Origin of the sequence: Micromonospora sp. MH99, assembly GCF_021442385.1 — a bacterium.
GTDB lineage: Bacteria > Actinomycetota > Actinomycetes > Mycobacteriales > Micromonosporaceae > Micromonospora.
Window position 1 is genome coordinate 1 of sequence record NZ_MUZA01000003.1, and the last position, 115343, is coordinate 115343.

General features: G+C 72.2%; 85 protein-coding genes, 5 tRNA genes and 1 pseudogene. 47 read left to right on the forward strand and 44 right to left on the reverse strand.

The genetic code is table 11. The features are described from left to right. The 4 genes from B0E54_RS02330 to B0E54_RS02345 form a co-directional block, all read right to left on the reverse strand. The coding region (locus B0E54_RS02330; RefSeq protein WP_234581565.1) for an AAA family ATPase at window positions 1-1023 on the reverse strand (1023 nt) is incomplete at its 3' end. Further along, window positions 1023-2171 (reverse strand): exonuclease SbcCD subunit D, encoded by a 1149-nt coding sequence (locus B0E54_RS02335; RefSeq protein ID WP_234581566.1) that lies wholly within the window; start codon window positions 2169-2171, stop codon window positions 1023-1025. The genes B0E54_RS02330 and B0E54_RS02335, both read right to left, overlap by 1 nt. Before the next feature lie 17 nt (window positions 2172-2188). After that, complete coding sequence (locus B0E54_RS02340; protein WP_234581567.1) at window positions 2189-3949, reverse strand: ATP-binding protein; 1761 nt, start codon at window positions 3947-3949, stop codon at window positions 2189-2191. Window positions 3950-4097: 148 nt separating this feature from the next. After that, a complete protein-coding gene (locus B0E54_RS02345; protein WP_234581568.1) occupies window positions 4098-4844 on the reverse strand; it encodes a pyrimidine reductase family protein in 747 nt (248 codons plus the stop codon). Between the two features lie 150 nt (window positions 4845-4994). Here B0E54_RS02345 and B0E54_RS02350 point away from each other — a divergent pair, with 150 nt between their 5' ends. The 6 genes from B0E54_RS02350 (at window position 4995) to B0E54_RS02375 (ending at window position 11701) form a co-directional block, all read left to right on the forward strand. Beyond that, window positions 4995-5540, forward strand: a complete 546-nt coding sequence (locus B0E54_RS02350; RefSeq protein WP_234581569.1) for a plasmid pRiA4b ORF-3 family protein — start codon at window positions 4995-4997, stop codon at window positions 5538-5540. Between the two features lie 277 nt (window positions 5541-5817). Continuing rightward, entirely contained in the window at window positions 5818-7128 is a 1311-nt protein-coding gene (locus B0E54_RS02355) for an ABC transporter substrate-binding protein (RefSeq protein ID WP_234581570.1), read from the forward strand. Between the two features lie 111 nt (window positions 7129-7239). Next, a complete protein-coding gene (locus B0E54_RS02360) occupies window positions 7240-8226 on the forward strand; it encodes a carbohydrate ABC transporter permease (RefSeq protein WP_234581571.1) in 987 nt (328 codons plus the stop codon). A gap of 13 nt (window positions 8227-8239) precedes the next feature. Further along, window positions 8240-9145, forward strand: a complete 906-nt coding sequence (locus tag B0E54_RS02365; protein ID WP_255786339.1) for a carbohydrate ABC transporter permease — start codon at window positions 8240-8242, stop codon at window positions 9143-9145. After that, window positions 9142-10575, forward strand: coding sequence for a GH1 family beta-glucosidase (locus tag B0E54_RS02370; protein ID WP_234581572.1), 1434 nt, complete (start codon window positions 9142-9144; stop codon window positions 10573-10575). The genes B0E54_RS02365 and B0E54_RS02370 overlap by 4 nt, the downstream gene beginning before the upstream one ends. A gap of 79 nt (window positions 10576-10654) precedes the next feature. Beyond that, window positions 10655-11701, forward strand: a complete 1047-nt coding sequence (locus tag B0E54_RS02375; RefSeq protein WP_234581573.1) for a LacI family DNA-binding transcriptional regulator — start codon at window positions 10655-10657, stop codon at window positions 11699-11701. A gap of 10 nt (window positions 11702-11711) precedes the next feature. Here B0E54_RS02375 and B0E54_RS02380 read toward each other — a convergent pair whose 3' ends face one another. After that, window positions 11712-12920, reverse strand: a complete 1209-nt coding sequence (locus B0E54_RS02380) for an acyl-CoA dehydrogenase family protein (RefSeq protein WP_234581574.1) — start codon at window positions 12918-12920, stop codon at window positions 11712-11714. Further along, on the reverse strand, window positions 12920-13999 hold the full coding sequence (locus tag B0E54_RS02385) for a phosphotransferase family protein (protein WP_234581575.1): 1080 nt from the start codon (window positions 13997-13999) through the stop codon (window positions 12920-12922). The genes B0E54_RS02380 and B0E54_RS02385 overlap by 1 nt, the downstream gene beginning before the upstream one ends. A gap of 199 nt (window positions 14000-14198) precedes the next feature. Between B0E54_RS02385 and B0E54_RS02390 the strand changes: the two genes are divergently transcribed. From B0E54_RS02390 to B0E54_RS02405, 4 genes are all read left to right on the forward strand, one after another. Next, window positions 14199-15923 (forward strand): alpha-keto acid decarboxylase family protein, encoded by a 1725-nt coding sequence (locus B0E54_RS02390; protein WP_374109234.1) that lies wholly within the window; start codon window positions 14199-14201, stop codon window positions 15921-15923. Window positions 15924-16065: 142 nt separating this feature from the next. Continuing rightward, window positions 16066-16767: an amino acid-binding protein gene (locus B0E54_RS02395; protein ID WP_234581576.1), complete on the forward strand. Its 702-nt coding sequence runs from the start codon at window positions 16066-16068 to the stop codon at window positions 16765-16767. A 61-nt stretch (window positions 16768-16828) separates the two neighbouring features. Further along, the gene (locus tag B0E54_RS02400; RefSeq protein WP_234581577.1) at window positions 16829-17887 is read left to right on the forward strand and encodes a hypothetical protein; all 1059 of its coding nucleotides are present in this window, start codon (window positions 16829-16831) and stop codon (window positions 17885-17887) included. 117 nt (window positions 17888-18004) lie between these two features. Beyond that, window positions 18005-19069, forward strand: a complete 1065-nt coding sequence (locus B0E54_RS02405; RefSeq protein WP_234581578.1) for a GNAT family N-acetyltransferase — start codon at window positions 18005-18007, stop codon at window positions 19067-19069. A 24-nt stretch (window positions 19070-19093) separates the two neighbouring features. Here B0E54_RS02405 and B0E54_RS02410 read toward each other — a convergent pair whose 3' ends face one another. The 3 genes from B0E54_RS02410 to B0E54_RS02420 all read right to left on the reverse strand — a co-directional run bounded on the left by B0E54_RS02410 (window position 19094) and on the right by B0E54_RS02420 (window position 22269). After that, the gene (locus B0E54_RS02410) at window positions 19094-19492 is read right to left on the reverse strand and encodes a VOC family protein (RefSeq protein WP_234581579.1); all 399 of its coding nucleotides are present in this window, start codon (window positions 19490-19492) and stop codon (window positions 19094-19096) included. Window positions 19493-19558: 66 nt separating this feature from the next. Continuing rightward, a complete protein-coding gene (locus tag B0E54_RS02415) occupies window positions 19559-21124 on the reverse strand; it encodes an aldehyde dehydrogenase family protein (RefSeq protein ID WP_234581580.1) in 1566 nt (521 codons plus the stop codon). 341 nt (window positions 21125-21465) lie between these two features. Beyond that, complete coding sequence (locus B0E54_RS02420) at window positions 21466-22269, reverse strand: LPXTG cell wall anchor domain-containing protein (protein WP_234581581.1); 804 nt, start codon at window positions 22267-22269, stop codon at window positions 21466-21468. Window positions 22270-22627: 358 nt separating this feature from the next. Between B0E54_RS02420 and B0E54_RS02425 the strand changes: the two genes are divergently transcribed. The 3 genes from B0E54_RS02425 to B0E54_RS02435 all read left to right on the forward strand — a co-directional run bounded on the left by B0E54_RS02425 (window position 22628) and on the right by B0E54_RS02435 (window position 28840). After that, on the forward strand, window positions 22628-25516 hold the full coding sequence (locus B0E54_RS02425; protein WP_234581582.1) for a glycoside hydrolase family 9 protein: 2889 nt from the start codon (window positions 22628-22630) through the stop codon (window positions 25514-25516). A 205-nt stretch (window positions 25517-25721) separates the two neighbouring features. Beyond that, on the forward strand, window positions 25722-28196 hold the full coding sequence (locus tag B0E54_RS02430; RefSeq protein WP_234581583.1) for a non-reducing end alpha-L-arabinofuranosidase family hydrolase: 2475 nt from the start codon (window positions 25722-25724) through the stop codon (window positions 28194-28196). Window positions 28197-28309: 113 nt separating this feature from the next. After that, window positions 28310-28840, forward strand: coding sequence for a DUF488 family protein (locus B0E54_RS02435; protein ID WP_234581584.1), 531 nt, complete (start codon window positions 28310-28312; stop codon window positions 28838-28840). A gap of 1 nt (window position 28841) precedes the next feature. Here the strand turns inward: B0E54_RS02435 and B0E54_RS02440 are convergent, their stop codons facing one another. From B0E54_RS02440 to bioB, 3 genes are read right to left on the reverse strand one after another with little or no spacing between them, the layout of a single operon-like run. Then, complete coding sequence (locus B0E54_RS02440; protein WP_234581585.1) at window positions 28842-29348, reverse strand: GNAT family N-acetyltransferase; 507 nt, start codon at window positions 29346-29348, stop codon at window positions 28842-28844. A gap of 4 nt (window positions 29349-29352) precedes the next feature. Then, the gene (locus B0E54_RS02445; RefSeq protein ID WP_308195329.1) at window positions 29353-29571 is read right to left on the reverse strand and encodes a hypothetical protein; all 219 of its coding nucleotides are present in this window, start codon (window positions 29569-29571) and stop codon (window positions 29353-29355) included. 1 nt (window position 29572) lies between these two features. Further along, window positions 29573-30568, reverse strand: a complete 996-nt coding sequence (gene bioB / locus B0E54_RS02450; protein WP_234581587.1) for a biotin synthase BioB — start codon at window positions 30566-30568, stop codon at window positions 29573-29575. A 274-nt stretch (window positions 30569-30842) separates the two neighbouring features. Here bioB and B0E54_RS02455 point away from each other — a divergent pair, with 274 nt between their 5' ends. The 4 genes from B0E54_RS02455 (at window position 30843) to B0E54_RS02470 (ending at window position 35081) form a co-directional block, all read left to right on the forward strand. Then, window positions 30843-31979 carry an 8-amino-7-oxononanoate synthase gene (locus tag B0E54_RS02455; RefSeq protein WP_234581706.1) on the forward strand — a complete coding sequence of 379 codons (1137 nt, stop codon included), beginning with the start codon at window positions 30843-30845 and terminating at the stop codon, window positions 31977-31979. Between the two features lie 76 nt (window positions 31980-32055). After that, window positions 32056-32760 carry a dethiobiotin synthase gene (gene bioD, locus B0E54_RS02460; protein WP_234581707.1) on the forward strand — a complete coding sequence of 235 codons (705 nt, stop codon included), beginning with the start codon at window positions 32056-32058 and terminating at the stop codon, window positions 32758-32760. Between the two features lie 54 nt (window positions 32761-32814). Continuing rightward, the gene (locus B0E54_RS02465) at window positions 32815-34404 is read left to right on the forward strand and encodes a sensor histidine kinase (RefSeq protein WP_234581588.1); all 1590 of its coding nucleotides are present in this window, start codon (window positions 32815-32817) and stop codon (window positions 34402-34404) included. Between the two features lie 11 nt (window positions 34405-34415). Further along, window positions 34416-35081: a response regulator transcription factor gene (locus B0E54_RS02470; protein WP_234581708.1), complete on the forward strand. Its 666-nt coding sequence runs from the start codon at window positions 34416-34418 to the stop codon at window positions 35079-35081. A gap of 46 nt (window positions 35082-35127) precedes the next feature. Here B0E54_RS02470 and B0E54_RS02475 read toward each other — a convergent pair whose 3' ends face one another. From B0E54_RS02475 to B0E54_RS02495, 5 genes are all read right to left on the reverse strand, one after another. Next, entirely contained in the window at window positions 35128-35949 is an 822-nt protein-coding gene (locus B0E54_RS02475; RefSeq protein WP_234581589.1) for an ABC transporter permease subunit, read from the reverse strand. Next, window positions 35946-36878: an ABC transporter ATP-binding protein gene (locus B0E54_RS02480; RefSeq protein ID WP_234581590.1), complete on the reverse strand. Its 933-nt coding sequence runs from the start codon at window positions 36876-36878 to the stop codon at window positions 35946-35948. The genes B0E54_RS02475 and B0E54_RS02480 overlap by 4 nt, the downstream gene beginning before the upstream one ends. 83 nt (window positions 36879-36961) lie before the next feature. After that, window positions 36962-37822, reverse strand: a complete 861-nt coding sequence (locus B0E54_RS02485) for a polysaccharide deacetylase family protein (RefSeq protein WP_234581591.1) — start codon at window positions 37820-37822, stop codon at window positions 36962-36964. A 33-nt stretch (window positions 37823-37855) separates the two neighbouring features. Further along, window positions 37856-39034 carry a cytochrome P450 gene (locus tag B0E54_RS02490; RefSeq protein ID WP_234581592.1) on the reverse strand — a complete coding sequence of 393 codons (1179 nt, stop codon included), beginning with the start codon at window positions 39032-39034 and terminating at the stop codon, window positions 37856-37858. Window positions 39035-39043: 9 nt separating this feature from the next. After that, window positions 39044-39712 (reverse strand): methyltransferase, encoded by a 669-nt coding sequence (locus B0E54_RS02495; RefSeq protein ID WP_234581593.1) that lies wholly within the window; start codon window positions 39710-39712, stop codon window positions 39044-39046. A gap of 193 nt (window positions 39713-39905) precedes the next feature. Between B0E54_RS02495 and B0E54_RS02500 the strand changes: the two genes are divergently transcribed. After that, window positions 39906-40760 (forward strand): hypothetical protein, encoded by an 855-nt coding sequence (locus B0E54_RS02500; RefSeq protein WP_234581594.1) that lies wholly within the window; start codon window positions 39906-39908, stop codon window positions 40758-40760. Between the two features lie 45 nt (window positions 40761-40805). Here B0E54_RS02500 and B0E54_RS02505 read toward each other — a convergent pair whose 3' ends face one another. Then, window positions 40806-43736 (reverse strand): M36 family metallopeptidase, encoded by a 2931-nt coding sequence (locus B0E54_RS02505; protein ID WP_234581595.1) that lies wholly within the window; start codon window positions 43734-43736, stop codon window positions 40806-40808. Between the two features lie 221 nt (window positions 43737-43957). Between B0E54_RS02505 and B0E54_RS02510 the strand changes: the two genes are divergently transcribed. Continuing rightward, window positions 43958-45091, forward strand: coding sequence for an alkane 1-monooxygenase (locus B0E54_RS02510; RefSeq protein WP_234581596.1), 1134 nt, complete (start codon window positions 43958-43960; stop codon window positions 45089-45091). Window positions 45092-45095: 4 nt separating this feature from the next. On the opposite strand, the gene B0E54_RS02515 is transcribed toward B0E54_RS02510, so the two are convergent. Together B0E54_RS02515 and B0E54_RS02520 are read right to left on the reverse strand one after the other, a co-directional pair. Continuing rightward, window positions 45096-45677 carry a TIGR03086 family metal-binding protein gene (locus B0E54_RS02515; RefSeq protein WP_234581597.1) on the reverse strand — a complete coding sequence of 194 codons (582 nt, stop codon included), beginning with the start codon at window positions 45675-45677 and terminating at the stop codon, window positions 45096-45098. A gap of 81 nt (window positions 45678-45758) precedes the next feature. Further along, a complete protein-coding gene (locus B0E54_RS02520; RefSeq protein ID WP_234581598.1) occupies window positions 45759-46361 on the reverse strand; it encodes a TetR/AcrR family transcriptional regulator in 603 nt (200 codons plus the stop codon). 412 nt (window positions 46362-46773) lie between these two features. Here B0E54_RS02520 and B0E54_RS02525 point away from each other — a divergent pair. From B0E54_RS02525 to B0E54_RS02535, 3 genes are all read left to right on the forward strand, one after another. Further along, window positions 46774-46846 (forward strand) — tRNA-Gly (locus tag B0E54_RS02525). Window positions 46847-46880: 34 nt separating this feature from the next. Beyond that, window positions 46881-46951, forward strand: a tRNA-Cys gene (locus B0E54_RS02530). A gap of 13 nt (window positions 46952-46964) precedes the next feature. Further along, window positions 46965-47039, forward strand: a tRNA-Val gene (locus tag B0E54_RS02535). Window positions 47040-47106: 67 nt separating this feature from the next. On the opposite strand, the gene B0E54_RS02540 is transcribed toward B0E54_RS02535, so the two are convergent. From B0E54_RS02540 to B0E54_RS02555, 4 genes are all read right to left on the reverse strand, one after another. Then, a complete protein-coding gene (locus B0E54_RS02540; protein ID WP_234581599.1) occupies window positions 47107-49728 on the reverse strand; it encodes an FtsX-like permease family protein in 2622 nt (873 codons plus the stop codon). A 3080-nt stretch (window positions 49729-52808) separates the two neighbouring features. Continuing rightward, the gene (locus B0E54_RS02545) at window positions 52809-53531 is read right to left on the reverse strand and encodes an ABC transporter ATP-binding protein (protein ID WP_234581600.1); all 723 of its coding nucleotides are present in this window, start codon (window positions 53529-53531) and stop codon (window positions 52809-52811) included. Beyond that, window positions 53528-54460, reverse strand: a complete 933-nt coding sequence (locus B0E54_RS02550) for an ABC transporter ATP-binding protein (protein WP_234581601.1) — start codon at window positions 54458-54460, stop codon at window positions 53528-53530. Before B0E54_RS02550 ends, B0E54_RS02545 begins: the two co-directional genes overlap by 4 nt. Before the next feature lie 206 nt (window positions 54461-54666). Continuing rightward, window positions 54667-55647, reverse strand: coding sequence for a helix-turn-helix domain-containing protein (locus B0E54_RS02555; RefSeq protein WP_234581602.1), 981 nt, complete (start codon window positions 55645-55647; stop codon window positions 54667-54669). A 70-nt stretch (window positions 55648-55717) separates the two neighbouring features. Here B0E54_RS02555 and B0E54_RS02560 point away from each other — a divergent pair, with 70 nt between their 5' ends. Further along, window positions 55718-56533 (forward strand): isocitrate lyase/phosphoenolpyruvate mutase family protein, encoded by an 816-nt coding sequence (locus tag B0E54_RS02560; RefSeq protein WP_234581603.1) that lies wholly within the window; start codon window positions 55718-55720, stop codon window positions 56531-56533. A gap of 138 nt (window positions 56534-56671) precedes the next feature. On the opposite strand, the gene B0E54_RS02565 is transcribed toward B0E54_RS02560, so the two are convergent. After that, the gene (locus B0E54_RS02565) at window positions 56672-56944 is read right to left on the reverse strand and encodes a DUF6458 family protein (RefSeq protein ID WP_234581604.1); all 273 of its coding nucleotides are present in this window, start codon (window positions 56942-56944) and stop codon (window positions 56672-56674) included. Window positions 56945-57092: 148 nt separating this feature from the next. On the opposite strand from B0E54_RS02565, the gene B0E54_RS02570 reads away from it, so the two are divergent. Together B0E54_RS02570 and B0E54_RS02575 are read left to right on the forward strand one after the other, a co-directional pair. Beyond that, window positions 57093-57165 (forward strand) — tRNA-Gly (locus tag B0E54_RS02570). A gap of 49 nt (window positions 57166-57214) precedes the next feature. Beyond that, window positions 57215-57289: transfer RNA gene (locus B0E54_RS02575), tRNA-Val, on the forward strand. 87 nt (window positions 57290-57376) lie between these two features. Here the strand turns inward: B0E54_RS02575 and B0E54_RS02580 are convergent. After that, the gene (locus B0E54_RS02580) at window positions 57377-61504 is read right to left on the reverse strand and encodes a tetratricopeptide repeat protein (RefSeq protein WP_234581605.1); all 4128 of its coding nucleotides are present in this window, start codon (window positions 61502-61504) and stop codon (window positions 57377-57379) included. A 192-nt stretch (window positions 61505-61696) separates the two neighbouring features. On the opposite strand from B0E54_RS02580, the gene B0E54_RS02585 reads away from it, so the two are divergent. From B0E54_RS02585 to B0E54_RS02615, 7 genes are all read left to right on the forward strand, one after another. Continuing rightward, window positions 61697-62074 (forward strand): hypothetical protein, encoded by a 378-nt coding sequence (locus B0E54_RS02585; RefSeq protein WP_234581606.1) that lies wholly within the window; start codon window positions 61697-61699, stop codon window positions 62072-62074. Further along, window positions 62061-66404 carry a WD40 repeat domain-containing protein gene (locus B0E54_RS02590; RefSeq protein WP_234581607.1) on the forward strand — a complete coding sequence of 1448 codons (4344 nt, stop codon included), beginning with the start codon at window positions 62061-62063 and terminating at the stop codon, window positions 66402-66404. Before B0E54_RS02585 ends, B0E54_RS02590 begins: the two co-directional genes overlap by 14 nt. 71 nt (window positions 66405-66475) lie before the next feature. Then, entirely contained in the window at window positions 66476-67126 is a 651-nt protein-coding gene (locus B0E54_RS02595) for a TOPRIM nucleotidyl transferase/hydrolase domain-containing protein (protein WP_234581608.1), read from the forward strand. Between the two features lie 203 nt (window positions 67127-67329). Next, a complete protein-coding gene (locus tag B0E54_RS02600) occupies window positions 67330-68340 on the forward strand; it encodes a reductase (RefSeq protein WP_234581609.1) in 1011 nt (336 codons plus the stop codon). A gap of 188 nt (window positions 68341-68528) precedes the next feature. Then, window positions 68529-72263 (forward strand): LamG domain-containing protein, encoded by a 3735-nt coding sequence (locus B0E54_RS02605; protein WP_234581610.1) that lies wholly within the window; start codon window positions 68529-68531, stop codon window positions 72261-72263. 94 nt (window positions 72264-72357) lie between these two features. After that, on the forward strand, window positions 72358-79254 hold the full coding sequence (locus tag B0E54_RS02610) for a polymorphic toxin-type HINT domain-containing protein (protein ID WP_234581611.1): 6897 nt from the start codon (window positions 72358-72360) through the stop codon (window positions 79252-79254). Between the two features lie 10 nt (window positions 79255-79264). Then, the gene (locus B0E54_RS02615; protein ID WP_234581612.1) at window positions 79265-79525 is read left to right on the forward strand and encodes a MafI family immunity protein; all 261 of its coding nucleotides are present in this window, start codon (window positions 79265-79267) and stop codon (window positions 79523-79525) included. Window positions 79526-79657: 132 nt separating this feature from the next. Here the strand turns inward: B0E54_RS02615 and B0E54_RS02620 are convergent, their stop codons facing one another. Then, entirely contained in the window at window positions 79658-80632 is a 975-nt protein-coding gene (locus tag B0E54_RS02620) for a nitroreductase (RefSeq protein ID WP_234581613.1), read from the reverse strand. A gap of 233 nt (window positions 80633-80865) precedes the next feature. Here B0E54_RS02620 and B0E54_RS02625 point away from each other — a divergent pair, with 233 nt between their 5' ends. After that, a complete protein-coding gene (locus B0E54_RS02625; RefSeq protein WP_234581614.1) occupies window positions 80866-81504 on the forward strand; it encodes a response regulator transcription factor in 639 nt (212 codons plus the stop codon). A gap of 15 nt (window positions 81505-81519) precedes the next feature. Here the strand turns inward: B0E54_RS02625 and B0E54_RS02630 are convergent, their stop codons facing one another. Then, window positions 81520-83196, reverse strand: a complete 1677-nt coding sequence (locus tag B0E54_RS02630; RefSeq protein ID WP_374109236.1) for a GAF domain-containing protein — start codon at window positions 83194-83196, stop codon at window positions 81520-81522. Window positions 83197-83295: 99 nt separating this feature from the next. Beyond that, window positions 83296-84384, reverse strand: a pseudogene (locus tag B0E54_RS02635) (nitroreductase family protein); the annotation flags it as partial. Between the two features lie 141 nt (window positions 84385-84525). Here B0E54_RS02635 and B0E54_RS02640 point away from each other — a divergent pair. Continuing rightward, window positions 84526-86871 carry a heavy metal translocating P-type ATPase gene (locus tag B0E54_RS02640; RefSeq protein WP_308195327.1) on the forward strand — a complete coding sequence of 782 codons (2346 nt, stop codon included), beginning with the start codon at window positions 84526-84528 and terminating at the stop codon, window positions 86869-86871. A 10-nt stretch (window positions 86872-86881) separates the two neighbouring features. Here the strand turns inward: B0E54_RS02640 and B0E54_RS02650 are convergent, their stop codons facing one another. From B0E54_RS02650 to B0E54_RS02660, 3 genes are all read right to left on the reverse strand, one after another. Continuing rightward, window positions 86882-87727: a universal stress protein gene (locus B0E54_RS02650; RefSeq protein ID WP_234581616.1), complete on the reverse strand. Its 846-nt coding sequence runs from the start codon at window positions 87725-87727 to the stop codon at window positions 86882-86884. Between the two features lie 10 nt (window positions 87728-87737). Continuing rightward, the gene (locus B0E54_RS02655) at window positions 87738-90131 is read right to left on the reverse strand and encodes a phosphoketolase (RefSeq protein ID WP_234581617.1); all 2394 of its coding nucleotides are present in this window, start codon (window positions 90129-90131) and stop codon (window positions 87738-87740) included. 65 nt (window positions 90132-90196) lie between these two features. Further along, complete coding sequence (locus B0E54_RS02660) at window positions 90197-91057, reverse strand: universal stress protein (RefSeq protein ID WP_234581618.1); 861 nt, start codon at window positions 91055-91057, stop codon at window positions 90197-90199. Between the two features lie 190 nt (window positions 91058-91247). On the opposite strand from B0E54_RS02660, the gene B0E54_RS02665 reads away from it, so the two are divergent. From B0E54_RS02665 to B0E54_RS02695, 7 genes are all read left to right on the forward strand, one after another. After that, window positions 91248-91484: an HTH domain-containing protein gene (locus tag B0E54_RS02665; RefSeq protein ID WP_007457155.1), complete on the forward strand. Its 237-nt coding sequence runs from the start codon at window positions 91248-91250 to the stop codon at window positions 91482-91484. Beyond that, window positions 91484-92062 carry a Clp protease N-terminal domain-containing protein gene (locus B0E54_RS02670; protein ID WP_234581619.1) on the forward strand — a complete coding sequence of 193 codons (579 nt, stop codon included), beginning with the start codon at window positions 91484-91486 and terminating at the stop codon, window positions 92060-92062. The genes B0E54_RS02665 and B0E54_RS02670 overlap by 1 nt, the downstream gene beginning before the upstream one ends. Window positions 92063-92155: 93 nt before the next feature. Beyond that, window positions 92156-93160 carry a diacylglycerol kinase family protein gene (locus B0E54_RS02675; RefSeq protein ID WP_234581620.1) on the forward strand — a complete coding sequence of 335 codons (1005 nt, stop codon included), beginning with the start codon at window positions 92156-92158 and terminating at the stop codon, window positions 93158-93160. Then, entirely contained in the window at window positions 93153-94154 is a 1002-nt protein-coding gene (locus B0E54_RS02680) for a YihY/virulence factor BrkB family protein (RefSeq protein ID WP_234581621.1), read from the forward strand. Before B0E54_RS02675 ends, B0E54_RS02680 begins: the two co-directional genes overlap by 8 nt. 71 nt (window positions 94155-94225) lie before the next feature. Next, window positions 94226-95716: a phosphatase PAP2 family protein gene (locus B0E54_RS02685; protein ID WP_234581622.1), complete on the forward strand. Its 1491-nt coding sequence runs from the start codon at window positions 94226-94228 to the stop codon at window positions 95714-95716. Window positions 95717-95733: 17 nt separating this feature from the next. After that, on the forward strand, window positions 95734-96531 hold the full coding sequence (locus B0E54_RS02690) for an endonuclease/exonuclease/phosphatase family protein (RefSeq protein WP_234581623.1): 798 nt from the start codon (window positions 95734-95736) through the stop codon (window positions 96529-96531). A gap of 54 nt (window positions 96532-96585) precedes the next feature. After that, complete coding sequence (locus B0E54_RS02695) at window positions 96586-97740, forward strand: hypothetical protein (protein WP_234581624.1); 1155 nt, start codon at window positions 96586-96588, stop codon at window positions 97738-97740. A gap of 148 nt (window positions 97741-97888) precedes the next feature. Here the strand turns inward: B0E54_RS02695 and B0E54_RS02700 are convergent, their stop codons facing one another. Together B0E54_RS02700 and B0E54_RS02705 are read right to left on the reverse strand one after the other, a co-directional pair. Then, window positions 97889-98722 carry an alpha/beta fold hydrolase gene (locus tag B0E54_RS02700; protein ID WP_234581625.1) on the reverse strand — a complete coding sequence of 278 codons (834 nt, stop codon included), beginning with the start codon at window positions 98720-98722 and terminating at the stop codon, window positions 97889-97891. Beyond that, window positions 98719-99681: a TIGR03557 family F420-dependent LLM class oxidoreductase gene (locus B0E54_RS02705; protein ID WP_234581626.1), complete on the reverse strand. Its 963-nt coding sequence runs from the start codon at window positions 99679-99681 to the stop codon at window positions 98719-98721. The genes B0E54_RS02700 and B0E54_RS02705 overlap by 4 nt, the downstream gene beginning before the upstream one ends. Before the next feature lie 377 nt (window positions 99682-100058). Here B0E54_RS02705 and B0E54_RS02710 point away from each other — a divergent pair, with 377 nt between their 5' ends. Continuing rightward, complete coding sequence (locus B0E54_RS02710; RefSeq protein ID WP_234581627.1) at window positions 100059-101465, forward strand: cellulase family glycosylhydrolase; 1407 nt, start codon at window positions 100059-100061, stop codon at window positions 101463-101465. Between the two features lie 53 nt (window positions 101466-101518). On the opposite strand, the gene B0E54_RS02715 is transcribed toward B0E54_RS02710, so the two are convergent. The 7 genes from B0E54_RS02715 to B0E54_RS02745 form a co-directional block, all read right to left on the reverse strand. Beyond that, complete coding sequence (locus B0E54_RS02715) at window positions 101519-101839, reverse strand: multidrug efflux SMR transporter (protein ID WP_234581628.1); 321 nt, start codon at window positions 101837-101839, stop codon at window positions 101519-101521. Window positions 101840-101847: 8 nt separating this feature from the next. After that, window positions 101848-103113 carry an RNA polymerase sigma factor gene (locus B0E54_RS02720; RefSeq protein WP_234581711.1) on the reverse strand — a complete coding sequence of 422 codons (1266 nt, stop codon included), beginning with the start codon at window positions 103111-103113 and terminating at the stop codon, window positions 101848-101850. 3 nt (window positions 103114-103116) lie between these two features. Next, complete coding sequence (locus B0E54_RS02725) at window positions 103117-103518, reverse strand: YciI family protein (protein WP_234581629.1); 402 nt, start codon at window positions 103516-103518, stop codon at window positions 103117-103119. A 92-nt stretch (window positions 103519-103610) separates the two neighbouring features. Next, complete coding sequence (locus B0E54_RS02730; protein ID WP_234581630.1) at window positions 103611-105746, reverse strand: alpha-galactosidase; 2136 nt, start codon at window positions 105744-105746, stop codon at window positions 103611-103613. Next, window positions 105743-106657 carry a carbohydrate ABC transporter permease gene (locus tag B0E54_RS02735; RefSeq protein WP_234581631.1) on the reverse strand — a complete coding sequence of 305 codons (915 nt, stop codon included), beginning with the start codon at window positions 106655-106657 and terminating at the stop codon, window positions 105743-105745. Before B0E54_RS02735 ends, B0E54_RS02730 begins: the two co-directional genes overlap by 4 nt. Further along, entirely contained in the window at window positions 106654-107610 is a 957-nt protein-coding gene (locus tag B0E54_RS02740; protein ID WP_234581632.1) for a carbohydrate ABC transporter permease, read from the reverse strand. The genes B0E54_RS02735 and B0E54_RS02740 overlap by 4 nt, the downstream gene beginning before the upstream one ends. A gap of 21 nt (window positions 107611-107631) precedes the next feature. Further along, window positions 107632-108963: an ABC transporter substrate-binding protein gene (locus B0E54_RS02745; protein ID WP_234581633.1), complete on the reverse strand. Its 1332-nt coding sequence runs from the start codon at window positions 108961-108963 to the stop codon at window positions 107632-107634. A gap of 281 nt (window positions 108964-109244) precedes the next feature. Between B0E54_RS02745 and B0E54_RS02750 the strand changes: the two genes are divergently transcribed. Then, window positions 109245-111236 carry a beta-galactosidase gene (locus B0E54_RS02750; RefSeq protein WP_234581634.1) on the forward strand — a complete coding sequence of 664 codons (1992 nt, stop codon included), beginning with the start codon at window positions 109245-109247 and terminating at the stop codon, window positions 111234-111236. A gap of 37 nt (window positions 111237-111273) precedes the next feature. Beyond that, window positions 111274-112047, forward strand: coding sequence for a DeoR/GlpR family DNA-binding transcription regulator (locus B0E54_RS02755; protein ID WP_234581635.1), 774 nt, complete (start codon window positions 111274-111276; stop codon window positions 112045-112047). Window positions 112048-112055: 8 nt separating this feature from the next. Here B0E54_RS02755 and B0E54_RS02760 read toward each other — a convergent pair whose 3' ends face one another. Continuing rightward, window positions 112056-112295 carry a hypothetical protein gene (locus B0E54_RS02760; protein ID WP_234581712.1) on the reverse strand — a complete coding sequence of 80 codons (240 nt, stop codon included), beginning with the start codon at window positions 112293-112295 and terminating at the stop codon, window positions 112056-112058. A gap of 83 nt (window positions 112296-112378) precedes the next feature. Further along, window positions 112379-112627: a DivIVA domain-containing protein gene (locus B0E54_RS02765; RefSeq protein WP_234581636.1), complete on the reverse strand. Its 249-nt coding sequence runs from the start codon at window positions 112625-112627 to the stop codon at window positions 112379-112381. 332 nt (window positions 112628-112959) lie between these two features. On the opposite strand from B0E54_RS02765, the gene B0E54_RS02770 reads away from it, so the two are divergent. Next, complete coding sequence (locus B0E54_RS02770; RefSeq protein WP_234581637.1) at window positions 112960-113832, forward strand: helix-turn-helix transcriptional regulator; 873 nt, start codon at window positions 112960-112962, stop codon at window positions 113830-113832. Beyond that, window positions 113829-114050 carry a DUF397 domain-containing protein gene (locus tag B0E54_RS02775; RefSeq protein WP_234581638.1) on the forward strand — a complete coding sequence of 74 codons (222 nt, stop codon included), beginning with the start codon at window positions 113829-113831 and terminating at the stop codon, window positions 114048-114050. The genes B0E54_RS02770 and B0E54_RS02775 overlap by 4 nt, the downstream gene beginning before the upstream one ends. 71 nt (window positions 114051-114121) lie before the next feature. Here B0E54_RS02775 and B0E54_RS02780 read toward each other — a convergent pair whose 3' ends face one another. Beyond that, window positions 114122-114289 (reverse strand): hypothetical protein, encoded by a 168-nt coding sequence (locus tag B0E54_RS02780; protein ID WP_234581639.1) that lies wholly within the window; start codon window positions 114287-114289, stop codon window positions 114122-114124. A 108-nt stretch (window positions 114290-114397) separates the two neighbouring features. Between B0E54_RS02780 and B0E54_RS02785 the strand changes: the two genes are divergently transcribed. Next, a complete protein-coding gene (locus B0E54_RS02785; protein ID WP_234581640.1) occupies window positions 114398-115324 on the forward strand; it encodes a HEAT repeat domain-containing protein in 927 nt (308 codons plus the stop codon). Window positions 115325-115343: the final 19 nt, after the last annotated feature.

Sequence of the window (115343 nt, forward strand, 5' to 3'; positions counted from 1 at the left end):
GCCGGTCAGCCGGTCCCGGTCGTCGTACGCCCGCAGCAGCAACCGCAGCGCGCTCTCGTCACCAGCGCCGGCCAGCTCACCGCGCAGCTTCTCCTCCCGCTCCTCGGCCAGCGACACCGCAGTGGCGGCAGCGTCGGCCTCGGCCCGGGCCGCGGTCACCGCGCGGGCCACCTCGGCCACCCCGCGCGGGGCGCGCACCCCGGACAGCACGCCCAGCTCGTCGTCGAGCGCGGTCAGGGCGGCCGCCGCCTCTCGCGCCCGTGCCCGGGCCGCCGCCAGCTCCGGCATGGCCCCGGTCACCGCGTCGGCCAGCTCGGCCATCCGGCTGACCCGGGCGTCGGCCTCGGCCAACGCGTCGTCGTCCACCCCCGTCAGGCCGGCGAGCACCTGATCGACCGCGTCCAGCCGGGCTTCCGCCTGCGTGGCGCGCGCCGTGGCCCGCTTCTGCACGTCCTCGTAGACGCCGAGGCCGAGCAGGTTGACCAGGATCTGCTGCCGGGTCGCCGGCTTGGCGTGCAGGAAGTCGGCGAACTGACCCTGCGGCAGCACCACGCAGCTGGTGAACTGCTCGTACGGCAGCCCGACCGCCTCCAGCACCGCCTGTTCCATCTCGGCGGGCGTCCCGGCGATCACCTCGCCGAGGTCGTCCGGGCTCAACCCGGTGTCGAGTTTGGTCACGTCGAAGCCGGCCGGCATCACCTGCAGCCCGGCGTTCGCTGTCTTCACGTTGCCCCGGCCGTCCCGGCGCACCACCCGGGTCGCCACGTACCGGGCACCGCCGGACTCGAAGACCAGCCGCACCCGGGCCTCGGTGGCCGACGGCGCGAGGGCGTTGGCCAGCCCTCGGGCGCCACCCCAGCGGGGCACCGTGCCGTAGAGGGCGAAGCAGATGGCGTCCAGCACTGTGGACTTGCCCGAGCCGGTCGGCCCGATCAGCGCGAAGAAGTCGGCGTCGGTGAAGTCGACAGTGGTCTCGTCCCGGAAGACCGTGAACCCGGCCATGTCCAACCGCATCGGCCGCATCAGTGCTCGACCTCCTCGAAGAGCTCGTCGAAGAGTTCTCGGACGCCCTCGTCGTCGTGGCCCCGGCTGTCCAGGTAGTCGCCGAACAACTCCCGGGGGGAACGCCCCGACCGCTGCGCGATCCGCGTGCCGCTGCCCGGAGCGGCGAGCAGCTCCGGGTCGATCCGGATCTCCAGCGCCCGGGGAAGCAGCTCCTGGACCTCCTCGCGCAGGCCCGCGCGGGGCTGCTCCCGCACGAACACCCGCAGCCAGGCGTCCGGCGCCTCGATCTCGGCGAGCTGGGCCAGCGTGCCGCGGACCGTCCGCAGCGCGCTCGCCGCGGTCACCGGCACCTCCCGCACCCGGGCGGCCGTGCTGGCGGTCACCTCGACGATCGTCACCGAGGGCACGTTCTCCTGCTCGCCGAAGTCGACGGCGAGCGGGCTGCCGCTGTACCGCACCGGGCACGGGCCTTCGACGCGCTGAGCCCGGTGCAGGTGGCCCAGCGCCACGTAGTGCGCGGTCGCGGGGAAGACGGTGGCCGGCACCGCGTAGCCGAGCACCGTGTGCGCGTCCCGTTCACCGCCGCCGGCCGCCGCGCCGGTCACCGTCAGGTGCGCGGTGACCAGGTGCACCCGGTCCGGCTCGGCGAAGCCCTCGGTGAGGCGGCCCAGCACCCGGCCCAGGTGGTCGGCGTACGTCTGGTTGGCCTCCGCGGCGGTCAGCTCGTACATCTCCAGCGCGCGGATCGCGTACCGCTGGGACAGGAACGGCAGCGCGGCCAGCTGCCACCGTTCCCCGCCGGCAGTGGTGCCGTCGATCACGTGCTCGGCCGGGTTCTCGCGGACGCCACCGCGCAGCGTGATGCCGGCGGCCTCGGCCCATGGCCGCAGCGCGTCCAGCGCCGGGCCGTTGTCGTGGTTGCCGCCGATCGCGACCACGTCCGCGCCGGTCCGCCGTAGCGCGGTCAGCGCCCGGGTGACCAGCCGGGTCGCCTCCGAGGTCGGCGCGGCCGTGTCGTAGAGGTCACCGGCGACGATCACCAGATCCGGCTGTTCGGCACGGGCGATGTCGATCACCCCGGCCAGGACTGCTTTGTGCTCCTCGGCCCGGGACTGCCCCTTGAGCACCTTGCCCACGTGCCAGTCGGAGGTGTGCAGGATCTTCACAGTTGCACCGGCCCTGCCTAGAACGGGATGTCGTCGTCGGTGCCGCCGCCGGAGCCCACCACGGCGAACGGGTCGGCGGACTGGGTGATCGAGCGCAGCGTCTCCGAGGGGGCGCGGCCCGCCTCGGAGACCCGGGTCGCCCACGCCGGGAAGGGGAACTCCAGGCAGAGCGGCACCGGGATGTCCGGCTGATTGACGAACATGGTGCCCGGCTTGGCGAGCAGCGCCCGCTGCCGCTGCGCGGGCGGCAGGAACCCGTACTCCGGGCGGGACGCCTCGGCCGGGTCGAGCCGGCCGACCACCCGGATCGCCGAGTTGGTGACGATGCGCCGCTCCACCTCGCTCGCCGTCTGCTGCGCGCCGATCAGGATGACCCCGAGCGACCGCCCCCGCTCGGCGATGTCGAGCAGCACCTCCTTGATGGGGGAGGAGCCCTCCCGGGGGGCGTACTTGTTGAGCTCGTCGAGGACGACGAACAGCAACGGCTTGGCGGTGCCGGACTTCTCCTTGCGCTCGAACTCGCTCTTGAGCGTCACGCCGACGACGAACCGCTGGGCCCGGTCCGGAAGGTTGTGCAGGTCGACCACCGTCACCTGCGCCGACTCGCTGGTGTTGATCGAGTGCGGGCGACGGGTCGCCAGGTCGCCGCGGATCAGCCGGGCGAGGTCCTTCTTGCTGCCGATCAGCCGGCGGGCGAACGCGTTGACGGTGCCCAGGCCGACCGCGCTGCCCGCCCAGTCGGAGCGGGTCTCGTCGTCGTTGAGCGCATCGACGATGTGGTCGACGAGATCGCCGTAGGAGCCGAGCCGGACCCCGTCGATGCTCACCCCACCGTCGGCGGGTTGGGCGTAACGGGCCAGGTGTGCGGTGACCGAGTGCACGACCATCGTGTACTGCTGGCGCTCGTCGTCGGCGTCGGCGAAGACGTACGGCAGCAGGCGGTCGGCGCAGAACTCGCTCAGCGTCCAGTAGAAGGCGTCCACGCCGGTGAGGCGGCTGCTCACGTCCGGGGTGCCGGACGAGTCGCCGGGGCGCGGCGGGGCGTACACCCGCACGTCGGGGAAGGCGCCGGCGCTCAGGCCCAGCTTCGCGTACGCCGCTCGGGTCGGCTCGTCGAGGCGCGTGTTGGGGTGGTCGAGGAACAGCAGGTCCTCGCCCTTGACGTTGAAGATCAGCGCCTTGGCGTTCACCGCGTCGCCGCCTAGGACGCCGGAGCGGAACACCGAGTAGAGCAAAAAGGTGGCGAAGCTCGTCTTGGTGGCCACACCGGAGATGCCGGAGATGGAGACGTGCGCCCCGCGGCTGCCGTCGAGGAAGTCGGCGTTCAGGTAGACCGGGACCCCGTCGCGACCCATGCCCATCGGGATGCGCCGTTCCATCCGGTCGAAGTGCAGCGCGCGTGCGCGTGCGTCGCCCTCGGCCCGGTGCACCACCGCCCCCGGGGTCGGCGGCACGTAGAACTCCGGGTCGACCCGCGTGGTGGTGACCTCGGCCGCCTCCTGCACCTGGGCGGGCAGCGTGCCGTCGGCGATGGCGAACACGTCCGAGTCGAACTGCGCGCCCTCGTGCCGGGCGCGGACCTGGGTGACCACCCCGGCGATCGTCACCGGCTCACGGTCGGGCAGCTCGCGGCGGGTGACCACCACGTCGTCGAGCTGGAGGTAACTGCCGGGCGCCACGGCCGTCCAGAACTGCAACGGGGTCGCGTCGGCGGTGCCGAGGACCCGGCCGACCGGCTGGCCCGGGCCGTCCAGGCCGTCGTGGTCGGCGTCGGTCATCGGGCGACTCGGCTCGGTCGGGCATCACGGTCGGCGCGCATGACGTGCATCCTGCCCGAGGAGTACGACAGGTCGCCACGCGACGCGGCGGAGGACACGATGCCCGGTCACACTCGCGACGCTGGGTGTGTGACCTGGCGACGGTTCGTCACTGGCGGGCGTGGCGGAGCATGAGGACGCCGTCGTCGGCGGCGAGCACGTGCCGCAGCGGCAGGTGCCGGGGCGCGCTGGCGTCGCCGGCGCTGATCCGGCCCGCGCCGGCGCCGGCGAGCAGTGGCGCGACGGTGAGGCACAGCTCGTCCACCAGGTCCGCTGCGGTGAGCGCGCCGAGCAGGTGCGGGCCGCCCTCGCAGAGCAGCTGGGTGAGCCCGCGCCGGTGCAGTTCGGCCAGGCCGGCGGCGAGGTCGACCCGGTCGGTCCCGCAGCGCAGCAGGTCGGCGACGTCGGTCAGGCCGGGCGGCGGGGTGGCGTCGGCGCGGGTGAGAACGATCGGCCGGACCGGGGCGTCGGCGAAGGCCGCCTGCGCCGGGTCCAGGTCGAGGGAGCCGGAGACGACCACCAGCGTCGGATACTCCGCCAGCCCGTTGTCCCGACGCCAGGCGCGGCGGCGCTCGTCGAGGCGGACCGCCCGGTAGCCCTCGTGGCGCAGGGTGCCGGCGGCCACCACCAGGGCGTCGCAGACCATCCGCAGCACGCCGAAGACCCGCTTGTCCGGCTCGCCGGACAGGCCGGCGGAGTAGCCGTCCACACTCACCGCGCCGTCCAGGCTGGCGACGAAGTTCACCCGCAGTCGGGGCTGGTCCGCGCGCTGGTAGAGCGCGGTCAGCCCGGCGTCGTCGAGCGCCTGGGTGGACGGCTCGGGCCAGAGCCGCCGGATCGGAATTCCGACCGTCATTCGCCGGCCGGACCGGTGACCGGAGGGGTCGGTTCGGCGGTACGGTGCTGGCAGTCGCACCAGTTCCGGCCCGGGCAGTCATCGTGCCGCCGGGCCCGGCACGCTCGGCAGATCATGCTCGCAGCCTAGGCCGCCGGAGGACAGGACAGCATGCCGCGTCAGATCTTCCAGTTGAAGATGTCCCTCGCCGGCGTACGTCCGTCGGTGTGGCGCCGGGTGCTCGTCCCGGCCGGCTACACGCTGGACCGACTGCACCGGGTCGCCCAGCACGCGATGGGCTGGCGGGACTGCCACCTGCACTCGTTCGAGATCGACGCGGTGGCGTACGGCGAGCCCGACCCGGACGGGGGCCTGGCGCTGCACGACGAGCTGGACGTCCGGCTGGACGCCGTCCTCGGCAAGGGCAGCAGGTTCTCCTACACGTACGACTTCGGTGACTGGTGGGAGCACGACCTCGTCGTCGAGGACGCGTTGACCGCCGACCAGGACGAGCGGTACCCGGTCTGCCTGGACGGCGAGCGGGCCTGCCCTCCGGAGGGCATCGGCGGGCCGCCGGGTTACCAGGCGCTGCTCGCGGCCCTGGCTGATCCGACCCATCCGGAGGCGCCGGTGCTGCGGGACTGGGTCGGTGCGGGCTTCGATCCGACGTTCTTCGATCCCACGGTCGCGACCACACTGCTGCGTCGCTTCTGCTGATCCCGACCGGGCGTACGGGCCGGCGTTTGTCACCTGCGGTGCCGGCCTGAAACAGGGCGGTAACGATCTGGGAACGCTCCCAATGGTCTATTGACACCCTGGTAGCGCCCCGGCAATCTCATGGGAGCGCTCCCGGGGGAGTGGCGGAAGTCTCCTTCACAGTTCTCCCCAGATCGTTCAGGACCACCGGGGACCACCGGTCCGGCGACGGCAGGGGCGCTGCAGCACCCCCCACCACGCACGACACACCAAGCCTCACCACTTGAGAGGGGTCAGGATGAGCGTCACCTCACGTCGCCGCTTTGCGGCGATCGCGCTCGCGTCCGTCGCCGTACTCGCCTCGGCGACCGCCTGCGGCGGCGACGACTCGTCGTCCGATTCGGGCGGCGGCAAGGTCACTCTGGTCGTCGACGTCTTCGGCGACCAGGGCTTCGGCTACGAAGATCTTTACAAGCAGTACCAGACCGAGCACCCGAACGTCACCATCCAGGAGCGCGGCAAGGGCCTCGGCCTGGGTGACTACAACACCCGGCTGACGCAGCAGATCACCGCCGGCGCCGGCGCCGGCGACGTCGTCGCGCTCGAAGAGGGCACGATCGTGCAGTTCTTCGCCCAGGCCGACAAGTTCGTGAACCTGGCCGACCACGGCGCCAACGACCTCAAGGGCAACTTCCTGCCCTGGAAGTGGGAGGGTGGCGTCACCCCCGACGGCAAGGTGCTCGGCCTCGGCACCGACGTCGGTGGCATGGCCGTCTGCTACCGCAGCGACCTCTTCAAGGCCGCCGGCCTGCCGACCGACCGCGAGCAGGTTGGCGCCCTCTGGCCGACCTGGGACGACTTCATCGCCCAGGGGCAGAAGTTCGCCGCCGCCGACAAGAAGCACAAGTTCGTCGACTCGGCCACCAACTTCTACAACATCGTGCTGATGCAGACGGCGGGCGCGGGCACCGGCTACACCTACTTCGACAAGAGCAACAAGCTCGTCATCGGCGAGAACCCGGCCGTGCAGACCGCGTTCCAGACGACCACCAAGATGATCGGCGCGGGTCTGTCGAACAACCTGCGCAGCTTCTCCAACGAGTGGAACGCCGGCTTCAAGAACGGCAGCTTCGCCACCATCGGCTGCCCGGCGTGGATGACGGGTGTCATCAAGGGTCAGGCCGGTGACGCGGCGGCCGGCAAGTGGGACGTCGCCAAGGCGCCGGGCAACGGCGGTAACTGGGGCGGTTCCTGGCTGGCCGTGCCGAAGTCCAGCAAGCACCAGAAGGAAGCCGCCGAGCTGGCCAAGTTCCTGACCAACGCCAAGGGCCAGACCGAGGCGTTCAAGAAGGTCGGCAACCTGCCCTCGTCGCCGCAGGCTCTTGAGGACCCGGCCGTGCTGGCCGCGACCAACGAGTACTTCAGCGGAGCGCCGATCGGCAAGATCTTCGCCGCTGGTGCGAAGGAGCTGAAGCCGGTCTACCTCGGCCCGAAGAACCAGGCGGTCCGGGACGCGGTCGAGAACGCGCTGCGCAGCATCGAGCAGGGCAAGGCCGCCGACGCCGCTTGGCAGGACGCGGTGAAGAACGGCCAGGCCGCAGGCAAGTAACGGCTGTGACGCGCTCACGGGTGGTGCCGGACTCCGGCACCACCCGTGAGCCCGCGTCGAACGCCCTGCCGCGGCGCCCACGACGGCGTCGCCGAGTGTGAAGGACCGCTCATGAGCTCCCTGAAGACCCCCGCGCCACCGGGTGCGTCGGCCCGCCGGTCGCGTCCCGCTCCGCGGCACTCACCCGCGCGCCGCCGGCAGCTGAACCGGCTGGACCTGCGCTTCACCCCGTACGTCTTCGTCCTGCCGTTCTTCGTGCTGTTCGCGATCTTCGGCGTCTACCCGATCGTCTACACGTTCTGGATCGCGATGACCGACAGGTCACCGATGAACGCGACGATCAGCTTCGTCGGTCTGGACAACTTCGTCGAGTTGTTCACGAACGATCCGCAGTTCTGGAACGCGGTGGTGAACACCTTCGGGATGTTCGCCCTCTCCACCATCCCGCAGCTGATCATCGCCCTGCTGCTGGCGAACGCCCTGAACCGTCGCATCCGCGGTCAGATGTTCTTCCGGCTGGCCATCGCGATGCCGATCATCACCTCGACCGCAGTGGTGGCGCTCATCTTCTCGATGATCTACGCCCGCGAGTTCGGCCTGATGAACTGGCTGCTCGACCTGGTCGGCGTCGGCCCCGTCGACTGGCGGGCCAACCGCTTCGCCTCCTGGTTCGCCATCGCCACGATGGTCGACTGGCGGTGGGTGGGTTACAACGCCCTGATCTACCTCGCGGCGATGCAGTCGATCAACAAGGACGTGTACGAGGCGGCCGCCCTCGACGGCGCCTCCCAGCGCCGGCAGTTCTGGTCGATCACCATCCCCCAGCTGCGTCCCACAATCATCTTCACCCTGATCATCTCGACCATCGGCGGTCTGCAGCTCTTCACCGAGCCGCTGATGTTCACCAGCGGCTCGGGCGCGCTCTCCGGCGGCACGGAGGGTCAGTTCCAGACGATCACGATGTACCTGCTGGACGTCATGAACCAGCGGTTCCGGTGGGGGTACGCGGGCGCCGTCGCACTGGTGCTCTTCCTGCTGATCGCGTCCGTCTCGTTCCTCAACTACCTGCTGGCCCGCCGAATCAGCTCCGACAAGTGAGGGTGGCCCACCCATGACCAGTACCACTCTGCGACCGCCGGCGGTCCAGCCACCGACGGCCGGGCGCAACGGCATCCGCCACCGGGCGGAGAAGCTCTGGACGGCCAGCCCACTGACCTGGTTCGGGCTCGTCCTGGGCGTGATCCTGTCGCTGTTCCCGTTCTACTGGATGATCGTCATCGCCTCGCGGACCAGCGACGCCGCGAACTCCTGGCCGCCGCCCTTCCTGCCGGGCGGCAAGCTGGGCGAGAACATCCAGCGGGTGCTCGACAACGGCGACGCGAACATCGTCAAGGGCCTGATGAACTCGTTCCTGGTGTCGGGCACGATCACGGTGGCGACCGTGTTCTTCGGCTCGCTCGCCGGCTTCGCGTTCGCGAAACTGCGCTTCCGCGGCAAGAACGCGCTGTTGCTCATCATCCTGGCCTCGATGATGATTCCCATCCAGCTCGGCGTGCTGCCGTTGTACATCCTGATGGCGAAGCTGGAATGGCTGAACACCATGCCGTCGGTGACCGTGCCGTTCCTGATCGGCGGATTCGGCATCTTCATGATGCGCCAGTACGCCGAGCAGGCGGTGCCCAACGAGCTGATCGAGGCGGCCCGGGTCGACGGCTGCTCCACCTGGCGCGTCTACTGGCACGTGGTGGTGCCGGCGCTGCGACCCGCGGCGGCAGTGCTCGGGCTGCTCACCTTCATGGAGCAGTGGAACCAGTTCTTCTGGCCATTCGTGGTGCTCGCCGACCCGGCCAACCCGACCGTGCAGATCTCATTGCGCAGTCTGAACACCGCGTACTTCGCGGACAATTCTCAGATCTTCGCGGGTACGCTCATCGCGACCCTTCCGTTGTTCATCGTGTTCGTTCTGTTCGGCCGCCAGATCATTGGCGGGATCATGGAAGGTGCCGTCAAGTCGTGAGCAACCCCGCCAGCCCACCCGCCGTCGACGTCCTCGACGAGCGCCCCGGGCTGACCTTCCCACCCGGCTTCCTGTGGGGCGCCGCGACAGCGGCTTACCAGATCGAGGGGGCGGCGGCCGAGGGCGGCCGCACCCCGTCGATCTGGGACACCTTCAGCCACACCGAGGGCCTGGTGGTCAACGGACACACCGGTGACGTGGCCTGCGACCACTACCACCGGGTCCGCGACGACGTCGCCCTGATGGCCGAGCTGGGCCTGAAGTCGTACCGTTTCTCGGTCTCCTGGCCCCGGGTGCAGCCCGGCGGTTCGGGTGCGGCCAACCCGCAGGGCCTGGACTTCTACAGTCGTCTGGTCGACGACCTGCTGGCCCACGACATCGAGCCGTGGCTGACCCTCTACCACTGGGACCTGCCGCAGGAGCTTGAGGACGCCGGCGGCTGGCCGTCGCGGGACACCGCGGCGCGCTTCGCCGACTACACGACGCTCGTCGCCGACGCGCTCGGCGACCGGGTGCGCTACTGGACGACGCTGAACGAGCCGTGGTGCTCGGCGTTCCTCGGGTACGGCTCCGGTGTGCACGCCCCGGGCCGGTCGAACGGTGCGGACGCGGTCCGCGCCGGGCACCACCTGATGCTCGGGCACGGCCTGGCCGTGCAGGCGCTGCGGGCCGCCCGCCCCACCGCCGAGGTGGGCGTGACGGTCAACCTGTACCCGGTCGACCCGGCCAGCGACGCCCCCGCCGACATCGACGCGGCCCGGCGGATCGACGGGCTGGCCAACCGCTTCTTCCTCGACCCGCTGCTGCGCGGGTCGTACCCGGAGGACCTGGTCGCCGACCTGCGCACGGTCACCGACTTCGACCACGTCCGCGACGGCGACCTGGCGACCATCGCCACGCCGCTGGACGTGGTCGGGATCAACTACTACAGCCGGCACGTGGTCGCCGCGCCGGTCGAGGGCGCCGAGCCCGAGCCGTACTGGCGGGAACCGTCGTGCTGGCCGGGCAGCGAGGACGTCCGCTTCGTCAGCCGGGGATTCCCGGTCACCGACATGGACTGGGAGATCGACGCCCCGGGCCTGGTCGAGACGCTGCGGCGGGTGCACGACGAGTACACCGACCTGCCCCTGTACGTCACCGAGAACGGCTCCGCGTTCGTCGACACGGTCGTCGACGGGGAGGTCGACGACCCCGATCGGCTGGCCTACTTCGACGCCCATCTGCGCGCCTGCCACGAGGCGATCAACGCGGGCGTGCCTCTGCGGGGATACTTCGCCTGGTCACTGATGGATAATTTCGAGTGGGCCTGGGGTTACACGAAGCGTTTCGGCATGATCCACGTCGACTACGACAGCCAGCTTCGCATCCCCAAGTCCAGCGCCAGGTGGTACGCCTCGGTGATCCGACGCAACGGTCTGGCCGCACAATAGGCTCGGGCCAGCCATCAGGGCGGTCCTGGTGCCCACCCTCGGGTGGCGCCAGGCCCGCCCGCCGTCGGAGGAGCAGACGATGACAACGCAGCGCACCCGGTCGCTCGGGCGCCCGACCCTCGACGCGGTCGCGGCGCGCGCCGGCGTGGGTCGAGGCACGGTCTCCCGCGTGGTCAACGGCTCGCCCCAGGTCAGCCCGGAGGCCCGGGCCGCTGTCCAGCAGGCCATCGCCGAGCTGGGGTACGTGCCGAACCGCGCGGCCCGCGCGCTCGTCACCCAGCGCACCGACTCCGTGGCCCTGGTGGTGTCCGAGTCCGGCGAGCGGGTCTTCACCGAGCCGTTCTTCGCCTCGATCGTGCGGGGCATCAGCTCCGCGCTGCTCGAAACGCCGATGCAGCTCTGGCTGGCCATGGCTCAGTCGCCGGTCGAGCGGGAGCGGGTCGAGCACCACCTGACCAACCAGCACGTCGACGGCGTACTGCTGCTGTCGTTGCACGACTCCGACCCGCTGCCGACCCTGCTGGAGGAGCGCGGCCTGCCCGCGGTGCTCGGCGGTCGGCCCGCCCGCATGCTGCAACCCGGCGCCCAGCCGGCCTGGTTCGTCGACGTGGACAACGTTGGCGGGGCCCGGCAGGCGGTGGAGTACCTGACCGGGCAGGGGCGTCGACGCATCGGCACCATCGCCGGGCCACAGGACATGGGCGCCGGCCTGGCCCGCCTGGCCGGCTACACCGAGGCGGTCAAGGCCACCGGGGGCGGCGTCAACCCCGACCTGATCGCGTACGGCGACTTCAGCGAGGGCAGCGGCGCTGCCGCCATGCGTCGGCTGCTGGACTCCTGCCCGGATCTGGACGCCGTCTTCGTGGCGTCCGACCTGATGGCGTTCGGCGCGCTGCGTACGCTGCGCGAGGCCGGTCGACGTGTCCCCGAGGACGTCGCGGTGATCGGCTTCGACGACGCGACGATCGCCCAACAGGCGGATCCGCCGCTGACCACCGTCTTCCAGCCGGTGGAGGAGATGGGCCGACAGATGGCCCGCCTGCTGGTCGCCCGCATCCGCGGTGACGACCTGCCGGCCCCGCACATCCTCCTGGACACGCAGTTGGTCCACCGCGCCTCCGCCTGAGCGGCGGAGGTCAGGCCCAGCGGCGGAGTTCGCGCTTGGCGAGGGAGTTGCGGTGAACCTCGTCGGGGCCGTCGGCGAGGCGTAGGGTGCGGGTCTGCGCCCAGAGGGCGGCCAGTGGCGTGTCCTGGCTGACGCCCGCGCCGCCGTACCCCTGGATGGCCTTGTCGATCACCCACTCCGCCATCGCCGGCGTGCCGATCTTGATGGCCTGGATCTCGGTGTGGGCGCCCTTGTTGCCGACGGTGTCCATCAACCAGGCCGTCTTGAGCACCAGCAGGCGGGCCTGCTCGATGCGCACCCGCGACTCGGCGATCCACTCCCGGACGACGCCCTGCTCGGCGAGCGGCCGGCCGAACGCGACCCGCTCGTTGGCCCGGCGGCAGAGCAGCTCCAGTGCCCGCTCAGCCATTCCGATCAGTCGCATGCAGTGGTGGATCCGACCCGGGCCCAGCCGCGCCTGGGCGATGGCGAAGCCGGTGCCCTCGGCGCCGATCAGGTTCTCCGCCGGCACCCGGACGTCGACGAAGTCGATCTCGGCGTGCCCACCGTGTGAGCCGTCGGTGTAGCCGAAGACGGTCATGCCCCGGCGGACGTGCACGCCGGGGGTGTCCCGGGGGACCAGCACCATGCTCTGCTGGCGGTGCCGGTCGGCGTCGGGATCGGTCTTGCCCATCACGATGAAGATCTCGCAGCGCGGGTCCATCGCGCCGGACGACCACCACTTGCGGCCGTTGATGACGTACTCGTCGCCGTCCCGGACGATCCGGGTGGCGATGTTGGTGGCGTCGGAGGACGCCACGTCCGGCTCGGTCATGCAGAACGCGGAGCGGATCTCGCCCTCCAGCAGGGGCATCAGCCAGCGCTCCTGCTGCGCCTGCGAGCCGAACTCGGCCAGCAGCTCCATGTTGCCGGTGTCCGGCGCCGCGCAGTTGACCGCCTCCGGCGCCAGGTGCGGGCTGCGCCCGGTCAGCTCGGCGAGCGGCGCGTACTGCAGGTTGGTCAGGCCGGCGCCGTAGCGCGGATCGGGCAGGAACAGGTTCCACAGGCCGCGCTTGCGGGCCTCGGCCTTGAGCTCGGCCAGCACGGGGGTACGCGACCACGGGTCACCGGCGGCGACCTGCTCGGCGTGCACCGCCTCGGCCGGGTAGACGTGTTCGGTGAGGAACCGGGTCAGCTCGTCGCGCAGCTCCTCGGTCCGGGCGTCGTACGAGAAGTCCATCACCGCTCCCTGGCGGCGGTCAGCCCGTGCGCGACCAGCGGTGCCACCATCTCGCCGATCCGGTCGAAGCCCTCGCCGAGCGTCTGCCCGAGCGTGTGGCGGTAGTGGATGCCCTCGCAGATCACCGCGAGCTTGAAACAGCCGAGCGCCACGTGCCAGTGCAGTGGCCCGACGTCCACGTCGCTGCGCCCGGCGTACCTGTCGATCAGTTCGGCGCCGGTGGGGAAGCCGGCGCGCGGCCCGAGCCCGTCGGCGACCGGGTTGCCCTCGGCCGTGTCGCTGCCGCCGAGGACATCCCAGTACGTCAGGAGCAGTCCCAGGTCGGCGAGGGGGTCGCCGAGGGTGGCCATCTCCCAGTCCAGGACGGCGTGCACGGCCACCGGGTCGGCCGAGGCGAGAAGGTTGTCCAGCCGGTAGTCGCCGTGCACGATCCGGCCGGCGTTCGCACCCTCCGGGGCGGTCGCGGCCAGCAGGTCCCGCAGCTCGTCGATGCCGGGCAGGTCGCGGCTGCGCGAGCGGTCGAGCTGCCCGGCCCAGCGGCGGACCTGCCGGGCGAGGTAGCCCTCGGGGCGGCCGAAGTCGCTCAGCCCGACGGCGGCGGGCTCGACGGTGTGCAGCGCGGCGAGGGTGTCCATCATCGCCATGGCGAGGGCCCGTCGTCGGTCGTCGCCGAGCGGGTCGGTCTGCGCGCGGGTGCGGAACACCTCGCCGGGCATCCGCTCCATCAGGTAGAACGGTGCGCCGATCACGTCGGGGTCGGTGCAGAGCAGCAGCGCGCCGGGCACCGGCACCTCGGTGGGCGCCAGCGCCGAGATGACCCGGAACTCGCGGGCCATGTCGTGCGCGGTCGCCAGCACGTGCCCCAGCGGTGGCCGGCGCAGCACGACCTCGCGGTCGCCGATGTGCAGCAGGTAGGTGAGGTTGGACTTGCCGCCCGCGATCAGGTGGGCGCGCAGCGGCCCGGCGGCCAGCTCGGGTCGGTGCTGCGCCAGATGGTCGGCGAGTCGGTCCAGGGCCAGACCCGCGGGTGAGGCCGGAACGGCCGTCGGCCGTGACGCATCGACGGCCGGATCACTCATCCGACTAGTTGATGGCAGGCCGTTCACGTTGTCAAGGTCAGATACGTCGGACGTGTGGTCGTCAGCGCTCTGGCCAGGCGATGTGGCGTCGCGCCGGTCGAGCCACTCGGTGGACAATCCTCCATCGTTGCGACATTTGCCCGGATATCGTCTTCATGGCGGGCCGCGGCAGCGGTCTCCGGAGCGGCGGGGGGCGATCGTGGTGCAGGCGAGCGAGGGTACGACGACTGTCGGCGAGCTGTTGCTCAGCCGGCTCCACGACCTCGGAGTACGCCATGTCTTCGGGTTGCCGGGCGACTACAACATGGATTTCCTCGATCAGATCGAGGCGTTCGACGGGATCGAGTGGGTCGGCAGCTGCAACGAGCTCAACGCCGGCTACAGCGCCGACGGATACGCCCGCCTCGCCGGCGTGGCCGCGATCCTCACGACGTTCGGTCCCGGTGAGCTGTCGGCGGTCAACGCCCTCGCCGGGGCCATGGCGGAGTCGGTGCCCATCGTCTCGATCGTCGGCGGTCCGACCGAGGAGATCATGCGGCAGCGCACCTCCATGCACCACTCGCTCGCCGACGGCGACTTCGACCACTGGGTGCGGGTGGCACGCGAGGTGACTGTCGCCCAGACCTCGCTGACCCCGCAGAACGCGCTGGGAGAGGTCGACCGGGTGCTCACCGAGTGCTGGTCGCAGCAGCGTCCGGTCTACGTCCGGATGCCCGGCGACGTGGCCCACGCCGAGGTCGCCGTGCCGGGGCGACCGTTCACCCGCCCCGAGTCGGTCGTCTCGCCCGGACAGCTCGACGCCTTCGCCGCCGCCGCCCGGCGGCTGCTCGCCGGTGCCGAGCGGCCGGCCCTGCTGGTGGGGAACCTGCCGATCCGCTTTGACCTCGGCGCCGCAGTCACCGCCCTGGCCGCCGAACGGAACTGGCCGGTCGCCGCGCAGTCGCTGGGACGGGGACTGCTGGACGAGTCCGACCCCCACTACGTGGGCGCCTACAACGGCGGTGACAGCGTCGACGAGGTCCGCGCGGTGGTGGAGGACGCGGACGCGCTTGTCTGCGTGGGCGCCACGTTCTTCGACTGGGACGGCCTGTTCACCGCCGACATCACTGTGGACCGGGTCATCAGCCTGCACCGCGACGCCGCCGTCGTCGCCGGCACCCGCTTCGCCCCGGTCGCCCTGCCGGCGGCGCTGCGGTGCCTGCACGAGATCGCCCCGAACCGTACGGCGGAGTGGTCCTGCGCGCCGCTGCTGGTGGCCGACCCGCCCGCACTCGATCCGTCGAGCACCGAACCGATCCGGCAGGCACGGCTCTGGCCGGCGATCCAGCGGATGCTCCGCGAGGGGGACATCTTCGTCCCGGAGACCGGCACCCCGTCCTTCGGCACGGCGACGATGCGCCTGCCCGCCGACGTCACAGTCGTGTGGCCGCCCATCTGGGGCTCGATCGGCTACGCCACCCCGGCCGCCTTCGGTGCCGCGGTGGCTGCCCCGGATCGACGGACGGTGCTGGTCACCGGCGACGGATCACTGCAACTGACAGTGCAGGAGATCAGCCGGATGCTCGCCACGAACCAACGCCCGATCATCATCGTGGTCAACAACGGCGGCTACACCGTCGAACGGGCTGTCGACGGGCGGCACCAGCCGTACAACGACATCGACAACTGGCGGTACACGGACCTGCCCGCGGTGTTCGGACGGGACAGGGGCTTCACCGCCCACGTCGCCCGTACCGAGGGCGAACTGGCCGCCATCCTGGCCGGCATCGACGGCACCCCGGCCCAGTTGACACTCATCGAGGTGGAGACCGACCCACTGGACCTGCCCACCGGCATGCCCCAGTGGGGTCGGGAGACGTCCGCCGCCGACTACCACGCACAGCTCGCCTCCACACCGGTTCTGCCCCTGGGCGGGCTCCCCTGAGCGTCGGCGTCCGGTTCCACCCCGTAACCAGCCGCCGGAATTTCCGCTCGGGACATGCCTCTGCAACAGGGACGAAATGGTCAACGTGCAGGCTGTGAGCAGCCTGCCGGCCGTCGCCGGCCCGCCGAGCGGAGGGACAGACATGTTGCTGCGAGTTCGGGTCACCCTGCCGGACCGTCCGGGCACCCTCGGCCAGGTCGCCCGCACGTTGGGTGTCTCCGGCGCGGACATCGTCCAGGTGGTGGTCCTCGAACGTCTCGGCGGGCGCGCGGTGGACGACTTCACTGTCGTGTGGCCGGGCGCGGCACGGGTCGAGCGTCTGCTGGCCGGCCTCGCGGCGATTCCCGGCGTACGGGTGGACGGCGTGTGGCGGGCGATCGGTGCGCCCACCACCACCGGCCAGGACGCGGAGCTGCTGGCGCAGGTCGCGGCCAACCCGGCCGACGGGCTGGCGACCCTGGTCGACGCGGTGCCGGGGCTGCTGGCGGCCGACTGGGCGGTCGCCGCGGTGGTCCCGGTGGACTGGGCGTCGCGCACCGGGGGCGGTGGCGCCACCGTGGGCCACGCGAGCTGGCGTGCTCCCGTACCCGTGCGGTTGCCCGAGGTGACCCCGCTGCGCGGCCGCTCGATGACCACGCCCGACGGCACCCACCACGCGATCGCCCCGTTCGGCCGGGCCGGGCTGGTGCTGGTGGTGGCCCGTGAGCATAGCGACACCCTCTGCGCGGCGGGTTTCCACAGCACGGAGGTCGACCGGCTAACCCAGCTCGTCCGGGCCAGCGCGGTGATTCTCGGCGACCGACTGGACCTGGTCGGCGCACCACCTGTCGTCGCCGGCCCCTGAGGCGCCACCCCTCGACCGGGCGGCCCGCGGGGACCGGACTTGTTGATCTAGTCTCGTCGGGATGGACATCTCCACTGATGGATATCGCGCGGAGACCGCCGCGGCCGGCCGGGTCCCGTCCGGTGCGCAGCAGGGCGACGAGGCCGACGCCAAGCTGCCGCACCCGCCGGCTGACGCGCCGGTGCCCGGGCTGCGGCCGGGGATCCAGATGGCACCCACCTACGCGGACTTCGGCACCGACCCGCCCCGCCTCGGCAACGTCGGGATCACCGGCCGGCACCGGTCCTCGGCGGCCGACGACCACCTGGAGATCAACGCCGGCGGGTCGGTCGAGTTCGAGTTCGACGTACCCGACCCGGCCGTGGTCCGGGAGGCATGCGTCACCCTGGTGGCGCTCGCGTCGATGCTGGGCGGGGGCCCCGGGCACGCCCCGCTCACCATTGCCCTCAACGGCCGGCTGCTGGCCGATGAGCTCCGCATCCCGAACGGTGGTGGGCTTCCGCAACGGCTGGTCTTCGCGGTCCCGGCCGTGGAGTTGCTGGCCGGCCGGAACACGATGCGGATCGCGAGCGGTGCCGACGCCCGGAGCACGCTGTGGCTCTACCGGGTCACTGTCGACCCGATGTACGCGCACGACCAGGCGGGCCTGGCCCTCGTCCGGCAGGCGATCGCCGCGCCGGTGCTGCGGTACGCGAGCGACGCCGGCGAGATCACCATCTTCGTCGATCGGGGCGAGCAGTCCGTCCTCGACCAGGTGGCATGGGCCGACACGTCCGGCGCCGAGTACGCGATCACGTTCGAGAAGCGACAGCGGGCCTTCTACGGCTGGCGGCGGCAGCCGGGTGGAGAGCCGACGGAGTTCCGCGGCCGGCTCACCGAGCGCGGCACCGTCGCCAGGGAGGCGTGGCGCTTCGAGACCGAGGAGGGCTGGGCCGGTGGCTGGCACCGCTCGGGTGACCTGCTCCTCGCGGTGGAGGTACGCGGCTGCCCGGTCACCAGGTTGGCCTGGCGGGATCTGCGTGGCAACAACGGCACGATCGCCTTCGGCGGCGCTGGGTTCCTGGGCACCTACCAGCGGGTCGGCGAGGGCCCCATCGGCTACCGCGGCCGTTTCGCGTAGCGGCCGATCCGGTGACCCTCCCGGCGGGGTCATGCTCCCGAGCGCAACCCGTCACCGCCGGGCAATCGGGCGGCAACAGCGCAGGACGAGGGTGGTACCCGGGGAAGGGAGCCAACCATGACGTTGTGGCGGATCCGAGCGACCGTGGACGACCGGCCGGGTTACCTGTCGGTGCTCACCGCGAGTCTCGCGCTGCGCGGGGTCAACATCCTCACCGTGCAGGTGCAGCCCACCGAGCTGGGCGCGGTGGACGACTTCCTGGTCGACGCGCCGGACGCGCTCGACGAGGCCGAGCTGGTCGCGGCCGTCGAGCGGGGTCGTGGCCGGGACTGCTGGGTGGCGCGCAGCGAGGCGCGCGGCCTGGCCGACCAGCCGACCCGGGTCCTCGGGCTGGCCAACCGGCTGGTACGGGACCCGGACGCGACGGGCGAGGCACTGCGGACCCTGCTGGCTGCCGACGACGTCAGCTGGCGGCCGGCGTCGGTAGGCGTCGACCGGGGGATCATCGGCACGAGCATGTCGCTGGCGGACCCGGCGGGTGGCTCCTTCGCGCTGCACCGGGCCGCGCCCGCGTTCACCCCGGCGGAGTACGCCCGGGCGCAGGCCCTGGTCGAGCTGGCCGCCACAGTGGTCCGTCGGGCCGCCGAGCAGGTCACGCTGGTGCTGCCCGACGGTGTCGAGGTGGCCGTGCGCCCGGCCTGCGCCGACGACCTGCCCGGCGTACGGGAGCTGCACGAGGGGTGTTCGACGCGCAGCCGGCAGCGGCGCTACCTGGGCGGGGCGGCGCTGCCGCGGCCGGACCGACTGCGCCGGTTGCTGGAGCCGAGTCGCGGGCTGACCCTGGTCGCGGTGGCCGCCGGCTCCGACGGCGCGGCCGAGTCGGTGGTCGCCATGGCGAACCTGCTCGGCGAGGGCGACGAGGCCGAGGTGGCGCTGCTGGTGCGCGACGACTGGCAGCGGCGCGGGCTCGGCGCGGCGTTGCTGCGCCGGCTGGTTCAGCACGCCGACGGGGCGGGCTACGCGGCGTTGATCCTGCACGTCCAGGCCGAGAACGCCCCGATGCTGCGTACCCTGCGCCGGCTGGGCCGACCCAGCTCGACCGAGCGTGAGGGCGCGCTGCTCACCCTGACCGTCCCGCTCACCGCACAGCGCAAGGGCACCGTGTTGTCGCCCGGCGCATGACAGGGGACCTCTCTCGACGGCGCGTCAACGCGTGGAGGGTTGGCGGCGACCGGACAGGCAGAACCGGTTGCCCTCCGGGTCGGCGAGGACCACGTACGGCGGTTCGGTGGGGTGGGGGTCCGTGGGGTAGTGCCGCCAGTCCACCCGCTGGGCGCCGAGCGCGAGCAACCGGTCGAGCTCCTCGTCGAGGCTGCGCTCGCCGGCGTCCAGGTCCATGTGGAGCCGGGGAAACTCCTGCACCGGGCTCTCGCTGAGGTCCATCGCGACGGCCATGCCCGGAGCACCTGGCGGCGGCTCCAGCACGATCCACTCGTCACCGTCGAATCGGGGCGCCCGGCGGCGGTAGCCGAGCGCCGCGGCCCAGAACCTCGCTGCCCGCTCGGGGTCGGACACGCCCAGAGAGAGCTGTTCGATCATCGCCATCTCGCGACGGTACGCCGCCGGTCCCCGGTCAGACGCGCCGGGCGTCGACAGGGGACCCGCACGGCCTCAGGTGGCGGGGTAGCTGTTGTAGTCGGGGAAGTTGCCGTAGAGGCGACCGGCGCCGCCGACGGTGACCGCCTGCACCAGCAGGTCGCCGCCCACGAACGCGCCCTTCCAGGACGCGCCGCGGCCGCCGAACGGCTCGTCCCGGTCACCACGGGAGCGCGGCTTGTTGATGCCCACCTTGAACGCCTGGAGGTCCACCGCGAGCTTGCCGGCCTCGTCGGTGTCGTCGCAGGCCAGCGACGCGACGAGCGCGCCGTTGGAGGCGTTCATGGCGGCCAGCAGCTCGTCGGTGGTGTCCACCACGACGATCGTGTCGACCGGGCCGAACGGCTCGGCGTGCATCAGCCGGGACCGGCCGGGCGGGGCGAGCAGCACCGACGGCGCCACGTACGCGGAGGTGTCCTGCCCGGGTAGGAACGGCGCACCTGTCAACTTGCCCCGGTGCAGCGGCACCGCCCCGCCGCGGACCGCCTCGTCGACAGTGCGGCGCAGCTCGTCGGCCTTCGCGGCGCTGATCAGCGGCCCGAAGTCCAGCTCGGGCAGCGGGTCGCCGGCCGTCCAGTCGTCCCCGACGGCCAGCGGGTGACCGAACCGGACCGAACGCACGACCGGCAGGTACATGTCGAGGAACTCGTCGACCAGGTCGCGCTGCACCACGAACCGGGGGTACGCGGTGCAGCGCTGCTTGCCGTACTCGAAGCCCTTCTTCAGGTGCGCGGCGAGCAGGTCCCACTGGGAGAAGTTCCAGATGCCCCAGGCGTTGAGGCCCTCCTGCTCGATGAAGTGCCGCTTGTCGCTGTCGAGCAGCGCGGCGGCCACCTTGCCGCCGTTGGAGCGACCGCCGACGAACGCCACCGCACCGATCTCGGGTGCCCGGACGAGCACCTCGGACAGTTCCTCGCCGCCGCCGGAGACGAGGGTGGCGGGCAGCCCGGCGCGACGCATCAGCGCGTGCGCGACGGTCAGGCAGACCGCGCCGCCCTGGGACGGGGTCTTGGCGATGACCGCGTTGCCGGCCAGCAGTTGGACCAGTTCGGCGTGCACGAGGACGCTCATCGGGTAGTTCCAGGAGGCGATGTTGCTGACCGGGCCGTCCAGTGGCTCGCGGCCGTCGGCGAGCATCCGGTCGATCTTGGCCACGTACCACCGGACGCCGTCGAGTGCCCGGTCCACGTCGGCGCAGGCGAGCCGCCACGGCTTGCCGATCTCCCAGACGAGCAGGAGCGCGAGCAGGTCACGGTGGGCGGTGAGGGCGTCCAGGGCGTCGCAGACCCGGGCCTTGCGGTCGTCCAGCGGGGTACGCGCCCAGGCCCGGTGCGCGGTGGCGGCGTGCGCGACCGCGGCGCGGGCGGTGTCGGCGTCGAGTCGGGACAGGTTGATGACGACGTTGTTGTCGACCGGGGTGCGGACCGGCGCGGGGTGGCCGACCGCCCGCCAGTCGCCTTCGACGAGGTTGTGCAACGTGGTGACGCCGTCCAGCTCGGCGCCGAACGCCTCCGGGGTGGCGGCGACCGCCCGGGCGAGGACGTCGGACCAGGCAGTCCCGTCGGCGAGTCGTAGTGCCATCGCGTTCTCCTCAGGGTTGACCGGGGAGCGGCGGCGTCGACGGCACCGCTGATGGTCGGTACTGTCCCGCGCGCGGTAGTCGGTCAGCAACCGTACGTTTGTCTGGCTGGCTGCCGGTCAACCGAAGCCACTCGGTTTTCGACTCGCGACGAAGGGCCCTGACCAGCGGCTACCTCACACCATTCATTGACGCATATCGATGGTGTGAGGTTGTTGGCTTTGTTACCCGTCAGTACGGAAGGCGGGTCGGGGGACCTCCGACGTCACGGAGCGCGAGGCATGCGAAACGCCCACGACCGGCCCCGGAGCGATGTCCGGAACCGGTCGTGGGCGTTCGTCGGTCAGCTGGTGAAGGTGATCCGGTCGCGTCGGCGACGCATCATCAGCAGGGCGCCGCCGCCGATCAGGGCGACACCGCCGAGGGCGATGCTGGTGACGGCCACGCCGGTGAGCGGGAGGCTGCCCCCGTTGTCGCCGCCGCCCGCGCCCCCCGGGGTCGAGGCTGACCCGCCGGGCGCCGCCGACTCCGACGGCGATACCGAGCCCGTCGGCGTCGACGTGACCGGAGTGGTCGGCGTCGGCGAGTCGGTGGTCGGCGTCGACGTCGGCGACTCCGTGACCGGCGTGCTCGGGGTCGGCGTCGTCGGGGCCGGCGTGGTCGGGGTCGGCGACGCGGTGGCCCCGGTGCCGGCGCACGTGTGGCTGAGGTTGAACTTGTCGCCCTCGCCGCTGACCAGGGCGCTGCCGCCGGTCAACGTCCATCCCGCCGGGGTGAAGAGGTAGGCGTGCTTCACCTGCTTGTCGCCACCACCGTTGGCGGACAGGAAGTCGGTGTACGGATCCGTGGGGTTCGGCACGGTCACCGTCACCGAGACGCCCGAGGTGTCCTTGAAGGTCAAGGTCAGGCTCTGGAAGTCACCGGCGCGCTTGGTGGGCAGCACGAAGTGCCAGCCGTCCTGGTTGGTGGGTCGCGTGCCGAACTTGGGGTCCTGGCACTCCTGCTGGAACGTCCCCGCGGTGGCGCCGGCGTGGGCGGGGTTGAGGGGGACGATGCTCGATGCCCAGGCCGGGGAGGCGATGGCGAGAACGGCCGTGACGGTGGCCGTGCGGACGGCCGCGCGCGTCAGGCGCCGACGCAGTGGCATGAGGAATCCTCCGGGATTGGTCGAGGGGGCCGCCCATGATCCCATGTGAGGGGCCTGCTGACGGCATCGGCCAACCGGTCTGAGCTGGGACGACGTCTCGGACGGGAAGTGCCTTCCGGGTCGACCTTCCGGGCCGGCGTGCGCGTGTCGCCGTAACGGTCCCGAGTGCTGCGGCGCTGGCGCGCAACCCGGGCTTCCCATTCGACGACGTGCACATTACATTGTCGTTTATCCATGGGAGCGCTTCCACGGCTGTTCATGGTCACACCGCCACCCCGCTGTCGCCGGTGGCCGTGCCGCCCCCACGCCGTCCCGCGTCGGTGCGACCGCCGGCGGCGCCTCCGAACAGGAGCCCTTCATGCGCCACCTGACCCGGCCGTCCACCGGCCACCCCGGCCGGTCGCCGGTCGCCGACCAGCCCTGGCCCCGGCGGTTGCTGACCGCCGGCGTGGCCCTGCTCACCGGGCTGTCCCTCGCGGTCACCGCGCCGCCGGCCGGGCCCGCGTCCGCCGCGCCGGCCTTCAACTACGCCGAGGCGTTGCAGAAGTCGCTGCTCTTCTACGAGGCGCAGCAGTCGGGCACGCTGCCGGACTGGAACCGGGTCTCCTGGCGTGGCGACTCCGCGCTCACCGACGGGGCCGCCGCCGGGCTGGACCTCACCGGCGGCTGGTACGACGCCGGCGACCACGTCAAGTTCGGCTTCCCGATGGCGTTCAGCGCCACCATGCTGGCGTGGGGCGCGGTGGAGTACCGCAGCGGCTACACGGCCTCCGGCCAACTGCCGCACCTGCTCAACAACCTGCGCTTCGTCAACGACTACTTCATCAAGGCGCACCCGTCGGCCAACGTCCTCTACGGGCAGGTCGGCAAGGGCGACGACGACCACAAGTGGTGGGGCCCGGCCGAGGTGCTGCCGATGGCGCGGCCCGCGTACAAGATCGATGCGAGCTGTGGCGGCGCGGACCTCGCGGGGGAGACGGCGGCCGCGATGGCCGCCTCCTCGATGGTGTTCCGACCCACCGACGCGACCTACGCGGACAAGCTGCTCACCCACGCGAAGCAGCTCTACACCTTCGCCGACACGGTGCGGAAGTCCTACAGCGAGTGCATCACCGACGCCGCCTCGTTCTACAAGTCGTGGAGCGGCTGGCAGGACGAGCTGGTGTGGGGCGCCATCTGGCTCTACCGGGCCACCGGGGACGCCAGCTACCTGGCCAAGGCCGAGAGTGAGTACGACAAGCTCGGCACCGAGCCGCAGTCCACCACGCGTTCCTACAAGTGGACCATCGCCTGGGACAACAAGCAGTTCGGCGCGTACGTGCTGCTGGCCAACCTGACCGGCAAGCAGAAGTACGTCGACGACGCCAACCGCTGGCTGGACTACTGGACCGTCGGGGTGAACGGACAGCGGGTGCCGTACTCGCCCGGTGGGATGGCGGTGCTCGACTCCTGGGGCGCGCTGCGCTACGCGGCCAACACCTCCTTCGCCGCGCTGGTCTACAGCGACAAGACCCCCGACACGACCCGCAAGGCGCGCTACCACGACTTCGCCGTCCGGCAGATCAACTACGCGCTCGGCGACAACCCGCGCAACTCCAGCTACGTCATCGGGTTCGGCGCCAACGCACCGAAGAACCCGCACCACCGCACCGCGCACGGTTCCTGGTGGGACAGTCAGACCGTGCCCGTCGAGACCCGGCACACCCTCTACGGCGCGCTGGTCGGCGGCCCGTCCTCGGCCAACGACGCGTACACCGACAGCCGGTCCGACTACGTGATGAACGAGGTCGCCACCGACTACAACGCCGGCTTCACCTCGGCGCTGGTCCGGCTGACCTCCGAGTACGGCGGCAGCCCGCTGGCCAACTTCCCGGTCGCCGAGACGCCCGACATGGACGAGATGACCGTGGAGACCACGGTGATGCAGGCCGAACCCCGGGCCACCGGGCTCAAGGCGATCATCTACAACAAGTCGGCGTTCCCGGCCCGGGCCCTGACCAACGGCAAGTTCCGGTACTACTTCCGGCCCGACGGCACCGGCGCCGTGCAGGTCACCTCCGGCTACACCCAGGGCTGCCCGTCGCCGACCACTGCCAAGCAGTTCAGCGGCGACATCTGGTACGTCGAGGTGGACTGCACCGGCTACACCATCGCCCCGGCCGGGCAGTCGCAGCACCGGATGGAGGTCCAGTTCAAGATCGGCGTGCCGGAGGGCGGCACCTGGGACCCGACGAACGACCCGTCGTACCAGGCGACCGCCGGGCCCAACCGCAAGGTTCCGCTCTACGCCGGCGGGGTGCGGGTCTGGGGCGAGGAGCCCGGACCGGCCACCCCGGACACCACCGCGCCCACAGCGCCCGGCACGCCCGTCGCGTCCGCCGTCACGTCCAGCGGGCTCACGCTGACCTGGACCGCGTCCACCGACACCGGCGGCAGCGGGTTGGCCGGCTACGAGGTGACCCGTACCTCGACCGGCGTCGACCCGGTCGTGACGGCCTCGACGGGGGCCACCCTGGCCGTGACCGGGCTGGCGCCCGAGCGGACGTACCAGTTCACCGTGCGGGCGCTCGACGGCGCCGGCAACCGCTCGGCGGCATCGGCCGCGCTCAGCGTCACCACGCCTGCCGGCCCGGCGCCGGACACCACGGCGCCGACCGCACCCGGTACGCCCACCGCCTCCGCGATCGGGTCGACCGGCCTGACCCTGGCCTGGGGGCCGTCCACCGACGCGGTGGGCGTCACCGCCTACCGCGTCTACCGGGGCGGGAACGTTCTGGTCGGCTCGACCACCGGCACCACGCTGGCGGTGACCGGGCTGACCGCCTCCACCACGTACACGTTCACTGTGGTGGCGGTGGACGCGGCCGGCAACGTCTCGCCCGCGTCGCCAGGCGTCACGGTCACCACCACGACCCCGCCTGCCGGCGGCGGCTGCGCGGTGACCTGGACGGCGAACAACTGGGACACCGGGTTCACCGCGAACATCACGATCGCCAACACCGGCACCACGGCGATCAACGGCTGGACGCTCGCGTTCACGTTCGGAAGCAGCGGGCAGAAGATCGGGCAGGCCTGGTCGGCGAACGTGACCCAGACCGGCACCGCGGTGACCGCGTCGAACCTGGCCTACAACGGGACACTGGCGCCGGGCGCCTCGACGAGCTTCGGCTTCAACGGCACCCACACCGGCAGCACCACCAGGCCGGCCGCCTTCACCCTGAACGGTGCCGCCTGCACCATCTCCTGACTCATCGACGCGGCGTGGCGTGGCCGGTACCGCGCAGGGCGACCGGCAACGCCACGCCGCAAGGCCAAAACATTTCCGAAACTTTTCCGTAAACTCCGTTGCCCGGACCGACCCGTGGTTAGCATCGACTCCGTTAGATATCCCAACCAAGACGTCCGGTCGTCCCGCCTCGACGGCCCGGGTGCAGGCCATTAAGGAGGCCGAGATGGCAATAAGCTCATCCGATCATCGCGGCGGGACCCGGCGACGGCGATCACCCGCCGTCCGAGCGCTGCTCGCCGGCGCGTTCAGCGTCGTGACCGTGGCCGCTGTCGCGGTGATGATGCCGTCGGCGAATGCCGCCGCGTCCACGCTCGGCGCGGCCGCCGCGCAGTCGGGCCGGTACTTCGGCACCGCCATCGCGGCGGGCCGGCTGGGCGACTCGACATACAGCACGATCGCGGCGCGTGAGTTCAACATGATCACCGCCGAGAACGAGATGAAGCCGGACGCGACCGAGCCCCAGCGGGGCCAGTTCAACTTCAACTCCGGTGACCAGATCTACAACTGGGCGACCCAGCGTGGCCTGAAGGTTCGTGGGCACACCCTGGCCTGGCACGCGCAGCAGCCGGGGTGGATGCAGAGCCTGAACGGCAGCAGCCTGCGTCAGGCGATGATCGACCACATCAACGGCGTGATGGGCCACTACCGGGGCAAGCTCGCCGCCTGGGACGTGGTGAACGAGGCGTTCAACGAGGACGGCAGCCGCCGCTCGTCCAACCTCCAGGGCACCGGCAACGACTGGATCGAGGTGGCGTTCCGCACCGCGCGGGCGGCCGACCCGTCGGTCAAGCTCTGCTACAACGACTACAACATCGAGAACTGGTCGTACGGCAAGACGCAGGGCGTCTACCGCATGATCCAGGACTTCAAGTCCCGTGGCGTGCCCATCGACTGCGTCGGGTTGCAGACCCACTTCACCGGCGGCAGCTCGCTGCCGAGCAACTTCCAGACCACGCTGTCCAGCTTCGCCGCGCTCGGGGTGGACGTGGCGCTGACCGAGGTCGACGTCACCAACTCCTCCACCACCCAGTACGCCGGGCTGACCCAGGCGTGCCTGAACGTGCCGCGCTGCATCGGCATCACCGTCTGGGGCGTACGCGACAGCGACTCGTGGCGCTCGAACGAGAGCCCGCTGCTCTTCGACGGCGGTGGCAACAAGAAGGCCGCCTACAACTCCGTCCTCAACGCGCTCAACGCGGCACCCCCGACCTCGAGCCCGACCGCGACTCCGACGGTGAGCCCGACGGTGACCCCGACCACGACCCCGCCGCCGAGCGGCGGCGCGGGCCGGATCGTCGGCGTGCAGTCGGGCCGGTGCATCGACGTGCCGAACTCCACGCAGACCAACGGCACCCGGGTCCAGCTCTACGACTGCCACAGTCAGTCGAACCAGCAGTGGACGTACACCTCCGGCAAGCAGTTGCGGGTCTACGGCAGCAAGTGCCTCGACGCGAACGGCGCGGGCACCGCCAACGGCACCGGAATCATCATCTGGGACTGCAACAGCGGGGCCAACCAGCAGTGGAACATCAACTCCAACGGCACCATCAGCGGCGTGCAGTCCGGCAGGTGCCTGGACGTCTGGGGCACCGGCAACGGCCAGCAGGTCCAGTTGTACGACTGCCACGGGCAGACCAACCAGCAGTGGCGGACCGACTTCGGTGGCGGCACCACGCCGACCACGCCGCCGCCGACCACGACGCCGCCGCCGACCACGCCTGCGCCGGGCGGCTGCGCGCTCCCGTCGACCTACCGGTGGTCGTCGACGGGCGCGCTGGCGAACCCGCAGAACGGCTGGGTCTCGGTCAAGGACTTCACCAACGTTGTCTACAACGGCAAGCACCTGGTCTACGCATCCAACGTCAACAGCAGCGGCCAGTACGGCTCGATGAACTTCAGCACGTTCACCAACTGGTCCGACATGGCCTCGGCCAGCCAGACCGGAATGAGCCAGGGCACTGTGGCGCCCACGCTGCTGTACTTCGCCCCGAAGAACATCTGGGTGCTGGCGTACCAGTGGGGTCCGACCTCGTTCAGCTACAAGACGTCGAGCGACCCGACGAACGCCAACGGCTGGTCCTCGGCGCAGACGCTGTCCACCGCCACCCTGTCGGACGCCCCGTACGGGGTGATCGACCAGACCCTCATCGGCGACGACCAGAACATGTACCTGTTCTTCGCCGGGGACAACGGCAAGATCTACCGGTCGAGCATGCCGCTGGGGAACTTCCCGGGCAGCTTCGGCTCGAACTACACGACGGTCATGACCGACTCGACGAACAATCTGTTCGAGGGCGTCGAGGTCTACAAGGTGCAGGGCCAGAACCAGTACCTCATGATCGTCGAGGCGATCGGGAGCCAGGGACGCTACTTCCGGTCGTTCACGTCCACCAGCCTGAGCGGCTCGTGGACCCCGCAGGCCGCCAGCGAGAGCAACCCCTTCGCCGGCAAGGCCAACAGCGGCGCGACGTGGACCAACGACATCAGCCACGGTGACCTGGTCCGCAACAACCCCGACCAGACCAAGACCGTCGACGCCTGCAACCTGCAGATGCTGTACCAGGGCAAGAACCCCAGTGCGGGAGGCGACTACAACCTGCTGCCGTGGCGGCCGGGTGTCCTGACCCTTCAGCGCTAGGCCCACTGCGCAGAACCGAAGCGCGCCCGGCACCGTGTGGTGCCGGGCGCGCTTTTCGGTGGACAGCGCCGGGCGGGCGGGCGGACGGCGGCGACCCGGGGCAAGCTGGGTGGATGGAGCGTGCGTTGGTGACCGTCGGGCACGGGACCGCCGGCCGGGACCAGTTCGGGGCACTGCTGGCCGGCGCGGAGATCGCCCTGATCGTGGACGTGCGCCGCTACCCGGCCAGCCGGACCAACCCGGACGTCCGCCGGGAGGCCATGGAACGCTGGCTGCCCGAACAGGGCATCGGCTACCGCTGGGAGCCGCGCCTCGGCGGCCGCCGGCACGTCCGCGCCGGCGAGCCGGAACCGGACACCTGGTGGACTGTCGCGGCCTTTCGGGCGTACGCCGCGTACACGCGCACGCCCGACTTCGACACGGCCCTGGACGAGGTGCTGGCCGACGCCGCACTGCGAACCACAGCGGTGATGTGCAGTGAGAGCGTCTGGTGGCGCTGCCACCGGCGGCTGATCGCCGACGTCGCAGTGCTCGGCCGCGGGGTGCCGGTGTCGCACCTCATGCCGGACGGCCGGCTCAGCCCGCACCGGCCGGCCGAGGGCGCCCGCCGCCTGTCCGACGGGCGTCTGCTCTGGGCGGGCTGACTCAGTCGGCCAGGTCCTCCGCGAGCAGGTCCATCAGCAGCGCATCATGCCAGCGCCCGTCCGCCCCGCGCTCGTAGCGGCGCATGATGCCCACCGGCCGGAAGCCCACCTTCGCGTACGCCCGGATGGCCGCGCTGTTCGCCGCCGCCGGGTCGATGGTGAACCGGTGGTGGCCGTACTCGTCGATCAGGTGCCGGGCCAGGGTGCGGATGGCGTCCCCGCCCAGGCCCTCGCCGCGCGTCGCCGGGTCGAGGAAGATGTCCAGGCTGGCGTGCCGATAGTCCGGATCGGACTCGGCGTACCACTGGATCGCGCCGATCACCCGGCCGTCGTGCTCGATGGCGTACAGGGCGAGGTCGTCGTCGTTCAGGTCGGCCTGGACGGACGCGGCCAGGTCGTCGCCGCCGCGCCACCACCGGCGGACCTCCGGGTCGGCCCGGATGGCCGCGAGGGCCGGCACGTCCGCGACCGTCGCCGGTCGGAGGGTCACCGCACGCCCGCGCAGCACCGGCTCAGCCTCGGCTCTCGCCGTGCTCGACGCAGACCGCCGACCAGCCGACCGGCAGCACCTGCACCTTCATGCGGCGTCGGCATTGCGGGCAGTAGCGCGGCGGCTCCAGCGCGCGGGCCGCCGCGCACGACTCGTGCCCGGCTGTCGACGCGTCCTCGCCGCAGCGGTCACACCAGCGCTGCGCTGCCACAAGCTCGGTCACGTCGTCCTCACCGGTCAGCTCAGAGGGTCGCGGACAGGGCCTTGACCGGCATTTTCAGCTCGTCGAGCAGGTCGAGGTCGGCGGTCGCCGGCCGGCCCAGGGTCGTCAGGTAGTTGCCGACGATCACCGCGTTGATGCCGCCGAGCAGACCGTCGCGGGTGCCCAGGTCACCGAGGGTGATCTCCCGGCCGCCCGCGTACCGCAGGATCGTGCGCGGCATGGCCAGCCGGAACGCGGCGATGGCCCGCAGCGCGTCCTTGCCCTCGACCACCGGGCGGTCGCCGAGCGGGGTGCCGGGGCGCGGGTTGAGGAAGTTCAACGGCACCTCGTGCGGGTCGAGTTCGGCGAGCTGCGCGGCGAACTCCGCCCGCTGCTCGACGGTCTCGCCGAGGCCGAGGATGCCGCCGCAGCAGACCTCCATGCCGGAGTCGCGGACCATGCGCAGCGTCTCCCACCGCTCCTCCCACGAGTGGGTGGTGACCACGTTCGGGAAGTACGACCGGCAGGTCTCCAGGTTGTGGTTGTAGCGGTGCACACCCATGTCGACCAGGTCGTCGACCTGCTCCTGGGAGAGCATGCCCAGCGACGCGGCGACCTGGATGTCGACCTCGGCCTTGATGGCGGCGACGCCCTCGCGCATCTGCTTCATGAGCCGGTCGTCCGGGCCGCGCACGGCCGCCACGATGCAGAACTCGGTCGCCCCGGTCTTCGCGGTCTGCTTCGCGGCCTCGACAAGCGACGGGATGTCCAGCCAGACCGAGCGCACCGGGGAGGTGAACAGGCCCGACTGTGAGCAGAAGTGGCAGTCCTCCGGGCAGCCGCCGGTCTTCAGCGAGACGATGCCCTCGACCTCGACCTCCGGGCCGCACCACCGCATCCGCACCTCGTGGGCGAGCTGGAGGGCGGCGGGCAGGTGCTCGTCGGGCAGGTTCAGCACGGCGAGGACGCCGGCCTGGTCGAGGCCGACGCCGTCACCCAGGACCTGGGTGCGGGCCTGGTCGAGGATCTCTGGCATGGCTCGTACCCTACAAGGCCCCCGGTCGGGCGGGTACGACCTGCCGTCCGGTCGATCTGTGCCGGCCGAGCCAGCGCCGCAGCGGTGGTCACCTGTGGTGACGGACAATTGACGGTGCGTGGTGACGGTCGTCCCGAACTCCGATGGGCATCGACGTCCCGCCTCCGGTCGGCCCCCGGGTGCCGAGTGGATTCGCCGGGTCGGTGGTGGCGGGTGGTAATTTCGCCCGGCGGGTGTCGGCGTGACCGGCGCGGACGGCGGTGAAGGGGTGACGGTGGCGGACTGGCTGGCGGCGCTCGATCGCCGCGCGCAGTTGCGGGCGAAGGCCGGCCTGACCCGTCGGCTGCACCCGCGTCCCGCCGACGACCGGATGACCGACCTGGCCGGCAACGACTACCTCGGCCTGGCCACCCACCCGGAGGTCACCGCCGCCGCCACGGCGGCACTGTCGGCGTACGGGCTGGGAGCGACCGGGTCGCGGCTGGTGCGCGGCTCGACCGACGCGCACGAGGCCCTGGAGGTCGAGCTGGCGCAGTGGCTGGGCACCGACCGGGCTCTCGTCTTCTCCTCCGGATACCTGGCCAACCTCGGCGCGCTGCGGGCCCTCGTCCAGCCCCGGACCCTGCTCGTCTCGGACGCGCACAACCACGCGTCGCTGATCGACGGCTGCCGGATCTCCGGCGCGGAGACGGTGGTCAGCGCGCACGCCGACGTGACGGCGGTGGCCGCCGCTCTGGCGGTCGCGCCGGGACGCCCGGCGGTGGTGGTCACCGAGTCGGTCTTCTCGGTCGACGGCGACCTCGCTCCGCTGGCCGAGTTGCACGCGGTGGCCCGCCGCTACGGCGCTCTGCTGCTGGTCGACGACGCCCACGCGCTCGGCGTGACCGGTCCGTCCGGTGCCGGCGCGGTGGCTGCCGCCGGGCTGGCCGGCGAGCCGGACGTGGTGGTCACGGCCACCCTCTCCAAGGCGCTCGGCGGCGCGGGTGGGGTGGTCGCCGGCCCGGCCGAGTTCGTCCGGCACCTGGTCGAGACGGGCCGTACGTTCATCTTCGACACCGCGCTGCCGCCGGCCGTCGCGGCCGGTGTGCACGCCGCGCTGCGGCTGGCCCGGGCCGGCGACGATCTGCGCGCCGAACTGGCCGACCGGGTGGCGTTGGCGGTCGGTCGACTGGGCGCCGCCGGTTTGGCCGTTTCCGCGCCGGACGCCGCGGTGATCTCGGTGACGGCGCCTGGCCCGGAGGCGGCGACCGCCTGGGCCGCCGACTGCCGGGACCGGGGAGTCGCGGTGGGCTGCTTCCGGCCGCCCTCCACCCCGGACAGCCGCTCCCGGTTGCGCCTGACCGTCAGCGCCGGGGTGCCCCGGGCGGATTTCGAGCGGGCGCTGGACGTCATCGTGGAGTGTGCGCCGTGAGCGCGAGGAGTGAGCCGGGTTTGCGAGCCCCGCAGTCGCGAACCGAGTGTGCGCCGTGAGCGCGTGGGAGGGGCCGGTGCTGGTCACCGGCACCGACACCGAGGTGGGCAAGACCGTGGTCACCGCGGCGATCGCGGCGGCCGCGCAGGGGGCCGGCCTGCGGGTGGCGGTGGTCAAGCCGGGTCAGACGGGTACGGCCGGTGGGGAGCCGGGCGACGTGGACGTGGTCAACCGGCTGGCGGCCCCGGTGACCGGCCGTACGCTGGCGAGTTTCCCGGATCCGCTCGCCCCGCTGGCCGCTGCCCGGGTCGCGGACCTGCCGCCGCTGGAGCTGTACGCGGCGGTGGACGCCGTCCGCGAGGAGGCGGACAAGCACGACCTGGTCCTGGTCGAGGGGGCGGGTGGTCTGCTGGTGCCGATGGGGCTGCGGCCGTCCGGTGAGCCGTGGACGATGGCCGACCTGGCGGTGTCGCTCGGCGCCCCGGCGGTGGTGGTCACCCGCGCCGGTCTGGGCACGCTCAACCACACCGCGCTGACCCTGGAGGCGCTGGACCGCCGTGCGGTGCCGGCCGGCGTGGTGATCGGCGCGTGGCCGGGGTCGCCGGAGCTGGTGCACTGGACGAACCTCACCGACCTGGTGCCGAACCTGCTGGGCGCGGTGCCGGCCGGCGCCGGTGCGATGGACCCGGGGGTGTTCCGGCGGTCGGCGCCGGGTTGGCTCACTCCGGCGTTGCACGGTGTGCTCGACGACTGGCGGGTCTGGGCCGAGGAGAGTAGCTGAACACCTGACTTTCGTCGGTGTTCGCGCAGGTCGGGCGTGGGTAGCCTGGCCGCCGTGAGGATCCTGGACCGGTCGGTGCCCGGGCGTTGGCGGCGTCCGCTGCGGGACGTGCTGCTCTGGGCCGTGGTGGCCGCCCCGATCGCGGCGGCCCGGTTGAGCCCGCCGTACCCGCGTTTCGACGTGGCGCTGCTGCTCGGTTCGCTGGCGCTGCTGGCGGTCGCGGTGGCGTCGGCGCGGCGCTGGCCGTTGCTGGGGTTGCTGCTGGTGGTGCTCGGTTCGCTGGCGGACGGCAACTTCGTCTTCGCTATCCCGGTGTTCAGCTATCTGAGCGGGCGGCGCAGTGCGGGCGCCGCGCCGGCGGCCGTGTTGTTCGGCGTGATCGCCGTCGGCGGCACGGTGCTGAACCTGGGGTTGCTCGGCACCGGGGCGGCGACCTGGTTCCTGCTCGCTTCGGTGCTGCTGTTCGCCGGGGTGTTCCCGTGGCTGGTGGGCCGCTACCGGCGGCAGCAGCAGGCTCTGACCGACGCCGGCCGCCGGCACGTCGAGGCGCTGACGCGCGAGCGGCGGGGCGCCGCGGAGCGGATCCGGCTGCGGGAGCGGGCCCGCATCGCCGAGGAGATGCACGACTCGCTCGGTCACGACCTCAGCCTGATCGCGTTGCGGGCCGCCGCGTTGGAGCTTGCCGACGACATCGCCCCGGAGCACCGGACGGCGGTGGGGGAGCTGCGGGCCAGTGTCGCGGCGGCGACCGAGCGGCTGCACGGGATCATCGGGGTGCTGCGGGAGGAGGGCGGTCCGGCCGGCGTGCGCCCGGTGGGGGAGACGGTCGTCGACCTGGTGGTGGGGGCCCGCGAGGCCGGGATGGCGGTACGGCTGGACGGCCCGACCGACACCGTCGAGCTGCCCGGGTTGACCGGGTCCGCCGCCCATCAGGTGGTGCGGGAGGCCCTGACCAACGCGGCCCGGTACGCCCCGGGCGCGGCGGTGACCGTCACCCTCGCCCGGGACCCGAACGGGGTCGAGGTGCGGGTGCGTAACGCGCCGGCGCCGGCCGGCCCGCTGCCCCGACCGGCGTCCTCGGGGAGCGGTCTGCTCGCCCTCGCCGAGCGGGTACGGCTGGCCGGCGGCGTGCTGGACGCAGGCCCGTGCCCCGACGGTGGCTTCGCGGTGCGCGCCCGGCTGCCCCTGCCCGCCGAAGGGCACTCCGGCGCGGGACGGTCGGGCGTGCTCGTCGCGGTGGGCGCCCTGACCGATGGCACGTTCGACGGTGCCGTCCCGGTCCTCGGTGGCCCGGAACAGCCGGCCGACGCCGAGCGCCGGCTGCGCGAGGCTCGTCGCCGGGCGCGGCGCAGCCTGCTGACGGCGCTTGCCGCCCCGGCCGGTCTCGCGCTCGTCCTGTCATTGGTCTACTACTCGGTCGTCACGACGGGCACGGTGCTGGACGAGTCGACGTACGACCGGATGCGGCCCGGCACCGCGCGCGCCGACCTGCCCGGCCTGCCCCGCCGGCAGCTCGCCCCGCCCGTCGGAGGGTCGGCGCGGGGGTGCGAGTACTACACCGACGGCAACTTCCCCCTCGCCGAGCCGACGTGGCGGCTCTGCTTCACCGACGGTCGACTGACCAGCAAGGAGCGGATCGAGTAGTGGACACCGACATGGCCGCGCCGACCCCGGTCCGGGTGGTCCTCGCCGACGACGAGGCGATGATCCGGGCCGGCGTCCGGGCCATCCTCGCCGCCGATCCGGGGATCGAGGTGGTCGCCGAGGCCGGTGACGGGCGGGCCGCGGTGGAGCTGGTGCGCGCGCACCGACCCCAGGTGGCGGTGCTGGACATCCGGATGCCCCGGTTGGACGGGCTGGCCGCGGCGGCCGAGATCCGCCGGGTCGCGCCGGCCACCGCGACGCTCATGTTGACCACCTTCGGCGAGGACGACCACGTGGCCCGGGCGCTCGGGCACGGTGCGAGCGGGTTCCTGCTCAAGGCCGGCGACCCGCGCGAGCTGATCGCCGGGGTGCACGCGGTCGCCGACGGCGGGGCGTACCTGTCGCCGCGGGTGGCCCGGCGGGTGATCGAGCTGGGGGCCGGGCGGCTGGCCCGTCAGCCCGCCGCGCGGGACCGGACGGCCGGGCTGACCGAGCGGGAACGTGAGGTGCTGGCCCTGGTCGGGGCGGGGCTGTCCAACGCCGAGATCGCCCGCCGCCTGCACCTGGTGGAGGGCACCGTGAAGAGCTATCTGACCAGCATCTTCACCCGGCTGGACGTGCGTAACCGGGTGCAGGCGGCGATCCTCGCGTACGAGGCGGGGCTGGTCGAGCGCTGAGCGGGGGCCGCTGGCGGCCCCCGCTCACGGCCCCCGCTGGCGTGCCTCAGGCGTCGCGACGGCGCAGCGCGGTCCGACCGAGCAGCAGGGCGGCGCCCGCCCAACCGGCGAGCACCAGCAACCCGACCGCGCCCGGGTACGGCTCGGTGTCGCCCGCCATGAAGTGCCCACCGGCCACGCCGGGGAACGCGTCGGCGATCCGGTTCAGGACTGTGATGTCCGGCTCCTGCAGGGACAGCGGGACGATCATCAGGGTGGCGAAGAGCACGACGATCGTGAGCACCGCGCTGCGCAGTGCCGCGCCGAGGCCGAGCGCCAGGACGCTGACCAGGGCCAGATAGGTCGCCACCGCCACGATGTCGCCGATCGTGCCGGCGGTTGGCGCGCTGCCCCAGTCACCGAGCACCGGCCGGGCGACCAGGGCGCCGACACCGCCGAGCAGCAGTCCGAGGACGAAGGTGACGGCGCCGGCCACCACGGCCTTGGCCAGGAGCACCCGGCCGCGTGCCGGGGTGCACTGCAGGGTGGTCCGAATGGTGCCGCTGGTGAACTCGGTGGTGACGGCGAGCAGTCCCAGCGCCAGCACGGCGTACTGGGTCAGCTCGACCGCGTCAATCAGCACACTGCCGACGGCGACGATGCCGGGGTCGTCGGCCGGGTCGTCGTTGGTGTTGGCGTTGGCCGCGTAGATGGCGAGCTGGCCGGCGCTCGCGGCCATCAGGAGCAGCCCGGCCAGCATCGTCCACCAGGTGCTGCGCACCGAGACCAGCTTGGTCCACTCGGCGGCCACGGCGGCCCGGAAGGCGGCCGCCGCGCTGACCGCCGGGGCGGCGGTGGGGCTGCTGCCCACCATGGTCTGCGTGCTCATCGTGCGTCACCTCCGGTCGGGCCGCCGGCGTACTCGACGCTGTCGGCGGTCAGCTCCATGAACGCCTGCTCCAGCGACGCGCCGTGTGGGCTCAGCTCGTGCAACCGCACCCCCAGCTCGTACGCCAGATCGCCGATCCGGTCGACCGTGGTCCCGGTGACGGTCAGCTCGTCCGGGCCGGCCGGCTCGACTGTGGCGCCGTGCGCCGCGAGACGTGCGGCGAGGGTGGCGAGCCCGTCGGGGTGCGGGCTGCGGACCCGTACGGCGAGTCCACTGCCCGCGATGACGTCGCCGACCGGGGCGTCGGCGAGCAGTCGTCCCCGCCCGATCACCACGAGTTGGTCGGCGGTGAGCTGCATCTCGCTCATCAGGTGGCTGGAGACGAAGACCGTGCGGCCCTGCCCGGCCAGGGAGCGCAACAGCTGCCGGACCCAGCGCACCCCGTCCGGGTCGAGGCCGTTCACCGGCTCGTCGAACATCAGAACCGGCGGATCGCCGAGCAGCGCGCCCGCGATGCCGAGCCGCTGGCCCATGCCCAGGGAGAGGGTCCGGCCCGGCTTCCCGGCGGCCCGCCCGTCCAGCCCGACGGTGTCGAGCACCTCGTCGACCCGCCGGGTCGGAATGCCGTTGCTGCGGGCCATGGCCAGCAGGTGCGCGCGCCCGGACCGGGTGGGGTGGATGGCCCGGGCGTCGAGCAGGGCGCCCACCTCGTGCAGCGGTCGCCGCAGCTCCCGGTACGACCGGCCGTGCACGAGCGCCGTTCCGGCGGTGGGCCGGTCCAGGCCGAGGATCATCCGCATGGTGGTGGACTTGCCGGCGCCGTTGGGGCCGAGGAAACCGGTGACCCGGCCGGGTGCGATGTCGACGGTCAGCGCGTCGACCGCGACTGTCGCCCCGAACCGTTTCGTCAACCCACGTAATGTGATCATGCGCTGACGCTAGGCGTCCGCCACGTCGGTCCGCCGCGCCCGAACGGCACCACCCGACACTGACTTTCGTCAGGTCGCCCGGGTCAGCGGATGTAGTCCTCCAGTAGCGCCGGGGTGAGCCCGGCCCGGTGGATCGCCTTCAACGCCGCGAGGAGGTCGTCCATCAGCGCCGGCCGGAAGTGCATCAGCAGCACGTCGCCCGGTTGGACGACCTTCTCCGGGGTCTGGTAGCGCACCTTGCCCTCGTGGACGGTCTCGGACCAGTGCAGGACGGCCTTCGCGCCGCAGTCCCGCGCGGCGGTCAGCGTGGTGTTGTCGTACTCGCCGAACGGCGGGCGGAACAGGGTCGCCCGCTTGCCGAACAGCGCCTCCAGCTTGTCCGCCGCCCCGCAGATCTCCTGCTTCTGGTAGTCGTACGACCGGCCGGCCAGCGAGTTGTGCCGGATCGTGTGGTTCTCGACGACCCCGCCGGCCACCTGGATCTGCCGGAAGTAGACGTCGTGCTCCTCGGCCGCCGGCGAGTTCAGGAACATGGTGACCGGGATGTGCGCCCGCCAGATGAAGTCGGCCACCGCGGGCGGGCGAGCCAGCCCACCGTCGTCGATGGTGATGAAGGCGACCTTCTGGTCGGTCGGCAGGCGGTGCCAGAACGGGATCGCGCCGGTCGTGGTCAGCGCCACGGGCTGCGGCGGCGGCGCCTCGGGAAAGGTCGGCGCCTGGGACACGTACCAGTCCAGGCTTCCCGGGGCGGGCGGGGCCGACGGGGACGGCGAGGCCGACAGCGACGGCGAGGCCGACAGGCTGGATGCCGGGGCCGACGGGCTCGGCGGGGCCGCGGTGATCTGCCGGGCGTGGAACACGGGCCGGGCTGTGCAGGCACTCAGCGTCAACAGGGCGGCAAGCGTTGCGGCGGCGAGAATCCGACGAGCAGGGGTGACGGACACGCCCGGAAACATACCGAGCGGTTCTCGGCCCGGTCAGCCCGGTGCGACCGGTGGGCGCCGCACCACGAAGGCGTCCGGCATCCGGAAGGTGAGGTTGTCCGGGCACCACGGCGGCCGGACCACGCTCACCCCGTCGAGCAGGGGCGTCGCCTCGGCCACCACCACTGCCGCCTCCATCCGGGCGAGCACGTCGCCGACGCAGCGGTGCGCGCCCGCCCCGAACGCCAGGTGCCGGCGCGACCCGCGCTGCCCCGGGCGGAACTCGTCTGGGGCCTCGACGATCGCCGGGTCCCGGCCGGCGCGCGCCAGCCACAGCACGATGCTGGTGCCCGCCGGCACGGCGGTCCCACCCAGCGTGCCGTCCACCGCCGCGACGCGTCGCCACGTGACGATGGGCGGTTCGAGGCGCAGGCCCTCCTCGACGACGTCGGCCACCGCGACGTCGCCGGTGCGCAGGCCGGCGCGTACCGCCGGTTCGACGGCCAGCCGGTGCAGCAGCAGGGTGAGGAACTGCGAGGTGGTCTCCTGGCCGGCGACCAGCAGGAAGAAGAGCGTGCCGACCACCACGTCCGGCGGGTGGCCGGCCGCGCGCAGCTCGGCGGCCAGGCCGCCGCCGGTGGCCGCGAACTCCCGCAGTACGCCGTGGAAACGGCCCACCTCGGCGGCGAGCGCCAGCTGCCGGTCGCCGTCCAGGGGCGCCCAGAACAGCTCCAGCGCCGCCCGGGCGAACTCCTTGACCGCGCCGACCGGCGCGTCCGGCAACTCGACAAGCCGGGCCAGCACCAGCAGGGGCAGGTCGGCGGCGAGGTCCGCGTACAGGTCGACCGGAGCACCGGCGTCGAGCGCGGCGCGCAGCCGGGCCACCCGCTCCCGGACCAGAGCGCTGAGCCAGGGGCGCTGCGCCGCGACGCGGGTGGGGTGCAGCGCGTCCGCGACGATCGCCCGGATCTGCGGATGGCTGGCGGCGGAGTTGTTGGCGAGGGTCGGCGGCAACCGGAACCGGTGCCCGGCGAGCACCCGCAGCGCGGTCACCGGCATCGGGGTCACCGCGTCCAGGGCGTTGTCCGGCCGGTAGCGGACCGGGTCGGCGAGGACCTGCCGGACCAGGGCGTGCCGGGTGACGACGAGGTGACGGACACCGACGTGGTCGGCCACCTCGGCGACGTCCGGCCAGGGTGCCTCGACCTCGGACGCCCAGCCGGAGAACAGCACGTCGACACGCTAGCCGGCAGCCTTCGGCAGGCCGGCGCGCAACTGCCAGACGGTGGTGCGCTTCACCCGGACGCTCTCCAGGGCCTCCGGCACCGGCACGTCGTAGGTCGCCAACTCGTCGAAGCGGTCCCGGGGCAGAAACGCCCGGCCGGGATCACCGACCAGCGCCGGCGCCCCGGCCCGGGTGGCGCGCAGCAGGAACCGCAGCACCCGGCGGGCCATCGCCTCGCTGTAGAACACGTCCCCGGCGAGCACCACCTCGGCGTCGCCCGCGTCGCCGTCGAGGATGTCGCCGAACTCGGCGTCGACGCGTACCCCGTTGGCCTCGGCGTTGAGCGCGACGGCCGCGACGGCCAGTTCGTCCACCTCGACGGCCCGCACGGACGCCGCGCCGGCCCGGGCGGCGGCGATGGCCACCAGGCCGGAGCCGGAGGCGAGGTCGAGCACCCGGCGGCCGGCGACCAGCTCCGGGTGGTCGGTGACGTAGCGGGCGAGCGCCTGCCCGCCGGCCCACGCGAAGGCCCAGAACGGCGGCGGCCGGTCGCTGGAGAACTCGCCCTCGGTCAGCTCCCAGAGCCCGATCGGCTCGTCCGCCTGGTGCAGGCGCACCTCGGGAACGAAGGAGACCGGGGCGAGCCGGGCGTGCAGCCGGACGAAGGTGCTGGAGAGCTCGGACACCCGGCAATTCTCGCGCACCGGTCAGCCCCGCCGACGCACGGAGGCGGTCGAGGGAGTGGAGGTACGGGTGAAGGGTTCACCACTGTCGGTGAAATGACCCCCCGTGCTTGGCGTCCGGTGCGAAGACACCCCTCTGTCCGGCCCGCCCGATTTCTCCTAGCGTTTCCCTCCAGGGACGAGTAGGAGCGAGGTGGTGGTGATCGTGTGGCGGTACGCGCTGCGGCTCGGAGCGTTGGTTGCGGGCGTCGCCGGGGCGGTGCTGACCCTGGCCGCGCCGGCCCAGGCGGCCTTCGCCACCGAGATGAGCGGCCTGCCGGCCCGGTTCACCGCGGGAGGCCAGGTGCGCACGATCTCCGCCGTGGTCTCGCAGACGGACCGGCGCGGCGGATGCGCGAAGGTGCGCTGGTCGATGGTGCTGCGCGTACAGGGCATCCGGCTCGACCAGGTGAAGATGGACCGGGTGGAGGAGAGCGGCGACTTCCCGCTGGAGATCCGGACCGACGGTGACGTGGCCCGGCTGACCGATCGGCAACTCGACCCGGGCACGCTCTGCCCGGGCCGCACGGTCACCGCCCGCTACCGGGTGGCCTTCGCCGAGGACGTCACCCAGGGGCGGGTCACTCTCGCCGCCGAGGCGTACGACGCCAACCTGCGCCTGTTGGCCCGCCAGAGTGCAACCCGGTCGGTGGTGGGGGCGGGGGCCGGGCCGACCCGTACGCCGACACCGACGCCGAGCGCGACGGCTGCCGAGCCCAGCGACCCGCCGAGCGAGCCGGCGCCGGAGAGCGCCCCGGCCGACGAACCGGTCGCCGACCAGAGCGTCGACGCCGCGCCGCCGGCCGCTGGCCGACCGGTCTCGCAGGCCGGTGGGTTCGGCATCGTGCAGGCCGCGTTTTTGCTCGGTGGGCTGCTGCTCTCGCTCGGGGTGGGGTTGCTGCTGCGGCTGCGTCACCTGACCCGGGCCACCACCGACGCCGAGGATCCGCCGGTGGACCGGCTCTGGGAGCGGCAGGCGCCGGCGGACCGTTGGCGACCGGCCCGTCGCTGACCGGGGGTCGTCGGGGCCGGCGGAGGACCGCCGGCCCCGACGGTGTCACTTCGTGAACGCCTGGAACTCGGCGATCCTGACCTGGGCCTTGGCCGGGCTGGCGGTCGCGCAGTCAGTCGTCGTGGCCGGGTCGTCGTCCTGCTCACCGGCGTACTGCGGGCCGCCGGTGCACTGGCTGGCCAGCACCTCCAGACGCAGGTGGGTGGCGAGGGTGGCGGGCACCGCGAACGTCCGCAGGTTGATGTCGCGGCTGTACGCCCGGTACGCCCCGCCGGGGAACGCGTCGCCTGCGCTGGTGTAGATCCGCTGCCAGTGCGCCGGATCCGCGCAGTCGGTGGTCGTCGCGTCGCACGCGGACACCGCGAACGAGCGCAGCGCGCTGAGCGCGTTCTGACTGCCGGTGTCGGCGTCCCCGACGATGGCGGGTCGCAGCATCGCGCTGACGTTCACCCGCTTGACCGTCTGCGGGCCGTCGCCCGGGAGGTCCACGGTGAGCTGCCGGCCGGCCACCCCGTCCAGGGAGGCCCAGTTGGTCGCCTCGGTGTCGTCGGCGACCCGGTCCAGGTTGACCCCGTCGCCGCTGATCGTGGCACCGGAGGCCGTGGACGCGAGGTTACGACTCAACCGCAGGTCCACGTAGCCGGTCCGGCCGGCGTCGGCGACCACGCTGAGCCGCTGGTGCCCGAAACCGGGCGCGACGGCCAGCAGGTCGTACGTGCCGGCCACCATCTCCACCGTGTCCGGGATCGGCGTCGCCGGGTCGGTGTCCGCGATCGGCGTGGCCCGCGCCTCGTACGCCCCGACGTACACGCGGATCGGCGCGTCGGCGCTGTCCCCGCGGGGACGCAGGGTGAGTGTCGCGTTGCCGCCGCGCGGCGAGGCGAAGCTCGGCGTCGGGTCGGTGTCCGCGGCGCCGTTGGTGACGGCGTCCCGGCCCATTCCGGAGCGGGCGAACTCGGCCCAGATCAGGTCCTGGTTCGCGCCCCCGAAGCGCAGCAGGTCGGCGGTGAGCATGTTGTCCCGCATGTCGAGCATGCTGACCTGGCTGGCGGCCTGGAGCAGGAACGAGTCGAAGACCAGTTGCGACCAGCGCCGGTTGCCCGGGCACCTGTCGGCGGTGACCTTGCCCTGCGCGCACTCCAGCTGCCGCTGGGGGGTGCCGAGGCCGTACCGCTTGACCAGCGCCGAGCGGACCCGGTAGTTGGTGGCGCCCCAGATCTCCCCGTCGGCGTGCACCGCGGGGCCACCCGTGTTGTAGCCGATGTCGGAGTAGTTCAGCGGGCTGCGGCTCAGGTCGTAGTTGCGGATGCCGCTGACCAGGTTGCCGGTGACGTAGCCGCCGGTCACGAAGGGCGTCTCGCCGGGCGCGCGCAGCCCGTTCTGGTACAGGTACTCGGCGGCGAGCAGGTCGCCCCACGACTCACCCATCGACCCGCCCTGGTGGCCGCTGATCCCGCTGTCCGGGCCGGCGATCATCCGGTTGGTGATGGCGTGCGTGTATTCGTGGCCGATCACCGTCATGTCGTAGTCGCCGTCCACGCACGGCGGGTACGGGCCACCGGCCTGCGGCTGCCACAGGTACATGTTTGTGGTCGGCGGCACGCCGTCGCGTCCGGTGCCCTGGTTGGCGTTGTTGCGGTTGCCGGTCAGCGCGCCCTGCTGCGCGCGACCCTGCTCGGCGTCACCGCCCAGCCCGGACGGGGTGAGGTTGACCGCCTGCAGGTTCCACGCCGACTCGGTGAAGCCCAGCTGGTACGCCCAGTCGTGCATGCGGTTGTGCATGACGAAGAGGTTGGCGATCGCCGCGTCCGCGTCGTTGCGCTGCGCGGAGGTGAACACCCCCGGGTTGCACTTCGCCTGGTGCCACTGGTCCGTGAACGGGTACTCGTAGCGGCGCTCCGGGCTGGGGGTGGCCGGAACGATCGGGGTGTTGTTGCCCCAGGAGAGCACGGTGTTGGCCGAGTTGCCGCGCGAGGTGAAGGTAGGCGTGCCGGTGGCCGCGTCGACGTCCCACGGCTGGCCGGTTGCCGGGTCCCGTTGCGCGATCTGGCAGCCGGGGGCCGGGTCGCCGCACCAGCGCACCCGGGGGTCCTGCCCGGCGGCGAGGTCGCGGGGCGGGGTGGCCGGGAAGACCGCCCAGCTCGGGTTGTCCGAGTCGTAGTCGACGAGGTCCTCGCGGACCAGCACCTGTCCGGTGCTGCCGTCCACGTAGCTGGTGAACGCCGCCGGGTGGTCGGCGTCCGCGCCGATCATGGTCACCTCGTAGGCGGCCCGGGGACCGTCCAGCGGGGTGGGCACGGCCACGGCGCGCACGGTGTGGCTGGCCACCGCCGTCGCGGTCAGCCGGGCGTCGGCGAGCGCGTCGGCGTACGCCTGCTCGGCGGTGCGGGTGGCCGGCGCGGGCGCGCGGGTGTCGCGGGCCAGCGAGGAGTTGACGGCGAGCACCGAGCCGCCCTGGACCGCGAGGGTGACCAGGCCGTCCGGCCCGGCCGGCAGGTCGCCGAAGCGCTGCCGCAGGGTCACCACGGCGCCGCTGCCGATCGGGCGGACCAGCACCCGGTCCAGGTCGGCGACAGTCGCGGCGTCCATGCCGTACAGGTCGCGGTTGGCCCTCAGGTAGGCGCGGGCGGCGGCCTCCGGGTCGGTGGGCAGCCCGGTGGCGAGCGGGGTGCGACCGGGGCCGAGTGCCTGCGGGGTGCCGAACCGGTTCCACCGCACGTCGGGGTCGGCGGCGCGGGCCAGGCCGCGCTGGCGGGCGTCGGGTGCGGCCGTACCGGAGCGGTTGTCGAGGTCGGCGGGCTCGTGGTTGCCCTCGGCGAACGGCCCGGACGAGCGGTGCGGGGACGGCGACCCGGCGGGGGCCGCGGTGCTCGTGCCGGTGGGTAGCAGCGCGGCGATGGTCGCGGTCGTCGCCAGGACGGCGATGAGCCGGCGTCGACGCCGGCTCATCGGGGGTGACCACTCCGGTTGTGGCACGGGACCTCCTCGTGGGAGCGGGATGGCCGGCGGCTGCCGACCGACGCAGCGCGGTGACGCATGCGCATCTGTGGATATCAGCCGGCCGGGGGCGCGGCAAGGTCCACGACCGCCGACGCGCCGACTGATCGAGATTAATCGACTTTACAAAACGTACGCTCTTGTAAAACAACGTGACGGCTGTCACTGTCGATGCCAGAACGCGAGAGCGGAGGTTGGCCATGACCGTCGATGCCGATCCGACAGTCGAGCCCGCTGCCTGGCGGGACCGTCGCAAGCCGCTCTGGCCGCTGGCGCTGCTGGTGCCGGCGCTGCCCTTCGTCGGCTTCGCGCTGTGGCGGTCCGGCGGCGGCGCCTGGGCGTGGTGGGTCACCCCGGCCATCGTCTTCGTCCTGATCCCGGTGGTCGACCTGCTGCTCGGCGACGACCGGCAGAACCCTCCCGAGGAGGCGGTGCCCCGGCTGGCGGCCGACGGCTACTACCGCTGGCTCACCTACCTCTACCTACCGGCGCAGTACGCGGCGCTGGTGCTGTGCTGCGCCGTGTGGGCCCAGGACAGCCTCTCCGTCGCCGGTGCCGCCGGTCTGGTGGCCACCGTCGGGGTGGTCAACGGCATCGCCATCAACACGGCCCACGAGCTGGGGCACAAGCGCGAGCGGGTGGAGCGCTGGCTGTCCAAGGTGGCCCTGGCGCCGGCCGCCTACGGGCACTTCTACGTCGAGCACAACCGGGGCCACCACGTACGCGTCGCCACGCCGGAGGATCCGGCGAGCTCGCGACTGGGGGAGAGCTTCTGGGCGTTCTGGCCGCGTACCGTCCTCGGCAGCCTGCGCTCGGCCTGGCGGTTGGAGACCAGCCGGTTCCGCCTCCGCGGCCGGTCCCCGTGGACCCACCGCAACGACGTGCTCAACGCGTGGGCCATGACCCTGGCGCTGTACGGCGCTCTGACAGTGGTCTTCGGCCCGGTGGTGCTGCCGTTCCTGGTCCTGCAGGCGGTGGTCGGCTTCTCCCTGCTGGAGGTGGTCAACTATCTGGAGCACTACGGGCTGGCCCGGCAGCGCACCGCCGCCGGACGCTACGAGAAGGTCGACGCGCGGCACAGCTGGAACAGCGACCGTACGGTCACCAACGTCTTCCTGTTCCAGCTCCAGCGGCACAGCGACCATCACGCGAACCCGCTGCGCCGCTACCAGACGCTGCGCAGCTTCGACACCTCACCGCAGCTGCCCGCCGGGTACGCGACGATGGTGGTCGTGGCGCTGGTCCCGCCGCTGTGGCGACGGGTGATGGACCACCGGGTGCTCGCGCACTACGGGGGCGATCGGGGGCTGGCCAACACGCGGCCCCGACTGTGATCGCTCAGTCGCCCGGGGCCCAGTCGGGGTCGCGGCCGAAGGCGGCCAGCAGACGATCCTGCTCGTCGGCGTCGGCGGGCAGGCGCGCGCCGTCGCGTACCAGCTTGTCGCGCCGGTAGTCGTCGATCCGTCCGGCGAACCAGCGGGCGCACACGCGCACCGCCTCCGGGTCGAACCGCGGGTCGGCGCCGATCGCCACCGCCAGATCCCAGCCGTGCACGAGGTGCTCGGCGAGGAGCTGCTGGACGTACTCGGCGGCCGGGGTCGGGCCGGCCGACAGGTGCACGGTGCGGTCGATCGTGCCGGGATGGATGACGGCGATCTCGGCCTGCGCGGCCGCCTCCCGTGCCGTCGTGGCCGGGTCCGCCCCGAGCTGGTCACCGTCGAAGCGGTGGCCGACCTCGTCGACGGTGCGGCCGGCGAGCAGGGGAACGCTCCACCGGTCCTCGCCGACGACGTGGTTGACCAGGGTGCGGACGTCCCAGTCCGGGCACGGTGTCTCCTCGGCCCACTGGCCGGGCCCGATCTGGTCCACCCGGTCGACGAACTCGGCCAGGCTCCGGCGGTACGCCTCCAGCAGGTCCATGCCGTCGATTGTTTCTCCTCGGCGTGCTGGTCCGAGCCGTTTTGCCCGGCCCGACGTGCGGCGTCGTCCCGCCGTCGCCGCTCAGTCCAGGTCGGCCGGGCCCAGGCCCAGCTCCCTGGAGGTGACCAGCCGCACCCACTCCCCGAACTGCCGGCGGGAGATCACCCGGTCGTGCACGGCGAGCTGCACGGCGAGGCCGTCCATCACGGCGCTGATCCGCCATGCCGCCCCCTCCGGGTCGGCGCACTGGAAGGTGCCGTCGGCGACCCCGGCGGCGATGACGGCGGCGAGATCCTGCCGCCAGCGCAGGTCGAGCCGCCGGGACACCTTCTCCAGCTCGGGGGTGCGCAGCGACTCGGACCAGCCGTCGATCCACATCGACCAGGAGGTCGCCCGCCCGGCCGGGGTGTAGAGCTTGAGGATCCGGCGGAGCTTGGTCAACGGCGGAGCGGAGGAGCGGGTGACCGCGTCCAGGCGGGCCAGGTCCTGCTCGACGGCGTACGCGAACGCCTGCGCGAGCAACCGCTCCTTGGTGGCGAAGTGGTAGAACACCAGGGCCTGACTCACGCCGGCGGCCTGTGCCACGTCCGCCGTCCGGGTGTTGGCAAGACCGCGCTCCACGATCACGTCGCAGGCTGTGCGCAGCAGGGCATCCAGGCGGATTTCGGCCGCACGTCTCGTCACGACCGTTACCGTAGCCCATCCATCCGAACACGAACAGTTACCGCCGCCGTCCGTTTCGTGAGGTAAGAGTCGGAAGCCGGACACTTCCCTGGAATGCCGTGGTCCGGTTTCCTGGCGGTGTCCGTCGCGGCCCGCCGCTCGCCGCAGTGGTGCGTCGTCGCTGGTCAAGGGGTATCTGCTCCGGCGGCGGCATCGACCGTGGCGCGATGCCGGGGTCGTGCCCGTCGGGAGCTGATGGGAAATCAGGTCAGCTCCCTAGGAAGCCTGCGCCATGTGGGTCCGGCCCACCCCCTGGGTCCGGCCTCCCGCCCCGCCCGCGCGGGAGGGGACGCGCCGACCCGGACCCCGAGTTGGCAGTCGTTCACCGGCTCGGCTAAAGTTCTCATCCGTCACCCGGGAACGCCGGGGGCGTGCGGACGTAGCGCAGCTGGTAGCGCATCACCTTGCCAAGGTGAGGGTCGCGGGTTCGAATCCCGTCGTCCGCTCGGAGCTGCCGCCACGCATGACGGGGGCAACCTCGGTGGGGTGGCCGAGAGGCGAGGCAACGGCCTGCAAAGCCGTGTACGCGGGTTCAAATCCCGTCCCCACCTCGGCATTATGCACGGGCGATTGGCGCAGTGGGAGCGCGCTTCCTTGACACGGAAGAGGTCACTGGTTCAAACCCAGTATCGCCCACCAGCTGTGGACGTACGACTGAGGCACGCTACCGGACAACCGGTAGCGGGCCTCAGTCGTACTGGCCGTCCTACTCGCCCGCGCGGAGCACCTCGCTGAGCCGGTCGCGTCGCCGCAGCGCCGACTCGACAGGTACGACCGTCGCGGCGGCCACGAGCAGCGCCACGCTCACCAGAGCGAGCAGCCACCACGGCAGGACCGCCCCCGGATCGGCGGCCTGGCCGGTGAGCAGCCGCAGGTCGAGCGGGCCGAGCGTCAGGCGTGCGAGCAGGGCCCCGAGCAGCGGGCCGCACACCGCGGCGACCACTACCGGCGGCAGCACCTCTCCGGCGGCGACCCAGCGGACGTCGCGGTGCCGCAGGCCGAGGGTCCGCAGCCGGGTCAGGGTCTGCCACCGCTCCGCCGCGCCCGCGGCGGCGGCGAGCGTGAGGCCGAGCAGCCCCAGCGCCAGCAGCATCGCGGCGGCCGTCCACGCCAGCCGTAGCAGCCCTGCGGTCAGCGGCGCCACCCGCTGCGCCCGCAGGACGTCCGCGCGCAGTACGACGTCGGCGGCGACGCCGCTGTTCGACACGGCCCGCGCCGCGCCGGGGCCGGTCACCCATACGGTGTTCGGGACGGCGGGCAGCCCGGCGCTCGCGAGGGCCGCGGCGTCCACGATGACGACGTCACCGGCGCCACCGACGGAGGGCGCGGTGCCGACGGCGGTGAGACGGATCGCCGGGGCGTCGTCCCGGGGGAGCTGCAACCGCGTACCGGCCCGCAGCTCACCGTCGCTCGACCGGACCAGCGCCGGGACGTCCCCGGGGCCGGGTGTCCGGAGCCGGGCCAGGTCCGGCGCGTCGGGCAGCGGGGTGGTGGCCAGCAGGCGCTGGAACGCCGCGGCGTCCACGACGACCAGGCGTGGGGTGAACAGCGTCGACTCGCTGAAGACGCGCGCCGAGTCGGTCACCTGCGCGACGACCACCTGCCCGACGCCCGGTGCGGCGGCGATGCGCTCGGCGACCGCGGGCGTGGCGGCCCCGGCCTCGGCGCCGACGTCGAGGCGGGCGTCGGCGCCGACGCTGCTCCACGCGCCGTCGGCCAGGCCCCTGCTGACCGTGGTGCCGAGGATGAACGCGAACGACGCGAGCGCCGTGGCGCTCACCAGAACCAGCAGCGGTAGCGCGCGCCCGGCGGTCGCGGCGGCCCGGGCGGCACCGAACACGGCCAGCGGGCGGCGCGAGCGCAGGGCCTGTCGAAGCGCGAACCGCGCCCCGAGAGGCAGCAGCCGGATCAGGACCAGCGCACCGACGAGCACGCCCAGAGCGGGGGCGCTGATCGGCAGGATGGTGTCGCCGGTCAGCTCGCCGGTGTCGCCGTCCGAGGCGACGGACAGGAGCCCGCCCTGGTGCAGGGTGACGAACGCGGCGACCGCGGCGATCAGGACGGCCACCTCCACGGCGGCGCGGCGCAGCTGGCCCGTCGCCCGGATCCAGCGCCGAGCGGCCGCGTTGGCGGGCTGACGCCTGTCGCGGCTGGCGCGGGCGGCGGCGAGGATGCCGAACGCCGGCCCGGCGACGCCACCGGCCAGCACAGCCGGAACGGCCCAGGCCCAGGAGACGCCCGGAGCCGCCGCGCGGGCGAGCGCGAGCCCGACGGCGGCGGCCGCGAGGGACACCACTGTGGACTCGATCGTCAACTCCGCACCGAGGTCGGGTAGCGCCGCCCCACGCTGCCGGGCGGCGCTCAGCGCCGGGGTGCGGCGGCGGACCAGCAGGCCGGCGGCGAGCAGCAGGACCAGTACCGTGACGGTCAGCACCCCGATGAGCAGGACGGCCGCCTGCGCGGACACGGCGCTGATCCGTCCGCGGACCTCGCGCAGGATGACGTCGAGTCGCGACTCCCATTTCAGGGACTCGTCACGGGCGGCCGACGAGCCGGACGCTGCCTTGAGCTTGACCACCTGGCTGGCGAGCGTCGCTGTGGTGTCCCAGGTGAGCGCGTCGGGAACGGGTGCGAAGTGGACGGTGCGCCGCAGTTCGTTCTCGCCGACGGCGAGCCGGGCGTCCGGCAGCGACTCGCGCGACAGCAGGCCGGCGATCCGGGTGATCCCCACGCCGTCGGCGCCGGGCACCGGGTGCAGGAGCGCCGGGGCGAGTCGCCAGGCGGGGTCGGCGCTGTCCGCGGGTCGGTAGATTCCGCTGATCCGGACGTCCTTCTTGCGACCGTGGCCGTCCTTGACCGGAATCCGATCGCCGGGGCCGAGGTGGAGTTCTGTGGCGTCCGCCTCGGAGAGGCCGACCTGCACCGGCCAGGGCGGTCCCTGGTAGGGGGTCACGACGTATTCGTCGGTGACCGTGGGCCCGGGCGCGCTGCCGGCGATCCAGGTCACGTCCGGGCCGCGGCCATCGCCTGCCAGGTAGGTGAACTGGAAGGTACGGGGCGCGTTGCCCTCGGTGACGGTGAGGATCGGGCCGCTGGCGACGGCGATGGGCGAAAGCAGCACGGCGTCCAGGTCGGGCCCGAGCGCGGAGGTCGCCCGGTCCCGGAAATTGTCGATGTCATCGGCGAGGTGGGCGGTTCGGACCCGCCCGCCGGCCGGGCCGTCGTCGCGTTCCCAGTCGGCGCCTACGAGGACGTTCGAGTCCTGGCCGGAGCGGCGGACCGCGTCCTGGACGGCCTTGTCGGCGGCGGCGCGGAGCAGCCCCGGCACGGCCCCGGCGAGCAGCGCGACGGCAGCGATGACGGCGGCGGTGAGCAGCAGCGGTCCGGCGTCGGTCCGGCCACGGCCGCGGACGCTGGGCCAGTGCGGCGCCGGCCACCGGCGTGAGCAGGGGCAGCAGCACGCCGACGTGCTGGCCGAGCAGCACGGCCCGGATGCCGCGCCGGGACATCCCGAGGCCGCGCAGCCGCGCCACCTCGACGGCGCGGGCCTGCAGATCGCAGGTGACGTGCAGGACGACGCCGGCGAGCAGCAGCAGGGCCGCGGCCGGGACGATGAGCCGCAGCGCGGCGGGCAGCCCGGCGCGCAGCGGGCCGCCGGTGAGGCGGGCGGTCTCCGCCTCGCGGTTCGTGACGGTGCCCAGGTGCAGGGCGGTGGCCCGTTCGGCGGCGTCGGGACCGGCGGGGTGGCCCACCCACCAGGCGTCGACAGGGAACGTCAGGTCGCCGGTGACGGCGCGTGCGCGGGACAGCGTGTCCAGGTCGGCAAGGACGGCGACGGCACCGGGGGCGGAGGGCACGGTCGGCACGACCTCGGCCACGACGATGGGGACGGGCGTGGTGCCGACGGTGACGCTGAGCGTGCTGCCACTGGCGACACCCACCTCGCTGGCGAAGCGGGCGGACACAGCGACGGGCACCGGCCCGGGGTCCGCGAAGGCGGTGGCGACGAGGGTCCGGGCGGCGTCGTCGGCGCTGTCGAGGTCTACTGTCGCGGCCATCCGCAGCGCGGTTCCGGTAGGCGTGGGAGACACTTGGACGGTCAGGTCACGCATCCTGCTCGGAACCGGCGGCGCGGAGGTGGCGGTCCAGTCCGACCCGTCGGTGGACCGCTCCGGCGAGCCCGCGGGCGGCACGGTGAGCGTGACCGCTATGGCGACGGGTCCGGTGATGGCCACGGGTTCGTCGCCCACGTCGGTGGTGACCGGCAGGGCGACCGCGACGAGACGCAGCCCGTCAGCTGTCGCGCAGGCGGGGAGCCGAAACTCCCGGCCGTCGAGCGGTACGGCAGGACCGGTGCAGGACGTGCGCAGTCCGGTGGCGTCCTGCAGCAGGAGCCGGGGTGTCACGGCGAGCGAGGCACCGGCGGCCGTGGTCCCGCTCAGGACGAGCGGGGCACCGGCCGCGACGGCGAGGCCGGTGACCCGGGTGCGTGGTGCCAGCGTGGCACCGACGTCCGCCCATCCGCGGTCGCCGTCCACCGGCCCGCGCAGCAGCGCGCCGGCGCGTGTGGTGTCGACGGCTACCAGGCGTGGCGCGTCGCCGGCGGTGCCGAGCCACTGACCGACGGCGGTGCCACGGTTGAGGACCGGACTCACCGCCCCGGCGGTGGCCGCGCTGACGACCGCGCCGTCTCCGGGCACCGGCGTCGTACCGAGGGTGAGTGCCAGGTCGGTGCCGACGGAGAGCGCGGCCTGGTCGCGCTGCGACTGGTGCCACGTGGCGTCGAAGGCGAGGCCGAACGTTCCGGCCGCGCAGGCCAGCCCGACGAGCAGCCCGGCGGCGACCGCCTGGGGCCGGCGGGCACTCTCGGACACCGCAAGCGGAAGCGCCAACCCACGGGCGCGGTACGCCAGCCGGTCGGCGCCGCGCAGGGCGGGCAGTACCACCCGCAGCGCCAGGGCGGCGCCGGCGGTGAGCAGCAGCGCCGGCGCGAGCATCCGGACCGCGTCGGCGCGTGCGCTGGCGACGGTGGGCTGCGCGTGCAGCTGCCACCATCCGGCGACGGCGAACACCGCGAGCATCAGGTCGGCGCCGGATCGGGCCAGCAGTTCGCGGCGGGTACGCCGGTCGCCGGGTGCCGGCACGGGCCGGATCGCCAGGACGGTGAGCACAGCGGTGAGCACCAGCGCGCCGCCGGCCACCGCGAGGACCTGCGCGCCGGTGATGGCCGGCCGGACGGTCAGGCCTGCGTCGTCCAGCGGCGAGAGGTGGGTCAGGCCGGCGTGCAGGGCCGACGAGGCAGGTATGGCGAGCGCCGTGGCGACGGCGGCGACGAGCCCTGCCTCCAGTGTCGCCGTGGCCGCGAGTTGGCCACGGCTGGCGCCCAGGGCTGACCGCAGGGCTGTCTCGTCCGCGCGGATGCCCGCGGTGAGGCGGCCCGCGAGGACGAGTGCCGTCGCGGCCAGGACCCCGCCGAGGACGGCGATGGCGAGCACGACGGCGGCTGTCGCGCGCCGTTGGTCGTCGGCGTTCCCCAGGGTCAGCGCCAGGTCGGAGGAGACCCGGGCGAGCGTGACCCGGTCGCCGAGGGTGCCGGCCAGCCGGCGGTCGGCGCTGCGGACGGCCCCGGCCATGGTCTCCAGGTCGCGGCGGTGGGGGTGGGACAGGTCGGGATGGGCGGTGATTTCCATCCGGTCGACGGTGGCCCCGGTGGTGACCAGGTCGGCGAGGTCGACGAGGAACGGCCCGTACGCGTTGACGGGTTGCAGGAAGCGGCCGTCCCGGTAGCCGGTGGCGGAGCCGGCCGCGGCGAGCGGGTCGCGGTCCCAGCCGCGACCGGGCAGCGGGCGTACGACGCCGACGACTGTCACGTCGATGGCCGGGACGGGCGGGTGGGCCAGCTCGGCGCCGAGGCGCACCCGGCTGCCGGGGGTGAGGTGCAGGAGCCCGGCTGTGGATTCCAGCAGCACCGCGTCGCCGGGGTGCTGTGGCCAGTGCCCGGTGATCAGCTCGGCTCGGGCCGGCAGGTCGTCCAGCCCCGACAGGTACGCCTGGGGCGGGACCGTGGTGCCCGGGGCGAGCGCGGGCGGCAGCGCCCGCAGCACCGTCGACGCCCGCGCGGTGGTCGTCACCGGGAACGGTGCGAGCGCGGAGGTCACCACGGTACGGGTGTCGGCGGCGACGGACCGCGTGTCCCGACCCTCCACGGCTCCGGTGTAGACGGTCACGTCGACGGCGGAGGGGGCGGCGCGGGCCACGGCCACCTCCAGCGCCCGCTCGGCGGTGCGGGTGACCAGCAGGGTGCAGGTGCCCAGCAGCGTCGCGCCGATCGTGATGACCCCGAGGAGGGCCGCCAGCAACTGCCACTGCGCGCGGGCACGCCGGCTGACCAGCCTCAGCATCGTCGCGTCACCTGGCGTCCGGCACGGGCGCGTACGGCTGCCCGGTCGCCTGTTCGTCGAGGTGTCCGTCGTGGATGCGGATCACCCGGTCGGCCAGGGCCATCATCACCGCGTCGTGCGTCGACACCAGCACTGTGACGCCTTCGGATTCCGCTATCCCGCGCAGCAGGGCCATCACCGACAGACCTGTCTCGGCGTCCAGTTGCCCGGTGGGCTCGTCGGCGAGCAACAGCCGGGGCGAGGCGGCCAACGCGCGGGCGATCGCCACCCGCTGCTGCTGGCCGCCGGACAGCTCGGTTGGCCGCTGCCGGGCGTGATCGGCCAGACCGACCAGATCCAGCAGCAACTCGACCCGCCGCTCGCGCTCGGCCGGGGCGGCGCGGGCCAGCCGCAGCGGGGCGGCGACGTTCTCCGCGGCCGACAGCACCGGGATCAGTCCGAAGCTCTGAAAGACGTACGACACCTTCTCGCGCCGCAGCCGGGACAGGCCGTCCTCGTCGAGCGCGCTGATGTCGGCGCCGTCGACGTGCACGGTGCCGGCGTCCGGGCGGTCCAGGCCGCCGATGACGTTGAGCAGTGTGGTCTTGCCCGAGCCGGACCGGCCGACGAGCGCCACCATGGAACCGGCGGCCACGTCGAACGACACGCCGCGCAGGGCGTGGACGACCGTCGGCCCGGTGCGGAAGCTCCGGTGCACGTCGCGCACGCGCAGCAGCGGCTCGCCGCTCATTCGCCGCTGCCCGAGTCGGGACGGATCGTGATGTGGTCGGGTTCCAGGGCCAGCCGGACCCGTCGGGTCAGCGCCAGCGCCTGGCGGAACTCGCGGGGCACCTGGACCCGCCCGGCCCGGTCCATCACCGCGTACTCCTCGGCGATCACGTGGGTGTCGCCCTCCGCGTCGGTGGTGGTGCGACGCAGCACCTCGCTGCTGGTGCGCCCGTCCCGGATCGCGATGGTCCGTTCGACCTGGCCGCTGACCTCCGGGTCGTGGGTCACCACGACAACTGTGACGCCGTAGCGCCTGTTGACGTCCCGCAGCACGCCGAAGACCTCCGCTGACGTGGCGGCGTCCAGTTCGCCGGTCGGTTCGTCGGCGAGCAGGACCCGCGGCTGGTTGGCCAGCGCCACAGCTATCGCCACCCGCATCTGCTGCCCTCCGGAGAGTTGCCCGGGGCGCCGGTCGGCGCAGTCGGCGACGCCCAGGCTGTCCAGCAGTTCGGCCGCGCGCTCCCGGCGCTCCTTCTTCGCGGTACGGGCCGCCGTCATCGGCAGGTCCACCATCTCCCGTGCCGTCAGGTAGGGGATCAGGTTGCTCGCCGTCTGCTGCCGTACGAACCCGACGGTGTGCCGGCGGTAGTCCACCCGGTCCGCGCGGGACATCGCCAGCAGGTTCCACTTCTCGACCCGGACGCGCCCGGCGGTGGGGGCGTCGATGCCGGCCAGGATGGAGAGCAGCGTCGACTTGCCCGACCCGGAGGCGCCGACGACGGCGACCAGCTCACCGCTCTGCACGGCCAGGTCCAGGCCCTGTAGCGCCTGCACCTCGATCGAACCGGTCTGGTAGATCCGCACCAGGTTCTCGCAGACGATGAGCGCGTCCCGGCCGAACTCGGGCGTCCGCGCGGATGGTTGCGGCAGGGACAGCTGTGTGCTGGACATTGCGAGCAGTTTCGCAATCCGCGGCTCCGTTGACCATGCCCCGGGGCGGCTTTTCTGCGTTCCGGGTGAGCATCTGCTCCGGGAACGTGTCAGCGGGCGGGCGGCCCGGTCAGAAGATCAGCAGCCGGACCTCGGCCGGCCGGAAACCGAGGCGGCGGTATACCGCCTCGGCGATGGGTGACGAGGTGAGCGGGCGCCGATGCCGGCTATGCGGTTGCGGAGAGCAGTGCCTCGGCGAGGTCGGTGCGGGCACTGAGCAGGCTCCGGCCCCGGCGGTGGGTCACCACCAGACCGGCCGCGCGCAACGCGGTGAGGTGCTGGGAGACGCCGCCGGGTGACATCCCGCTGCGACGGGCCAGTTCGGTGGTGCTCGCCGGCCCGATCAGTTCGGTGAGCAGCCGGGCCCGCCCGCGGCCGAGCACCGCGGCCAGCGCGTCCGGGACGCCGGTGGGCCGCTCCCAGAGGGTGCCCAGCCCACTGGCGGGGTAGGCGAGCTGCGGCGCGTCCCCGGCGGACACGCTCAACACCGACGGCCAGACGAAGACCGACGGGACCAGCACCAGGCCCGGGCCGTCCGCGACGTCCGGGGCCAGGCAGTGCCGCTGCGCGACGACAAGCGTGTCGCCCTCCCACCGGACCTGCCGGTGCAGATCGTTGAGGAGCACCGCAGCGCCGCCCTCGGCTAGCAGCCGGGCGCGTGCGGTGACATCGGCGTCGAGCAGCAGCCGCAGTCGCGGCCAGTGCGGGGCCAGGGCGATCCGCCAGTACGCCTCGATCTCCTCGCTGAGGCGGCGCAGCCCGGCCGGCGGGTCGGCGTACAGGGCGGCCAGCGCCGGCGTCCGGTCGCCCGGATACAGGTCCAGGTGGGCGCGGACGACGCTGGCCGGGGTGGCCCGCAGGGCGGTCAGTTCGGCGGCCAGATCGGGGTTGAGGTTGGCCGGCGGAGGGGTGAGGAAGTCGGCCAGGTAGCCGGGCGGGGTCGGCACGAGCTGCCAGAGCAGCCCACCGTCCGCCTCGATCAGACCCGCCTCGACCAGCTGTCGACGTACCCGGCGTACCCAGGGCAGGTGGACCGCGTGGTCTCCGGGGTCGCGCAGCACGCGGATACTCGCGACGACCTCCCACAGGCAGGAGACGGCGAACCGGATGCGGGCGACGGCGCCCGCCGACATGCTGATGGCGACCACGGCACCCCCGGTGGTTTCAGCTGGCGCTAAAACATTACCGGCGGTCGCGGGGCCGGCCGAGACTTGCCGCGTGAGCGAACACCACACCCGAGCCGAACTGTTCCGATCCCTGCACACCCCCGGGTCACCGCTGGTCCTGGTCAACGCCTGGGATGCCGCGAGCGCCCGCGTCGTTGCCGCCGCCGGCGCCCGGGCGGTGGCCACCACCAGCGCCGGCGTCGCCTGGAGTCTCGGGGCGTCCGACGGAGACATCCTCGGCCGCGACGCGGCCGTCGACCTGGTCCGCCGGATCACCGCCTCGGTGTCGCTGCCGGTCACCGCGGACATCGAGTCCGGGTACGGGACGACGCCGGCGGAGGTCGGCGTGACCACCCGGGCCATGCTCGACGCCGGTGTCGTCGGCGTGAACATCGAGGACGCCCGACGCGAGGGCGGCCCACCACTGCGCGACGTGCCCGACCAGTGCGCCCGGATCGGCGCGGTGCGCGGCGCGGCCGACGCCGCGGGTCTGCCGCTGTTCGTCAACGCCCGGATCGACACGTTCCTCACTGGTGCCGGGGACGTCGCCGAGACCCTGGACCGGGCCACCGCCTATCTCGCCGCCGGCGCGGACGGCATCTTCGTACCCGGGGTGGTCGACCCGGCGACCATCGGCGCGCTGGTGCGGGCGGTGCCGGCGCCGCTGAACGTGCTCGCCGGGCCGGGTGCGCCGCCGGTGGGGGACCTGGCCCGGCTCGGTGTGGCGCGGGTGAGCCTCGGCTCGTCGATCGCGCAGGCCGCGTACGCGGTTGCCCGCCGGGCGGCGGACGAGGCCCTCGGCGCGGGCACGTACGACGCGCTGGCGGACGCCCTCGACTACGGCACGCTCAACGCCCTCATGCGGTGAGCGGGGCGGGCTGCGGCATGTTCGGAGCCCGTGTTCCCGTGGTGCGCGGGGGCCACGACGACGCCGGGCCGGCTGCCTCTGTCGAGGTGGCCGGCCCGGATGCTGCGCCGGTTCGGTTAGTGGTGGCCCCTGGTCGTGTCACAGCGGCGGGGCGATGTCCCGCCGCTCCTCGACCCGGCGGTACTCGACCGGCTCCTCGACCCGGCGGTACTCCACCGGCTGCTCGGTGGCGACCGGAACCGCCTGGCGACGGCGACCCCAGATCAGCGTGGTCATGATCAGGCCGAGCACGCCGGCGCCCATCAGGATCCAGCCGACCACGTCGAGGTCGATGCCGCCGACGCTCGCGTCGAGCGCGAAGGTGAGGATCGCGCCGAGCGCGATCAGGAAGATGCTGGTGCCGATACCCACGACAGCCTCCTTAGGGGGTGTGGTGCGCTGTCGAGGTCCCTCAGTACCCCGGCGGCGACCAGCGCAATCGTCGCCGCCCAGGGTCGTGCGCCCGCCGATCTTGGCATCGGGTAGAGTTTGCCGCGTCGCCGACGTTCGTCGGGGACGTGCGGACGTAGCGCAGCTGGTAGCGCATCACCTTGCCAAGGTGAGGGTCGCGGGTTCGAATCCCGTCGTCCGCTCGCGATTTCGCCTCGACGGGCTTGCGTTCCCGGGTCGGGCGGAAACCACGGGCGATTGGCGCAGTGGGAGCGCGCTTCCTTGACACGGAAGAGGTCACTGGTTCAAACCCAGTATCGCCCACCAGCTGTACGCGCAGGTGAGTCGGCCCGTTACCGATCAGTCGGTAGCGGGCTTTTCGCCGTTTGGGGCGTTGCACGGGGTGAACCGTTGTCACACGTTCCATTCCGCGATCAGGTCGTCAAGCTCGCCCGCGGCCCGTTCGGGGAGGTGAAGACCCAGCAGCCGAGTGAATCCCCGCCGTCCGATGGCCGCACGCTGCCGGGCGAGTGCGTCTGCGTCCACCGCTGCCTCGCCAAGGCCGTGCCGGGATCGAGTGAGCAGGGCCCGCAGACTCCAGGGCACACCATCGACTGCCGTGCCGGCGTCCAGGCGCAGCAGGCCGAGGGTGCTGGCGACCGCGGCGCAGCTGAGGACGTCAGCGGCGTGGGCGAACACGCGCCATGCCCTGAGGCAGGACTCGTTCGCTGCGGCACGGTCACCGCGGGCGGCGTGCAGGACACCGAGGTTCGCGGCGATGCCGGCCCGGCCGATCGGATCGCGCAGCTTCTCGTACGCCTCGTCGGCCAGCCGGTAGAAGTCCCTCGCCAAGCCGTAGTCGCCTTCCGAGTGCACCAGAGCGCCGATGTTGTGATAGCCGGTGGAGAAGCCGGCGACGTCGTTGAGTTCGGTGAACAGGGTCAGCGCTTGGTGGTAGCGGGCGTGCGCCGTCGCCACGTCCCCGCTGAGCTGGGCGAGCGTCGCCTCGTTGTGGACGACGATCGGCAGCCGGCCCTGGTCGTGCAGGCTGGTGAAGATGCTGTGCGCCCTCGCGTAATGCTCCGCGGCGACGTCGTAGTCACCCGCGGTCTGGGCGACCACGCCGAGGTTGCAGTGGCCGGATCCGATCGACACCGCCCGGATCGGTGTGTCGTACGGGCTGGCCACCGTGCGTTGCTCGGCGGCGGGATACTCGCCGCGGTGCCGCAGGATGAGGTTTCGCGCCGGCCGTCCCGGGCCACGGGTGGCGCGCTCGACCCGGCCGAGGTCCCAGGCGGGTAGTCCCTCGGCCGGGGCGTCGGGATTGATCGGCGGCGGCGCTGCGAGCGCTGCCAGATCGGCGAGCGTGTCATCGCGTAACCGGGTGGTGGTCTCGTCGTCCGACGGTTCGTTGGCCAGTAGCCCGCGGGTGTAGAAACGTCGTGCGATATCGAGGTCACCCCGCCGGCGGGCCAGGTTGCCGAGGTTGTAGTTGACGGTGGCCATCGCGGTGTCGTCGTCGCCAGGCCCGTACGCCTGCAATGCCTGACGGTAGCGGTCGAGCGCCGCTGGATAGTCGCCGAACAGTTGGTGCATGGTGGCCAGGTTGGCCAGGTTGGCCGACAGCCCCTCGGTCAGGTTCTGGCCCAGCCGGACCGCCAGCGCGTCGGTCAGGCACCCGGTCGCCTCCTCGTAGAGCGCGAGCCGGGCCGCCGAGACGCCTTCTCGCGACAGCACGACGGCCTCGGCGTCACCATGGGCGCGGAGCCGCCCTGCCGCTTCCCGGCAGACCTGCAGAATCCAGCTGAAGCCGCCGCGGACGTCCAGTTGGCCGCAGGCCAGATCGATGGCCCACGCGGCCTCCCGCTCACGACCGGCCGCGAGAAGGTGATGCGCGGCTTCCAGTTGCGCCACCGCCAACCGGGTGGTCGCCTCCGGCGAGGTAGGCGGCCCGTCCCGGTCCACCCGGGACAGCCAGTACGCGGCGGCGCGGTCGTGCGCGTCCCGGAGCACCCCCGGGTCGGTGTGCCGGGCCAGGGTGCCGGCCGTCCAGCGGTGCACCAGCCACCGACGGCCCTCGGGCTGCCCGTCCTCGACGGGTACTTCGGCCAGCAGGCCGAGGTTGGTGAGCGTCGCGCGGGCCCGGACGGCGTCCGTGCCGATCAGCCCGAGAAGTCCCTCGTCGTCGATCGGCTGCCGGAACACCGCTGCCCGCAGGAGGAGTTCCCGTGCGGCCGAGCCGTCCCCGAGCTGATCGACGAGCGAGGAGAGCAGAACCTCGCCGGCGGTGACAGCTATCGATTCGGTGAGGGTGTGGCCGGGGTCGCTGAAACCGCGGGCCAGCCAGCGCTCCGGGTCTCTGAGACGTAGGTCCTCGGTGAGAACCCGCCGCAGGCGGGCCTGGATGTCGAGGAACCTGGGCCGGCCGCCGCGCAGGAGGGCGTCGAAATACTCGAGCGTGCGCGGGTGGCCGCCGACCGTCGCGATCGCGGAGCGCAGCTCGTCGTCGTCCAGGGCGTCCAGTGCCGGGAGCCGCCAGGCCAGCCGCCGGGCCTCGGCCAGGGTGAGCGGGCCGAGCGACAGTGTGGTCACCCACGGTCGGGCGTCCTCGGGTACGAGGACCTCGTAACGGCTGGTGATCAGCAGGCGAGCGGATTCCGACAGGCGCACCCACTCTCCGAGGAAGGCGTTGAGTTCCCCGCCTGGAACGCCCGCAGCGAGGTTTTCCTCGAACCCGTCGAGTAGCAGCGTCACGGGTGTGGTGGGCAGGACGTGCTCGGCCAGCAGGCGCAGTCGCTCCGTCCACACGAGCCTGGTGTTGCCGAGATGGGTGAGGAGCCGTTCGGTGACGGTGGTGGGCGCGCGCCCGGCCATGTCCCACGACCGCAACCGTGCCGCCAGCGCCGCCAGGATCTCCTCCACCGAGGTGGCGCCCTGCGCGACCACGACGACGCCGGCCTTGGCCGGACCGAGGATGCGTACGGCCTGCACGGCGAGCGTCGACTTCCCGATGCCACCGATGCCGGTGATCACCACACCCGACCCGGGTCCCTGTACGGCCGCGAGAATCGTCTGGAGCTCGCGGCGCCGTCCGACGAAGTCGCTCGCTCGACGCGTCGGGAGCCCGGACAGGGGCGTGGAGGTCGGTCGGTCAGGGCTGCGTTCATCCAGGCCGACCACGACGCGGTCAACTCCCGAGTGGGTGAGGAAGAGCCGCGGTTCACCGTACGGATCGTCGCGCTCGCGGCGGCGGGCGCGGCTGACCACGTCAATGATCGTTCGGGCCGGGTAGTACGCGGCGAAGGTGAACATCGCCGAGGTGAACCGGACGGCCTCGTGATGCGTCATCGACGCCGGGATGACCAGAACCCCGCACGTGTTGGCGGCACAGAGGCGGCGGACGAGTTCGTGAACCATCGGCCAGACCTGCTTGCCCGGTTCGGTGGCGAACGTCCGGAGGATGACGAAGGGCACGGGTGGCGCGGCCCCGAGAATGTCGTCGGCGAGTCGGCCGGGAGCGACGCTCTGCTGCTGACCGTCGACGGTTTCGAAGAGCAGGCCGTCCCGGTCGGCCGGGCAGGTCAGGTACAGGACGTGGTAGCGGCTGGCGGAGAGTTGTGCGCGCAGGCTGGCCGGATCACTCCAGACCGGCTCGTCGATGATGGCGAGGCGTTCGCGACGGGCGGCGTTCACCGACTCGTCCACCGCGGCCAGTCCCTGCTCGTGCAGGCCGGAGAGGCCGGAGCGCAGGGGCGGCCTCGCGATCATCGCCAGGATTCTGAGCGGACCAGGGATGGCAGGTTCTTCCGCTTCTGTCTCGTCGGTGCCGGCCAGGCGGTAGAACTGCACGTTGTCGTGGCGGCACCAGGGGCCTGTGGTGCCGGGCACCACCGCGGATTCCCAGGGCAGCGCCGCGAGATCGGGATCGGTCACGGACAGGGCGATCCTGATGCGGCGGTCCGAAGCGAGAGCCACCTGGAGCGACCTGCCGACCGCCCCACCCAGGAACCGTCTGCCGATCTCCGGCCCGACCCGCCCGGACCAGGCGCCGACCGGTCCCTTGTCGCCGGACGCGGGCGGCACGAACGGGCGGTCCTCGATCCGTTCGGTCCGGCGACGGCGGCGTTCCAGCTCCTCCAGCAGGATGGGGAGTCTGGTGCCGATGCCGTCATGAGGCTGCGCGACCGGAGCTGAGCCACGCGTCTGGATCGTGGTCCGCCTGGAGTCGACGCGGATGACGATGTCGGCCATTACCGGGGTGAGCGGCGCGACGAGCTGGTCGTACTGCTCCAGCAGATCGTCCTGAGGGGGCAGCGCGGACGGCTCGTCGGCGAGGTCGTGGATGGCCTCGATCAGCCACTTGACCACCGACCGATCCGGCGGTCGGGTGATGTTTCCGGTCAGGATGGCATTGATGGCGGCACGTCCCCGGGGCGCCTGCGGATGGTCCTCGAGCGCCCGGTAGGACACGCCGGCCGTCTCTCTGAGGGTGCCGAGCGCCCGGCAGAACTGCCTCAGCGGATCATCACCTGTAGTAGCCATGGCGTCACCCTCCGCGCGGGAATGGTTCGACGCTAGCTCTCGCCCAACGCACCGGCAACGCGAGCCGGGCACTGTCCGGACTGTCTCACGTCCCTCCACCCGACATTCACCTGCTCAAAGGCCCGCTGTCCGGAGGTCGTCCGGCAGGCGCCGGACAGCCGCAAGCTGGCGTAAGAGGTGAGGAGGTCTGTTGTGGAAATCCGAATTGGACTGGTGGAGGGCCACTCCGACGCGTTGCGCCAGCTGGCCGCCCAGCTTGACGCCAACGCAGGCGCGGATCGCGTCGAGCTGGTGCATCGTCCCAGCGATCCGGAGCACCTGGGAGCTGGCCTCCTGGAATTCCTGTCCGTGGTGCTCGGCGCGGGCGGGGCCGGCACGGTCGTCGCCGCCCAGGTGCTCGGCTGGCTACGCACCACCTCGACAGTGACCCTGACCCTCTCGATTGGAGAGAAGACGTTCACGCTCAGGGGCGTCGACATTCGGCAGATGGACGCCAAGGCGCTCGCCGAGCTGGTCGCTGCCATTGCCCGTGCGATCGAGAAGGGGACGGCGGGCGATGACGACGACTGACTTCGGCACCCCCAACGCGCGAGCCGTGCTGATCGCCACCAGCCGCCACCTGCCCGGGAGCGGCCTGAGCGATCTGGAGACGGTGGAGGCGGCGGTGCGGGCGGCCGCCGACTGCCTCGTCAAGCGATGCGGCCTGTCCACCGACCAGATCGACATCGTGATCGACGAGGGCGTGCGCGAGGTGAGCCGCCGCCTGGACCGGGCCGCGATGAGCGACGGCCCGCTGATCATCTGGTACGTCGGTCACGGCGTGGTGGGTGCCGTGACCGACGAGGCGGCCCCTCAGCTCTTCCTCGCGACCGCGGACACCACTGCGGAGCCGCGAGAGCTGCCGCGAACGGCACTCCCGTACGCCGAGATCCGGGCAGCGACGACCCGCCGTCGGCTCAGCCGGAACCGCCCCACGCTGATCATTCTCGACTCGTGCTACAGCGGCCGTGCGACAGCGCTTTCGGCCCGCGTCGCCGATGCCGGGTTCAACCTCAGCTCCGTCCAGGGCACGCACGTGATCACCGCCGCAGACGACGACGTCCAGGCTCTGGTGGGCCGAACCGGTCCGGTTCTCACCACGACGATCGTCGAGATCCTCCGCGACGGCGACACCGACGGGCCGCCCTCGTTCACCGTCAACGGCCTGTTCGAGACTCTGTGCAGGCGGCTCGACAGCCGCAACGCGCCGCCACCTCGGCAGCACAGCCACGATGGCGTCGGCAGCCTGGTCCTCGCCTCCAACCCGCGGTACCGGCATCCCCAGCCGCCGCTGCCCACGCCCGGCGAACCGGAGCCGGGCTGGGACTCTCAGGCCTGCCCCTTCCCCGGCCCCCGACCAATCGAGCCGCGCGACCGCAGGCTGCTCTTCGGGCGCAACGCGGATATCGAGAAGCTGGTCAACGCCCTGAACGAGCAGTGGGAGCAACCCGGCCCACGCGTGATCACCGGCCCGAGCGGCGTCGGCAAGTCGTCGCTGGTGCAGGCCGGGCTCCTTCCGTCGATCAAGGATGGCCTACTCGCTGCGCCGGGCGTCGCCGGGTGGCCGCAATGGACAATGACACCCGGACGGACGCCCATGACCGCGTGGAGGATGCTGGCCCGCTCCGGACGTGCCGAGACAGGCGACGCCGATGCCGCCTCGGTCGTCACCGGCCCCCTGGTCCTCGTCGTCGACCAGCTGGAGCAGATCTTCGCGCAGGACGTGGACCCGGACGAGCGAAACGCCTTCCTCGACGCGGTCACCACTGTCGCGGACCTGCCGGACGTGCTTGTCCTGCTTGTCGTTTCGGCCGACCACATCGGACGCTGCCTGCGGCACCCCACCCTGCGTGCCGCGTTGGGTCGCATGCTCGTCGTCGACCCGCTGCCGCTCTCCGCACTGCACGACATCGTCGCCGAGCCCGCCCGCATCGCCGGGCTCGGTGTCGAGGAGGGACTGATCGCCGCGATCACTGCAGACGCCGACGCGGGCGTCCCGCTGGGCCGCGACGGCACGATAGCCGCCGGTGCTCTGCCGCACATCGCCGGTGCGATCCACCGCACCTGGCAGAACCGTGAGGCTGTCGAGGGCGGTTACGTCCTGACGACTGCCGCCTACCGCACCGGCGGCGGCATCCGCGACGCGCTGGGACGGACGGCCGAGGAGACCTACGAGAGCCTGACTCCGGTGCAGAAGCTCCTCGCCGAGCGGCTCCTGCTCGACCTGGTGGGCGAGTACGAGACGGCCGGCACCCTGGCCGAGACCCGGCGGCGGGTGCTGCGCGCCGACCTCGACCGGCCCGACGACCCGCCCGGCGAGCTTGACGAGGTCATCGACGCGTTCGCGGCCCAGCGGTTACTCGCCCTCGACGGCAGCGCCGAAACCGAGACCGTCGAGCTCGCCCACGAGGCTCTGATCGGCGCGTGGCCACGTCTGCGCACACTGATCGACCGGGACCGTGAGTGGTTCCGCCTGCGGTCGCGCATGGATGCCGACGCCGACGAGTACGCCCGGCATCCGAGCCGCGACCGCCTCTATCGCGGCCGGCGGCTGGCCGCGGTGGAGGACGCGATGGCCGGCACCGGCCACACGCCTGCCGACGTCGGTGAGCGAACGCGCCGCTTCCTGTCGGCCTCACGGCGGCACCGTCGCCTTCTGCGCTCGATGGTTGCCTTCGTCGCCGTGGTGCTGCTCGCCCTGACCGGAGCCTCGACCGCGCTGGGCGTCATCAACGGCCGCCAACGTGACGACGCCACGGCGAAGGCCCTCGCCGCCCGGGCCGAGCAGTTGATGCCCGACGATCCGGCGCTCGGGCGGCAGCTGGCGGTCGCGGGATACGCGGTCGCGCCGAACGCCGACGCCCGCACGAGCCTGCTGGCGGCGCAGGTCGCGCCGGACGTGACCCGGGTGCGTGACCACCCGCAGCAGTCGTTCTCGTCGGCGAGCTCACCGGATGGCCGGGTGCTGGCGACGGCCGGGGCCGAGGGCGTGGTGAACGTCTGGGACATGACCAGCCCCCGACAGCCGGTGTTCCGAATCGGACTTCAGAACGCCGGCCGCGCGGTGCTGAGCGTCGCGGTGAGCCGGGACGGCGCCCAGGTCGCGGCCGGCGACGAGGACGGGCTCGTCCACGTCTGGCGGCTGACCGGCCCGCGGACCGCCGCGCCCGTCCACCTGCCGCCGCTCGACCCGAGCGGACGGATCATGGCCGTGGCCTTCGACGACGACGGACGGCGGCTGGCCACCGGAAGCTCGCGGGGGCGGCTGCTGATCGTGCCGGTCGGTGACGAGGTCGCACCCCCACCCAGGCCGCGGGAGCTGAAGACCGGCATCAACGCGCTCGCGTTCCGCCCCGGTGGCGACCTCGTGGCCGGGGCACTGGACAGTGGCGACATCGGGATCTGGAGACTCGACAACAGCAGGATCCATGACGCGGCGACGAACGTGCCGCAGCGATTCGGTCTCTCCGCGAAGGCCGTGACCTTCAGCCCCGACGGCGGGCAACTGGCCGTGGCAAGCGCCGCCGGCGACGTACGGCTGTGGTCTGTCACATCGACGGATCGTCTCGCGGCGCCTCAGCGGCTGACCGGCGCCCAGGACCCGGTGTACGCCCTCGCGTTCAGTCCCGACTCGACGATGCTGGCCGGTGCCACCAACAACGGCCGCGCCCTGGTGTGGCAGCCGACCGTCGGCGACGAGGCGTCGGAGTCGCTGCCCCACTCCGCGTCGGTCCACGGGGTGCGGTTCGCGGCGGATGGACGCTCACTCGTCACGAGCGGACAGGACGGCATCCTGCGGGTCTGGAACCGCCCGGGTCGGGACATCGCCACCGGCCAGGCCGGCCCGATCCTGGCGGCGTTCACCGCCGACGGCCGGGTCGCCGCGACCGGCGGCATGAGCGGCACCGTGCGGCTCTGGAGCATCGGCGGCGACGGCTCGCCAGCACTGACGGCTGATCTGCCGAAGGCATACCAGGCGCCGGTACAGCGAATGGCGTTCTCGCCGAGCGGCACGCTGCTCGCGGTACCGGTCGAGAGCGGTGAGGTGGACCTCTGGGACGTGACACGGCCAGCGAACCCGGTGTTCGTGACGACAGTGCCCGGCACGGCGCAGACATCGGTGAGCTACGCGGTCGCCTTCAGCCCGGACGGAAAGCTGCTCGCGGTCGGCGGTCAGGCTGAGCCGCCCCCGGAGGACGGGATGAACGGCACCCTGCGCGTCTGGAACATCGTGCAGCCCGGCAAGCCGCTGCTCGTGGGCAACCACCGCGACCGCCGGGGCGGCGTCGCGGCCCTGAGCTTCAGCGCCGACGGTCGGCTGCTCGCCGCTGGCGGAGGTGACGGAGAAGTCAATCTCTACCGCGCCGACACCCCCCAGATGCCGCGAGCAGGAACCGTGTCGGGGAACAGGTCGTTCGTCCACGCGGTGCGCTTCGCGCCGGAGGCGCACCGGCTGGCCGTCGGCGACGAGCGAGGGCGCGTACGCATCGTGGACACCGACCACCCGGACCAGGCACCGGAGCTCTTCGCGGTCGGCAACTCCGTGGTGCTCGACGTGGCCTGGGTCGGCGACGATCGGGTGGCCGCCGCGGACAACAACAACATGACCTGGATCTGGAAGACCGGCGAAACGACACCGTGGGCCCGCCTGGCGACCCACGACGGACCCGTCTTCTCGGTAGGCGCCGACCGAGCCGGCCGGACTGTGATCACGGCGGGCGCGGATGGCCGCCTCCAGGTCCTGGACACCGACCCCGGCAGGGTGCGCGACACCATCTGCCGCGGCGTCGGCATGCCGATGGATGACACCGAGTGGCAACAGATCGAACCCGGCAGCGGCAAGCCCCGCCTCTGCGACTAGATCCACTCGATCATGCGTGACCGCGGACAATCCGGTTGTGACGCGGGCCGGTCGTTGCGAGACTCGGTCCCGTGCCTGACCCGGACCGTTTCCGCGCCGCCGTACGCGTCTGGGCGGCCGGCGGCCCGGACGCCGCGACGGCAGCCGACACGGCCCGGGAGTCGGCGGCCGGCCTGCGTACCGTCGTGCTCGTCGAGGGGGTCAGCGACCAACGCGCCGTGGAGGCGCTGGCCGAACGACGGCACCGCGATCTGGCCGCCGAGGGGATGTGCGTGGTGCCGCTCGGAGGCGCGATGAGCGTCGGTCGGTACCTGCGGCTCTTCGGCGTGCAGGGCCTCGCCGTGACCGTGCGGGGGCTGTGTGACGAGGCCGAGGAGGGCTTCTTCCGCCGGGGCCTGGAGCAGGCGGGTTTCGGTGCCGGCCTGAGCCGGTCGGCGATGGAGGCGCTCGGCTTCGGTGTGTGCGTGACCGACCTGGAGGACGAGCTGATCCGCGCGCTCGGCAGCGACGGCGTCGAGCGGGTCATCGCCGAGCAGGGCGACCTGGCCCGCTTGCGCGTGTTCCAGAACCAGCCCGCCCAGCGCGACCGCTCGGTCGAGCGGCAACTGAGGCGCTTCCTCGGGACGATGAGTGGCCGCAAGGCCCGCTACGCGGGGGCGCTCGTGCGCGCTCTCGACCCGGGCGCCGTGCCCCGCCCGCTGGACCTGCTGCTCGCCAATTGACCGGCCCGAGCCCGGTAGCCGGCCCGAGCCCGGTAGCCGGCCCGAGCCCGGTAGCCGGCCCGAGCGCGGTTGACCGGCCCGACCTCGGTAGCCGGCCCCGATCCGGCCGCGCCTGGACGTCGGGGCGGGGTTCTGCCGAGGGCAGATCCGCTCGCGGTGAACAGGAACGCCAAGCGCCGCAGCCACCCGGCAGGGTGGAGCACATGAGATTGCTGGTGTTGGGCGGTACGGGTTTCGTGGGCGGCGCGACTGTCGCCGAGGCGGTTCGCCGGGGCTGGTCGGTGACGGTGTTCAACCGGGGGCTGCACGGGGCGGTCCCGCCGGGCGTACACCGGTTGCGGGGTGACCGGAGCGCGCCGGACGGCCTGGCGGCGCTCGCGGACGGCGAGTGGGATCTGGTGGTCGACACCTGGGACGGCGCTCCGCGCGCCGCGCGCGACGCTGCCCGTGCCCTGGTCGACTCCGTCGGGCATTACACCTACGTGTCCAGCGGCTCGGTGTACGCGGACCCGGTGGTGCCCGGCTCGGACGAGACCGCGCCGGTGGCCGACGCCGACCCGGACGCTGTCGACGGCGACTACCAGCACCTCAAGGCGGGGGCGGAGCGCGCGGTGCGGGAGGTCTTCGGTGACCGCGCGCTGATCGCCCGGGCCGGGTTGATCCTCGGGCCGGGGGAGGACATCGGCCGGCTGCCCTGGTGGCTGAGCCGCATGGCGCGGGGCGGCGACGTGCTCGCCCCCGGCCCGGCCGAGCTGCCGATCCAGTGCATCGACGTACGGGACCTGGCCGGCTGGATGCTGGACCAGGGCGCCCGACGGCGGGGCGGGACGTTCAACGCGGTCAGCCTTCCTGGGCACTCCACAATGGGTGAGCTGCTCGACGAGTGCGTCGCTGTCACCGGTTCGGACGCCCGGCTGCGCTGGACCGACCCCGAGTCGATCCTCGCCGCCGGGGTGGAGCCGTGGAACGAGCTGCCGATCTGGTTGCCGCTCGGGCATCCGTACCGCTGGCTGCTGGAGCGGGACACCAGCCGGGCCCACGCGGCGGGGTTGACCTGCCGGCCGGTGGCCGAGACGGTGGCGGACACGTGGCGGTGGCTGCGGGAGGTGGGCACGGTCCCTCCGCGCGCCGGCAGGCCCGGCCGCGGTTCGGTCGGCCTGGACCCGGCCCGGGAGGCCGCGCTGCTCGCCGCCACCGAGCCGGCGGCGAGCTGACCGGCGGTCGCCGGATCGTCCAGGTGGAGGCGGTCGACGGCCCTTCGCCGGTGACGGCGGGTGCGGCCGCAGTGATCATTGCGGGCTAGTACCCCATTTGTTATCACGGGCGGTAGCGGACATAGACAAACCTGTTAGCCAGTCCTACAGTTCGGCCGACTAGTTCTCATCAGCACGGGGGAAACGTGATGACCACTGGCCGCTGGCTGCTGCCTGCCCACCTCAAGAAACGCTCTCTACTCGTCGTCGCAAGCGCGGTCGCGCTTGTCGGCACATCCGTCGCGGTGCCCGCGCAGGCCGCACCGGCCGCGGCGCCGAAGCCGTCGACAGGCATTTCCGAGGCGGCCGACTCCGCCTCGGCCTCCGCCGCCGCCCGCCGCTCCGGTGAGCGGGTGGAGGTCGCGTCGGCACGCACCGAACTGACGCAGGTGTTCGCCAACCCGTCCGGGGGCTTCACGGCAGAACTGGCGGTCGTGCCGCAGCAGGTCAAGCGCCCCGACGGCTCGTGGGCGGTCGTCGACCTCGCGCTCCGTCGGGGTGCGGACGGCTGGCGGCCGACGGCGTCGGTAGCGGACGTGCGGTTCTCCGACGGTGGCGATGCCGCCGCGGTGGTCCTGTCCCGCAAGGGCCGGTCGTTCTCCCTGTCCTGGCCGGGTGGTCTACCCCGTCCCTCGGTGTCCGGTGACTCGGCCACCTACGCGGACGTGCTGCCCGGCACGGACCTGGTGCTGCGGGCCACCCGGACCGGGTTCACCCACGTCCTCGTGGTCAAGACTCCGGAGGCGGCGGCGAACCCGCGTCTGCGGGAACTCCGCTTCGACCTGGGCGGCGACGCCCGTGTGGTGCGGGGTCGGGACGGTCGTCTGTCGGCGCTCGCCGGCGACGAGGTTCTCGCCGCCGCCGACAGCGCCGTCATGTGGGACTCCCGCGCCGGTGTCGCGCCGTCGGGCCAGCGATCGGCGACGGCCTCGGCCGGGGACGCCACGTCCGCGGGTGGGTCGTCGTCCGACCTCTCGTCGTCGGCGGCGCCGGGTGACGGAGCGCGCGTCGCGGCCGTCGACGTCGACGTCGCCGGCGGTGACCTGGTCCTGCGCCCGGACGCCGCGCTGCTGGCGCCGACCGGCGCCACCTTCCCGGTCTACATCGACCCGGCCTGGTCCACCGGCAAGTCGCGGTGGGCGTACTCGACGAACAACAACAGCAACAACACGGACACCTCGGTGGCCCGGGTGGGCCGTGACCCGGACTCCGGCAAGCTGTACCGGTCCTACTTCGACTTCCCGTTGACCAGCGTGCGGGGCAAGCACATCGAGTCCGCGTACGTGCAGATGAAGCTGGACCACTCCTGGTCGTGCGGCAACACGCCGACCTACATGTACCACTCGGGCGGCATCGCCTCGACCCCGCGTACCAACTGGGCGCCGAAGCTGATCGGCCTGAAGTCCTCGGTCAGCTCACACGCCAACGAGGGCTCGGGATGCTCCGACTCGCCGCAGCCGGACATGACCGTCAACTTCCAGGGGTCCGCGGTGACCAGCGTGATCCAGTCCTCCGCGACGAGCAACGCCACCAACATCACCTTCGGCTTCTGCGCGTGCAGCGCCACTGACGGGTCGGGCGAGTCCACCACCGACCGGTGGAAGAAGTTCTTCCCCGGCAACGCCAAGCTGGTGGTCGACTTCGACGCCATCCCGGGCAAGCCGACCAATTTGCAGGCCGCCGGTGTCGCCTGCCCGGTCAACACGACGCTCGTCATCGGCACCCTGAAGCCGACGTTCTCCGCGATCTTCCCGGACGCCGACAGCACCCAGGCGCTGTCGACCGGGTACGAGTGGGTCCAGGTGCCCAGCAACGGCGTGATCGATGCGTCGACCCCGCGCCGGTCGGCTCCCGCCGGGGCATCCGTCCCCGCCGGAGGCCGATCGACGACTGCTGCCGTGACCGCCAGCGAAGGTGTGACGTACGCGTTCCGCGCCAAGGCCACCGACCCTGCCCCGTACAGCCGGACCAGCGTCTGGTCGGACTGGTGCAAGTTCATGGCGGACACCAAGGTCCCGCCGGTGACCGCGACGCTGACCTCCGGGACAGCGATGCCGGGCAGCACGGCGACCTTCGTGATCAGGTCCACCGACACCACTGTGACGAAATTCCGGTACGGCTGGGTCGACCCGCCCGTCACCGAGATCGCGGCGAGCAGCGGCACGTGGACGGATCCGCCGAACCCCACTGTCAACGTGAAGCAGGCGACGGTGTCGCTCGTGGTGCCCAAGTACGGATTGAACACTCTCTTCGTGTCGGCGACCGACGGCGCCGGCAATGTCGGCCACGGTTCGCGGGAGTTCACCGCGCTTCGGCCGGCGCCCGCGGCGGCCCGCTGGGGTCTGGAGACCTACCCCGGTGTCACGGCGTCGGAGGCGCTCGATGACCGGCAGCAGTCGCCGCCCTCCGGCAGGACCCCGCTGTCCTCGGGCAGCGTCTCCTGGACCGGTGACCTGCGGCTGATCCGTGGCGAGACCGCCTCCTTCAACGGCACCTCGTCCAACCTGGCCACCTCCGGACCGGTGGTGGACACCACGAATTCGTTCAGCGTCGCGGGTTGGGTGCGCCTCGGGGCGCTACCCACCACGGCGGACATGGCGGTCGCCGCCCAGGCCGGCACCAGCACGGTCGGGCTCCAGCTGGGCACCCGGCTGGAGGGTTCCCCGGCGACGCCGCGCTGGTCGTTCATGATGAAGGACAGCGACCTGCAGACCAGTTCCACCCGCGCAGCGGTCAGCTCCGCCCTGACAACTGCTGACGTCGGACGGTGGACGCACCTCGCCGGTGTCTACGACAAGACCGCCGGGAAGATCCGGCTCTACGTCAACGGCACACTCACCGCCGAGACGGATCGGACCGCGACCGCGTGGAGCGCCGGCGGCCCGTTCAGCCTCGGGCGGGGCTGGGCCTCGGGTGCCCCGGTGAACTGGCTGAAGGGCAACCTGGCCGACGTGCAGGTGTACGACCGTGTCCTGGTCGACCACGACTTCACCGGTCAGCTCGCCGAAGATCCGGATTCCGGGGGCTTCGACGAGCCGGGAATGCTGTCGGCGATCAAGGTGGGTGACTGGGGCTTCGGCAACGGCATGGCGTGTTACGTGGAGTCGACGGACCCCACCCTGTGCAGCGCGCCGGAGGACGGCCAGTTCGGCCGCAGGCTGGCCCTGACTGCCGGTGCCGACTTCGGCTCCCTCTCCGATGACAAGTTCCTCTCGCTGGACCGGCAGGGCATCGACGACCCAGCCCAGGAGACCGTGGAGTACGGGCGCTCCCAGGACAATCTCGCCGAGCCGCAGAACCCAATCTGGCAGGACGGCCGGGTGCTGCGGACGGACCAGTCCTTCTCGGTGTCCGTCTGGGTGCGACCCGACGCGCAGGCGCTGGGCACCATGACCGCCGTCAGTCAGGCCGGCACCAAGCAGTCGGCGTTCTACCTCGGCCAGCGCGCCATCGCGGTCGGCACCACCACCGAGTACCGGTGGTGTGTCAGCGTCTTCGGCGTCGACTCCGATGTCACCACGGGTCAGACCGTGGCGGTTCCGATGGCGTCGAGGGCCCTGACGGAGGACGACTGGGCTCGGTGGACACATCTGGTCGCCGTCTATGACGCGTCCCGACGCGAGATCCGGCTGTATGTCAACGGGAAGCAGGAGGGCATCAAGAGTTTCAGCACCGGCACCTTCACCGGTGCTTTCGACGCGACCGGTCCGCTCGTTGTCGGTGCCGCCCGTTTCACTCCGTCGGGAAGTACGCCGCGGTGGTCCGACCTCTGGCGGGGCGACATCGACAAGCTCGGCCTCTACCAGGGCGCGCTTACCGACGTGGCGGTCAAGACGCTCTTCGACGCGGAGTCGCCGGCGTCGGTGGAAGCACCCGAGGACTGACCGCACTCCGGCCCCTGACCAAACCCCGCACGTCGACCTCGTCCGTGGAGGCATGGTGACCCCCTACCCAAAAACTCGTCGTCAAACTCTGCATATGCCGCATAACGTCGGCAAGGCCTTCCTGGCCGGACTGCTCAGCACCGCCTTGGTGATCATGGGAGCGTCGGTTCCGGCGCAGGCCGCGCCGGGCGGCCCCAAGCCCGGGACCGGCCAACGAGAGAAGCTCGACAAGGACGGCGGCCCGGCGGTCGGTCGTGCCCGGACGACGAAGGCCGTACCGAACGCCAAGCCCGCCGCGCCCGTGTGGCCCGGTCCGGGCAGGGCGACGGTGACGCTGCCGACGGACGGCGCGGCAGGCGCGGCGGCAGGTCAGCGCCGCTCCTCGTCCTCGGCGGTGCCCGCTGGTGCCCTGCCGGTGTCGGTCCAGCGGGCGACCGGCACCGCAGGCGCCCGGACCTCGGCGGTCTCCGTTCAACTGCTGGACCGCGCGGCCGTGCCGGCCCGGTGGCGCGACGGACTGATGTTGCGGATCGGCGACGCCGGTCAGGCCGCCGCGCGGTCCACGACACCCGCTCAGCCCGGCGCGGCCACCGTCTCCGTGGACTACCGCGGTTTCCGGGACGCCTTCGGTGGCGACTGGGCATCCCGGCTGCGGCTGTGGCAGGTCCCCGAGTGTGCACTGCGCGACCCGCAGCGGGCCGAGTGCGCGGCCAAGCCCCTGATCTCCACGAACGACGGCGCCTCGGTGACCGCCGACGTGCCGGTGGCCGTCGACAGCGCGGCGGCGCGGACCGCCGGGCAGGCCGGGACGCTCGTCGCGCTCGCCGCGGGCAGCTCGGGTCCGGAGGGTGACTTCTCCGCGACCCCGATGGCGGCCAGCGCCACCTGGTCAGCGGGCACGTCGACCGGCGGCTTCTCCTGGTCGTACCCCATGCGGATGCCGCCGGGCATCGGCGGCCCGGCACCCAGCCTCGGCCTCTCCTACAGCTCGGACGCGGTCGACGGCCAGTCCGACGCGTCGAACAGCCAGCCGTCGTGGGTCGGTGAGGGCTTCAGCCTCTGGTCCGGCTACATCGAGCGCAGCTACGTGCCGTGCGCCGACGACATGAGCGGCGGCAACAACAGCTCCAACCGCACCGGGGACCAGTGCTGGCGCTCCGACAACGCGACGATGTCGCTGAACGGTCGGGGTGGCGAACTGATCTTCGAGGCCGGCAAGGGCTGGCACAGCCGCAACGAGGACGGCACGAAGATCGAGAAGTTGACCGGCACCGCCAACGGTGACGACGACGGTGAGTACTGGAAGGCGACCACGCCCGACGGCACGCAGTACTTCTTCGGCCGCAACACGCTGCCCGGCCAGAGCGCCACCACCGAGTCCGCCTGGACCGTCCCGGTCGCCGGCAACCACGCGAACGAACCGTGCAACGGCTCCTCGTTCGCGTCGTCGTTCTGCAACCAGACCTGGCGGTGGAACCTCGACTACGTCGTCGACCCGCGCGGCAACACCCTGTCGTACTGGTACGAGAAGGAATCCAACTACTACGCCAAGCTCGCCACCTCCACCAACAAGGCGTCCTACGTCCGCGGCGGATCGCTGCGGCGGATCGACTACGGCACCTGGGACCGCAGTTCCACCGACCGCTCGGTCAAGCCCCTGGCCCAGGTCGTCCTCGACGTCGCGGACCGCTGCGTGACCGACTGCTCGAACCGGGGCAACTGGAAGGACGTCCCCTGGGACCAGGAGTGCACGTCGGCCGCGGCGGACTGCAAGGAGAACTACGGTCCGACGTTCTGGACGACCAAGCGGCTCTCGACGGTCACCACGCGCGTCTGGGACACCACGAAGACCACGCCGGACTGGCAGCCGGTGGACTCGTGGACGCTTACGCACTCCTACCCGCCGGTCGGTGACGGCAGCGATCACGCGGGCATGTGGCTGAGCTCGCTGGTGCACAGGGGCCTGGTCGGGGGCACCGTCGTCATGCCACCGGTGACCTTTGAGCCAGTGTCGATGTCGAACCGGGTGTTGACCAAGAACAACACCAGCAACAACCGGATGCGCATCGGCAACATCTTCACCGAGACCGGAGGGCAGATCCAGGTCACGTACAGCCAGGCCGACTGCAAGAGCAACAGCCTTCCGTCGTCCCCGTCGTCCAACACGCGCCTCTGCTACCCGGTGGTCGGCCCCGACCCGTACGTGCCCGGCGCGGAGCTCACCGAGTACTGGCACAAGTACGTCGTCACGCAGGTGTCCGAGTCGGACATCAAGGTGATGGCCGGCGGCACCGACCACGGCCAGCCGGTGCAGAACACCTACTACGCCTATCTGGGCGCTCCCGCCTGGCACTACGCCGACGACAACGGGCTGGTGCAGCCGAAGCGTAAGACCTGGAACCAGTTCCGCGGCTTCGGTCAGGTGGAGGTCCGAAAGGGTGACGCGCCGGCCCAGACGCTGACGCGTACGACGTTCCTGCGCGGCATGCACGGTGACCGGGCGGCGCCGTCCGGCGGCACCCGTAGCGTCACCGTTGGCGCCTCGCTCGGCAGCGAGACCGTGTACGACGAGGACCAGTTCGCCGGGATGGTCCGTGAGCAGGTCGTCTACAACGGCGTCGAGAGCAAGCCGGTCAGCAAGACGGTCAACGTGCCGTGGCGATCGAAGGCGCTCGCGACCCGCACCATCAACAAGGACGTGGTCTCCGCCCACTTCACGAACACCCGGGTCACCTACGAGGCGGTGGCGTTGGGGGTCAACGGGGCATCCGGCTGGCGGACCGGACGTACGGTGACGGACTTCGACGACGACTACGGCAGCACGAAGTCGGTCCAGTCCGACGGCGACGTCGGCAAGACCGGTGACGAGACGTGCACGACCTACCTCTACAACCGCAACACCGGCGCGAACCTGACCGAGACGGTCAAGCAGATCACCGTCAAGGCCCTGCCGTGTGCGACCGCGCCGACCAGCCAGGACGACATCGTCGCGGACGAGCGGAAGTTCTACGACGGCGCGACGAGCGTCGACGCCGCGCCGATCCGCGGTGAGGTCACCCGGATCGACCGGCTGGGGGACTGGTCCGCCGCCGGCGGCACCGTCTGGCAGACCATCAGCCAGGCCACCTTCGACGCCTACGGGCGTCCGGCGACCGCCACCGACGCCCGTGGCCGCACGGTGAAGACGGTGTACACCCCCGCGACAGGTGGACCCGTCACGAGCGTGACCACCCGGACGCCGGACCCGAACGGCGGCACCGTCGACTGGGAGAACACTATCGAGGTACGCCCCTACTGGGGTCAGCCGATCCGCACCAAGGACTACAACGGCAAGCAGGCCGACCTGGTGTACGACCCGATGGGTCGGCTCGCCAAGGGCTGGAAGGTCGGCTGGCCGCAGGCGGATCACCCGAACAGCCCGTCGGTCGAGTACACGTACTACTACGCGCCCAACCGGGACGCCTACCCGTACACGAAGAGCCGGACCCTCAACGCCGGCGGCGGGTACCTGACGTCGTACGAGATCAAGGACGCCTTCCTGCGGCCCCGCCAGACGCAGACAGCCGGCGTGGGCGGCGGCCGGGTCGTCACCGACACCCTCTACGACGCGACCGGCCGGGCCGTGACCTCCTACCAGGCCCACGCCGAGCCGGGCACGCCCGACGGCGCGCTCTGGTGGGAGCCGGAGTGGTCGGTGCCGGCGTTGTCCAAGGCGCTCTACGACAACGCCTCTCGCCCCACCGACCAGGTGTTCTTCGGCACCGACGGTGTCACCAACCTGGTCGAGAAGTGGCGGACCAGGACCGAGTACCTCGGCGACGCCACGAAGGTGACCCCGCCGACGGGTGGCACCGTCACCACCACCACTACCGATGTGCAGGGCCGCACGGTGGAGCTGCGGCAGCAGACCGACCGGACGCAGGTCACGCCGGACCACGTCACGACCTACGCCTACAACCGCAAGGGTCAGCTCACCCTCGTCAAGGACACCGCCGGAAACGAGTGGGTCAACACGTACGACGTCAAGGGTCGCCAGACGAGCGCGAAGGACCCGGACAAGGGCGTCACCACGACCACCTTCACCCAGTACGACCAGGTGGAGACGGTCACCGACGCCAACGGTGTGCTCGTCAACGAGTACGACTCGTCGGGGCGGCGCAAGGGTCTCTACGCCGGCAGCGTGAGCGCCGCCAACAAGCTGGCCGAGTGGAAGTACGACAAGCTCTACACCGGTCAGGTGGTTCGCGGGCAGCTCACCGAGAGCATCCGCTACGAGTCGGCCGGGTCCTCGAACGCCTACAAGTGGCAGGTGCGCGGCTTCAGTGACCGCTACCAGCCCACCGGCACCAACTACGTCATCCCGACCAACGAGGTGGCGAGTCTCGCCGGCACCTGGACCTACGGCTACGAGTACTCGCCCTACGACGGCAGTCCGACGGCTGTCACCTATCCGGCCGGCGGTGGTCTGACCACCGAGAAGGTGCAGACCACGTACGACTCGACGACCGGCCTGCCCACCGAGCTGACCACGAACCTGATCAACGTGGGTCGGTACGTGATCGGCCAGCAGTACACCCAGTACGGCGAGCCGACGCTCACCACCCGCAAGACCGACGGTGGCGTGTACGTCGAGGACAACACCTACTACGACCTCACGACCCGGCGCGTCGACCGGGTGACGGTCACGCCGGAGACCGCCGCCGGCACGGTGGTCGACACCGACTACGAACACGACGCCGCCGGCAACATCCTCTGGATCAAGGACACCCCGCAGGTCGGCGCCGCGGACACCCAGTGCTTCCGCTACGACGACCTGCGCCGGATGACGAACGCGTGGACGCCCAAGGCGGGTGTCGACTGCAAGACGGCTCCGGGCACGGCCAACCTGGGTGGGCCGGCCCCCTACTGGCACGAGTGGACCGTCGACGCGGTCGGCAACCGCAGCACGGAGAAGGTGCACACGGCGGCGGGGGACACCACCCGTACGTACACGTCGCCGGCGAGCGGCAAGAACGCCGTACGACCGCACTCGGTCACCTCGGTCCTGACCGAGGCGCCCGGTCAGGCCGCAGTCACCACCCAGTACGCCTACGACAACGTCGGCAACATGACCTGCCGGCCGGCGGCCGCCACGGCGAACAACTGCGCCAACGGGACCAACTCGCAGACGCTGAAGTGGAACACCGAGGGCAAGCTCGCCTCGGTGAGCGCCGGCGGGCAGACCGTCGAGACCAACATCTACGACGCCGAGGGCGCGCGTCTGATCCGTCGCGACGCCACCGGAAGCACGCTCTACCTGCCGGGCCAGGAGATCCGGCGCGACAACAACTCCGTCGTCACCGGCACCCGCTACTACAGCTTCGCCGGCAGGACGGTCGCCAACCGTACGCCGAGCGCCCTGACCTGGCTCTACTCGGACCACCAGGGCACCCAGCAGACCGGCGTCAACGCGGCGTCCCAGGCGGTCACCGTCCGCCGGCAGACACCGTACGGCGACCCGCGCGGCACCCAGCCGCAGTGGACGAACAGCAAGGGCTTCGTCGGAGGCGACAAGGATCCGACGGGTCTGACCAACGTCGGAGCCCGCCAGTACGACGCCGGTATCGGACGGTTCATCTCCGTCGACCCGGTGCAGGACCTCGCCGACCCGCAGCAGTGGAACGCGTACGCCTACAGCAACAACAACCCGATCACGTTCTCCGACCCGAGCGGCCTGCGGGCCTGCTCCGACGACGCCTGCGGTCCGGGCGCCGACTACGAGGACATGTACGGCAACTACGTCGAGGTCAAGGGCGACAACGACGGTTGCGGTGGTAGCTGCGGCGACGACGACTGGGCCGAAGCCCGCGCCGCGCACGAGGCCGGTGGCGGCAACGGCGGCGGCAGCAAGGGCGGCAAGGGCGGCGGCAAGAACGGTGGCCCCACCGACGAGGAGATCAAGCGGGCCAAGGAGGTCAAGAAGCAGAACGCCATCTCGATCATCATCCAGGCCGGCGGGGAGCTGCTGCTCGACTTCTTCGGCATCAACGACATCCTGGACTGCATCCACGGCGATCTGATGGCCTGTGCCTTCACCCTCGCCGGCATGCTGCCCGTGGGTAAGGCCCTCCAGTTCCTGCGCAAGGCCAAACCGATGGCCAAGACGATCACCAAGGCCGGCAGGGCCCTGTTGAAGTGGACCCAGGAGACGAAGTGGGCTGACGACGTCCTCAAGGCGGCCGAGAGCTGCCTGACGAAACGACACAGTTTCGCGCCGGGGACGAAGGTGGTGCTGGCCAACGGCGGGTACAAGGCCATCGAGGAGTTGCGCGAGGGTGACCTGGTCCTCGCCACCGACCCGGAGACCGGGAGGACCGAGGCTCGCGAGGTCACCAGGACACACCGCAACGAGGACGCGGACCTGACGGATCTGACGGTCAAGGCCGACGGCGCCGAGGCGACGGTCATCAAGACCACCCAGCACCACCCGTTCTGGAGCGAGGACCGCAAGGACTGGATCGACGCGGCCGACGTCCAGGTCGGTGAGGCGCTGCGCGCGCTCGGCGGCACGGCGATCACGGTCCAGGCCGTGCGCTCGTACGCCGGCCTGGAGGCGATGCACGACCTCACGGTCGCCGACATCCACACGTACTACGTGGTGGCCGGTGCCACGCCAGTCCTCGTGCACAACTGCGGCGTGGGACGGGATCTCCTGGGCAATGATGCCGACCACATCCTTGAGGGGCATGCGTGGCCGGGGTTGCCGGGGAAGTCTGCCTTCCCCAAGGAGTGGAGCGACGATGAGGTCCTGGACGCCGTCGCAGATGTGCTCACCGACCCGCAGAGTACGCGCAGCTGGAAGACCGGGTCCGCCCATTACGCTGAGAAGACCCTCCGTACGAGGAAGGGTGATCCCGCCGTTCAGGAGATAATCGGGGAGGTGCGAGGAGTGGTGATCGAGGTCCGTTTCGAACCACTTACCGGTAAGGTCCTCACCGCCTTCCCGAGATGATGAGGACAATATGGAGAGATACCAATACCTGCGTTCTCTCATCTCGGGTCTTCTCGACGAATCTCCGTTGACGTCGACGGAGGTCATCGCCGATGTCCGTCATCTGATGAGCGTGGGCGAGGAGGAATTGGCCTTCGACACGATGTGCTCGTGGCTGTACGAGGATGATCTCCCGATCACCTGCGCCTACTACGAGCGTCTCGTGTCAGCCGCGAAGGAGCTGGGAACGCTGAAGTCGATCAACAAGCTGGACGAGCTCATCGCGGACTAGTGCGTTCGGCAGGCTGTTCGCCCGGCGGGAGTGTGGCGACCGGAGCAGCGGTCGGTGAGGTCGGGTGGGCTCTCTTGGTCAGCGAGCCCACCCGACCGATCACCATCGGGTGTGCGAGCCTGAACCGCAGGCTCACCGGCTGCCGACGGGCTGGACCAGCACCTCGTCGACTCCCCGGCGCGGGGTAGGTCGGCCCGGCTGGCCGTACCCGATGCGCAGCACCATCTGCGGCGTGCCGAACCGCCCCAGCGACACCCGTAGCTGCTCCCGCGCGGTCGGCACCTCGATCGGCTGGGACAGCATCGACACGCTCAACCCGGAGTCGGTGGCGGTGAGCAGCACCCGTTGCAGGGCCTGCCCGGCGACCACCTGGTCGATGGCGGTGTTGCCGACCGAGCCGAGCACGCCCACCAGCGGCTCGGGTTCGAAGTCCCGCCCGGGCGCGCGGTCGCGCCCACCGAAGCCGCGCGCCGGCAGCACGTCCTGCGGCTCGTGCTGCGGGCCGCCGGCCGCGGTGGGCACGCCGTCCGGCGCGGGCTCGTGCCGCAGCCACAGCTCCCGCTCGGCGCGGTATGCCGGGTCGCGCTCCAGCACCCGGTGCGCGCTGCGGGCGATCTCGCCGAACGCGTTCACCGCGCTCACGCCGACCAGCAGTTCCAGCCAGCACCCCTCGGCGCGGGCCGCGTCGCCGAGCCGCCACCGCGCGTCGGACGGCACCGGGTCCGGCCAGAACGGCAGCCGGTTGCTGTACCGGCGGGGGATGGCCACGTGCAGGCTCTGCTCGGCGGGTGTGGGCCGGCGCGGGATGTCCGGCACCAGCCGGGCCAGCAGATCCGGCTCGGACGGGTCCGGGCGCAGCCGCACCTGGGCGGGAACGCCGGCCACGGCCAGCGCGATCCGCAGGTTGAACAGGGCGGCCCCGCACGCGACCCGTACGCCCCAACCGCTCGGATCGGTCGCCGGCAGCCGGCGGGTCGGGTCGGCCAGCACCTCGATGCCGCCGTCGCGCAGCCGGAACCGCCACGGCTGCGTGTTGTGCAGCGACGGCGCCCGGACCGCGTCCGCGGCGGCGGCCCGCAGGTGGGCTGTGGTGTAGCCGATGTCCATGGCGGTGCTCCCTTCCGGTGGGCCGGCCGTCGAGCCGCGACGGCTGGCGCACCCCCACGGTCCGCCCACCGGGTGGGCGCCGAGCAGGGCCGTACGTCCCGATCCACCGGGCCCGACCGCCCGGGCCGAGGCCACCCCGGGTTGGGACCACCCGGGCCGGGACCACCCGGAGCCCGGGCGGGTCGGGACCTTCGGCCCGTGCACCCGTCGCTCGGCACCTGTAGAAACGAGGGATGATCCGCGTCTTCCTCCTCGACGACCACGAGGTCGTCCGCCGTGGCCTGGCCGACCTGCTGCAGAGCAGCGGGGACATCGAGGTGGTCGGCGAGTCCGGCTCCGCGCAGGAGGCGTCCCGCCGCATCCCGGCGCTGCGGCCCGACGTGGCGATCCTCGACGCACGCCTGCCCGACGGCAACGGCATCGACGTGTGCCGCGACATCCGGGCCGTCGACTCGTCCATCAAGGGCCTGATCCTCACCTCGTACGAGGACGACGAGGCGCTGTTCGCCGCGATCATGGCGGGGGCCGCCGGGTACGTGCTCAAGCAGATCCGCGGCACCGACCTGGTCGACGCGGTGCGCCGGGTCGCGGCCGGGCAGTCCCTGCTCGACCCGGCGATCACCACCCGCGTGTTGGAGCGCATCCGCAACGGCGTCGAGCAGCCGCGCGAGTTGAAGTCGCTCACCGAGCAGGAGCGGCGGATCCTGGAGTACGTGGCCGAGGGGCTGACCAACCGCGAGATCGCGGGGAAGATGTTCCTCGCCGAGAAGACGGTGAAGAACTACGTCTCCAGTGTGCTGGCCAAGCTCGGCCTGGAGCGCCGCACCCAGGCCGCCGTCCTGGCCACCCGGCTGCTGGGTAAGACGCCCTGACCCGGCCCGCGCCGGTCAGTCCCGCAGGGGCACCGACCAGCACAGCTCGGTGCCGTGCGGAACGGCCGGGCGGATCGTGAAGATGCCGCCGAGGCGGTCGGCGCGTTCCCGCAGGTTGACGAGGCCACCTCGGGCGGCGGCCGCGTCGCAGCCCACCCCGTCGTCGGTGACCGTCACGCTGACCTGACCGGCGTCGACGCGTACGGCCACGTCGACGCGGGTGGCCCGCGCGTGCCGGACGGTGTTGGACAGCGCCTCGCGCAGCACGGCGGTGAGATCCGGGCGGATGGTGTCCGGCACGGCGCTGTCCACCGGGCCGGTCACCTCCAGGTGCGGCTTGAAGCCCAGCGACTCGGCGGCCAGCTCGATGGCCTCGCGGATCTCGGTGCGCAGCGCGGCGGTCATCGGCGTCCGCAGCTCGAAGATGGTGCGCCGGATGTCGCGGATGGTGGCGTCGAGGTCGTCGACGGCCGCGTTGATCCGTCTGGCGACCTCGGGGCGGGTCATCATCGGCGCGGCGCTCTGCAACTGCAGGCCGGTGGCGAAGAGCCGCTGGATCACCACGTCGTGCAGGTCGCGGGCGATCCGTTCGCGGTCCTCCAGGACCACCAGCAGCTCTCGTTCCTCCTGGCCGCGGGCCCGTTCCATGGCCAGCGCCGCCTGACCGGCGAAGCTGCCGAGCAGCGCCACGTCCTCTTCGCTGGCGCCGCCGCCGCGCTCGGGCCGGTGCGCCACGATCAGCACGCCGTGCAGAGTGTCGGCGGTGGCCAGCGGCGAGACGATCGCGGGCCCGGTGTGCAGCAGCGCCGGCCACGGCGCGGCGTGGGCCAGGTCGTCCACCTGGTCGTGCCGGCCCTCGGCGACGGCCGCCCCGAAGCTGGTGTCGGCGGCCGGTAGGACCGCGCCGACCAGCGCCCGGGCCCGCTCGTCGACGCCGTCGACGACCTCCACGGTGAACTGGGCGGACTCGCTGTCGTGCAGCAGCACCAGCGCCAGCTCCGCCTCGGCAACCTCCCGGGCCCGCCGGGCGACAAGCGCCAATGCGTCGGTGCGGCGTACCTCACCGAGCAGCACAGTGGTGATCTCGGCGGTCGCGGCGAGCCAGCGTTCCCGCCGGTGGGCCAGGGCGTACAGGCGGGCGTTCTCGATGGCCACACCGGCGGCGGCCGCGAGCGCGACGACGATCTCCTCGTCGTCCTCGGTGAACTGCGCGCCGCCCTGCTTCTCGGCCAGGTAGAGGTTGCCGAACACCTGCTCCCGGATGAGCACCGGCACGCCCAGGAAGCTGTGCATGGGCGGGTGGTTGGCGGGGAAGCCGTAGGAGCGCGGGTGCTGGGTGATGTCCGGCATGCGCAGCGGGCGCGGATCGTCGATGAGCAGGCCGAGCACGCCCCGCCCGTGCGGCAGGTCGCCGATCTGCGCGTGCTGCTCGGGCGTGATGCCGTGCACGATGAAGTCGTGCAGCAGATGGTCCGGGCCGACCACGCCCAGCGCGCCGTACCGGGCGCCGACCAGCTCGCAGGCCGCCTGCACGATGCGGCGCAGGGTGGTGCGCAGATCCAGGTTGGTGCCGATGCCGACGACCGCGTCGAGCAGCGCACGCAGCCGCTCCCGGCTGGTCATCACCTCGCCGACCCGGTCCAGCATCTCCTGGAGCAGTTCGTCGAGGCGGACCCGGGACAGGGGGCTCAGCCCGAGCGACGGCGTCACCGGGGACTCCGGGCGGGGCTGCGGAACGCTGCTGGTCACCGCGCGATCGTAGCGCCGGCGTACACCGTCGATCTGCCCCCGTCAGGCCCGCTCGCCGCGCACCGCTGAGGTGTCCACCACCTGCTCGCCGGTCAGTCGCGGGGTGTGCGGTGGGCCGGCGTGTGCCGGGTCCGCGATCCCCATGCGCAGCACGAGGTACGGGTAGCCGATGCCGGCGAGCATCTGGCGCAGGGTCTGCCGGGTGCCAGGGACCTCCACCACCGCGCTGAGCGGCACCATCGACACGCCGAGTCGGGTGGCGGTCAGCCAGGCGGCGGAGAGGGCTTCACCGGCGCGCAGCCAGCTGTCCCGCTCGTCCTCGTCGCCGTGCAGCAGCGCGTACACCGCCGCGCGGTCGTGACCGGGGCCGACCGGCAGGCTGCCGGGGCGGCCGAAGTCGCGGCCCGGCACGGTTGTCTGCGGCGGCTGCTCGGGCAGCACCTCGGCCGGCAGGCCGGTGCCGGTGCCAGCCCGGCTGGTCCAGTACGCCAGTTCGGCGCGCAGCTCCGGGTCCTCGGCCTCGACCGTGTCGGCGTGCCCGGCCGTGGCGGCCAACTCCAGCAACTGGTCGCGGTCGAGGACCTGGAGTCGGCCGCCCTCGGCGGTGACCGCTCGCGCGATCTCCCCGATCGCGTCGGTGGGCACCGGCTCGTCGCTGACCGGCCGCCGGTCGGTGTGCCGCACCGACATGCACTGCACCATGCGCATGGCGTCCGGGTCGGCGGCCGTCCGGCTCAGGTCGGTCAGGCGTGCCAGCAGGCTGGGGTCGCCCGGGTCGGGCAGGCGCTGCACCACCGCGCGCCAGCCCTCGGCGGCGAGCGCCAGCCGGGCGTGGTGCAGGGCGGCGCCGCAGCTGATCGCCAGGAGTCGTCCCTCCGGATCGCTGGCGGTGAGCTGCCGGTCGGCGACCGTGTGCAGCTCCAGCGCGTCGGGGAGCACCCGCCAGCGCCACGGCTGCGTGTTGTGCACCGAGGGGGCGTGGCCGGCGGTGGTGGCGGCCTCCGCCAGCGCGGTCGTCAGCTGACTGTCCTGACTCATCGTCACGACCTTTCCGTCTCTGCCCATCGTGCCTCACCTGGCGTGGTCGCGCGGTGTGTTGCCGCTCCATCCTGCGGCATCGGCCGGGGGCGTGCAGGGGCCAGAGGTCCCGACCGCGGTGGGTCGTTGCGCCTCCCCGGACGGGCCGGCCGACACCCGTCGCGCCGCCGCCCAGGGCGGGAAAAACCGTGCGGTGTGCCGTCGAGGAGGGTCGTGGGCTGCGACGATTCGCAGGTGGCAGCCGAGTCGACCGAGTGCGTGCCGGAGCGGCCGGCCCGCAGCCGCATCCGGCGGTGGGGAACGTGGACGCCGCTGGTCGGGCTGGGCGTCGCGGTGCTGGCGGGCGCGGCGCTGCGGATCGCGGGCCGCCCCGGCGCCGCCGACCTGATCTGGGCCGCCGTCACGGTGGCCGCGCTGCTGCCCGCCGTCTGGTCGATGCTGCGGGCGTTCTGGCACCGGCACTTCGGTGTGGACGTGATCGCCGTACTGGCCCTGGCCGGTGCGCTCGGCGTCGGCGAGTACCTGGCCGGGGCGGTGATCGCCGTGATGGTGGCGACCGGACGGTCGCTGGAGGCGTACGCGCAGCGCCGGGCGACGCGCGACCTGCGGGCCCTGCTGGAGCGGGCCCCGCGTACCGCGCGTCGGCGGGGGCCGGGCGGCACGATCGAGGTGGTGCCGCTGGACCGGGTGGCGGCGGCGGATCGGCTGCTGGTCGGGCCCGGTGACGTGGTGCCTGTCGACGGGACCGTCGACGAGGCGGCCACGCTGGACGAGTCGGTGGTGACCGGCGAGTCGCGGCTGGTCCAGCGGGCGGCGGGCGAGGCGGTGGCCAGTGGCGTGGTCAACGCCGGCGCGGGGTTCGGCATGCGGGCGACGAAGAACGCGGCGCAGAGCACGTACGCGGGGATCGTCCGGTTGGCCGAGGAGGCGACCGCCCACCGGGCCCCGATGGTCCGGCTCGCGGACCGGTACGCCGCCGCGTTCGTGCCGTTCACGCTGGTGCTGGCCGGGCTGGCGTGGCTGCTCTCCGGCGACGTGGTCCGGGCGGTGGCGGTGCTGGTGGTGGCCACCCCCTGCCCGCTGCTGCTGGCCACCCCGATCGCGATCGTGTCCGGGTTGTCCCGGGTGGCCCGGCGCGGGGTGCTGGTCCGCGACGGTGGCGCGTTGGAGCTGCTCGGACGGGCCCGGACGCTGCTGGTGGACAAGACCGGCACGTTGACGGCCGGCCGCCCGCGTACCGCCGAGACGGTGGTCGCGCCGGGCGGTGACCGGGACGAGGTGCTGCGGCTCGCCGCATCGGTGGAGCAGCTCTCCCCGCACGTGCTGGCCACCGCCCTGGTCCGGCACGCCCGCGAGCGGGGGCTGGCGCTGACCGAGCCGACCGGGGTGACCGAGGAGCCGGGGCGCGGCGTCAGCGGCCGGGTCGACGGGCGGCTCATCCGGGTCGGGCAGCTCGCCGGCGAGTTGCCCGAGTGGGCCGACCGGGCGCGGTCCCGCACCGAGCTGGCCGGCTGGTCCGCGGTGTGGGTCAGCGAGGACGGCGGCCCGCTCGGCGCGATCCTGCTGGAGGATCCGGTACGCCCCGACGCCCGCCGGACCGTACGCCGGCTGCGCGCGGCGGGGCTGCGGCGCATCGTGATGGTCACCGGCGACCGGCCGGCGACCGCCGCGCAGGTCGCCGAGGCCGTCGATGTGGACGACGTGCTCGCCCGCTGCACGCCGCAGGAGAAGGTGGGCCGGGTCCGGGCGGAGGCCGACCGGGCCGTCACGGTGATGGTCGGTGACGGGGTGAACGACGCCCCGGCGCTGGCTCAGGCGCACGTCGGTGTCGCGATGGGCGCTACGGGCGCCAGCGCCTCCGCGGACGTGGCGGATGCGGTGCTCACCGTGGACCGGTTGGACCGGCTCGCCGACGCGGTCGAGATCGCCCGCTACGCACGCCGGATCGCGGTGCAGAGCGCCACCGTCGGGATGGGCCTCGCGGTGCTGGCGATGCTCGTGGCGGCGGTCGGCCGGCTGCCCCCGGTCGCCGGCGCGTTCCTCCAGGAGGGCATCGACGTGCTGGTGATCCTCAACGCGCTGCGGGCCCTCGGTGGTGGGCTGCGCCGTCGGGACGTCCCGCCGCGTACCCGGGAGCTGCTCGCCCGCTACGCCGGGGAACACCAGGAGGTACGCGATGTGCTGGCCGGGCTGCGCGACACCGCCGACCTGGTCGCCACCGACCCGGCCTCCCCGAGGTGCCTGCCGGCGGTACGCGAGACGCACCGCCGGCTGACCGAACGGGTGCTGCCGCACGAGGCCGCCGAGGAACGGCAGCTCTATCCCGCCCTGGCCGACCCGCTGGGCAGCGGCGAGGCGACCTCGACGATGAGCCGGGCACACGTGGAGATCCGCCGACAGGTCGACCTGCTGGGCGCGCAGCTCGCCCAGACCGCCGACGGCCGGCTGCGCCCGGATCAGGTGCCCGACCTGCTCGCCACCCTCTACGGGTTGGACGCGGTGCTGCGTCTGCACCTGGCCCAGGAAGAGGAGGAGTTCTTCTCGCTCGACCCGTCCGACCCGGTGCCCGAACGCCGCTGAGAGCTGCCGCTCAGCGTTCGCGGACGACCGCGACCGGGCAGCCGGCGTGCTGGATCACCTGCTGGCTGACCGAGCCGAGCAGCATCCCGGCCAGCCCACCCCGGCCCCGACTGCCGACCACCACCAACTGCGCGGACCGGCTCGACTCGATGAGCGTCCCGGCCGGACTGCCCGCGACGAGGTCGAGCGTGATGTCCAGCTCGGGGAACGTCCGCCGCCACGGCTCCAGCGCCTCCTCGACGGCGGCCTGCTCGTCCGGCGCTCCGGCCGCCCCACCGGGGCCGGGGGTCCAGGCGTGCAGCACGCGCAGCGGCACCCGACGTTGGGCGGCCCGCTCGGCCGCGAACCCGAGCGCCACCAGCGACGGCTCCGAACCGTCCACCCCGACCGCCACCGGGGCCGGTGGCCCGCTGGCGGTCCCGTCGCGGACCACCACGACCGGGCAGTGCGCGTGCGCGGCGACCGCCACCGCCGTCGACCCGGCCAGCAGCCCGCCGAACCCGCCGTGGCCCCGGCTGCCGAGCACCAGCAGCCCCGCGTCGGTCGAGCGCTCCTGCAACACCAGGGCCGGCGGCCCGTCGTACACCTCGCTGGTGATCGTCAGGCCGGGGTGTGCGGCGGTGGCGTCCGCCGCAGCCTTGCGGACCAGGTCGTCCGCCTGCCGCCGGGCGGTGTCGTCCGGCCAGACGCCGGGCGCCACGCCCGGACCGACCCAACTGGCAACTGTCAGCCACTCGAAGACGTACGCCAGCCGCACCGGCTGGCCGCTGTGCTCGGCCTCGGCCAGCGCCCAGGTAAGGGCCACCGACGCGTCGGTGGAGCCGTCGTAGCCGACCAGGATCTCCGCGTCCCGCACGTCGTCCTCCTCAGGGGTTCATCGGGTCGGTCTCGCGGACCCAGCGCCACTCGGCGACCCGGGGGTCGTCCTCGCCGTGTTCGCGCGTGTAGTCGCGGGCGGCCTGGCGCGCGTCGACCATCTGCTGGCGCAGGTGCGCGGCGCGGGCGCCGAGGCCGGGCACCCGGTCGATGACGTCGATGACCAGGTGGAACCGGTCCAGGTCGTTGAGCATCACCATGTCGAACGGAGTGGTGGTGGTGCCCTCCTCCTTGTACCCGCGCACGTGCAGGTTGTCATGGTTGGAGCGGCGGTAGGTCAGGCGGTGGATCAGCCACGGGTAGCCGTGGTAGGCGAAGATGACGGGCCGGTCCGCGGTGAAGATGGTGTCAAATTCCTTGTCCGGCAGGCCGTGCGGGTGTTCGGTGTCCGGCTGCAGGCGCATCAGGTCGACCACGTTGACCAGCCGCACCTTCAGCTCCGGCAGGTGCTCGCGCAGCAGTTCGGTGGCGGCCAGTGTCTCCAGGGTGGGCACGTCACCGCAGCAGGCCAGGACGACGTCCGGCTCGCTGCCGCCGTCGCTGCTGGCCCACTCCCAGATGCCCAGGCCGCGCCGGGTGTGCTGGATCGCCTCCTGCATCGTCAGCCAGTTCGGCGACGGCTGCTTACCGGCCACCACGACGTTGATGTAGTGCCGGCTGCGCAGGCAGTGGTCCATGGTGGAGAGCAAGGTGTTCGCGTCCGGCGGCAGGTAGACCCGCACCACCTCGGCCTTCTTGTTGACCACGTGGTCGATGAAGCCCGGGTCCTGGTGCGAGAAGCCGTTGTGGTCCTGCCGCCAGACATGGCTGGACAACAGGTAGTTCAGCGAGGCGAGGGGCTGGCGCCAGGGAATCGCCCGGGTCACCTTCAGCCACTTGGCGTGCTGGTTGACCATCGAGTCGACGATGTGGATGAACGCCTCGTAGCTGGTGAACACGCCGTGCCTGCCGGTCAGCAGGTAACCCTCCAGCCAGCCCTGGCACAGGTGCTCGGAGAGCACCTCCATGACCCGGCCGTCGGGGGAGAGGTGGTCGTCGCCGGGGACGGTGCGAGCGACCCAGGCACGGTCGGTCACCTCGAAGGCGGCGCCCAACCGGTTGGACGCGACCTCGTCCGGGCCGAACAGCCGGAACGTCTGCGGGTTGGCGATGATCACGTCACGGATCCACGGTCCGAGGACCCCTGTCGCGCCGGCCATCGGCTGGCCCGGCTCGGGGACGTCCACGCCGTAGTCGCGGAAGTCGGGCAGGGTCAGGTCGCGCAGGACCACGCCGCCGTTGGTGACCGGGTTGGCGCTCATCCGCCGGTCACCGCGGGGCGGCAGCGTCCGCAGCTCCTCGACCGGGGCGCCGGTGGCGTCGAACAGCTCCTCCGGCCGGTAGCTGCGCAGCCAGTGCTCCAGCTCGTCCAGGTGGGCGGGGTTGTCGCGGACGCCCGACAGTGGCACCTGGTGGGCGTGGTACGTGCCCTCCACCTGGGTGCCGTCGACCTCGCGCGGGCCCGTCCAGCCCTTCGGCGTCCGCAGCACGATCATCGGCCAGCGGGGGCGCTCGACGACACCACCGGAACGGGCCCGCCGCTGGATCTCGGCGATCTCGTCCAGCGCCCGGTCCAGCGTCGCGGCGAGGGTGCGGTGCACCACGGCCGGGTCGTCGCCGGACACCACGTACGGCTGGTAGCCCGAACCCCGCATGATGTCGAGCAGGTCGGCCTCGGGGATCCGGGCCAGCACGGTCGGGTTGGCGATCTTGTAGCCGTTGAGGTGCAGGATGGGCAGCACCGCGCCGTCGCGGGCCGGGTTCAGGAAGACGTTGGAGAGCCAACTGCCGGCCAGCGGCCCGGTCTCCGCCTCGCCGTCGCCGACGACGCAGGCCACCACGAGGTCCGGGTTGTCGAACGCGGCGCCGTAGGCGTGGCTCAGGGCGTACCCGAGCTCGCCGCCCTCGTGGATCGAGCCCGGCACGTCCGCCGCGACGTGGCTGGGAATGCCGCCCGGGAAGGAGAACTGCCGGAACAGCCGGGCCATCCCGGCCTCGTCGCGCGCCACATCGTGGTAGCGCTCCGACCAGGTGCCCTCCAGCCAGGTGTTGGCCACGATCGCCGGGCCGCCGTGCCCGGGGCCGGTGACCAGCATCGCGTTCAGGTCGCGGGCGACGATCACACGGTTGAGGTGCGCGTAGATCAGGTTGAGCCCGGGGCTGGTGCCCCAGTGCCCGAGCAGCCGTGGCTTGATGTCGTCGGGGGTCAGCGGCTCGCGCAGCAGGGGGTTGCCCAGCAGGTAGATCTGCCCGACGGTGAGGTAGTTCGCGGCACGCCAGTAGGCGTCCAGTCGGCGCAGCTCGTCGTCGGTGAGTGCGCGCTGCACGTCGAGAGCGATGTCCATCTGCTGCCTCTCGCGGGTAGTGGGCGGGTCTCGGTGTCCAGCCTCGCCGCCGCCGACGCGGCCGGTCAGGGCCGTTGGTCCCGGGCCGGGCGGGCGTCGGGCCCGGTGAGTGGCATCTCGGCCAGGCCGCGTACGACGACCACCGGGGCGGGGGAGTGGTAGAGCAGGGACTGGGCGACCGCGCCGAGCATGGCTCGTCCCGGTTCGTCGCCCCGGGCGGCGACAACCGCCACCTGCGCCGACCGGGACGTGTCGACGAGCACCTGCCCGGGATCACCGCGGACGACCCGGCACTCGGTGGGCACCCCGCTGTGGGGGTCGGCGTGGCGGGCCAGTGCCTCGCTGAGCTGCTCGGCGACCGCGTCGGTGTCCTCGTCGCTCTCGACCACCCGCAGCGCCACGAGGCGGGCGTCGCGCCCGCGGGCGCAGTCCACTGCCCACCGCAGGGCGAGGTGTGAGCTGGGGGAGCCGTCCACCCCGACCAGGACGGGGCCCTGCGGCGGCGGTTCGCGGCGGACCACCAGCAGCGGGCAGTTGGCTCGCGCGGCCAACTGCACGGCGGACGTCTCGGCCGGGACGCACTGGCCGCTGCCGGCCATTCCGCTGTCGCCGACGGCCAGCAGGAAGGCCGTCTCGGACCGGCGGATGAGGGTGGGCAGCAGGCCGCTCTCGACGATCTCGGCGCGTACGGTCAGGCCGGGTTCGACCTGGTGGGCGAGCTGGGCGGCCCGGGTGATCAGGTTCTCGGCCTCGTCCCGCGGCGCGGCGACGGTCTCCGCCGCGAAGGCCGCCTGCCAGTCGAAGGTGTGTATGACGTGCAGGGGTCGGTCGTGTCCGGCGGCTTCCTGCGCGGCCTGCTCCACGACCGGAAGGTCACCGTCCGAGCCGAGGCCGACCAGCACCTCCGCGTCGGCGGATACCGCCATCGGATATCACCTCCCGGGCGTCGCGCCCGGCACGACCGCGCTGTCTCCTGACCGAGGGTAGTCGTGTGGTGACGGCGGCGGGCCGGTTCGGGCCGCGCCGACGGGCCTGCGGTGGTCGGCACGTCGGGGTCGACGTGATCGGCGTCAACAAAAGTTGACAGCGGTGAGGCTGTCAACGTATGTTGACGGCATGAGTCAGGCGACGGAACTCGCGGCGGCAGCCGGCAGCACCGACCCCCGGGTCGGGCTGCGCGCCGTCCGCGCGCTGCGCCGGCTGCTCGAGCGACTCGAGGTGGTCCAGGTGGACAACGCCCGTCGACAGGGCTGGTCCTGGCAGGAGATCGCCGACGCGCTCGAGGTCAGCCGGCAGGCGGTGCACAAGAAACACGCTGGGCGACCGGCGGTCAACTCATCCTGGGAGGCGTGATGTTCGAACGGTTCACCGAGCGGGCGCGCGGCGTGGTGCGGGCGGCGCTGGAGGAGGCACGGGCCGAGGGTCAGCGGCCGGTCGGCACCGAGCACCTGCTGCTCGGCCTGCTCGCCGACGAGGCCGGCCTGGCCAGTCGGGTCCTGACCGACGCCGGGGTGCGCGCCGATGACCTGCGCGAACGGGTCCGGCGGCACACCAGCGGCGGAGGCGCGGGCCTCGGCGACGCGGACGCGGCGGCGCTGCGCGAGATCGGCATCGACCTGGCCGCCATCGTGGCCCGCATCGAGCAGTCCTTCGGGCCCGACGCGCTGCGCGAGGCCGTGCCCGCCCCGCGGCGCCGGTGGGGGCGTCGACGCTACCTGGGCGGGCCGTTCTCGCCCCGGTCGAAGAAGGCGCTGGAGCTGTCGTTGCGCGAGGCGCTGCGGCTGCGTCACAAGCACATCGGCACCGAGCACATCCTGCTCGGGGTGCTGCGGGAGGGTCAGGGGCTGGGCGCGCTGGTGCTCACCGAAGCGGGCGTCGACCTCGACGATCTGCGCCGACGGGTGGAGACCGCGCTGCGGACGGCGGCGTGACGCACGCGTACGCGTTGAAACCTGTCTGTGGCACTTCCGACGCCGGCGCGTCGTCGGGTCGCTGAAGGCGGCCCGGTGCTGCACACTGGCGCCGTGAATGCTGGACAGGACAGGCGCCCCTCAGGTGGCGACGGCGGGCTGCGCTCCGCCGTGGTGGTGAACCCGGCGAAGGTCGACGATCTCGACGGGCTGCGCCGCACCGTGAACGACGCCCTGAGCGCCGCCGGCTGGCCCGAGCCGCAGTGGTTCGAGACCACCGTCGACGATCCCGGCCGGGGCCAGACCGAGCAGGCCGTCAAGGCCGGCGTCGACCTGGTCTTCGCCTGCGGCGGCGACGGCACCGTGATGTCCTGCGTCAGCGGGCTCGTCGGCACCGACGTGGCCCTCGCCGTGCTGCCGCAGGGCACCGGCAACCTGCTCGCCGCCAACCTCGGCCTCTCCACCGACCTCGCGGCGGGGCTTCAGGTCGCCGTCGAACGCGGTCGGCGGCTGCTCGACGTCGGCGCGGTGGAGGACCAGTACTTCACCGTCATGGCCGGCATGGGCTTCGACGCCAAGATGCTCGAGGCCACCAACGAGACCACCAAGGCCCGCATCGGCTGGCCGGCGTACGTCGTGGGTGCCGTGAAGCACCTGCGGGACCGGCCGATGCGGGTGCAGATCCGCATCGACGACCGCCCACCGGTACGCCGCCGGGTCCGCTCGGTGCTGATCGCCAACGTCGGCCGGCTCCAGGGCGGGGTCCGCCTGCTCACCGAGGCCGAGCCGGACGACGGCTGGCTCGACGTCGCCGTGCTCACCCCGCGCAACCTGCGGCACTGGCTCGCGCTCGGCTGGGCCGTGGTCCGCCGCAGCGGTCAGGTGCCGCAGATGGAGGTCTTCCGGGGCCGCACGGTGGTCGTCACCAGCAACCGCCCACAGCCGCGGGAGCTCGACGGCGACCTCATCGCCCCCGGTCGGCGGCTGCACGCCGAGATCCGACCGCAGGCGCTGTGGCTCTGCGTCCCGCAGCCCGAGGAGACCCCCGACCTGTCCGTTGACGCCCAGGGCGCCGGGGAGCGGGGCGAGCAGCTGATCGAGGAAGCGCGCCGTGAGTAGCACCCGGATCGTGCCGGAGACCCGGCTGATGGCCAACGAGGAGCTGTCGGCCGACGACGCCTGGCACACACTGCGCCGCAAGGGCGGCTGGCACCTGCTGCGCGACGCGTTCATCAGGTTCCGCTACGGCGACGGGTTCAGTCACTCCCGCGCCTTCGCGTTGCAGCTCTGCCTCGCCGTGGTGCCGTTCCTGATCGCCCTCACCGGCCTGATCAGCGAGCTGGGTGTCGAGGAGGGCGGCCAGGTGGTCGCCGACACCGTGCTGGCACTCACCCCGGGCCAGAGCGCCCAGGTGGTCGGCGAGCTGCTCGGCGAGGGCGAACGCGTCGAGGACGCCGGCGAGCTGGCGCTCACCCTCGGTCTGCTCACCGGACTGGTCGCGCTGACCACCACGATGGCGCAGATCGAGCGGGGCGCGAACCGCATCTACGGGGTCGAGCGGGACCGCCCGGCCCTGTGGAAATACCTGCGGGCGGCAGTCCTGGCCGTCACCGCCGGTCTGCCCGCGCTGGCCGGCTTCCTGATCCTCGTCGGCGGCGGGGCGATGGGCGACTCGGTCCGCAAGCACTACGAGTGGGGCGAGGTCGCCAACGGCATCTGGGACGTGGTCCGCTTTCCGCTGAGTCTCGCGCTGACCGTGCTCGCCGTGGCCGTGCTGTTCCGGCACGCGCCCCGCCGCAACCAGCCCGGCCTGTCCTGGCTCTTCTTCGGCGCGGGCATCGCCACGGCCCTGTGGTGGTTGGCCAGCCTGCTGCTCGCCGCGTACGTGCGGTTCAGCGACGGCTTCGGCCAGACCTACGGCGCGCTGGCCGGCATGATGGCGCTCCTGCTCTGGGCCAACCTGACCGGCATGGCGCTCTTCGGCGGGCTGGCCTTCGCGGCCCAGTTGGAGGCACTGCGTATCGGTGTCGAGGAGCCGGCGCAGCCCGACCTGTGGGAGCCCGAGGCCGACCGTGCCGAGCTGTTCGACACCGGGGACATGACGGCGCTCTGAGCGACGCCCGGGTGTACGCCGGACCCGGATCGGGTACAGCGCCTCGCCAGGTACAACAAGGGAGGTGCGGGGTGACCGCGGTCAAAGAGGTGGCTCGGCGTCCAATCGGTCACTTCGCCGAGCGGAGCATCGCCGGCCTGGTGGCCGTCACCGGCGCCGGCGTGGCCTTCGGGCTGTTGCTGTTGCTCGTGCGGGTGCGGTGGAGCCCGTTGCAGGACGCCGACCACGCGGTCGCCGAGTGGTTCAACTCGCTCGTCGCCCCGCACCACCCGCTGGTCACCGTGCTTCAGGCGGTGACCGATCTGGGCGGCCGGCCGATCCTCATCTGGCTGGTCACCATCGCGGTGGTCGGGCTGCTGATCCGACGGCAGCCCCGGCTGGCCGTCTACCTGATCATCACCGGGGTCGGTGGGCTGATCCTCGACCCGTCGCTCAAGGCGCTTGTCGGCCGGCTCCGCCCGGTGGTGGACGTGCCGATCGCCAGCGCGCCCGGCAACAGCTTCCCGAGCGGGCACGCGCTCGGCTCGTTCGTCGCGTACGGGGCGTTGCTGCTGGTGTTCCTGCCGGCGATGGCGCCGCGCTGGCGCAAGCCCGCGATCGTCGGCGTCGGTGTGCTGGTGGCGCTGATCGGGCTGACCCGCATCGCGCTGGGCGTGCACTTCGTCTCCGACGTGCTGGCCGGCTGGCTGCTCGGCGCCGCGTGGCTGGGCGTGACCGCGTACGCCTTCCGGCTGTGGCGGCGCGAGCGCGGCAAGCCGGTGCCGCCGCTGAGCGAGGGGCTGGAGCCGGAGGCCGGGCACGACATCGCGCCCGCCCCGGCCGAGGAGCACGTGCTGGCGCACCCCCGCTCGGCGGTGGCCGAGCTGCTGGTCGGCTGGGTGCTGGTGTTCGGCGCGCTGTACGGCTTCGGCATGTACGTCAGCTATCACGCCAAGAACACCTTCTTCGACACCCTGGACACCGAGGTTCCCCGCTGGTTCGCCGCCCGGCACACCGACGTGCTGACCGACGTGAGCTGGTGGTGGAGCAAGTTCGGTGACACCCACGCGATCCTGCTCATCTCGCTGGTGTTCTGCCCGCTGGTGCTCGCGGTGTGGCGGCGGTGGCGGCCAGTGCTGTTCGTCGCGCTGGCGATGGTAGGTGAGCTGACCCTCTTCCTCGCCTCGGCGCGGGTGGTCGACCGGCCACGGCCCCCGGTGGAGAACCTGGACGGGCAGATGCCCACCTCCTCCTTCCCGTCCGGGCACATCGCGGCGACGATCTGCGTCTGGCTGGCGATCACCCTCATCGTGTTCCCGCGTACCGACCGCTGGTGGCGGTGGATCTTCGTGGCGATGGCCGTGATCATGCCGGCCGGGGTGGCGACCTCGCGGATGTACCGGGGGATGCACCACCCGACCGACTTCATGGGCGCGATCCTGCTCTCCGCACTCTGGATCGGGCTGCTCTACCTCGTGATCCGCCCGAACGCCGACCTCGCGGAGGGCAACCAGCCGGCCATCGAGTCCGAGGACGTGGACACCCTCGACGACGAGCTGGCGCGCGCCGGCCGAGCCGACTGAGCGCTGCCGTGCGGGCGATGACCTGGAACATCCGTACCGGCGGTCGGGACCGGGGTGGCGCCGACCGGCTGGATCAGGTGGTTCAGGTCGTCAACGAGCAGACGCCGGACGTGCTGGCCCTGCAGGAGCTGCGCGGCTTCGACGCCGACGGGCTGATGGCCACCGTGGCGGGCCGGGTGGGGATGACGCCCCACCTGGCCCGGTCCTGCTTCGGGCAGCCGGTGGCGGTGCTGGTCCGGCCGCCGTACCGGGTTCTCGCCGCGGGGGCGGTGCGCCGGCCGTTCCACCACGCCGCCGCCCGCGTCGTGGTGTCCACCTCGGCCGGCCCGCTCACCGTGCTCGGCACCCACCTCTACCCGTACTCCGGGGGACGCCGGCGGATGGAGGTCGACTGGCTGGTGGCGGCGCTGCGCCGCGCCCCGGGGCCGCTGACGCTGCTCGCCGGCGATCTCAACTCGCTGGACCCGACGGTCGACCACACCGCCCGCCTGGCCGGCCTGAGCGCTCTCTACCGGCGACGGCACCTGCGTCGGGGCGGTGGTGCCGTGGACACCCGCGCGATCGCCCGCCTGCTCGCCGCCGACCTCGTCGACCTGTGGCCGTCGTCAAACGTCGGTGCGCCGGAGGCCGACGGCCTCACCGTGCCCACCCGCTTCGGCGGGGCCGAGTTCGCCGGGATGCGGTTGGACTATCTCTTCGGCAGCCGCGCGGTGGCCGAGCGGGTGCGTGGCTGCCAGGTGATCCGTGGTGGAGCGGCGGACACGGCCTCGGACCACTATCCGCTGCTGACCACACTGGATCTGGACGCTGGCTGACGCTGCCCGCACCGCCGACCCCACGGGCTGGCGCGGCCCGGTTACCGTGCCACCGTGACCGACCGTCCGACCGTTCGCGCTTCGTTGCCCGCGCCGAGCGGCGAGGGCCCGACCGCGCCGACGCTCGCGCGTCTCGCCCGTGACGCGCCGACTCCGCACCCGGGGGAGCCGGCCGCCGTCCCGCTTCCGCTGGTCGCGGCCGTCGCGCGTGCCGTGGCGCTGGTCGTGGTGCTGCCGGTACGCCTGCTCTGGGAGCTGTTCGCGGCTGCCGGTCGGCTGCTGCGCCGGCACCTGATCAGCCCGGCCGGCCGGTTTCTGCGGCAGTGGCTGCTGGCCCCGCTGGCCTGGGCGCTGCACCGGTTGCTCTGGCTGCCCCTGCTCTGGTGCGCCCGCACCCTCGTCTGGCTTCCGCTGGTGTGGTTGGGGCGGGGGATCGCGTGGGTCGCCCGCACCCTCATCTGGCTGCCGCTGGTGTGGGCGGCGCGCACCCTCGTCTGGCTGCCGCTGGTGTGGGTGGCGCGCACGCTCGTCTGGCTGCCGCTCGTGTGGCTCGGGCGGGGGATCGCGTGGGTGGCGCGCACGCTGGTCTGGCTGCCGCTGGTCTGGCTGGGCGGCGCGCTTGCCGCTCTGGGCTCGGTGGCGGGGCGGGCGGTTCGGCGTCTGCTGTGGGATCCCCTGCTCTGGGTGCTCCGCAACGTGCTGCGCCCGCCCGTCGTGGGTCTGGGTCGCGTGCTGGTCTGGCTCGCCGATCACCTCGTTCGGCGGCCGCTGCGCTGGCTGGGCGCGGCGCTCAGGCCCGTCGGCCGGCTGCTCGTGCGCGGCCTGGGCCTGCTCGTCGGTGCGCTGGGCGCGGCGCTCGTCGGGTTGGCCCGGGGCATCTGGTGGGCGGTTCGCGGCCTGGGTCGGCTGGTCGTCTATGCCGTGGTCGGCGCCTGGCGCACGGCCGGCTGGCTGCTGCGCCTGGTCTATCGAGGGCTCCTGCGCCCGCTCGGGCATGGACTGCGCTGGCTGTGGCGGCACACCGTGCACCCACTGCTGCGGGGTGTGCGCTGGGTCTGGTCGGCGACGGTCGTGCCGGTGGCGCACGGCGTACGGGCAGCCTGGCGGGCCACCGTCACCCCCACGGCGCGTTGGATGCGCCGCTCGGTGCTCGACCCGGCCCGGCTGGCCTCCCGGGAGGTGCTCAGCGCCCTGGGTCTGCGGCGCTGAACACCCCACCCGGCACGGTGCTCTCAGAGCACCACGTTGAGCAGGACGGTGAGCAGCACCGAGGCGACGATCGAGAAGAGGATCATCAGGAGGCAGCCGAGGCCGCCGCCGAGGGGTCGGATCTCCGTGTTGCCAAAGCGCATGGGTTTCACCTGTTCACGAGTGTCGGGGCAAGAAACTGGCGGATCGCGTCGGCGACCGCCGTCGGAGCCGTGGTGGCCACGTTGTGTGCCGCGCTGGGGACGACCACCAGGTCGGCGTCCGGCACCAGCCGGGCCACCTGGGCCCGCCAGTCGGCCGGCGCGACCGGATCCCGCGCGCCGCTGACCACCAGCGTCGGCGCCGTGATCCGGACCAGGTCCGCCTCGATCGTGTTGTGGACCGAGTGCGACAACGTCGCCAGGACCCGCCAGGGCCGCGCGTTCCAGACGTCGCGAAGGAGGATCGGCGCCTGCAACGGCGACTCGCGCAGGGTGTCCACCAGCCACCGGCCGAACTGGGTCCGGCGGGACCGGCCGGCCGGGTCGGCGGTCGGACCGGCCAGCACCAGCGCGCGTACCGCCTCCGGGTGGGTCGCCGCGAGCGCGGCGGCCACCTCGGCGCCGAACGAGTGCCCGAGCAGGCAGACCGGCGGCAACCGGTACGCGGCCAGCCAGGCCGCCAGGTGCGCGGCGTGCTGGCGCACGTCGTACGCGCCGTGGGGGTGCTCGGTCAGGCCGAAGCCGGGCAGGTCCGGCACGTACACCGGATGGGTTTCGGCGAGCGCGACGGCCAGCGGGGTGAGGTAGCGGTGCGAGACCGCCAAGCCGTGCACCAGGACCACTGGCGGGTTGCCGGTGTCGGGGTCCGGGCCACGCCGCGTGTGGGTACGCAGCCCGTCGACCAGCCGCCACTCGCTGGTCAGGCCGGCGGCCGGTCGGGGCGCGGCCATGGCGAGCCGCAGCTCGGCCGGCCCGAATCGACCGGCGGGCGTCAGCCTCACAACTGGCGCAGCCGGGGCAGCAGCTGCTCCTGTGCCCAGTCCAGGAACATCGGCTGGCCCTCGCCGCCGACCTGGATGATCGCCACGTGCGTGAAGCCGGCGTCGACGAACTTGCGGAACGCCTCGACGTGCGCGTCCACGTCCGGGCCGCAGGAGATGCCCTCGGCGACGTCCTCCTCCCGGACGAACTGGGTGGCGGCGGCGAAGGCGTCCGGGTCGGGCAGGTCGGCGTTGACTTTCCACCCCATTCCGAACCAGCGGAACTGGTCGTGCACGATCTTGCGGCACTCGGCCTCGTCCGGGCCGTAGCAGATGGCCACCTGCCCGTAGCGGGGCTGGCCGACGCCACCGGCGTCGTCGTACATCTCGATGATGTGCCGGTCGGGCTCGGTGGACACGAGGCCGTTGCCGTACTCGGCCGCCAGGGTGGCGGACTGTCGGCCGGAGGCGGCGATGGCCATCGGCACCGGCCGCTCGGGGCGGTCCCAGACGTAGGCGTCGGGCACGTCGAAGTGGTTGCCGGAGAAGGTCAACGTCTCGCCGTTGAGCAGCGGCCGGATGATCTGCAGCGCCTCCTCGAACATCTCGTGGCGCTGCTGCACGTGCGGCCAACCGCCGACGACATGCTCGTTGAGGTTCTCCCCGGCGCCCAGGCCGAGGGTGAACCGCCCGTCCGAGAGTGCCCCGATGGTGCTGGCCTTCTGCGCGACCACGGCCGGGTGGTAGCGGCGGATCGGGCAGGTCACGAAGGACATCAGCTCCGCGCGGGAGGTGGCGTGCGCGACCGCGCCGAGCACCGACCAGGCGTACGGGGAGTGGCCCTGGGCGTCGAGCCAGGGATAGTAGTGATCAGAGATCACCAGTTGGTCGAAGCCGGCCGCCTCGGCCCGTACCGCGTGGTCGACCAGCTGCTTCGGACCGGCCTGCTCGCACATCAGGGTGTAGCCGACGCTCACCATCCGGGTATCTCCTTCTCGCCGACGGTTCGTCCCGAGATACCCAGGTCAGCAGCCGTCAACCCTCTCGTCCGGTTCGGACGGGCGATGCTTGACGGATGCCGGAGACCGGCCTACGGTCGTCTTAACCGGTTAAGACCTACGGTCTGGCGCACATCCTGTGGTGGGGATGACCGCCCCGTGACGGCCCGCGTCCGCGCGGGCCGTTACGGCTGTCTGGGTCCCGGACCGACCTACTGAACCGGTTGCTAGGGCTGATTCATCGCCCTAGGCTGATGCGAGCATCGCCGGGAGTCGGGCGGTGGCTGTCGGGCTGCAGCCGCCTTCCCCTGTCACGTCCCACCCCTGTCGGGCATCGGGGGTCCTCCCTGAGGAAGGCCATGAAGACTCGACTCTCCGCCACCGGCGGGGCCCTGCTCGCGTTGCTCCTCGCCGTGCTGGCGTTCAGCCAGCCGGCGCACGCCGCGGCCGGCTTCTCCGTCGCGGGCGGCAAGCTGTACGACGCCAACGGCGCCGAATTCATCATGCGCGGGGTGAACCACGCCCACACCTGGTATCCGCAGCAGACCAGCTCGTTCGCCGACGTCAAGGCGCTCGGCGCGAACACCGTGCGGGTGGTGCTCGCCAGCGGCGACCGGTGGACCCGCAACACCAACGCCGACGTCGCCAACGTCATCTCGCTGTGCAAGGCCAACCGGCTGATCTGCGTGCTGGAGGTCCACGACACCACCGGCTACGGCGAGCAGAGCGGCGCCATCACCCTGGACCGGGCCGTCGACTACTGGCTCAGCCTGAAGGATGTGCTGGTCGGCCAGGAACGGTACGTCATCGTCAACATCGGCAACGAGCCGTACGGCAACCAGAACTACGCCTCCTGGGCCACCGACAACGCCAACGCGATCAAGCGGCTGCGGGCCGGTGGGCTGACCCACACCATCATGGTGGACGCCCCGAACTGGGGGCAGGACTGGTCGTTCACCATGCGCGACAACGCCGCCTCGGTCTTCGCCGCGGACCCGGCCCGCAACACGGTCTTCTCCATCCACATGTACGGCGTCTTCGACACCGCCGCCGAGATCACCGACTACCTGGGCCGGTTCCGGGCGGCGGGGCTGCCCATCGTGGTCGGTGAGTTCGGCTTCAACCACTCCGACGGTGACCCCGACGAGGACACCATCCTCGCGTACAGCCAGGCCAACGGGATCGGCTGGCTGGGCTGGTCGTGGAGCGGAAACGGGGGTGGCGTGGAGTATCTCGACATGGCCACCGCGTTCAACCCGGCCAGTCTGACGACGTGGGGGCAGCGGGTCTTCAACGGCGCCAACGGCATCCGGCAGACCGCCCGCGAGGCAAGCGTCTTCGGCGGCACCCCGCCGCCGACCACGCCCCCGCCGACGACTCCTCCTCCCACGACGCCCCCGCCGACGACTCCTCCTCCCACGACGCCCCCGCCGACCACGCCTCCTCCGACCACTCCGCCGCCCGCCGGTGGCTGCGCGGCCACCTACACCGTCACCAACCAGTGGCAGGGCGGCTTCCAGGCCGAGGTGCGGGTGACCGCCGGCGCGACGGCGATCAACGGCTGGACCGCCCGGTGGACCCTCGCCAACGGCCAGAGCGTCACCCAGTCCTGGAACGCGACGGTGACCAGCAGCGGCTCCACGGTGACCGCGCGCAACGTGGACTACAACGGCAGGTTGGCTGCCGGCGCCAGCGCCAGCTTCGGGTTCCTCGGCGGCTGGTCCGGCACCAACCCCAAGCCGGAGGTGAGCTGCACGGCGAGCTGACCGACGCCAGGTGGCCGGGCCCGCGTCGGGCCCGGCCACCGCGGCGGCTGCGGTCAGTGCTCCCCGGTCAGGTTCACGATGACCACCCCCGCGATGATCAGGGCGATGCCGGCGAGCTTGACCAGCCCGACCGACTCACCCAGGAACACCGCGCCGATCGCCACGATGGCCGCGGTGCCCAGACCCGACCAGAGGGCGTACGCGACACCCACGGGTATCTCCTTCACGGCCTGGGCCAGCAGGAGGAACGCCAGCGCGTACCCGGTCAGGCACCCCAGCGTCGGCCAGAGGCGGCTGAATCCGGCGGTGCTCTTGATCAGGCTGGTCGCCAGGACCTCCGCGAGGATGGCGATCCCCAGCAGCACGTACGCCATGTGGCTCCTCAGTCGTCGGTGGTCGGCGCACCGGCGGCGAGCCGGGCGGCGCGCATGGTGAGGTAGCGCTGTTCGGGAAGGCTGCTGGTCCGCGCGGCGGCGGCACGGTAGTCCGCGATCGCTCGCTCCCGGTCGCCGGCCATCTCGTGCAGGTGCGCGCGGGCGGCGGCCAGCCGGTGGTGCCCCGCCAGCCGGGGGTCGTCGCCGAGAGCGTCGAGGGCCGTGAGGCCGGCTGCGGGCCCGTGCACCATGGCGGTCGCCACGGCCCGGTTGAGCGCCACCACCGGGGTTCCGGCGAGCCGTTCCAACACGTCGTACAACGCCAGGATCTGCGGCCAGTCGGTCGCGTCGGTGCTCGGCGCCTCGTCGTGCAGGGCGGCGATGGCGGCCTGCACCTGGTACGGGCCGACCGGGCCGCGTGGCAGCGCCCGGGTGACAAGTGCGACGCCTTCGGCGATCGCCGCGGCGTCCCAGCGGTTGCGGTCCTGATCGGCCAGGGAGATCAGCTCCCCGGACGGGCCGGTGCGCGCCGGGCTGCGCGCCTCGGTGAGCAGCAGTAACGCCAGCAGCCCGGCGGTTTCGCTGTCGTCGGGCAGTCGCGTGTGCAGCGCACGGGCCAGCCGGATCGCCTCGGCCGCGAGGTCGACGCGGCGCAGGGCCGGACCGGCGGTGCTGGTGTGTCCCTCGGTGAAGATCAGATAGAGCACCTGCCGGACGGCGGACAGCCGCTCGGCCCGCTCCGCCTCCTCCGGCATTCGAAACGGCAGCCCGGACGCGCGGATCCGCTGCTTGGCCCGGCTGATCCGCTGGGCCATGGTCGCCTCGGGCACCAGGAACGCGCGCGCTATCTCGGCGGTGGTGAGCCCGCCGACCGCGCGCAGGGTCAGCGCGACCGCCGATGCGGGGGCGAGCGCCGGGTGGCAGCACAGAAAGAGCAGCACCAGGGTGTCGTCCCGCTCGGCGGTCAGTTCCTCGTCCGCTGCCGGCGCGTACTGCCGGTCGTCCGGGTCCCGGCGGGCGACCAGGTCCTCCCGGCGGCGCCGGGCCTGCTCGCCGCGGATCAGCTCGATCATCCGGCGGTAGCCGACCTGGATCAGCCAACCGCGCGGGTTGGCGGGCAACCCGTCAACCGGCCACTGGGTGGCGGCGGCGAGCAGCGCCTCCTGCACGGCGTCCTCGGCGGTGGCGAAGTCACCGAACCGGCGGGCGAGCACGCCGAGGACCTGCGGCGCCAACTCGCGCAGCAGGTCCTCGATGTGGGGATCGGTGGTCAGCCCTCACAACTCCTCGGTGGGTGCGGACATCACCGGGTGCACCTCGATCGGCATGTTCAGCGGCCGACCACCGGGACCGGGCGCGGTCGAGATGTACGCGGCCACCTCCACCGCCCGCTGCGGGCTGTCGCAGTCGACGATCCAGAAGCCGGCGAGGAACTCCTTCGTCTCGGCGAACGGCCCCTCCGTGACCACCGGCGTGCCGCCGTCGCCGGCGCGTACGATCCGCGCCTGCTGCGGGCCGCCGAGGCCCTGCGCGTCGACCCACTCCCCGGCGGCGGTGAGCTTCTCGTTGACCTCGCCCATGAACGCGATGTGGGCCCGGACCTCGTCCGGTGTCCAGGTGTCGATGCTCGGGAAGTCGGTCCCGGTGGCGCTGAACTGCATCAGCAGCATGTACTTCATGGTTCGCCCCTCACGTCCGCGCACCGTCGTCGGTGCTCTCACCCTGAGGTAGAAGCACGCCGCACCGTTCTCGACACTCCGGCAAAGAATTTCTAGCCGACCTCGTCGACCTCCAGCACCAGGCTCTGCTCCGGGTGCAGGGCGGGCAGCTGCACACCGACGCGGGCCAGCGCCGCCCCGCTGAGCGTGACACCGGAGGCCAGCCACGGTGCCGCGGACCGTTCGATGGTCGCCGGTGCGGGTACGCCCGCCACTGCCCGCACCCGGTAACGCCGGGCCGGGTCGAGGCCGGGAAGCCGTACCGCGCCCGGGGTCTGCGCCACCGAGGTGGCCAGCGTGGCCACCGCGTACACCGCCCGGGTCGTGTCGTGATCGACCACGCCGTGCGCCCAGACGGCCGGGTCCGGGTGGTCGACCCGGACCACCCGGCCGGCGTGCAGCAGCGGGCGCAGCCGCTTGTGCAGTGCCACCCAGGCGGCCAGCTCGGTCTGCTCGGCGGCGCTGATCGACGCGATGTCCCACTCGATGCCGTGGTGGCCGAACAGCGCGGTGGCCGCCCGGAAACCCAGGTCGTGTACGCGGTGGGTGGTGTGCGAGCGTTCCGGGCCGATGTGCGTGCCGATCAGCTCCGGTGGCAACAGCAGACCGGTCCAGCGTTGGATGCTGAGCCGTTCCAGGGCGTCGTTGCAGTCGCTGGCCCAGACCCGGTCGGTGCGGGCCAGGATGGCCAGGTCCACCCGGGCGCCGCCGGACGAGCAGCTCTCGATCTCGACTCCGGGATGCCGGCGGCGCAGCTCGTCGAGGAGGCGGTAGACCGCGAGGGTCTGCCCGTGCACCCCGGGCCGGCCGTGGTGCCCGGCCTCGGTGAGGTCCCGGTTGTGGTCCCACTTGAGGTAGCTGATGCCCGGGTGGTCGCGCAGCAGCGCGTCGAGGCGTTCCAGCACGTGGTCGTAGGCCTCCGGGCGGCCCAGGTCGAGCACCTGCTGGTTGCGCCAGGCCGGCGGCAACCGCCCCGGCACGGCCAGCAGCCAGTCCGGGTGCGCGCGGAACAGGTCGGAGTCGGGGTTGACCATCTCCGGCTCCACCCACAGGCCGAACTGGAGGCCCTGGCCGGTCACGTGGTCGATGAGCGGTTGCAGGCCGTCGGGCCAGACGCTCTCGTCGACGTACCAGTCGCCGAGCCCGGCGGTGTCGTCGCGTCGGCCGCGGAACCAGCCGTCGTCGAGCACGAACCGTTCCACGCCGAGGTGCGCGGCCCGGTCGGCGAGGGCCCGCAGCCGGTCCAGGTCGTGGTCGAAGTAGACCGCCTCCCAGACGTTGAGGGTCACCGGCCGGGGGGAACGCGGGTGTCCGGGCCGGGCCCGCAGGTGTGCATGGAGTACGTCGCTGAGCCCGTCCAGCCCGACGTCGGACCAGACGGCGTAGAGCAGGGGAGTGTCGTACTCCTCGCCGGGGGCGAGCCGGATCTCACCGGGCGCCAGCAGTTCGCCGCCGCCGAGGGTGGACTCGCCGGTGGGACGCCGCTCGGCGACGGTGACGTGATCGCCGCTCCACGCCGTGTGCACCGCCCAGACCTCACCGTGGCCGAAGCCGAACCCGGCGGTGCCGGCGACCAGCAACAGCGTGGCGTCGTGTCCGGTGCGCCCGTGCCGGCCCTCGCGGGCCCAGGCGCCGTGCTGCCACGGGTGGCGTTGCGGCGAGCGTTCCCGACACCAGCGGCCGGTCAGGTCGAGCAGTTCGGTGGCGACGGCCGGCACCGGCAGCACCGGCGTCAGCCCCTGCACCTCGTACGCGCCGTCGCCGTCGTTGCGCAGGCGATGGCGAATGGTCAGCAGGCCGTACGGGTCGAGCGTGATCTCGATGGTCAGGCCGAGCCCGGCGGCCCGGTCCGACGCTCGTACGGTGACCCGTGCCGGAGCGTCGGAGGGCTGGTCGACGTCGAGACCGTCGAGCTGGAACGCGGTGGACCAGTCCCGCCCGTCGCGATGCCCGACCAGTCCCGGCCGGCCGCTCCAGCCGGCGCTCGCCTCCGGCAGGAGCGACAGCGCGGGCGGCTCGTCGAAGCTGCTCGGCACCACGGGTGGCACTGTCGCGTCGGTGAGCTGCCGGAGGGCGTCGGCGTCGAGGTCGCCGACGTCGCCACCCCAGTGCACGACGCGGGGCAGCCCCGGGCCGCGCGCGTCGAGCACCAGACTGGTCCGCGCGCGGCGCAGGTGCAGGATCGTCATCCTTTGGAGGCTCCCAAGGTCAGGCCCCGGACGAAGTGCCGCTGGAGCATGAAGAAGATCACCAGGGTGGGGATCGCGACGAGCACGCTGCCCGCCGAGACCAGGTTGTTGTCGGTGAAGAACTCACCGCGCAGGTTGTTGAGCGAGCTGGTCACCGGGAACTTGTCGCCGGTGCGCATGAGGACCGTGGCCCAGAAGAACTCGTTGTAGATCCAGGTCACCTCCAGGGTGGCGAGCGCTGCCAGGGCCGGGCGGCACAGCGGCATGGTGACCTGCCAGTACTGTCGCCAGACGCTGGCGCCGTCGACCATCGCCGCCTCGTACAGGTCGCGGGGCAGCGCCTTCATGTAGTTGCTGAGCACGAAGACGCAGAACCCGCACTGGAAGGCGACGTTGATCAGGATCAGCCCCCAGTAGCTGTCGTAGAGCAGCTCGGAGTCGCTCATGAACTCGGGCAGTGGCACCTCGGTGAACAGCCGGAACAGCGGGATGAGCAACGCCTGCTGCGGCAGCAGGTTGGCGGCGGTGAACACCCCGAGCAGGACGAGGTTGATCTTCCAGTTGAACCGGGCGATGACGAACGCCACGCAGGAGGCGAGGAAGAGCGTTAGCAGCACCGCCGGCACGGTGATGTAGACCGAGTTGAGGAAGTGCTTGCCGAACTCCGCCGTCTGCCAGGCGGTGACGTAGTTGTCGATGGTCCAGCCGCCGAACGAGACGTAGCCGTTGGCGGCTGTGTACTCGTAGGAGCGCAGCGAGGTCAGCACGGCCCAGGCGATCGGGAAGATCCAGGCCAGCGACACGACGATGAGGAAGCCGTGCAGCAGCAGCCGGGCCGGGGTCAGCTTGCGGCGGCGGACCGGGGTGTCGGTGCCACCCTCGGTACGCCGGGTCACTGTCGCGGTGCTCATTCCCGGTTCTCCCTCATCACGGTCGCCAGGTAGATGGTGATGAAGACCAGCGAGACGACCAGCATGATCGTCGCCAGCGCGGAGCCGAAGCCGATCCGGCTCGCCTCACCCACCACGTTCTGGGTGACCAGCGCCGAGATCAGCTCCAGGCCGTTGCGTCCCTTGTTGACGACCCAGACCAGGTCGAACGCGCGCAGCGACTCGATCACCGTCACCACCAGCACGATGATGTTGATCGGCCGCAGCACCGGGAACACCACCCGGAAGAAGGTCCGGCTCTCCGACGCGCCGTCGACGGCGGCGGCCTCGCGCAGCGACGGGTCGACCCCCTTCAAGCCGGCGAGGTAGAGCAGCATGATGTAGCCGACGTGCCGCCAACCGGAGGCGAGCATGACCGCCCAGATGTTGACGTTCGAGTCGCCGTACCAGTCGATGTTGCTGCCGAAGACGGCGTTGATGAGACCCTGGTCGCGGGAGTAGAGCAGCTGCCAGACGAAGCCGATCAGTGCCAGCGAGAGCACCACCGGCAGGTACAGCGCGGTCTGGTAGAAGCGGCTGCCGCGCAGCTCCTTGTCGAGCAGCACGGCCAGGAACATGCCGAACGGGGTGGCGACGACGAACAGCACGGCCAGCCAGAGCAGGTTGTGCTGGATCGCCGGCACGAACGGCGGGTAGATGTTCACGACGTCGCTGTAGTTGCGGGCGCCGACGAAGTCGATCTCGTTCAGTGGGCCGATGCCGTCCCAGTCGGTGCCGGAGAGCACCACTGTCGCCAGCGCAGGAAGCCAGACGAAGGCGGTGACGAGCAGCAGCGGGACGAGCACCATCAGCGTGATGACCACGCGGTCGGTGCGGGACAGGAGCCGTAGCCGCCGGCGACGACCACCCGTTGAGGTGGCCGCGGCCGGCGGCGGCACGGCGCGATCCGCTTGGATCAGGGGCAGGTCGGACACGATGTCCTCCCCCTTCCGCCGTCAGTCAGTGAAGATCGACTTCTTCTGGTTCTCGATGGACGAGGTCAGACCGTCAATGTCCTTGGGGTTCTTGATGAACTGCTGGATCGCCGGGATCATCACCGTGGAGGCGAAGTCCGGCCGGGTGTCCCGGTCGAGGAACTGCGCGATCTCGGTGGCCGACCCGACCAGCTCGGCGGCCTTCTTCTGCAGGGCCGTGTAGCCGCCGACGTCCGCCCCACTGTTGGCGACGAGGACGGCCGGGTCGTTCTTGAGGTTGATGTCCGCGGCGGCCTTGCCACCGAAGTACTCCAGCAGCTTGCGGGCGTTGTCCTCGTTCTTGGGCTTGCGGGCCATCATGTAGCCGTCGATCGGGGCGTCCAGGGCCTTCGCGCCGATTGCCGGGTCGATCTCGGGGAAGGTGAAGAAGTCGAGGTCGTCCTGCTCGTCGTTGCTGAACTGCTGGCCGACGAAGAGACCGAGCAGGTACATGCCGCTCTTCTTCTGCTGCAACGACTGCGCGGCCTCCTGCCAGGTGCGGCCGAGGCTGTCCGGCTGGTGCAGGGGGAGCAGGCCGGCCCAGGTGTCGAAGACCTTCTTGACCTTGTCGGAGGTCCAGGCCTCCTTGCCGGCCATCAGGTCGACGTGGAACTGGTAGCCGTTGATCCGCAGGTTGAGGATGTCGAAGGTGCCCATCGCCGGCCAGCCGTCCTTGTCGGCGAACGCGATCGGGGTGAGGCCGTCCTTCTTCATCTGCGCGCCGAGCGCGGTGAACTGGTCCAGTGTGGTGGGCACCTGGTAGCCGTGCTGCTGCCACACCGACTTGCGGTAGAAGACGGCCCACGGGTAGTACGTCGCGGGGACGAAGTACTGCTTGCCGTCGTCACCGGTGGACGCCTTCTTGAAGGCCTCGGAGTAGCCGGAGAGCTTGCCCCACACGTCGCTGATGTCGCTGGCCAGGCCCTTCTGCGCGAAGAAGCGCATCCGGTAGCCGGCGAACCAGGTGAAGACGTCGTCCGGCTTGCCCTGGAGGTAGTTGTTGATGTTCTCCTGGAACGTGTTGTGGTCGACCGTGTTGGTCGCGACCTGCACGCCGGACGAGGTCTTGAACCCGTCGGTGACCTTGGCGAGGACGTCCTTGGGCTTCGGGTCGGACTGGTTGGACCCGAGCGTGACGTCCTTGCTGGACCCGCCGGAGCCGGAGTCGTCGTCGCCGCAGCCGGCGAGCAGGCCGGTGCCGAGCAGCGCGCCCGTGCCGGCCGCGCCGGCCAGCAGTGACCGTCGGTTGATGCCGGCGACGGAGGGCGGTACGAGCCGAGCCAGATACTCGGCTTGGGATCGGGGACGGGACATCTGTGCCTCCTGCGGATGAAGAGGTGCTACGCCCAAGGGCCGTCAGAGGTGAAGAGCGGTCCGACCTTGTGAATACACATCGTGATCCACCGAGAATCCACATTGGCGAACACGATCGGCCAGTGGGGCCTCAAGCTACCCCTCCATAGGCCGCTGTCAAGAGGTCTGTTCGCCTCCGATAACCCAGTCGTGATACGGCTGTTACGTGGTAAACGTTGGAAACGAAGTCGATGTTGGAACCTGTTGACTTCCGTGCGGCGGCGGGTGCACCCTCAGCTGTCATGCGGCGATGGCAGGGGAACGGCATCTATTTCGGCGGCGACTACAACCCCGAGCAGTGGCCCGAAGAGACCTGGTCGGAGGACATCGAGCTGATGCGCCGGGCCGGGGTCAACCTGGTCTCCGTCGGCATCTTCTCCTGGGCCCTGCTGGAGCCCGCCCCGGGCCGGTTCGAGTTCGGCTGGCTGGACCGGGCCCTGGATCTGCTGCACGACGGTGGCATCCAGGTGGACCTGGCCACCGCCACCGCCAGCCCGCCACCCTGGCTGGCCCGCGCGCACCCGGAGACGCTGCCCCGCCGGGCCGATGGCGCGATCCTCTGGCCGGGTGGGCGGCAGGCGTACTGCCCCAGCTCCCCGGTGTTCCGCGAGCACTCCCTGGAGCTGGTGCGGGCGGTCGCCGGCCGCTACGCCGAGCATCCCGCAGTGGTCATGTGGCACATCTCGAACGAGCTGGGCTGCCACAACGTGCACTGCTACTGCGACGTCAGCGCCGAGGCGTTCCGGGGGTGGCTGCGGGAACGATACGGCGACCTGGACCGGCTCAACGACGCCTGGGGCACGGCCTTCTGGAGCCAGCGTTACGGCGACTGGACCGAGATCAACCCGCCGCGCACCGCGCCGACCTTCGCCAACCCCACGCAGCAGCTGGACTTCCTGCGCTTCTCCTCCGACGAGCAGCGCGCCCAACTGCGCGCCGAACGCGAGGTGCTGACGGCAGTGGTCCGCCAGCCGATCACCACCAACTTCATGATCGGCATGGGCGTCAAGCACATGGACTACCACTCCTGGGCGTCCGACGTGGACCTGGTATCCAACGACCATTACCTGACCGCCGCCAACCCGCAGGCGCACCTCGGGCTGGCCTTCGCCGCCGACCACACCCGGGGCGTCGCCGGCGGTGACCCGTGGCTGCTCATGGAGCACTCCACCAGCGCGGTCAACTGGCAGCCACGCAACGTGGCCAAGCTGCCCGGCCAACTGCGCCGCAACAGCCTGGCGCACGTCGCCCGCGGCGCCGACGGGGTGCTGTTCTTCCAGTGGCGGGCCTCCCGGGCCGGCGCGGAGAAGTTCCACTCCGCGCTGCTGCCGCACGCCGGCCCGGACACCAAGGTGTTCCGCGAGGTCAGCCAGCTCGGCGCGGACCTGAAGGCCCTCGCCGAGATCCGCGGCAGCCGTGTGGACGCCGACGTGGCGATCCTGTTCGACTGGGAGGCGTGGTGGGCGGTCGAGCTGGATTCGCACCCCAGCGCCGACGTCACCTACGCCGACCGGATCAACGCCCTCTACGGCGCGCTGTGGCGGGCCGGCGTGACAGCCGACATCGTCCACCCGTCGGCCGACCTCAGCGGCTACCGTCTGGTGCTGGTGCCCACCCTCTACCTGGTCCGCGACGCCGACACCGAGGCGCTGCACCGGTTCGTCGAGGGCGGTGGCACGGCGGCCGTCACCTACTTCAGTGGCATCGTGGACCCCAACGACCACATCCGGCTGGGCGGGTACCCCGGGGCCTTCCGGGACCTGCTGGGCGTACGGACCGAGGAGTTCTTCCCGCTGCGCGAGGGCGAGCGGGTCCGGCTCGACGACGGCAGCACCGCAGACGTGTGGACCGAATGGCTGCACGCCGAGGACGCCGAGGTGCTGGCGTCGTACACCGACGGGCCTTTGCCGGGCGTGCCGGCGCTGACCCGGCGGCCGGTCGGCGCGGGCGCCGCCTGGTACGTCGGCACCCGGCTGGACGAGCCGGCCACCGACCGGCTCGTCGCCCGGCTGCTCGACGAGGCCGGGGTCCGTCCGGTGGCGCAGGCGCCGACCGGGGTGGAGGTGGTACGACGACGTGACGGCGAGCGGAGCTGGCTGTTCGCGATCAACCACACCGATACCGAGGTACGCGTCGCGGCAAGCGGCACCGAGCTGTTGACCGGGACGCGGTGTGCGGGTGAGCTGACAGTGCCGGCCGGCGAGGTTGCCGTGGTCCGCGAGGACCGGGCCTGATTTGGGCGACACCAACGATGCGAAGGAGGTTCCCCAGATGCTGGCCCAGCAGCGGCAGACCGCCATCCTCGATCTGATCCGCCAGCGTGGCGGCGTACGGGTGAGCCACCTGGTCAGCCGGTTCGGCGTGTCCGACATGACGATCCGGCGCGACCTGGAGGTCCTGGCCGAGCGCGGTCTGGTGGACAAGGTCCACGGCGGCGCGACCCTCGCCGGGCCGGGCTCGGCCGAGGAACCCGGGTTCGCCGCGAAGTCGATCCGCCAGCAGGCGGAGAAACGGGCCATCGCCGAGCGGGCGGCAACGATGGTGGAGCCGGGGATGGCCATCGCGCTGTCCGCCGGGACGACCACCGCCGCGCTGGCCACCCTGCTCTCCGATGTGCACGGACTGACAGTGGTGACCAACTCGATCCCGGTGGCCGACGCGCTCTACCAGAACCCGCGTGCCGACCAGACTGTCGTGTTGACCGGCGGCATCCGTACCCCGTCGGACGCGCTGACCGGTCCGGTGGCCGAGGCGGCGATCAGCGCGCTCAACGTCGACCTACTGTTCCTGGGTGTGCACGGGCTCAGCCCGCGTACCGGCTTCACCACGCCGAACCTGCTGGAGGCCGGCGTCAACAGGTGCCTGATCGGCGCGGCCCGCCGGCTCGTGGTGCTCGCCGACCACACCAAGTGGGAGACGATAGGCATCGCTACCATCGCCCCGCTGGAGGCGGCCGACGTGCTGATCACCGACGTCGGGATACCCCCCGAGGCCCGCACCACGATCGGCGAACAGGTCGGCGAACTGGTCGTCGTCGAGACGTAGGGGGCCGATCAGCAGGGATCGTCGACGGGCAGGCAGGGTCCGTCGTGGTCGGCCGGCCGCGCGCACCGGCGGCGGTCGGGCATGATCCGGTCACAGAAGACCCAGTGTCGTACGTGCTGCGCATCCTCGGCCGATACGGTGATGCCGCCGACGTCGATCTGTGACGTCGTGGTCAGCGACCGGGCGAGAGCACGGGCCAACTCCAGTGCGCCGGCCAGGTCGACCACCGCCACCGGCAGGTGGATCACGTGCCGGGGCGGTGGCTCGGGCGACTCGGTGAATGCCAGCACTGCGGCCCGAGGCAGCGGTACGAAGACCCCATCCGGCGGAATCACCTCCGCTGCCTCTCGGGCCAGGCGCTCTGCCGGGCCCGCAGCGCCCGCTTGACCCGCGCGTTCTCCTCGCTGAGCAGCGCCAGATCGTGGTGCAGCGTGCTCAGGTCGAGCGCGACGCGGTGCAGGAACCGCCGCACCTCCCGGGGGTCGAGGCCCCTTCGGCCGAAGCCGACGGTGGCGAACTGGTGGTCGCGCACGTGCCGCGGATGCAGCCGGCCGCCGTCGTGGTATGCGCTTCTGGTCATCGGTCACCCCTGTCGTCGTCTGCCGATGGTGGGTCAGGGTCGCGATTGCGGCCCTCTTCGTGGTACGTATTCGTGCAAGTCGGTTCGGAGCCGGGATTTCTACATCCCGACGCTCTAGTTGAGACCCGACGAGAGCCGGTATGCGACTGCCACTCGCGACGCCGCCTCTCGTCACCTTCTCGGCTGTTGGCCCAGCCGCGTTTGCCGTGTTTGCACCGGGCTTCCCCGGGGGCCGGCGATCACCCTCACCCGCAGGCCACGTTTCCAGTGGCCCCGGCATTGGTGCAACGACACCAACGGAATCCTTCTTTGGGTGCCCTGGAGAGGTGAGCATGGCCGCGAACCGAGAGCCGTTCGTTCGAACCCTGCGTGCCCAATGGCTGGGCCAGCAGATGCGTGAGCTGCGCGAGAAGCGTGGGCTCACCCTCAAGTACGTCGCGCAGTATCTTGAGCGTGACTTCTCGTCGCTGGCTCGCTACGAGAGAGCGGAATGGCCCTTCCGGAGAGATCTCGTCGTGGCTTTGCTGGACCTTTACGGCGTCTACGACGAGCGAGAACGGGAGCGGCTCATCCAGCTCGCGCAGGACGCCTGGCGCGTCGACCGCTGGGACAATGGCTTCGACAAGACGATCTACGACAACTCGTTCATTGACTTCCCGTGGTTGGAATCGAGAGCCGATGAGGTCTGTACCTACGCCGCGCATCTGATACCCGGTCTGCTTCAGACGCGCGATTACGCCGAGGCGGTCATCAGGAATGCCGAGCCCAGTTCCGCGAGCGAGGTCGAGATCCGCAGGTGGGTCCAACTGCGGATGGATCGGCAGCTGCTGCTGGATGGTCCTTCGCCGATGAGGCTCGCTGTGATCATTGAGGAGACGGCCCTGCGGCGGCCCGTCATGAGTAGGAGCGTCATGGCTGCTCAACTGGTCCACCTGGCGCGCGCCGCCGCGAAGCCGACCGTCGAGATCCGTGTTCTCCCGCTGACCCTCGGGCTGCACGCGGGTCTGGACGGCACCTTCTGGCTCTTCAGGATGCCTTCTCCCTACTCAGACGTCGCCCATGCCGAAACCCTCGGTGGACGGCTCTTCCTGGAATCGGGCAATGCCTCGCGCTACGTCCGCGCGTACGATCGCCTCCGGGAGGCCGCACTCAGTGCGACTGAGTCGGCGAAGCTGATCACAGCACTCGCGGAGGAGCTGTCATGAGCGAGTCCACGCCTGATGTCGCCTGGCGCATCAGCACCAGGAGCCCGGACAACGGCGGCAACTGCGTCGAGGCGGGGCCTGTTCTCGACGGTTCTGGTCGGGTGGCGGTGCGCGACAGCAAGAACCGCGCGGCGGCGACCCTCGTCTACGGCGTCAGCGACTGGACTGCCTTCGTCAATGGGGTCAAAGACGGCACGTTCGGCCGCGCTGAGCCGTGATCGACTCGACATCGCCGATATCGGGGTGTCCCGGTCGCGTTGATACCCCGACATCGGCGATGTCGAGTCGATCAAAAGTCGCTGGCGGCATGCCCTGACCGGCGGGCACCATCCTGGCCGTGGAAGCGCACGAGGTGGCGGACCTGTTCGACCGGGCGGTGCGGCGGTTGCGGCGGGCCATCGAGGATGGCGACCCCGACGACGGATCGAAGCTGCTCCGGCAGGCGGTTGTCGATCATGGACTTGTGGTGCCCGGTCCGGTAGCTCACGGACGTTTGGTCCCCCACCACGATTCCATGATCGACGATGCGGGGCGGGCGGGGGCAGGCCGGAGCGGTGCGGGTGTGGTGGCCTTTCGGTTGGCTGTCGGCCGGCTCGCCGACGCGGACCGCGTGGTGCGGGCGGCGGCGTGCGACCTGCTCGGCTTCGCGAGCGAGGTGCACGGGGACGACCTGCGCGCGGACGCCGCGACGGCCCTGATCTCGTTGGCCGCCACCGAGACCGATCCCGAGGTGCACTGGTCGATCGCCCGCGCGCTGGGCGCCACCTGCGACCCTCGCGCCCTGCCGACCCTGGTCACCCTCGCGCGTAGCCCCGACAGCGATGTGCGTTTCCAGGTCGCTGTCGCGGTGCCGGCGGTCCTCGACGATCCTCCGGCCGAAGCCGGCGAGGCGGTACTGATCGATCTGTGCGCCGACCCCGACGCGTCGGTGCGGGAGTGGGCCACGTTCGGGCTCGGCTGGGTGAGCACCGCCGACGGGAACGCCGTCCGCCGGGCGTTGTGGGACCGTACCCGCGACGTCGACCCGGAGGTACGCGCGGAAGGCGCCCGAGGGCTGGCCCGGCGGCGGGACGCGCGGGCACTTCCACTGGTACGCGAACTGCTCGTCCGGGACGAGGTCCACCGGTTCACCGTCCAGGCCGCCGCGTACCTGGCAGACCCGTCCCTGCTGCCGCTGCTGGACGGCTTCGATCCTGACGCCGACCACGTCGCCGAGGCCCTGCGCGAATGCGATCCGCTGCGACGTGACCGGCGGACCGACCTGGCATGGCGGCTACTGCTCGCCGTTCACTCGCGTCGGCCCAACTGGGAGGTCACCCTCGCCGGCGCGCGGTGCGACCTCGACCTGAATCTCGACATCACCGACGGCACCGACCGCTCGGGCTACTGGTGTGTGGACGGGTTGCTGCGCCGGGCCGGCTGCGATCCCGAGCGCGCGGCCGAGATGGCGATCGCGGATCTGGGCCCGGCCCGAGACGCGCCGGGGCGCTGATCGACACCAGGTCGCCGAT

Excerpts from the sequence above, each read along its gene's own strand:
- B0E54_RS02690 (WP_234581623.1), top strand. The coding sequence starts at position 95,734 with ATGACCTGGAACATCCGTACCGGCGGTCGGGACCGGGGTGGCGCCGAC.
- B0E54_RS02435 (WP_234581584.1), top strand. The coding sequence starts at position 28,310 with ATGGAGCGTGCGTTGGTGACCGTCGGGCACGGGACCGCCGGCCGGGAC.
- B0E54_RS02590 (WP_234581607.1), top strand. The coding sequence starts at position 62,061 with ATGACGACGACTGACTTCGGCACCCCCAACGCGCGAGCCGTGCTGATC.
- B0E54_RS02545 (WP_234581600.1), bottom strand. The coding sequence starts at position 53,531 with ATGAGCGGCGAGCCGCTGCTGCGCGTGCGCGACGTGCACCGGAGCTTC.
- B0E54_RS02655 (WP_234581617.1), bottom strand. The coding sequence starts at position 90,131 with ATGGACATCGCTCTCGACGTGCAGCGCGCACTCACCGACGACGAGCTG.
- B0E54_RS02475 (WP_234581589.1), bottom strand. The coding sequence starts at position 35,949 with ATGAGCACGCAGACCATGGTGGGCAGCAGCCCCACCGCCGCCCCGGCG.
- B0E54_RS02765 (WP_234581636.1), bottom strand. The coding sequence starts at position 112,627 with ATGACCAGAAGCGCATACCACGACGGCGGCCGGCTGCATCCGCGGCAC.
- B0E54_RS02735 (WP_234581631.1), bottom strand. The coding sequence starts at position 106,657 with ATGAGCACCGCGACAGTGACCCGGCGTACCGAGGGTGGCACCGACACC.
- B0E54_RS02770 (WP_234581637.1), top strand. The coding sequence starts at position 112,960 with ATGGCCGCGAACCGAGAGCCGTTCGTTCGAACCCTGCGTGCCCAATGG.
- B0E54_RS02750 (WP_234581634.1), top strand. The coding sequence starts at position 109,245 with ATGCGGCGATGGCAGGGGAACGGCATCTATTTCGGCGGCGACTACAAC.
- B0E54_RS02615 (WP_234581612.1), top strand. The coding sequence starts at position 79,265 with ATGGAGAGATACCAATACCTGCGTTCTCTCATCTCGGGTCTTCTCGAC.
- B0E54_RS02705 (WP_234581626.1), bottom strand. The coding sequence starts at position 99,681 with ATGGTGAGCGTCGGCTACACCCTGATGTGCGAGCAGGCCGGTCCGAAG.
- B0E54_RS02620 (WP_234581613.1), bottom strand. The coding sequence starts at position 80,632 with ATGGACATCGGCTACACCACAGCCCACCTGCGGGCCGCCGCCGCGGAC.
- B0E54_RS02510 (WP_234581596.1), top strand. The coding sequence starts at position 43,958 with ATGACCGTCGATGCCGATCCGACAGTCGAGCCCGCTGCCTGGCGGGAC.
- B0E54_RS02780 (WP_234581639.1), bottom strand. The coding sequence starts at position 114,289 with ATGATCGACAACCGCCTGCCGGAGCAGCTTCGATCCGTCGTCGGGGTC.
- B0E54_RS02375 (WP_234581573.1), top strand. The coding sequence starts at position 10,655 with ATGACAACGCAGCGCACCCGGTCGCTCGGGCGCCCGACCCTCGACGCG.
- B0E54_RS02360 (WP_234581571.1), top strand. The coding sequence starts at position 7,240 with ATGAGCTCCCTGAAGACCCCCGCGCCACCGGGTGCGTCGGCCCGCCGG.
- B0E54_RS02385 (WP_234581575.1), bottom strand. The coding sequence starts at position 13,999 with ATGAGTGATCCGGCCGTCGATGCGTCACGGCCGACGGCCGTTCCGGCC.
- bioB (WP_234581587.1), bottom strand. The coding sequence starts at position 30,568 with ATGCCAGAGATCCTCGACCAGGCCCGCACCCAGGTCCTGGGTGACGGC.
- B0E54_RS02405 (WP_234581578.1), top strand. The coding sequence starts at position 18,005 with ATGACGTTGTGGCGGATCCGAGCGACCGTGGACGACCGGCCGGGTTAC.
- B0E54_RS02350 (WP_234581569.1), top strand. The coding sequence starts at position 4,995 with ATGCCGCGTCAGATCTTCCAGTTGAAGATGTCCCTCGCCGGCGTACGT.
- B0E54_RS02670 (WP_234581619.1), top strand. The coding sequence starts at position 91,484 with ATGTTCGAACGGTTCACCGAGCGGGCGCGCGGCGTGGTGCGGGCGGCG.
- B0E54_RS02730 (WP_234581630.1), bottom strand. The coding sequence starts at position 105,746 with ATGACGATCCTGCACCTGCGCCGCGCGCGGACCAGTCTGGTGCTCGAC.
- B0E54_RS02345 (WP_234581568.1), bottom strand. The coding sequence starts at position 4,844 with ATGACGGTCGGAATTCCGATCCGGCGGCTCTGGCCCGAGCCGTCCACC.
- B0E54_RS02600 (WP_234581609.1), top strand. The coding sequence starts at position 67,330 with ATGAGATTGCTGGTGTTGGGCGGTACGGGTTTCGTGGGCGGCGCGACT.
- B0E54_RS02355 (WP_234581570.1), top strand. The coding sequence starts at position 5,818 with ATGAGCGTCACCTCACGTCGCCGCTTTGCGGCGATCGCGCTCGCGTCC.
- B0E54_RS02710 (WP_234581627.1), top strand. The coding sequence starts at position 100,059 with ATGAAGACTCGACTCTCCGCCACCGGCGGGGCCCTGCTCGCGTTGCTC.
- B0E54_RS02380 (WP_234581574.1), bottom strand. The coding sequence starts at position 12,920 with ATGGACTTCTCGTACGACGCCCGGACCGAGGAGCTGCGCGACGAGCTG.
- B0E54_RS02550 (WP_234581601.1), bottom strand. The coding sequence starts at position 54,460 with ATGTCCAGCACACAGCTGTCCCTGCCGCAACCATCCGCGCGGACGCCC.
- B0E54_RS02340 (WP_234581567.1), bottom strand. The coding sequence starts at position 3,949 with ATGACCGACGCCGACCACGACGGCCTGGACGGCCCGGGCCAGCCGGTC.
- B0E54_RS02725 (WP_234581629.1), bottom strand. The coding sequence starts at position 103,518 with ATGAAGTACATGCTGCTGATGCAGTTCAGCGCCACCGGGACCGACTTC.
- B0E54_RS02745 (WP_234581633.1), bottom strand. The coding sequence starts at position 108,963 with ATGTCCCGTCCCCGATCCCAAGCCGAGTATCTGGCTCGGCTCGTACCG.
- B0E54_RS02395 (WP_234581576.1), top strand. The coding sequence starts at position 16,066 with ATGTTGCTGCGAGTTCGGGTCACCCTGCCGGACCGTCCGGGCACCCTC.
- B0E54_RS02415 (WP_234581580.1), bottom strand. The coding sequence starts at position 21,124 with ATGGCACTACGACTCGCCGACGGGACTGCCTGGTCCGACGTCCTCGCC.
- B0E54_RS02480 (WP_234581590.1), bottom strand. The coding sequence starts at position 36,878 with ATGATCACATTACGTGGGTTGACGAAACGGTTCGGGGCGACAGTCGCG.
- B0E54_RS02410 (WP_234581579.1), bottom strand. The coding sequence starts at position 19,492 with ATGGCGATGATCGAACAGCTCTCTCTGGGCGTGTCCGACCCCGAGCGG.
- B0E54_RS02470 (WP_234581708.1), top strand. The coding sequence starts at position 34,416 with ATGGCCGCGCCGACCCCGGTCCGGGTGGTCCTCGCCGACGACGAGGCG.
- B0E54_RS02605 (WP_234581610.1), top strand. The coding sequence starts at position 68,529 with ATGACCACTGGCCGCTGGCTGCTGCCTGCCCACCTCAAGAAACGCTCT.
- B0E54_RS02430 (WP_234581583.1), top strand. The coding sequence starts at position 25,722 with ATGGCAATAAGCTCATCCGATCATCGCGGCGGGACCCGGCGACGGCGA.
- B0E54_RS02580 (WP_234581605.1), bottom strand. The coding sequence starts at position 61,504 with ATGGCTACTACAGGTGATGATCCGCTGAGGCAGTTCTGCCGGGCGCTC.
- B0E54_RS02755 (WP_234581635.1), top strand. The coding sequence starts at position 111,274 with ATGCTGGCCCAGCAGCGGCAGACCGCCATCCTCGATCTGATCCGCCAG.
- B0E54_RS02715 (WP_234581628.1), bottom strand. The coding sequence starts at position 101,839 with ATGGCGTACGTGCTGCTGGGGATCGCCATCCTCGCGGAGGTCCTGGCG.
- B0E54_RS02665 (WP_007457155.1), top strand. The coding sequence starts at position 91,248 with ATGAGTCAGGCGACGGAACTCGCGGCGGCAGCCGGCAGCACCGACCCC.
- B0E54_RS02365 (WP_255786339.1), top strand. The coding sequence starts at position 8,240 with ATGACCAGTACCACTCTGCGACCGCCGGCGGTCCAGCCACCGACGGCC.
- B0E54_RS02420 (WP_234581581.1), bottom strand. The coding sequence starts at position 22,269 with ATGCCACTGCGTCGGCGCCTGACGCGCGCGGCCGTCCGCACGGCCACC.
- B0E54_RS02515 (WP_234581597.1), bottom strand. The coding sequence starts at position 45,677 with ATGGACCTGCTGGAGGCGTACCGCCGGAGCCTGGCCGAGTTCGTCGAC.
- B0E54_RS02425 (WP_234581582.1), top strand. The coding sequence starts at position 22,628 with ATGCGCCACCTGACCCGGCCGTCCACCGGCCACCCCGGCCGGTCGCCG.
- B0E54_RS02625 (WP_234581614.1), top strand. The coding sequence starts at position 80,866 with ATGATCCGCGTCTTCCTCCTCGACGACCACGAGGTCGTCCGCCGTGGC.
- B0E54_RS02775 (WP_234581638.1), top strand. The coding sequence starts at position 113,829 with ATGAGCGAGTCCACGCCTGATGTCGCCTGGCGCATCAGCACCAGGAGC.
- B0E54_RS02400 (WP_234581577.1), top strand. The coding sequence starts at position 16,829 with ATGGACATCTCCACTGATGGATATCGCGCGGAGACCGCCGCGGCCGGC.
- B0E54_RS02660 (WP_234581618.1), bottom strand. The coding sequence starts at position 91,057 with ATGGCGGTATCCGCCGACGCGGAGGTGCTGGTCGGCCTCGGCTCGGAC.
- B0E54_RS02610 (WP_234581611.1), top strand. The coding sequence starts at position 72,358 with ATGCCGCATAACGTCGGCAAGGCCTTCCTGGCCGGACTGCTCAGCACC.